General features: G+C 48.1%; 133 protein-coding genes, 2 tRNA genes, 1 other RNA gene and 2 pseudogenes (1 of these 138 only partly in view). 56 read left to right on the top strand and 82 right to left on the bottom strand.

What is annotated here, in order from left to right:
- From rfbC to ssrA, 25 genes and pseudogenes are all read right to left on the bottom strand, one after another.
- A protein-coding gene (gene rfbC, locus EZ315_RS00690; protein ID WP_135469724.1) for a dTDP-4-dehydrorhamnose 3,5-epimerase crosses the window boundary here: on the bottom strand, window positions 1-428 show its 5' portion. It extends 148 nt beyond the left edge of the window; only the first 428 of its 576 coding nucleotides appear in the window; it begins with the start codon at window positions 426-428; its stop codon lies beyond the left edge, outside the window.
- Between the two features lie 35 nt (window positions 429-463).
- Complete coding sequence (gene rfbA / locus EZ315_RS00685) at window positions 464-1,369, bottom strand: glucose-1-phosphate thymidylyltransferase RfbA (RefSeq protein WP_135469721.1); 906 nt, start codon at window positions 1,367-1,369, stop codon at window positions 464-466.
- A gap of 9 nt (window positions 1,370-1,378) precedes the next feature.
- Window positions 1,379-2,442 (bottom strand): annotated as a pseudogene (locus EZ315_RS00680) (DUF1972 domain-containing protein).
- On the bottom strand, window positions 2,439-3,284 hold the full coding sequence (locus EZ315_RS00675; protein ID WP_135469718.1) for a LicD family protein: 846 nt from the start codon (window positions 3,282-3,284) through the stop codon (window positions 2,439-2,441). The pseudogene EZ315_RS00680 and the gene EZ315_RS00675 overlap by 4 nt, the downstream one beginning before the upstream one ends.
- The gene (locus tag EZ315_RS00670; RefSeq protein WP_135469715.1) at window positions 3,271-4,245 is read right to left on the bottom strand and encodes a capsular polysaccharide synthesis protein; all 975 of its coding nucleotides are present in this window, start codon (window positions 4,243-4,245) and stop codon (window positions 3,271-3,273) included. The genes EZ315_RS00675 and EZ315_RS00670 overlap by 14 nt, the downstream gene beginning before the upstream one ends.
- Entirely contained in the window at window positions 4,245-5,267 is a 1,023-nt protein-coding gene (locus EZ315_RS00665; RefSeq protein ID WP_135469712.1) for a polysaccharide pyruvyl transferase family protein, read from the bottom strand. Before EZ315_RS00665 ends, EZ315_RS00670 begins: the two co-directional genes overlap by 1 nt.
- A 2-nt stretch (window positions 5,268-5,269) precedes the next feature.
- Window positions 5,270-6,559, bottom strand: a complete 1,290-nt coding sequence (locus EZ315_RS00660) for a Coenzyme F420 hydrogenase/dehydrogenase, beta subunit C-terminal domain (protein ID WP_135469709.1) — start codon at window positions 6,557-6,559, stop codon at window positions 5,270-5,272.
- Between the two features lies 1 nt (window position 6,560).
- The gene (locus EZ315_RS00655; RefSeq protein ID WP_135469706.1) at window positions 6,561-7,493 is read right to left on the bottom strand and encodes a DUF6625 family protein; all 933 of its coding nucleotides are present in this window, start codon (window positions 7,491-7,493) and stop codon (window positions 6,561-6,563) included.
- Window positions 7,475-8,794: a hypothetical protein gene (locus EZ315_RS00650; protein ID WP_135469703.1), complete on the bottom strand. Its 1,320-nt coding sequence runs from the start codon at window positions 8,792-8,794 to the stop codon at window positions 7,475-7,477. The genes EZ315_RS00655 and EZ315_RS00650 overlap by 19 nt, the downstream gene beginning before the upstream one ends.
- Complete coding sequence (locus EZ315_RS00645) at window positions 8,767-9,969, bottom strand: glycosyltransferase family 4 protein (RefSeq protein WP_135469700.1); 1,203 nt, start codon at window positions 9,967-9,969, stop codon at window positions 8,767-8,769. The genes EZ315_RS00650 and EZ315_RS00645 overlap by 28 nt, the downstream gene beginning before the upstream one ends.
- On the bottom strand, window positions 9,966-11,489 hold the full coding sequence (locus EZ315_RS00640) for an oligosaccharide flippase family protein (protein ID WP_135469696.1): 1,524 nt from the start codon (window positions 11,487-11,489) through the stop codon (window positions 9,966-9,968). Before EZ315_RS00640 ends, EZ315_RS00645 begins: the two co-directional genes overlap by 4 nt.
- 54 nt (window positions 11,490-11,543) lie before the next feature.
- Window positions 11,544-12,698 carry a toll/interleukin-1 receptor domain-containing protein gene (locus tag EZ315_RS00635; protein WP_135469693.1) on the bottom strand — a complete coding sequence of 385 codons (1,155 nt, stop codon included), beginning with the start codon at window positions 12,696-12,698 and terminating at the stop codon, window positions 11,544-11,546.
- Between the two features lie 12 nt (window positions 12,699-12,710).
- A complete protein-coding gene (locus EZ315_RS00630) occupies window positions 12,711-14,021 on the bottom strand; it encodes a Gfo/Idh/MocA family oxidoreductase (RefSeq protein WP_135469690.1) in 1,311 nt (436 codons plus the stop codon).
- The gene (locus EZ315_RS00625; protein ID WP_135469687.1) at window positions 14,021-15,094 is read right to left on the bottom strand and encodes a pyridoxal-phosphate-dependent aminotransferase family protein; all 1,074 of its coding nucleotides are present in this window, start codon (window positions 15,092-15,094) and stop codon (window positions 14,021-14,023) included. The genes EZ315_RS00630 and EZ315_RS00625 overlap by 1 nt, the downstream gene beginning before the upstream one ends.
- Before the next feature lie 12 nt (window positions 15,095-15,106).
- Entirely contained in the window at window positions 15,107-15,445 is a 339-nt protein-coding gene (locus EZ315_RS16830; protein ID WP_197731908.1) for a BCCT family transporter, read from the bottom strand.
- Window positions 15,442-16,620: a BCCT family transporter gene (locus EZ315_RS00620; protein WP_197731907.1), complete on the bottom strand. Its 1,179-nt coding sequence runs from the start codon at window positions 16,618-16,620 to the stop codon at window positions 15,442-15,444. Before EZ315_RS00620 ends, EZ315_RS16830 begins: the two co-directional genes overlap by 4 nt.
- Window positions 16,595-18,214, bottom strand: coding sequence for an NTP transferase domain-containing protein (locus tag EZ315_RS00615; RefSeq protein WP_135469684.1), 1,620 nt, complete (start codon window positions 18,212-18,214; stop codon window positions 16,595-16,597). Before EZ315_RS00615 ends, EZ315_RS00620 begins: the two co-directional genes overlap by 26 nt.
- Window positions 18,211-19,083, bottom strand: coding sequence for an NTP transferase domain-containing protein (locus EZ315_RS00610; RefSeq protein ID WP_135469681.1), 873 nt, complete (start codon window positions 19,081-19,083; stop codon window positions 18,211-18,213). Before EZ315_RS00610 ends, EZ315_RS00615 begins: the two co-directional genes overlap by 4 nt.
- A 2-nt stretch (window positions 19,084-19,085) precedes the next feature.
- On the bottom strand, window positions 19,086-19,862 hold the full coding sequence (locus EZ315_RS00605; protein WP_135469678.1) for a hypothetical protein: 777 nt from the start codon (window positions 19,860-19,862) through the stop codon (window positions 19,086-19,088).
- 339 nt (window positions 19,863-20,201) lie between these two features.
- Window positions 20,202-21,587, bottom strand: coding sequence for a transcription termination/antitermination protein NusG (locus EZ315_RS00600; RefSeq protein WP_135469676.1), 1,386 nt, complete (start codon window positions 21,585-21,587; stop codon window positions 20,202-20,204).
- Window positions 21,588-22,459: 872 nt separating this feature from the next.
- Window positions 22,460-24,217: a relaxase/mobilization nuclease domain-containing protein gene (locus EZ315_RS00595; protein ID WP_135469673.1), complete on the bottom strand. Its 1,758-nt coding sequence runs from the start codon at window positions 24,215-24,217 to the stop codon at window positions 22,460-22,462.
- 77 nt (window positions 24,218-24,294) lie between these two features.
- The gene (gene mobC, locus EZ315_RS00590; protein ID WP_135469670.1) at window positions 24,295-24,585 is read right to left on the bottom strand and encodes a plasmid mobilization relaxosome protein MobC; all 291 of its coding nucleotides are present in this window, start codon (window positions 24,583-24,585) and stop codon (window positions 24,295-24,297) included.
- Between the two features lie 305 nt (window positions 24,586-24,890).
- Window positions 24,891-26,291: a DUF3987 domain-containing protein gene (locus tag EZ315_RS00585; RefSeq protein ID WP_170957412.1), complete on the bottom strand. Its 1,401-nt coding sequence runs from the start codon at window positions 26,289-26,291 to the stop codon at window positions 24,891-24,893.
- A 91-nt stretch (window positions 26,292-26,382) separates the two neighbouring features.
- The gene (locus tag EZ315_RS00580; RefSeq protein ID WP_135469664.1) at window positions 26,383-26,694 is read right to left on the bottom strand and encodes a DUF3853 family protein; all 312 of its coding nucleotides are present in this window, start codon (window positions 26,692-26,694) and stop codon (window positions 26,383-26,385) included.
- A 546-nt stretch (window positions 26,695-27,240) separates the two neighbouring features.
- Window positions 27,241-27,639, bottom strand: a transfer-messenger RNA (tmRNA) gene (gene ssrA, locus EZ315_RS00575).
- A 275-nt stretch (window positions 27,640-27,914) separates the two neighbouring features.
- On the opposite strand from ssrA, the gene EZ315_RS00570 reads away from it, so the two are divergent.
- The 4 genes from EZ315_RS00570 to EZ315_RS00555 all read left to right on the top strand — a co-directional run bounded on the left by EZ315_RS00570 (window position 27,915) and on the right by EZ315_RS00555 (window position 31,848).
- On the top strand, window positions 27,915-28,190 hold the full coding sequence (locus EZ315_RS00570) for a co-chaperone GroES (RefSeq protein ID WP_135469661.1): 276 nt from the start codon (window positions 27,915-27,917) through the stop codon (window positions 28,188-28,190).
- 50 nt (window positions 28,191-28,240) lie between these two features.
- Window positions 28,241-29,878, top strand: coding sequence for a chaperonin GroEL (groL, locus tag EZ315_RS00565; protein ID WP_135469658.1), 1,638 nt, complete (start codon window positions 28,241-28,243; stop codon window positions 29,876-29,878).
- Between the two features lie 292 nt (window positions 29,879-30,170).
- Window positions 30,171-30,244 (top strand) — tRNA-Arg (locus tag EZ315_RS00560).
- Between the two features lie 479 nt (window positions 30,245-30,723).
- Window positions 30,724-31,848, top strand: a complete 1,125-nt coding sequence (locus EZ315_RS00555; RefSeq protein ID WP_135469655.1) for a site-specific integrase — start codon at window positions 30,724-30,726, stop codon at window positions 31,846-31,848.
- Window positions 31,849-31,874: 26 nt separating this feature from the next.
- Here EZ315_RS00555 and EZ315_RS00550 read toward each other — a convergent pair whose 3' ends face one another.
- A complete protein-coding gene (locus EZ315_RS00550) occupies window positions 31,875-32,339 on the bottom strand; it encodes a hypothetical protein (RefSeq protein WP_135469653.1) in 465 nt (154 codons plus the stop codon).
- Window positions 32,340-32,549: 210 nt separating this feature from the next.
- Here EZ315_RS00550 and EZ315_RS00545 point away from each other — a divergent pair, with 210 nt between their 5' ends.
- The 6 genes from EZ315_RS00545 to EZ315_RS00520 all read left to right on the top strand — a co-directional run bounded on the left by EZ315_RS00545 (window position 32,550) and on the right by EZ315_RS00520 (window position 35,058).
- On the top strand, window positions 32,550-32,879 hold the full coding sequence (locus EZ315_RS00545; protein WP_135469650.1) for an excisionase family DNA-binding protein: 330 nt from the start codon (window positions 32,550-32,552) through the stop codon (window positions 32,877-32,879).
- On the top strand, window positions 32,851-33,126 hold the full coding sequence (locus EZ315_RS00540; RefSeq protein WP_135469648.1) for a hypothetical protein: 276 nt from the start codon (window positions 32,851-32,853) through the stop codon (window positions 33,124-33,126). Before EZ315_RS00545 ends, EZ315_RS00540 begins: the two co-directional genes overlap by 29 nt.
- Window positions 33,127-33,203: 77 nt before the next feature.
- Window positions 33,204-33,989, top strand: a complete 786-nt coding sequence (locus tag EZ315_RS00535) for a DUF7833 domain-containing protein (RefSeq protein WP_135469645.1) — start codon at window positions 33,204-33,206, stop codon at window positions 33,987-33,989.
- A gap of 19 nt (window positions 33,990-34,008) precedes the next feature.
- Complete coding sequence (locus tag EZ315_RS00530; protein ID WP_135469642.1) at window positions 34,009-34,596, top strand: P-loop NTPase family protein; 588 nt, start codon at window positions 34,009-34,011, stop codon at window positions 34,594-34,596.
- Window positions 34,593-34,835, top strand: a complete 243-nt coding sequence (locus EZ315_RS00525) for a hypothetical protein (RefSeq protein WP_135469639.1) — start codon at window positions 34,593-34,595, stop codon at window positions 34,833-34,835. The genes EZ315_RS00530 and EZ315_RS00525 overlap by 4 nt, the downstream gene beginning before the upstream one ends.
- Window positions 34,825-35,058 (top strand): hypothetical protein, encoded by a 234-nt coding sequence (locus tag EZ315_RS00520; RefSeq protein WP_135469636.1) that lies wholly within the window; start codon window positions 34,825-34,827, stop codon window positions 35,056-35,058. Before EZ315_RS00525 ends, EZ315_RS00520 begins: the two co-directional genes overlap by 11 nt.
- A 10-nt stretch (window positions 35,059-35,068) precedes the next feature.
- On the opposite strand, the gene EZ315_RS00515 is transcribed toward EZ315_RS00520, so the two are convergent.
- From EZ315_RS00515 to EZ315_RS00490, 6 genes are all read right to left on the bottom strand, one after another.
- Complete coding sequence (locus tag EZ315_RS00515; RefSeq protein ID WP_135469634.1) at window positions 35,069-35,440, bottom strand: hypothetical protein; 372 nt, start codon at window positions 35,438-35,440, stop codon at window positions 35,069-35,071.
- 68 nt (window positions 35,441-35,508) lie between these two features.
- Window positions 35,509-35,889 carry a hypothetical protein gene (locus tag EZ315_RS00510; protein ID WP_135469631.1) on the bottom strand — a complete coding sequence of 127 codons (381 nt, stop codon included), beginning with the start codon at window positions 35,887-35,889 and terminating at the stop codon, window positions 35,509-35,511.
- Window positions 35,890-35,943: 54 nt separating this feature from the next.
- Window positions 35,944-36,306, bottom strand: coding sequence for a hypothetical protein (locus EZ315_RS00505; protein ID WP_135469628.1), 363 nt, complete (start codon window positions 36,304-36,306; stop codon window positions 35,944-35,946).
- Window positions 36,307-36,308: 2 nt separating this feature from the next.
- Complete coding sequence (locus EZ315_RS00500) at window positions 36,309-36,476, bottom strand: hypothetical protein (RefSeq protein WP_016278663.1); 168 nt, start codon at window positions 36,474-36,476, stop codon at window positions 36,309-36,311.
- Window positions 36,473-36,793 (bottom strand): sulfide:quinone reductase, encoded by a 321-nt coding sequence (locus EZ315_RS00495; RefSeq protein WP_135469625.1) that lies wholly within the window; start codon window positions 36,791-36,793, stop codon window positions 36,473-36,475. Before EZ315_RS00495 ends, EZ315_RS00500 begins: the two co-directional genes overlap by 4 nt.
- 12 nt (window positions 36,794-36,805) lie before the next feature.
- Window positions 36,806-37,000, bottom strand: coding sequence for a hypothetical protein (locus tag EZ315_RS00490; RefSeq protein ID WP_123398920.1), 195 nt, complete (start codon window positions 36,998-37,000; stop codon window positions 36,806-36,808).
- A gap of 426 nt (window positions 37,001-37,426) precedes the next feature.
- Here EZ315_RS00490 and EZ315_RS00485 point away from each other — a divergent pair, with 426 nt between their 5' ends.
- From EZ315_RS00485 to EZ315_RS00475, 3 genes are all read left to right on the top strand, one after another.
- Complete coding sequence (locus tag EZ315_RS00485) at window positions 37,427-38,155, top strand: DUF6577 family protein (RefSeq protein ID WP_135469622.1); 729 nt, start codon at window positions 37,427-37,429, stop codon at window positions 38,153-38,155.
- A complete protein-coding gene (locus tag EZ315_RS00480; RefSeq protein WP_135469619.1) occupies window positions 38,148-39,209 on the top strand; it encodes a nucleotidyl transferase AbiEii/AbiGii toxin family protein in 1,062 nt (353 codons plus the stop codon). Before EZ315_RS00485 ends, EZ315_RS00480 begins: the two co-directional genes overlap by 8 nt.
- Window positions 39,210-39,410: 201 nt before the next feature.
- Complete coding sequence (locus EZ315_RS00475; protein WP_135469616.1) at window positions 39,411-39,968, top strand: hypothetical protein; 558 nt, start codon at window positions 39,411-39,413, stop codon at window positions 39,966-39,968.
- A gap of 97 nt (window positions 39,969-40,065) precedes the next feature.
- Here EZ315_RS00475 and EZ315_RS00470 read toward each other — a convergent pair whose 3' ends face one another.
- Both EZ315_RS00470 and EZ315_RS00465 read right to left on the bottom strand, forming a co-directional pair.
- Window positions 40,066-41,340, bottom strand: coding sequence for a PcfJ domain-containing protein (locus EZ315_RS00470; RefSeq protein WP_135469614.1), 1,275 nt, complete (start codon window positions 41,338-41,340; stop codon window positions 40,066-40,068).
- 2 nt (window positions 41,341-41,342) lie between these two features.
- Window positions 41,343-41,768, bottom strand: a complete 426-nt coding sequence (locus EZ315_RS00465) for a PcfK-like family protein (protein WP_135469611.1) — start codon at window positions 41,766-41,768, stop codon at window positions 41,343-41,345.
- 157 nt (window positions 41,769-41,925) lie between these two features.
- Between EZ315_RS00465 and EZ315_RS00460 the strand changes: the two genes are divergently transcribed.
- The 3 genes from EZ315_RS00460 (at window position 41,926) to EZ315_RS00450 (ending at window position 44,608) form a co-directional block, all read left to right on the top strand.
- Window positions 41,926-42,309 (top strand): hypothetical protein, encoded by a 384-nt coding sequence (locus EZ315_RS00460; RefSeq protein ID WP_135469608.1) that lies wholly within the window; start codon window positions 41,926-41,928, stop codon window positions 42,307-42,309.
- Window positions 42,310-42,793: 484 nt separating this feature from the next.
- On the top strand, window positions 42,794-43,939 hold the full coding sequence (locus tag EZ315_RS00455) for an AAA family ATPase (RefSeq protein WP_135469605.1): 1,146 nt from the start codon (window positions 42,794-42,796) through the stop codon (window positions 43,937-43,939).
- 12 nt (window positions 43,940-43,951) lie between these two features.
- A complete protein-coding gene (locus tag EZ315_RS00450; RefSeq protein WP_135469602.1) occupies window positions 43,952-44,608 on the top strand; it encodes a hypothetical protein in 657 nt (218 codons plus the stop codon).
- A 262-nt stretch (window positions 44,609-44,870) separates the two neighbouring features.
- Here the strand turns inward: EZ315_RS00450 and EZ315_RS00445 are convergent, their stop codons facing one another.
- The 5 genes from EZ315_RS00445 to EZ315_RS00425 are packed head-to-tail and all read right to left on the bottom strand — an operon-like array spanning window position 44,871 to window position 46,860.
- Complete coding sequence (locus EZ315_RS00445) at window positions 44,871-45,143, bottom strand: hypothetical protein (RefSeq protein ID WP_135469600.1); 273 nt, start codon at window positions 45,141-45,143, stop codon at window positions 44,871-44,873.
- A 57-nt stretch (window positions 45,144-45,200) separates the two neighbouring features.
- Window positions 45,201-45,830, bottom strand: a complete 630-nt coding sequence (locus EZ315_RS00440) for a hypothetical protein (protein ID WP_135469597.1) — start codon at window positions 45,828-45,830, stop codon at window positions 45,201-45,203.
- A gap of 44 nt (window positions 45,831-45,874) precedes the next feature.
- Window positions 45,875-46,111 (bottom strand): DUF6926 domain-containing protein, encoded by a 237-nt coding sequence (locus EZ315_RS00435; protein WP_135469594.1) that lies wholly within the window; start codon window positions 46,109-46,111, stop codon window positions 45,875-45,877.
- A gap of 12 nt (window positions 46,112-46,123) precedes the next feature.
- Window positions 46,124-46,609: a hypothetical protein gene (locus tag EZ315_RS00430; RefSeq protein ID WP_135469591.1), complete on the bottom strand. Its 486-nt coding sequence runs from the start codon at window positions 46,607-46,609 to the stop codon at window positions 46,124-46,126.
- Window positions 46,610-46,644: 35 nt separating this feature from the next.
- Window positions 46,645-46,860: a hypothetical protein gene (locus EZ315_RS00425; protein ID WP_135469588.1), complete on the bottom strand. Its 216-nt coding sequence runs from the start codon at window positions 46,858-46,860 to the stop codon at window positions 46,645-46,647.
- Between the two features lie 155 nt (window positions 46,861-47,015).
- Between EZ315_RS00425 and EZ315_RS00420 the strand changes: the two genes are divergently transcribed.
- On the top strand, window positions 47,016-47,399 hold the full coding sequence (locus EZ315_RS00420) for a hypothetical protein (protein ID WP_135469585.1): 384 nt from the start codon (window positions 47,016-47,018) through the stop codon (window positions 47,397-47,399).
- A gap of 229 nt (window positions 47,400-47,628) precedes the next feature.
- Here the strand turns inward: EZ315_RS00420 and EZ315_RS00415 are convergent, their stop codons facing one another.
- The 11 genes from EZ315_RS00415 to EZ315_RS00365 all read right to left on the bottom strand — a co-directional run bounded on the left by EZ315_RS00415 (window position 47,629) and on the right by EZ315_RS00365 (window position 57,433).
- On the bottom strand, window positions 47,629-49,470 hold the full coding sequence (locus EZ315_RS00415; RefSeq protein ID WP_135469582.1) for a ParB/RepB/Spo0J family partition protein: 1,842 nt from the start codon (window positions 49,468-49,470) through the stop codon (window positions 47,629-47,631).
- Between the two features lie 432 nt (window positions 49,471-49,902).
- Entirely contained in the window at window positions 49,903-50,550 is a 648-nt protein-coding gene (locus EZ315_RS00410) for a hypothetical protein (protein WP_135469580.1), read from the bottom strand.
- Between the two features lie 7 nt (window positions 50,551-50,557).
- A complete protein-coding gene (locus EZ315_RS00405) occupies window positions 50,558-50,737 on the bottom strand; it encodes a histone H1 (protein ID WP_135469577.1) in 180 nt (59 codons plus the stop codon).
- 21 nt (window positions 50,738-50,758) lie between these two features.
- A complete protein-coding gene (locus EZ315_RS00400) occupies window positions 50,759-51,298 on the bottom strand; it encodes a hypothetical protein (protein WP_135469574.1) in 540 nt (179 codons plus the stop codon).
- Window positions 51,295-51,840, bottom strand: a complete 546-nt coding sequence (locus EZ315_RS00395) for a topoisomerase C-terminal repeat-containing protein (RefSeq protein WP_135469571.1) — start codon at window positions 51,838-51,840, stop codon at window positions 51,295-51,297. The genes EZ315_RS00400 and EZ315_RS00395 overlap by 4 nt, the downstream gene beginning before the upstream one ends.
- A 24-nt stretch (window positions 51,841-51,864) precedes the next feature.
- A complete protein-coding gene (locus EZ315_RS00390; protein ID WP_135469568.1) occupies window positions 51,865-52,599 on the bottom strand; it encodes a hypothetical protein in 735 nt (244 codons plus the stop codon).
- A 7-nt stretch (window positions 52,600-52,606) separates the two neighbouring features.
- Window positions 52,607-53,797, bottom strand: a complete 1,191-nt coding sequence (locus EZ315_RS00385) for a toprim domain-containing protein (RefSeq protein WP_135469565.1) — start codon at window positions 53,795-53,797, stop codon at window positions 52,607-52,609.
- Between the two features lie 4 nt (window positions 53,798-53,801).
- The gene (locus EZ315_RS00380) at window positions 53,802-55,124 is read right to left on the bottom strand and encodes an ArdC family protein (RefSeq protein WP_135469562.1); all 1,323 of its coding nucleotides are present in this window, start codon (window positions 55,122-55,124) and stop codon (window positions 53,802-53,804) included.
- Window positions 55,108-55,335, bottom strand: coding sequence for a hypothetical protein (locus EZ315_RS00375; RefSeq protein WP_135469559.1), 228 nt, complete (start codon window positions 55,333-55,335; stop codon window positions 55,108-55,110). Before EZ315_RS00375 ends, EZ315_RS00380 begins: the two co-directional genes overlap by 17 nt.
- A gap of 35 nt (window positions 55,336-55,370) precedes the next feature.
- Window positions 55,371-56,642, bottom strand: coding sequence for a MutS N-terminal domain-containing protein (locus EZ315_RS00370; RefSeq protein WP_123397116.1), 1,272 nt, complete (start codon window positions 56,640-56,642; stop codon window positions 55,371-55,373).
- A 5-nt stretch (window positions 56,643-56,647) separates the two neighbouring features.
- Complete coding sequence (locus EZ315_RS00365) at window positions 56,648-57,433, bottom strand: DUF4099 domain-containing protein (RefSeq protein WP_123397115.1); 786 nt, start codon at window positions 57,431-57,433, stop codon at window positions 56,648-56,650.
- Between the two features lie 64 nt (window positions 57,434-57,497).
- Here EZ315_RS00365 and EZ315_RS00360 point away from each other — a divergent pair, with 64 nt between their 5' ends.
- Complete coding sequence (locus EZ315_RS00360) at window positions 57,498-58,124, top strand: glucosaminidase domain-containing protein (RefSeq protein WP_123397114.1); 627 nt, start codon at window positions 57,498-57,500, stop codon at window positions 58,122-58,124.
- Window positions 58,125-58,833: 709 nt separating this feature from the next.
- Here EZ315_RS00360 and EZ315_RS00355 read toward each other — a convergent pair.
- The 3 genes from EZ315_RS00355 to EZ315_RS00345 form a co-directional block, all read right to left on the bottom strand.
- Window positions 58,834-60,354, bottom strand: a complete 1,521-nt coding sequence (locus EZ315_RS00355; protein WP_123397214.1) for a Fic family protein — start codon at window positions 60,352-60,354, stop codon at window positions 58,834-58,836.
- A 273-nt stretch (window positions 60,355-60,627) separates the two neighbouring features.
- A complete protein-coding gene (locus tag EZ315_RS00350) occupies window positions 60,628-61,347 on the bottom strand; it encodes a TraX family protein (protein ID WP_123397113.1) in 720 nt (239 codons plus the stop codon).
- Window positions 61,348-61,360: 13 nt separating this feature from the next.
- Window positions 61,361-63,670, bottom strand: coding sequence for a type IV secretory system conjugative DNA transfer family protein (locus tag EZ315_RS00345; protein ID WP_135469556.1), 2,310 nt, complete (start codon window positions 63,668-63,670; stop codon window positions 61,361-61,363).
- 78 nt (window positions 63,671-63,748) lie between these two features.
- Between EZ315_RS00345 and EZ315_RS00340 the strand changes: the two genes are divergently transcribed.
- A complete protein-coding gene (locus EZ315_RS00340; RefSeq protein WP_123550349.1) occupies window positions 63,749-64,003 on the top strand; it encodes a toxin-antitoxin system protein in 255 nt (84 codons plus the stop codon).
- Complete coding sequence (locus tag EZ315_RS00335) at window positions 64,000-64,272, top strand: type II toxin-antitoxin system YafQ family toxin (RefSeq protein WP_135469553.1); 273 nt, start codon at window positions 64,000-64,002, stop codon at window positions 64,270-64,272. Before EZ315_RS00340 ends, EZ315_RS00335 begins: the two co-directional genes overlap by 4 nt.
- A 2-nt stretch (window positions 64,273-64,274) precedes the next feature.
- Here EZ315_RS00335 and EZ315_RS00330 read toward each other — a convergent pair whose 3' ends face one another.
- From EZ315_RS00330 to EZ315_RS00270, 13 genes are all read right to left on the bottom strand, one after another.
- Window positions 64,275-64,745 carry a hypothetical protein gene (locus tag EZ315_RS00330; protein ID WP_135469550.1) on the bottom strand — a complete coding sequence of 157 codons (471 nt, stop codon included), beginning with the start codon at window positions 64,743-64,745 and terminating at the stop codon, window positions 64,275-64,277.
- Between the two features lie 9 nt (window positions 64,746-64,754).
- The gene (gene traN / locus EZ315_RS00325; protein ID WP_135469547.1) at window positions 64,755-65,627 is read right to left on the bottom strand and encodes a conjugative transposon protein TraN; all 873 of its coding nucleotides are present in this window, start codon (window positions 65,625-65,627) and stop codon (window positions 64,755-64,757) included.
- Between the two features lie 21 nt (window positions 65,628-65,648).
- A complete protein-coding gene (locus tag EZ315_RS00320; protein WP_135469545.1) occupies window positions 65,649-66,848 on the bottom strand; it encodes a conjugative transposon protein TraM in 1,200 nt (399 codons plus the stop codon).
- Window positions 66,835-67,332: a hypothetical protein gene (locus EZ315_RS00315; RefSeq protein WP_135469542.1), complete on the bottom strand. Its 498-nt coding sequence runs from the start codon at window positions 67,330-67,332 to the stop codon at window positions 66,835-66,837. Before EZ315_RS00315 ends, EZ315_RS00320 begins: the two co-directional genes overlap by 14 nt.
- A gap of 10 nt (window positions 67,333-67,342) precedes the next feature.
- Window positions 67,343-67,855: a conjugal transfer protein TraK gene (locus EZ315_RS00310; RefSeq protein WP_135469539.1), complete on the bottom strand. Its 513-nt coding sequence runs from the start codon at window positions 67,853-67,855 to the stop codon at window positions 67,343-67,345.
- A gap of 23 nt (window positions 67,856-67,878) precedes the next feature.
- A complete protein-coding gene (locus tag EZ315_RS00305; RefSeq protein WP_135469537.1) occupies window positions 67,879-68,373 on the bottom strand; it encodes a hypothetical protein in 495 nt (164 codons plus the stop codon).
- Window positions 68,374-68,382: 9 nt separating this feature from the next.
- The gene (locus EZ315_RS00300; RefSeq protein ID WP_135469534.1) at window positions 68,383-69,579 is read right to left on the bottom strand and encodes a relaxase family protein; all 1,197 of its coding nucleotides are present in this window, start codon (window positions 69,577-69,579) and stop codon (window positions 68,383-68,385) included.
- 4 nt (window positions 69,580-69,583) lie between these two features.
- On the bottom strand, window positions 69,584-70,039 hold the full coding sequence (locus EZ315_RS00295) for a plasmid mobilization protein (RefSeq protein ID WP_135469531.1): 456 nt from the start codon (window positions 70,037-70,039) through the stop codon (window positions 69,584-69,586).
- Between the two features lie 206 nt (window positions 70,040-70,245).
- Window positions 70,246-70,653, bottom strand: a complete 408-nt coding sequence (locus EZ315_RS00290; RefSeq protein WP_135469528.1) for a hypothetical protein — start codon at window positions 70,651-70,653, stop codon at window positions 70,246-70,248.
- A 252-nt stretch (window positions 70,654-70,905) separates the two neighbouring features.
- Window positions 70,906-71,397, bottom strand: a complete 492-nt coding sequence (locus tag EZ315_RS00285; RefSeq protein WP_123478008.1) for a hypothetical protein — start codon at window positions 71,395-71,397, stop codon at window positions 70,906-70,908.
- A gap of 39 nt (window positions 71,398-71,436) precedes the next feature.
- Entirely contained in the window at window positions 71,437-71,676 is a 240-nt protein-coding gene (locus tag EZ315_RS00280) for a helix-turn-helix domain-containing protein (protein WP_128703008.1), read from the bottom strand.
- 225 nt (window positions 71,677-71,901) lie between these two features.
- A complete protein-coding gene (locus EZ315_RS00275; RefSeq protein WP_123478004.1) occupies window positions 71,902-72,312 on the bottom strand; it encodes a hypothetical protein in 411 nt (136 codons plus the stop codon).
- Window positions 72,309-72,917 carry a hypothetical protein gene (locus tag EZ315_RS00270; RefSeq protein ID WP_135469525.1) on the bottom strand — a complete coding sequence of 203 codons (609 nt, stop codon included), beginning with the start codon at window positions 72,915-72,917 and terminating at the stop codon, window positions 72,309-72,311. The genes EZ315_RS00275 and EZ315_RS00270 overlap by 4 nt, the downstream gene beginning before the upstream one ends.
- Window positions 72,918-73,237: 320 nt before the next feature.
- On the opposite strand from EZ315_RS00270, the gene EZ315_RS00265 reads away from it, so the two are divergent.
- A complete protein-coding gene (locus EZ315_RS00265) occupies window positions 73,238-73,480 on the top strand; it encodes a hypothetical protein (RefSeq protein WP_135469522.1) in 243 nt (80 codons plus the stop codon).
- 468 nt (window positions 73,481-73,948) lie between these two features.
- On the opposite strand, the gene EZ315_RS00260 is transcribed toward EZ315_RS00265, so the two are convergent.
- Window positions 73,949-74,551, bottom strand: a complete 603-nt coding sequence (locus tag EZ315_RS00260; protein WP_135469519.1) for a hypothetical protein — start codon at window positions 74,549-74,551, stop codon at window positions 73,949-73,951.
- 1 nt (window position 74,552) lies between these two features.
- On the opposite strand from EZ315_RS00260, the gene EZ315_RS00255 reads away from it, so the two are divergent.
- Window positions 74,553-74,765, top strand: coding sequence for a hypothetical protein (locus EZ315_RS00255; RefSeq protein WP_135469517.1), 213 nt, complete (start codon window positions 74,553-74,555; stop codon window positions 74,763-74,765).
- Window positions 74,766-74,772: 7 nt separating this feature from the next.
- A complete protein-coding gene (locus EZ315_RS00250; RefSeq protein WP_135469514.1) occupies window positions 74,773-75,096 on the top strand; it encodes a hypothetical protein in 324 nt (107 codons plus the stop codon).
- Window positions 75,097-75,840: 744 nt separating this feature from the next.
- Here the strand turns inward: EZ315_RS00250 and EZ315_RS00245 are convergent.
- Entirely contained in the window at window positions 75,841-76,317 is a 477-nt protein-coding gene (locus tag EZ315_RS00245; RefSeq protein ID WP_135469512.1) for a helix-turn-helix domain-containing protein, read from the bottom strand.
- A 139-nt stretch (window positions 76,318-76,456) separates the two neighbouring features.
- Between EZ315_RS00245 and EZ315_RS00240 the strand changes: the two genes are divergently transcribed.
- From EZ315_RS00240 to EZ315_RS00195, 11 genes are all read left to right on the top strand, one after another.
- Window positions 76,457-76,831, top strand: coding sequence for a hypothetical protein (locus tag EZ315_RS00240; protein WP_135469510.1), 375 nt, complete (start codon window positions 76,457-76,459; stop codon window positions 76,829-76,831).
- 3 nt (window positions 76,832-76,834) lie between these two features.
- A complete protein-coding gene (locus EZ315_RS00235) occupies window positions 76,835-78,853 on the top strand; it encodes a hypothetical protein (RefSeq protein WP_135469507.1) in 2,019 nt (672 codons plus the stop codon).
- Between the two features lie 13 nt (window positions 78,854-78,866).
- The gene (locus EZ315_RS00230; RefSeq protein ID WP_135469504.1) at window positions 78,867-79,718 is read left to right on the top strand and encodes an ATP-binding protein; all 852 of its coding nucleotides are present in this window, start codon (window positions 78,867-78,869) and stop codon (window positions 79,716-79,718) included.
- Window positions 79,715-79,924 (top strand): hypothetical protein, encoded by a 210-nt coding sequence (locus tag EZ315_RS00225; protein WP_135469501.1) that lies wholly within the window; start codon window positions 79,715-79,717, stop codon window positions 79,922-79,924. Before EZ315_RS00230 ends, EZ315_RS00225 begins: the two co-directional genes overlap by 4 nt.
- Window positions 79,921-80,199, top strand: a complete 279-nt coding sequence (locus tag EZ315_RS00220) for a hypothetical protein (RefSeq protein ID WP_135469498.1) — start codon at window positions 79,921-79,923, stop codon at window positions 80,197-80,199. Before EZ315_RS00225 ends, EZ315_RS00220 begins: the two co-directional genes overlap by 4 nt.
- A gap of 7 nt (window positions 80,200-80,206) precedes the next feature.
- The gene (locus EZ315_RS00215; protein WP_135469496.1) at window positions 80,207-80,854 is read left to right on the top strand and encodes an ATP-binding protein; all 648 of its coding nucleotides are present in this window, start codon (window positions 80,207-80,209) and stop codon (window positions 80,852-80,854) included.
- Window positions 80,855-80,860: 6 nt separating this feature from the next.
- Window positions 80,861-81,349, top strand: coding sequence for a phage protein GemA/Gp16 family protein (locus EZ315_RS00210; RefSeq protein ID WP_242452456.1), 489 nt, complete (start codon window positions 80,861-80,863; stop codon window positions 81,347-81,349).
- Between the two features lie 4 nt (window positions 81,350-81,353).
- Window positions 81,354-81,548: a hypothetical protein gene (locus EZ315_RS00205; protein ID WP_135469493.1), complete on the top strand. Its 195-nt coding sequence runs from the start codon at window positions 81,354-81,356 to the stop codon at window positions 81,546-81,548.
- Complete coding sequence (locus tag EZ315_RS16260) at window positions 81,535-81,696, top strand: hypothetical protein (protein WP_170957411.1); 162 nt, start codon at window positions 81,535-81,537, stop codon at window positions 81,694-81,696. The genes EZ315_RS00205 and EZ315_RS16260 overlap by 14 nt, the downstream gene beginning before the upstream one ends.
- A gap of 206 nt (window positions 81,697-81,902) precedes the next feature.
- Window positions 81,903-82,511 (top strand): DUF3164 family protein, encoded by a 609-nt coding sequence (locus EZ315_RS00200; protein WP_242452455.1) that lies wholly within the window; start codon window positions 81,903-81,905, stop codon window positions 82,509-82,511.
- 95 nt (window positions 82,512-82,606) lie between these two features.
- A complete protein-coding gene (locus EZ315_RS00195) occupies window positions 82,607-82,843 on the top strand; it encodes a hypothetical protein (RefSeq protein ID WP_135469487.1) in 237 nt (78 codons plus the stop codon).
- Window positions 82,844-82,891: 48 nt separating this feature from the next.
- On the opposite strand, the gene EZ315_RS00190 is transcribed toward EZ315_RS00195, so the two are convergent.
- The 14 genes from EZ315_RS00190 to EZ315_RS00125 form a co-directional block, all read right to left on the bottom strand.
- A complete protein-coding gene (locus EZ315_RS00190; protein WP_135469484.1) occupies window positions 82,892-83,377 on the bottom strand; it encodes a hypothetical protein in 486 nt (161 codons plus the stop codon).
- Complete coding sequence (locus EZ315_RS00185; RefSeq protein WP_135469481.1) at window positions 83,374-83,856, bottom strand: phage virion morphogenesis protein; 483 nt, start codon at window positions 83,854-83,856, stop codon at window positions 83,374-83,376. The genes EZ315_RS00190 and EZ315_RS00185 overlap by 4 nt, the downstream gene beginning before the upstream one ends.
- A gap of 262 nt (window positions 83,857-84,118) precedes the next feature.
- Entirely contained in the window at window positions 84,119-85,678 is a 1,560-nt protein-coding gene (locus EZ315_RS00180; RefSeq protein WP_135469478.1) for a phage minor head protein, read from the bottom strand.
- A gap of 65 nt (window positions 85,679-85,743) precedes the next feature.
- Window positions 85,744-86,988 carry a phage portal protein family protein gene (locus tag EZ315_RS00175; RefSeq protein ID WP_135469475.1) on the bottom strand — a complete coding sequence of 415 codons (1,245 nt, stop codon included), beginning with the start codon at window positions 86,986-86,988 and terminating at the stop codon, window positions 85,744-85,746.
- A gap of 12 nt (window positions 86,989-87,000) precedes the next feature.
- On the bottom strand, window positions 87,001-88,122 hold the full coding sequence (locus EZ315_RS00170) for a hypothetical protein (RefSeq protein ID WP_135469472.1): 1,122 nt from the start codon (window positions 88,120-88,122) through the stop codon (window positions 87,001-87,003).
- Window positions 88,122-88,682: a hypothetical protein gene (locus EZ315_RS00165; protein ID WP_135469470.1), complete on the bottom strand. Its 561-nt coding sequence runs from the start codon at window positions 88,680-88,682 to the stop codon at window positions 88,122-88,124. Before EZ315_RS00165 ends, EZ315_RS00170 begins: the two co-directional genes overlap by 1 nt.
- Before the next feature lie 114 nt (window positions 88,683-88,796).
- A complete protein-coding gene (locus tag EZ315_RS00160; protein ID WP_135469467.1) occupies window positions 88,797-89,153 on the bottom strand; it encodes a hypothetical protein in 357 nt (118 codons plus the stop codon).
- Between the two features lie 75 nt (window positions 89,154-89,228).
- Window positions 89,229-89,507 (bottom strand): hypothetical protein, encoded by a 279-nt coding sequence (locus EZ315_RS00155; RefSeq protein ID WP_135469464.1) that lies wholly within the window; start codon window positions 89,505-89,507, stop codon window positions 89,229-89,231.
- Entirely contained in the window at window positions 89,504-90,106 is a 603-nt protein-coding gene (locus EZ315_RS00150; RefSeq protein ID WP_135469462.1) for a hypothetical protein, read from the bottom strand. Before EZ315_RS00150 ends, EZ315_RS00155 begins: the two co-directional genes overlap by 4 nt.
- A gap of 10 nt (window positions 90,107-90,116) precedes the next feature.
- A complete protein-coding gene (locus EZ315_RS00145; RefSeq protein ID WP_135469459.1) occupies window positions 90,117-91,073 on the bottom strand; it encodes a hypothetical protein in 957 nt (318 codons plus the stop codon).
- 25 nt (window positions 91,074-91,098) lie between these two features.
- Entirely contained in the window at window positions 91,099-91,515 is a 417-nt protein-coding gene (locus EZ315_RS00140) for a phage protein Gp36 family protein (RefSeq protein WP_135469456.1), read from the bottom strand.
- A complete protein-coding gene (locus EZ315_RS00135; RefSeq protein WP_135469453.1) occupies window positions 91,506-91,763 on the bottom strand; it encodes a hypothetical protein in 258 nt (85 codons plus the stop codon). Before EZ315_RS00135 ends, EZ315_RS00140 begins: the two co-directional genes overlap by 10 nt.
- Entirely contained in the window at window positions 91,757-93,304 is a 1,548-nt protein-coding gene (locus EZ315_RS00130; protein WP_135469450.1) for a hypothetical protein, read from the bottom strand. The genes EZ315_RS00135 and EZ315_RS00130 overlap by 7 nt, the downstream gene beginning before the upstream one ends.
- 3 nt (window positions 93,305-93,307) lie before the next feature.
- A complete protein-coding gene (locus EZ315_RS00125) occupies window positions 93,308-93,784 on the bottom strand; it encodes a terminase gpP N-terminus-related DNA-binding protein (protein ID WP_135469447.1) in 477 nt (158 codons plus the stop codon).
- 275 nt (window positions 93,785-94,059) lie between these two features.
- Between EZ315_RS00125 and EZ315_RS00120 the strand changes: the two genes are divergently transcribed.
- From EZ315_RS00120 to EZ315_RS00005, 22 genes and pseudogenes are all read left to right on the top strand, one after another.
- Window positions 94,060-94,135: transfer RNA gene (locus tag EZ315_RS00120), tRNA-Met, on the top strand.
- A gap of 155 nt (window positions 94,136-94,290) precedes the next feature.
- The gene (locus EZ315_RS00110; protein WP_135469445.1) at window positions 94,291-95,301 is read left to right on the top strand and encodes a hypothetical protein; all 1,011 of its coding nucleotides are present in this window, start codon (window positions 94,291-94,293) and stop codon (window positions 95,299-95,301) included.
- A gap of 31 nt (window positions 95,302-95,332) precedes the next feature.
- Window positions 95,333-96,415, top strand: a complete 1,083-nt coding sequence (locus EZ315_RS00105; RefSeq protein ID WP_135469442.1) for a hypothetical protein — start codon at window positions 95,333-95,335, stop codon at window positions 96,413-96,415.
- 7 nt (window positions 96,416-96,422) lie between these two features.
- On the top strand, window positions 96,423-97,052 hold the full coding sequence (locus tag EZ315_RS00100; protein ID WP_135471546.1) for a peptidoglycan recognition protein family protein: 630 nt from the start codon (window positions 96,423-96,425) through the stop codon (window positions 97,050-97,052).
- Between the two features lie 85 nt (window positions 97,053-97,137).
- Entirely contained in the window at window positions 97,138-97,623 is a 486-nt protein-coding gene (locus EZ315_RS00095) for a hypothetical protein (RefSeq protein WP_175577975.1), read from the top strand.
- Window positions 97,550-97,936, top strand: a complete 387-nt coding sequence (locus EZ315_RS00090; RefSeq protein WP_135469439.1) for a hypothetical protein — start codon at window positions 97,550-97,552, stop codon at window positions 97,934-97,936. The genes EZ315_RS00095 and EZ315_RS00090 overlap by 74 nt, the downstream gene beginning before the upstream one ends.
- Entirely contained in the window at window positions 97,933-98,310 is a 378-nt protein-coding gene (locus EZ315_RS00085) for a hypothetical protein (RefSeq protein ID WP_135469437.1), read from the top strand. Before EZ315_RS00090 ends, EZ315_RS00085 begins: the two co-directional genes overlap by 4 nt.
- A complete protein-coding gene (locus EZ315_RS00080; RefSeq protein ID WP_135469434.1) occupies window positions 98,310-99,488 on the top strand; it encodes a DUF2586 family protein in 1,179 nt (392 codons plus the stop codon). Before EZ315_RS00085 ends, EZ315_RS00080 begins: the two co-directional genes overlap by 1 nt.
- Window positions 99,489-99,511: 23 nt before the next feature.
- Window positions 99,512-99,958, top strand: coding sequence for a hypothetical protein (locus EZ315_RS00075; RefSeq protein WP_135469431.1), 447 nt, complete (start codon window positions 99,512-99,514; stop codon window positions 99,956-99,958).
- Window positions 99,959-100,099: 141 nt separating this feature from the next.
- Complete coding sequence (locus tag EZ315_RS00070; protein ID WP_135469428.1) at window positions 100,100-100,438, top strand: hypothetical protein; 339 nt, start codon at window positions 100,100-100,102, stop codon at window positions 100,436-100,438.
- Between the two features lie 398 nt (window positions 100,439-100,836).
- The gene (locus EZ315_RS00065; protein WP_135469425.1) at window positions 100,837-103,005 is read left to right on the top strand and encodes a phage tail tape measure protein; all 2,169 of its coding nucleotides are present in this window, start codon (window positions 100,837-100,839) and stop codon (window positions 103,003-103,005) included.
- Complete coding sequence (locus EZ315_RS00060) at window positions 103,002-103,637, top strand: DUF6046 domain-containing protein (RefSeq protein ID WP_135469422.1); 636 nt, start codon at window positions 103,002-103,004, stop codon at window positions 103,635-103,637. The genes EZ315_RS00065 and EZ315_RS00060 overlap by 4 nt, the downstream gene beginning before the upstream one ends.
- An 8-nt stretch (window positions 103,638-103,645) precedes the next feature.
- Window positions 103,646-103,927 (top strand): hypothetical protein, encoded by a 282-nt coding sequence (locus EZ315_RS00055; protein WP_135469420.1) that lies wholly within the window; start codon window positions 103,646-103,648, stop codon window positions 103,925-103,927.
- A complete protein-coding gene (locus tag EZ315_RS00050; RefSeq protein WP_135469417.1) occupies window positions 103,924-104,223 on the top strand; it encodes a LysM peptidoglycan-binding domain-containing protein in 300 nt (99 codons plus the stop codon). Before EZ315_RS00055 ends, EZ315_RS00050 begins: the two co-directional genes overlap by 4 nt.
- A 66-nt stretch (window positions 104,224-104,289) precedes the next feature.
- Window positions 104,290-104,991, top strand: coding sequence for a hypothetical protein (locus EZ315_RS00045; protein ID WP_242452454.1), 702 nt, complete (start codon window positions 104,290-104,292; stop codon window positions 104,989-104,991).
- Between the two features lie 128 nt (window positions 104,992-105,119).
- Window positions 105,120-105,629 carry a hypothetical protein gene (locus EZ315_RS00040; RefSeq protein ID WP_135469414.1) on the top strand — a complete coding sequence of 170 codons (510 nt, stop codon included), beginning with the start codon at window positions 105,120-105,122 and terminating at the stop codon, window positions 105,627-105,629.
- 2 nt (window positions 105,630-105,631) lie between these two features.
- On the top strand, window positions 105,632-106,582 hold the full coding sequence (locus EZ315_RS00035; RefSeq protein WP_135469412.1) for a tail fiber protein: 951 nt from the start codon (window positions 105,632-105,634) through the stop codon (window positions 106,580-106,582).
- 54 nt (window positions 106,583-106,636) lie between these two features.
- Window positions 106,637-107,581, top strand: a complete 945-nt coding sequence (locus EZ315_RS00030; RefSeq protein WP_135469409.1) for a hypothetical protein — start codon at window positions 106,637-106,639, stop codon at window positions 107,579-107,581.
- A gap of 145 nt (window positions 107,582-107,726) precedes the next feature.
- Window positions 107,727-108,185, top strand: coding sequence for a gp53-like domain-containing protein (locus tag EZ315_RS00025; RefSeq protein ID WP_135469406.1), 459 nt, complete (start codon window positions 107,727-107,729; stop codon window positions 108,183-108,185).
- A gap of 20 nt (window positions 108,186-108,205) precedes the next feature.
- A complete protein-coding gene (locus EZ315_RS00020; protein ID WP_175577974.1) occupies window positions 108,206-108,871 on the top strand; it encodes a DUF4376 domain-containing protein in 666 nt (221 codons plus the stop codon).
- Window positions 108,872-109,558, top strand: a complete 687-nt coding sequence (locus EZ315_RS00015; RefSeq protein WP_135469403.1) for a DNA adenine methylase — start codon at window positions 108,872-108,874, stop codon at window positions 109,556-109,558.
- Window positions 109,559-110,066: 508 nt separating this feature from the next.
- Window positions 110,067-110,713: pseudogene (locus EZ315_RS00005) on the top strand (thymidylate synthase).
- Window positions 110,714-111,105 lie beyond the last annotated feature (392 nt).

Raw genomic sequence — 111,105 nt, 5'->3', positions numbered from 1 at the left:
CCGTCGGCTTCCGGATGATAAAACTCATCACATTTGTATTGGAACACAGCCACATCGCTCAGCACGGCAAAACCATGTGCAAAACCTTTCGGAATAAAGAACTGACGATGATTATCCTCGGTTAGTTCTACAGCCACATGCTTTCCGTAGGTTGGTGAACCCTTGCGGATGTCAACAGCTACGTCGAGTACTGCACCCTTTACGCAACGAACAAGCTTCGACTGCGAGAACGGTGGACGCTGGAAATGCAGTCCGCGCATCACACCCTTTGTGGAGCACGACTCATTGTCTTGCACGAAATCCACAGGGCGCACTTTCTCATCAAATTCGCGCTTTGAATAGCTCTCGAAAAAATACCCGCGAGCATCCTTGAACACGTGGGGTTCAATGATGACAACCCCCTCAATATCAGTCTTAATACAATTCATAATTTATAATGCATAATTCATAATTGGAGAGGGAATCAGTCGAGATTTTTTTCGCCGGTGCGTTCCACTTCCTCCACCACTTTGAGCAGGTATTGACCATATTGGTTTTTGAGCATCGGCTGAGCCAACCCAATCATTTTCTCCTTTGAAATCCAGCCTTGGCGGTAGGCAATGCCCTCAAGGCAAGCGATTTTCAAACCTTGGCGCTTTTCGAGCACCTCGACATAGATTGAAGCCTCGGCAAGGGAGTCGTGAGTGCCCGTGTCGAGCCACGCAAAGCCGCGCGGGAGCGTCTGCACCTTCAACTCGCCGCCTTTGAGAAATTCTTGATTAACAGTGGTTATTTCTAGTTCACCACGAGCCGATGGCTTGATATGTGCGGCCACATCTACCACCTTGTTGGGATAGAAATAGAGACCGACAACGGCATAATTTGACTTCGGATGCTCGGGCTTCTCCTCGATAGAGAGGCAATTTCCCTCCTTGTCAAACTCAGCCACTCCGTAGCGCTCGGGGTCATTCACCCAATAGCCGAAGACAGTGGCTTTCGACTCATTTTCAGCCGCATCGACAGCCTTCTTGAGCACCTCCGAAAAGCCTGCGCCATGGAAAATATTGTCGCCGAGCACCAGACAAGCCGAATCGTCGCCGATAAACTCCCGACCGATTATAAACGCCTGAGCCAGTCCGTCGGGCGAGGGCTGCTCGGCGTAAGTGAACCTGACGCCATAGTCCGACCCATCGCCAAGCAGACGCTTGAAACCAGGCAAATCTGTAGGGGTAGAGATAATCAGAATATCACGAATTCCCGCCAGCATCAGCGTCGAAATCGGGTAATAAACCATCGGCTTGTCATAGATAGGGAGCATCTGCTTCGAGACCCCCTTGGTAATCGGATACAAACGAGTTCCGGACCCACCGGCAAGGACGATACCTTTCATAATTATTATTTAGTAAAGATTACAATATTGTTCTGATATATGCTCCCAGGTATATCGTCGATTAGCTATCTCGACCATCGTCTCACCCACGAGATTTTCTGAGTTCAAATGACGGAGAATGTCATCTGTCGATTTGAAATAATATGCTTTATTCTCAGTTGTCTCGCGATTGTATACCACATCACACGCAATAATCGGTACGCCGAAGAACATTGCCTCGACAAGCGAGGGATTTGTCCCCCCGCGCTATGTCCATGCATATAAATTCCGGCATTGGAGCGGAGAGCATAAAGGATGTCGAGGTCATAAATAGCATCAAGAATTTTTATATTAGAGAATCTGCTATACCTATCCTTTAGCTGACGCGAATACTCGCTATGATTCCAGTTCCCGATAAAAATCAGAGACCTGTCTATCTTGGAGAACGCCTCAAGGATAACATGACTATTATTTTCAGGTTCGATACGGCAAACAGTGATGGCATATTCTCTTTTGCGCACCCCATATGTGTTCAATGTGCCATTGACAAATTCTTCGGAAAGCTCTCGTTTCACATGGTCCCCACCGTATGCAATCAGTTCCGATGGTTTACCGTATGTCTCGGTGACATAGTCCTGAATACCTTTGTTGTCGGCGACAATAATATCAGCATACCTTACAGCCATGGCTTCTGATGTACGGAGCACCCATTTGGCTAATTTTCCCCACTTGGCGCGACGATGTTCAAGCCCGTCAATATTCACAATAATCTTGCTCCGGCTTAAACGTCTGAGAATAGGCATAAACAGGCAACCGGAAACACCCAGTATTAGGATTACGTCATATCCGCTGATGGCTTTACACATTGAGGCAATGTCGTAAGGAATCGACTGTGCTCCATTGGCATGTAGTCCGACATATTTCAATACCGCACCTTTATATTCTCCACGAGTGTCCGGCATATCCTTACTGGAACAAAACACTGTGTATTCCACATTTTTCGGGCAATGGACTCCAAGCAGATTCTCGACCAAGCTCTCGAATCCGCCATAATTTGCCGGAACGCCCTGCGTCCCGACTATAGCTACTTTCATATGCAATCAGATTTTCTATATGACTTGTATAGATGATGATAGACTCTATCTTTTTCAGGAGGTGGAGTCATATAGTCTCCATATGCATGAGTAAGATAAAAATCGATATTGGCAGCAGCTTTGAATTTTTCTCCGTTAAATTCTACTTCCACCGGATTTTCGATATCGACTTTAGCCGTGGCACTTGCTGTAGTATTATCCCATTCAAGGCAAGCAAGATGAGAACACTTATCATAGTCATATTGAGATATTATCCTATATAACTTTTTTACGAAGTACTCCCGTCCCATCATTTTTACATAAGCGAAATATAACGGTTTTATTAGATTCTTTATGAATCCTTTAGTCCCTCCATTTTTTAATTTTTTTCGAGTAGACAAAAATATTCCGGAAGGATACTTCTTTGTTTTGTTTAATAGATTTCTTGCTTCCTCAATTGAGTTGCCGGCTCCGTCAAGGACATAAATGTCAACAAAAATCCCCATGCCACATGGTTCCTCATTATCAACATCAAGAATATATCGATTATCTATGATGCGTGTCATGGTATATGGATAAGACGGATGTTTGCTACGGTTCCATGGTTCGTATGGTAATAATTCCTCGCGATGATTTTCGAAATACTTCATTAGTTTTTCAAAATCAGGACGAGGCATTATGATATCCACGTCATCATCCCATGGTATGTAGCCTTTGTGTCGGACGGCACCGAGAAGAGTGCCAAAAGCCAATCCATAGTTCAGACCCTCCTGATTACAAATTTTTTTGATAACACATAGTATGTTGAATGAAATCTGTTGGATTTCATTCATTGAGAGAGATTTCTCTTTAGGGAATTTCATTGTTTTTGTCACTCATTATAAAATTATAATATGTATCTTGGCTGTTCTTCACCAACTCACTGTCAAGTTTGTAACTTAACTTGTGAAAGCATGTCGTTCTGCAAAGGTCAGACCAATAATTCTTATCGAATTTCTTAAACAGATTAAGCAAAAGGATATGAGGCGTTGCATTATCAAATTGTGGAATCTTGGCATACTCATCTGGATAGAACTTGCAAGCCATTGTTAGGAAATAATGAAAGATAAAATAATCGTCAATCTTATTTTTTGTCCTCCAGTAATTGTACAACAGCTCTCGTGTCAGAAGTAATATTTGACTGCCTGGTTTCCCATATATTAACCAGGTAGAACACAGTACAGTATGTCCATCTGCACCTGGTTTTAGGCTCTGATAAAAAAATAGATTGCTATTTATGATGCTGATTGGGATATTGTTCGATGTGCATAAAATCGTAGAATCGACCCACATGCCGCCATGTCTAATGATAAGTTCAGTACGTAATAAGTCAGACATATGCGTATTGCTTATTATTCCGGACTCCCATTTTTGAGTTATGTAATCGGGGAATGCCACATATAGAGAATAATTCTCCTTGGTTATAACAATTATCTCCCAATTAGGCAAATGGGATTTGAATGAATCATAGCACTTCCTTACAAGAGAAGGTGCATTGTCAATTCCTTGCCACCAGCAAATCCATATCTTTTTTACAGGAGAAGAATCTGATTTCCTACATACTCCGTCAATAGTTTTCTTAAAATCAGTTGCTCTTTTATAGTATTTTTTGCGTAATCTGTAATATAGTTTGTGTTCAACACCGAGCCTTAATAATTCAAGAGCTTTGCGGTCTCGACCCAGAACAACAAACTGGTTTATGGCTGTAAATAGGGTTCCTGTTCTCAAATATTGTTTAATCAGGTTGATGCCTCCGGCATTTTTTAAGTATTTAGTCCAATTCATTATATCCCAGTTTTAGAAATTATAAGAGATGAAGAATAGTCCCTCCATTTCTTTATTTCATTATTTATTGCGTTATAATCGATTGGATGCAATAATTTATTTTTGAAATTATCATATCCCTCCTCTATATTGGTTGTTCGATTCATACCTAACTGGGTCAAATAATCTACCGCTTTTCTTGCCGGATGTACTTGAACAAATGGCTTATTATAGAGAGTGGAAAACACTGTGCCATGAAAGGTACTTGTTATTATGCATGAAGACCGACGCACTAATGAAAGGAATTGAGTGGGAGATACAATAGCCTGATTGTCGCACCACTTGTAATTAAATCCAACTGACACAACTCTGAGATTATACTCTTTGGCAAAACATTGGATATATTTTTTGAATGGCGTATCCTCTTGATAGCTGTAGTAAATCACGAATGGCTCATTTATTTGAACCTCTTGTTCATATTTTTGCCATTCGCCACTCAAAAGAAGTGTTGGGTCACACACCATGTTTATACTACTATGGCCAATTTCTTCGGCAAACTTGCGGGTGAACTCATCGCGTGCTCCTATCCATGAGATATTGCTTACAATCCCATTTCGCAAATGAGGATAGACGTCATAACTATTATCTGTCGAATAGCCAAGACTCGGAGCATAAGCGATTATATTCCTTGCCTTAATATCTATGCCATAATATTGAGAAGCGTGAGTAAATGATGGATTTTCAATATTCCAAACTTCATCACTGCCTATCACGGCAAGGTCAAGCTCAGGATAATCGTTTAATGATACTATATTGAGGAGTCTCCAATCATTATGATAAGCATACCAACGTTTTAGCTTCAAAATTGAGCGAGAGATACTTTTTGCAAAATATTTTTGGGCAAAAACAGATTTCAGACTATCCCTTACATCTATCATGTATACTTGATGACCTCTGTCAGTTAGAAAGGACTGCATAGCAAATGCTTGCAGGAAACTGCCATAATTGTAAGCGTCAAAAATCGTGAAGATTCCAATTTTCATTCTTATATTTTTTTAACAAGTTTGATAAACCGTTTCATTTCACCCTTATATTTATTGAATGAAATAGCCCCTTGCTTAAATTTAATCCATAGTTTCGAGGATTTATTTTGAATAAGTAATTCTTGGGTTGCACGAATAAAGAACTTTATTTTTTCTGCAATGCTTAATGCGATGTCCTTAGCCTCTGGTGTAACGTAACCTAATCGATGATAAAAGCTGCGCTTGAAGTAGGACTGTTTTTTCTTACGTTGAATCAGTCCAACGCAATTTTGTGCTTCTATGGCGATAGAGATATTTACTGGTTCACAGTGAGTGTTGTTGGCAAAATACGATGTCAAAATATCATCGAGGGTTTTATTGCGTATTATGCAGATTGATGTTCCTAATTTATCATCACGGTGTTCCGGTAACCATGCATCCATAAATACAGCATCAGCAAATTCAGCATATATGTCATCGCAAATATTGCAGGCTCGATAATGGAAAAGCTTGTTAAGATATGAAAATCCAAAGGCTTCGTCAGGGAATCGACTCCTTACGGAATAATACTCTGTAACACGCAGTGTTACAGAGCATTGCCGATTTAAATCGGCAATGCTCTTCTCCCTAAAGGATATACTTTGCACATCTTTGACATTTAATCCATTGTCCAATGCAATGTATTCAACCATATCTTTGCCAGGCATTCCTCCGCACACAAGTCCGAGCAAAAACATGATACGCTCACGCAGTATATAATCAGTTCTTTGTATCTCTCTAATGGCTTTTGCCTGACATGGCAATACCACGATGGCATACTTACCTTCATTATCTCGAATATAGCGCAGCACGCTGGATATTTCCATAGGATAATATGCGGATCGAGAATTCTTCAGCAAATCATCCTTTTCTGAGACTATATCATATTGATAGAATGAACTTTCTGTATGATTATTTATGACACAAACTACATTGTCTACGCTTTTAGTATCAAGAAGATTATATAAAACGGCTGTGAGAAAACCGCCTGATGCACTTGTAGGTCTGAATTTTTCATCATACCCTTTATAACATGAAATGTATTCTCCGGTTATTGGATTGTACTGAATGCCATCATGCTTTTGTGGTATACTAGCTGAATAAATAGGGCACCTTTTTTCGCATAATTTACACTCAATACACTTATCGTAGTCAACAGATGGAACATATTGTCCTAACGGATTATCAACGTATGTTATGCATTGTTTTGGACAAGAATAAGCACATGCCCCACAACCTACACACAGATAATTAGGCTTATCTATTTGTGGCATATTATTTTATAAATAGTTGTTTGATTCTTCTGTTAATTCTGAAAGATAAATCTCGATAGTGGTATTCAAACCATTCATAGGTGTGACCTCTAAATGGATTGTGTTTTTTTATCATCTCGGACGTTATATCACCTTTAAATGGAATAAAGTCGTTTTGTGCTACTATAAATCTATCGGTGAATACAGTTTCTCTATATGGCCGTTTCTGTAGATGAATGTAAGAAAATTCATCGCGAGCCACACCGTCTTCTACTATGTAATAGCGGTAGCAATGTCCCTTTTCATAGGTGAAAAGTTGAAAATCATAATTTTTGTTTTGATTGCCGGCTATTATCATACGTTGGTTTCTAAAACCAATGTCTGCTGCGGTCTCACGATTATATAGTGGCAGATTATTGGCTTCAAAAATCTTATTGATACCATATCTCTCATCAAAAATGCAGGATTTGTTCGTTGATATCACACGATTGTAATCTCCTCTTTGGCTTCCTGCAAGTTTGTATGCGTTATTGATTTCAAACGAGTTCCGATACAAAGACAAATGTCCAAGCGGAAATATCTTGTCATGTTTTTCAAGAATCTCACCACTGATAAATTTTTTCAAGTCACCCCAAATCAAATCAATATCGCAATGGCCCCAAAAATCATAATCATATATAATATCCTGAAAAACAGCACCGTATAGAGGTCTGTAATCACATAGTTTATATGGCTTGTCAAGTGCTACTGGCTTGCCAAGATGGTTTTCAAATTTTTCGCGCACCTTGTCAAGTGAACATTTAATCAATCTTACATTATCCGGTATATCGGTAATGGTCTGGTCCGAAATAAAAATGAAATCAAAACAAGGATTGCGTCTACACGAATCGAGCCATAAATTAAAATAATTAGGTAATGCTCCGAAATAAATGCTTATTATACCGATTTTATACATCGTTTTTCATTTATGATATGTGGAATATCTCCATTAACTTTCAAGATTAACGAGAATATTATAATAGATGCACATCCTATGTAGTGTACAAAGATAGGGCCACCGACTGATGAATATAGCAGCAAAAAGAAAATTGAAAATCCCGCAATCTTGAGTTGTTTATTATACAGTTGCTTATTTACTATTTTAAACATTAACACCAATATAGCTATATATAGCAACATCCCAATCCAGCCATATTGTCCCATTATCATTGGCCAAAAATTGTCGTTCAGAAACTGCTGCTCGTCTTCGTTCATACCCCAAATTTTACTAAATCCATATTGTCTGTAAAGTGGAGAGTAATGAACTTTCGCCATATTGGACCCATAGGTTGAAAAACCGGCTCCTGTTGGAAAGTATTGATTTGCAGTCTCTATGCCATTAGCAAGGAAAAGAGCACGAGGAGTTACATTATCAAGAAAATAATAACGTATTTGAAAGTATCCTCCACAAATTCCCAAAATCGCTATAATTATCAGTGCTTTTTTTGATATTTTATGAAAATGGTCTATCAAAAAAACGGCCATCAAATACGTCGCCATAAATCCTAAGGCTTTACCACGAAATGTAAATATAATAAGAATAATGGTCAGCCCTTTCAATATCCTCAGCGGTTTCCGCTTGTAATATGATACAATATGGAAAATTACCAAGGAAATGATTAGAATTGATGAATAGTCACCTACATTTGAATTAATGAATTTGAATGTGCGTATGCCAAACCTCACCTCTGGAGTCATTCCTATATCAACACCCTGACTGATAATAAAGAAAATGGAACCGAAAATTATGTATAATTTAGTGATTTTGAATATGGGATTTATAATATTGTTAATTTTTGATTTGTTAAGGAGATAGAGACTTAAATAAAATATGAAATAAAATTTAAGAATCGTGAAACAATCAGTGAGATTCACAATGAAATTTTTCTGTATTCCGTGTAAAAATGTCCCTATCCATCCTATAATAGCTACAGAAAATGCTAGATAAAACATTTTCATGACTTTAGGATACTTTTCCAAAATTCTTTTTCGAGTGTAATGATTGATAAACGTAACCAATCCTATTATCCCGAAAACCTCATCTCCATATTCAAATCCATCAATCACCTGACTTAATATGGATTGTGGAAATAAGAATAGAAATAATATGATATAAGAAATCTCGTAGATGTTATACTTTGTATTCATACGCTCATGAGCGATGCTATGGGATAGAGGAATAGAAGAATTCATAACTCGCGGAAAAGTGTTATCCATTTTCCCATTATATTATCAATGGAAAAGTCTTTTGCTCTAACATAAGCCTTATCGCTATATCTCTTACGTAATTCTGAATTGCTCATAAATCCACGAAGTGCGTTGGCAAAGGCTCTATTGTCACCAGGGGCTATCAAAACGCCACAATCATGCCCACGAAGGATTTCTCCAGGACCACAGGGACAATCAAATGAGACTACGGGCAATCCGTAACTCATACCCTCTATAATCGACAGGTTAAAGCCTTCGTAGTTGGATGTGACTGCTAATAAATCACTTTTCTCGTAGACCTTCTCTATGTTGTCTGTCGGATTAAATATAAATATTCGATTGAGTTTACTCTCTTGAATCATACTTTGAATGTATTCATAATAAGGCCTGTCCTCATGAGAACCATATATATGCAATTCCCAATTAGGAAACTCTTTCTCAATATCTGCCCATATTTTAACCAAATTGTCAAATCCTTTTTGATAACTAATTCGGCCAATTGCTAAAAGTATATTTGTATTTTTCCTGTCTCTTGGAAAATCAGCCTCTACGCAGTCATGCGCAGATTCTGTTGAAGCAGGCGAGTTGCGTAAAACGTATGTGGGGGGGGTGATAGTCAGTGGGTTAGGGATACACCGTACACTTTTTACATCATCATATAGTCGTAAATCGTCTTCTGTTAAAGTCACAAGACAGTCATATCTCGAAGCTATTTTAGAATTTTTTTTGAATAAATACTTGGCTATGTATTTTGAAATGCCGTGTTTCTCTTTGTTTCTTAACAAATCTACTGCACGACAAAAATGGCTCTCAATAATCTTTTTGCTTCCATCCTTTATTTTATGCAGGACTGAGGCTTCATATTGGAACATCGATATGCTTATATCTGGTTTGATTTCATTTAGCAATCTACTTAGTTTGCGTTGATGTCTTAATTTCTTAAGAAAATATGGAATACATTTCTTAAGAGGATTCATGCCCACAAGGTCGCGATAATTTATCCCAAGGTCAATTATTTGTATCTTGTCAGAGAATTTGAAAAAAGGCGACCTCCCTTTGCCATCCGTTATGACAATATACACTTCATATTCCAGTACTTCAGCAAAATAATTAGCTTTCACTGACAACACTCTTTCCATGCCACCGGAATAATGAATCCCATATGTCATGTAGACAATTTTCATTTGCGTATACGTTTTATTACTAAAATAGTTGACTTAAATAGTTGCTTTTCATATTGGTTTAAAGAGCATAGATAAACAATTATACCATAGGCGGTTGTGAAAAGCAATATGGCAACCAACAGAGAACCCCAATTACATAATAATTTTGATTCAGGAATTATCATTTTTGCCAATAATGTCAATACTATCGGAGCTATCATTATCTTTATAGTTTCTTTCCAAAACAGGGGAATGTCAATCTTTTGTTTTTTATAGTAATATATATTCATAACTAGCCCCTGACCAAGGATAAGCGCACCTCCAATAGCATAGGCACAGCCCATAATTCCAAAGATTTTTGTGAATACTACCTGTAATATAAGGCTACATATGGAAATGAATAAATAAACGATAGATCTGAATTTCATTTGGTTCCGAGCCTGAAGTATAGTGTACCCCGTCGTTTGGATTGTAGGAATAAACAACGCAGTAAAGAACAATAGAGTTATAGGATAGACTTCAGTATATCCATTCCCTGCCCATAATTTTATAAATGATGAGCCAAAAATATAAAAACCAAATAGTATGAGAGCCATGACAACTGCTTGAATTCTCCCAGTACGTATGAATAGATTGGAAATCGCGACTTCGTTCCCACTGTCATTAGCCATTGCCGTAATTTTTGGAAGCAATACGCTTGATATGGAGCTTGAAAAGGTCATATACATCTGCTGAAGTAATATCGCAACTGAGAATATCGCAACAGCGGTTGTCCCTATTAACGAGCCCAATACGAATTGACCGCTTCCCCAATATACTCTGTCAATTATCTGACTAAGGAAAACCCAAAAAGAATAGTGGGCAATTTCTTTTAGAATTGTAAATTTTAAATTTGAAAACCAAACTTTAATGTGTAGCTTTTTAAAGCAGTAGATGCAGTTGATAAAGAGAATGCCTAGATTGAAAATAGTCTGAACAACAACCATTGCAATTGCCTTATACCCCAAATAAAGAAGAATAACAATTGTCAAAGCTGTAAAAAGCAATCGACATAAAGTGAGTATTTTTTGAAATATAAAGTCTTGATAAGCAACGATTATTGAACCATAAACACTGAGTGGAAATGTAAGTGCTAAATTGATTATCAATAACACAATCATTATTTTTGCCTGAGCAATATCATCTTGTGTCATCTTTGCATCAAATAACCACTCCACATTATTATACAAAATTATACCAACCCCAACCGCCAACAATCCTATTAGGGAATATATCACAATGAACATACCGTTCAATTCCCATTGTTCTTTTTGTTTACCTTCCGATATTAGCTTAGCCGTATAACGAACAATTGCATTACCAAAACCGAAATCAAGAAGCGTAAGATACGCAATAATTGAAGCGACGAGAGAATATAGTCCATACTCATTTTGTCCAAGCATACGGAGCATGTAAGGGGTATATAACAACCCCAATACTATATTAAGTCCAATAATAACATAATTAAGGACTATTCCTCCCTTTATCTGATTTATCGCCATAAGTCAAACGTTAATTTCCAAGCACAGTTGGATAAGTTTCAGAAATTCATTCGGCTATTTCTTCAAGACAGCATTAATGAAGTCTGACTTGATATCATCCCATCGATTTATCGACTTTGGAGTCAGACCGAACTTGGACTCTATAAAATCCTTGAAATCGTTCAAAAGAGGGTAAGTATTGTCTTGACCGGCTCTAAATGCCATTTCAGTAGGTGTGATTACGGCATCGAGCATCTTGAATTCACAGTCATGAGTAAGAAAAGAAAAGTGTTCGTTCTTCATAATCCATGCTGCGCCCATTTCACAAAGCGAAACATGACTTTGATAATAGCGTGGAGAATGGATGAATAGCATAATCAAGTCATGGTTTTCATATTGTTCACGGATGGCTTTAATAAAACTTTTACCAAATTTTACTCCACATCCAGGAAGTGAACTACAAAAAACGTCAATTTCTTCATTCACTCCCAAATTAGTCAGCAATTGCACAAGGGCTTTTGCATAATCTCTGTCATCTGTATTATGGGATATAAAAATTTTCGGTTGTCGGTTATTATTATCCATCGGTTCATTAATAGGTGTTTCGAATGTAGTGTCTTCCATTTCAATCAGTTCTTCTGCTTCATCATTTGCTGGACTGATTTTAGCATTAATTACTTCAGACAGAGAATTAAGAAATGATGATATCTCATCGGGTGATATTTTGCAGAACAAAGTCTTTCCCCAATCACATCGAGACTTACTATCTCCATTTTCGTGAAGTTGGTTCATGTATTGTGAATATGTAGGCGGTAGGCCATTGACAAATCGTTTAATAGCATTATAATAATCCTTGCCGTCAACATAAAAAGGGTTTTCGCCTTTGTCATTGCCTATTACATCCCAAATCAGATAAAATGCGATATCAGGCTTTTGATTGTTAAGGGGTAATACGGCGATTAAATCAATTTTTAATGTAGTTTGCTTTTCATTGATGAAACTATATCCGGTCTGCGTGAATCTCAGAAACATCCCTTCACATGAAAGAATATTGTTGATTACCAATATATTGGCAAAGAGATTTGATTCCTTATTGCTCCACGTGGCATATTTTGACAACGACTCCACAAAAGCATTCGCTTTCATGAATATATTTCCAGGTATTACACCAAGTTTTTTTACCTGCTGCCTTACAAATTCAATGCCCTTATCAATGTCTTTGTTTGTCATAATTACTCAGGTCTATTTTCGATTCTCGATAATTGAGACGATGGTCTCGGATATGGCAGCTGGGATTTGGTTGTACGACTGTTGCCCTTGAATCAAGTGGAGGAAGGAGAGGATTTCGTAGCGGATTCCTTCTCCTTCGAGCTGGTAGAAGTAACGTCGGTTGTCGGCTGGATTTTCGTATCGTACTTCAAAGTAGTCGGTTTTCCACCACGGTGCTGGAACGTAGATGTAGCCTTTGGTGCCGGAGATTACCATCTCACCCTCTGATTTCACGCCTTGTCCAACTTTTATCGAGGCGACACCTCCGTTAAAAACGAATGATAACTTTGTGAAGAGGTCAAAGTCGGAATGTTCTGGCAATGTCTTTGAATAGCGTAGGATATTCTTGCAGTCGGTACCGAATATCTGGAACACAGGAAGCATCGCTGTCGGTCCCCACCAGCAGATACTGTTCCATTGGTATGGTGACAACTCCTTTGACATGTCAATAAGGCTTGTGCAGGTGGTGTCTACCGAAAGCACATCACCTATGATTCCTCCTTTTATCAGAAGCATCATACGGTTGTATGCAAGGGAATAGGCGGTCTTTATGCCGTCCATCAAGACAAGGGACTTTTCTTCCGCTATTCTTTCCAGTTCCTCATATTCCTCAACATTTAAGGCTATCGGGGATTCGCATATCACATGCACACCAGCTGAAAGAGCCTTTCTGACTTGTGAATAGTGTTCCGACGGTATCGAGGCGACATACACTGCATCGCTCTTGGCAAGCAAGTCATCAAGGGTGGGAGTCTCCAAAACCATTGCCTTTAATTCGGTGTCAAGAAATTCATCAGTGGCAGCATAGATGCCGGAGATAGCCACACCGTTCACGAAACGACATTCATTCTTGAATTTGTTCACGATGTTTGTCTCTCCGACGATTCCGATGCGTATTTCGCGGTTATGGCTTCTTATCTGAGTGGAGGAGACACCCTGTGTCCTTTCAAGATAAACGACTTTGCAGTAATCGTTGAGGTAATCGAATTTCCCTACCCAGTCTGAACCGACAGTAAAGATGTCGACTTCATACCGACGTATGTCATCAATCTTCTGACCCTCATACTCTTCTATAATTATCTTGTCGGCAAGCCCGGTGCGACGCACTGCCTCCACACGCTCCATCAGCGACTGCCCGACATTAATCTTGCCACGTGCCATGTCAAAGCCGTCAGCGGTAACACCTACTATGAGGTAATTACCGAGTGCTTTGGCTCGCTCCAGTAGCCGGATATGTCCCTCATGAAGGAAATCGTATGTACCGTATGTTATGACCTTTGTCATTATATGATTCCTTTAGCCTGAAGGTCTTTGAACGCAGTAATAAGTGTGTCGTTATCTTCTGTAGTCTGCGCTCCAAAATGCCCAACACGGAATATGGTTTCTTTCATATCTCCGCCATTTGGACAAATCCATATTCCATAGTTGTCTTTGAGTTCAAGGAATATGTCGTATGCAGAAGCGGTTGTCGGATGTAGAGGAGTCAACGCATTTGACATTGATTCCGAGACAATTTCAAATGGCAGGTCTTTTATCTTGCTCCTGAAGTCTTCGGCCTGGGCTTTGATTTTTGCTATTTCTGATGCAGCACCGCCGTCTCTCTTTATCTGGCGTAGACGGGCATTGATTTGTCTTAGGATACCGACAGCGGGCGTGAATGGAGTCTGACCGCGTTCCGCATTTTTCAATGCGTCTTTCAGGTCAAGGTACATGGTTATGGTCTCGTTTTCATGAACTCGCTTCAATGCCTTTTCTCCGAGAACGATGATTGAAATTCCGGGAGCGCATGCAAGTACTTTCTGCGAGCCGGTGATTATGACATCTGCATTCACCGCCTGCATATCAAGCATGTCGGCAAGGAATGAACTAATCGCATCAATTACGAACAGCATGTTGTTTCTCTTGCAGAAATCCCCAAGCATCTGAGAATCGTAATGAACCCCGGTTGAAGTCTCATGTATGTTCACAAGCAAGCCGGTATATCCTTTCCCTTCATACTCTTGAAGCATTTCTGCTGTAACGGTATGTCCTTGCTGCAGTTTGATAGCCGTGTAAAGAATCTTGTGTATATCACAAATTTGGGTGAATCGGTGTCCAAAAGAGCCACCATCAATCACAAGCAGCTTGTCATCAGATGTGAAAACATTCATGACAACAGCCTCCATGGAAGCCGTGCCTGAGCCGGTGATAAAAACTGCCTTTGCCTCTTGCGAAGCATTGAGAAATTCTTTCATCAACGCCTCATTCTCCAGCATTATATTAGAAAACTCCTGAGTTCTGAAATAAGGAACTTGCTCACCACCTATGGCGAGCACCTCCTCGTTTGACATTACAGGTCCGACTGTGAAATTTAACATATTTCTTTTGTTTTAATGATTAGTCTTGAGCCATTTGTTACAGTCTTTGAAGAAGCTCCACACAATCATTATCAACAGTAGTCCTACTGGGAAAGCGGCTATTATGGTCACGCCCTGCAATCCATATAAGGAATTTTCGGCGAATAGAAGACCGATAGGCAGAAGTATCAGCATTATGCTCCAGAATCCTCGGATGCCTTTTGCCGGTTCTTCGTCAGGGTCTATTTGCTTGTAGCTGTATGATGAGGTCACGTAGGTGATGCCGTCGAGTGTCGTACTGTAGAATGCAATCATTGTGATGACGAGCAGAATCAAAGCCAATGCCGGGAGCGGTAGGGTGTTGAATATCATGAATATGGCATCATACATCGACCCCCCCTATTTATAAACTCCAGTATATCAATGTTTTGATTCATCTGTTGGGAAAGTCCATAGTTACCGAGGATTATGAACGACATATATGTCCCGGCAAGCCCCCATCCGAATGAACCGAAAACGGTGTTGCGGATGGTGCGTCCTTTGGAGATGATTGCAATGAAGAACGGTGTGGCACATGCCCATACAAGCCAGTATGCCCAATAATACACTGTCCATGTCTGCGCGAATCCATTCTCTCGGAGCGGATCCATATACGTCGACAGTCCTACGAAGTTCTGAACCATATTGCCCAACGACTGGAATCCGGTCTCGATGATGTATCGTGTCTCGCCTCCGAGGAACAGGAAATAGAACAATATCGCGAAGAATAGATAGGAACATATAGCCGCGAGATTGCTGATACCTTTAAGACCAAATAGAACTGTGACTGTATATATGGTGCATATCAGCAGCAATACTATGATTGTGACTGCCGTGTTGGCGGTGAAGCCGAATACGTAACCCATAGCCTGGGTTAGGAGAGGTGTGGCAAGTGAGAATGTCGTACCTGTGGCACAGACAATCGCAAAGATAGCTGCGATATCAATAATCCTGCCTAACAACCCATCTACCTTATTGCCGAACAAAGGACGGCAAGCCTCTGAGAATCGCTGACGGCGGCGACGGCGCACATGTATCATGAACGCAAAGCATACAGCAAGAATAACGTAGAAACCCCATGCAAGTGGTCCCCAATGGAAAAGGGTGAATGTCGGTGCCCACATCTGGGTTCCACCGAGATTCTGTACATGTTGCTCACCACCATATAGTGCCCACTCAATGAGGGAATAGAACATTATGTCGGCGGCCATTGTGGAGGTGAATATCATCGTACCCCACTTGAAGTTGCTGTATGCTGGGCGGTTTGTGTCACCGAGTCTGATATTGCCATATTTCGGTTTCATGGCAACATACAGGGCGCACAGGACACTCCCAATCGCCAGTATCGGATAATATATTCCTATGGTGTCGCCGAAGAATCCGCGAAGCGTATCAACCACGTTCTTCGACCCTTCGGGTTCTATCATAAATACCGCCATCATCGCAACGACGATTGCAAACGGTATCAGCATCGTTGTCCAGTCAATTTTTCTTTCTGCTGTCGCCATCTTGGTTTCTGTAGTTCGAATGTAATGTATTTAAGTTTGATATTGCTCTGTTGAAACGATCCTGACCGTATGTGCCGAAGTCATCTCCCTTGGCTTCCTTTATGACAGTCCATTGTGCCCACAGGTAGTCCCATAGGATTTGATAGCACAGTATCTTCTCACGAGCATTGTCAGGTATGTTCCCTTCGAAATATTTATCGAGGATATAATCCTCATTCTCTTTTTCGAAGCCGGCCTCTATGAAAAGTGCTGCGAAATCGGCCATCGAATCATTCATTCCCGAATATTCCCAATCGATGAGATAGATTGTGCCGTCAGATGCCTTTATGAAGTTCTCATACAGTGCGTCATTGTGGCATGGCTTCAGGTCTACCCCAATTTTATTCAGATGGTTTTCCAATGCCATGACCTGAGGTCTGACATCTTCCCAACCTGCGTACATGGTTGCCCCGGCACATTCCATCAAACGGTCATATTTCTCTATCTCATGGAAGATGTTGAACTCGTTGCGGAGTCGGATATGGGAGTTGTGGATGCACTGATATATCTTAGCAATCTTGCGCATGTTGTCATGTCGCTGGATTGTCGCCGCATTCAGTGTCTCAGCGTTTTCGACAAAGTCGGCAAGTTTGATGCCGTTACTTGGATTGAAATACCGTATCGGCGGATTCACTCCCAATTCACATGCTGCCGTAGCATTGAATTCCTCATTGGTACGTTCTACCATGCCATCTGAACCATTGCCGGGAACTCGCAGGACGTAACTTTTCCCTTCAAATGTTATTTTGAAGTTCTTGTTGCTCATGCCGCCGATTTGCTCAATCTGCGCCACGTTGACATCCTTGCCGGGAAATATTGTCTGTAGATGATGCCTAAGGTTTTCCTCGTCAAAAGGATTCTCTTTGCGGCATAACGCGCGGTAGAGTCCATTGCTGAGTCTTTTGAAGTCTTCTTTACAATCAACATCTCCCCAGATGACATTTTTGAATTTGATGTATGGACGGTCGAGAGCTTCCGTGACATCCATCAGGAGATACTCGTAGTTGAGGTAAGGGTTTGTCGAATTTTCCCATGCGTGGATAAGCCAGGTGAAAGTATCGTAGGATATACGTGTGACTCCCATCATTTCTCCCTCAAAGTTACGTACACGGTGACGGTCTTTGGTAATCTTGGTCACAAAACCATTTTTGGTTTCGACGAAGCACTCGTCTCCGGAACCACTCTCTTCTGTCATTGCGATGCAGTTTCCTCCATTCAGTTCAGACAAACGTTTGACCACTGTAGATTCAAAGAATGTGTCACTCTCAACAAGAAGGAAATCATCCTTCACCAAATCTTTGCACAATGTAAGCGAACCCATTGATGCGGTAAACTCATAATCCCTGTTGACAATAATCCTCACATCATCAGATGCGTATTTATCAAAGAGATTATGTCTGAAACCAGCAACAATGATTATGTCATCGTAGCCATTTTCCCTGAGTATGCTCAAAGACCTGTCCATAAGACAAATTCCATCGGCAAATGGCATCAATGGATATGGTGTGTCACAGTCTTTCTCTTTGCGTGCTGCAAGTATTACGGCTGTCTTCATAGCTTGCGAATCGTTTGGTCAGAACTGTCAAATAGATATTTCTCACCATCTTTGATAAATGAGAAAGCAATATCTTCTCCGGTATAGTGAATTTTCTCAAATTGACTGAGAGATGCCTCTATGCAATTCAGTCGGAATGCTATATTCTTCAACACGTTTGACCGTGTATCACGAATATATGATTTGTCGAATGTACGTAGTTCATCAATTGAGTCGAACTCATGTATCGCGTCATCGGAATACCTATGAATCTTCATCGGAGGAAGCTGGTTCAGGAATTTTATATAGACATCTTCCCAATAACCTTGTCTGGTTTCTTTCTTCTCGTATTCCTTGGCAAGTATTTCTTTGAATTTCCGGCTGAAATCATTTGAAAAGTAGACATGACCAATCATGTACCACGAGTCTTTCCCTCCGACAGTCACATCGGTTATATTGTCTGCTTCATCAACCTTAAGGCAGTATTCCTTTGTTTCTCCCGCGGCATATAATGCGCTGTAATAACTGCACCGTGGCTCTTCACAGAAAACATTATTTGTGAAATAATTATCAGAGGAACAGATATATGTGTCTTTCATTCTGTCCAGAACACAGATGACAGACGATGTATTGTTATATCGTTGGTAATCCTCATTTAGGACAAGTTCGACACCAAACTTATTTTCAAGATACTTGAACATTTCGGCTTTGTAGCCCGTGACAATAGTAATATCGTTGATTCCCGCCTCCTTTAGCTGCCTTATCTGGCGCTCAATTAGGATTTCACCCTTGACCTCAAGCAATCCCTTAGGAATCTCAGCAGACAAAGGAACAAATCTTGAGGATGTTCCTGCCGCCATTATTATTGCATTTCGCTTATTATCTGACATTCTCAGAATGCAAAGTTCGCAGTGAAATTTACGAACGATTTGTTAAACACGGGATTGTAGATGTATGCCACATTGAGAGGAAGAGACCACCCATTCTTGAACGGCACAGTATATGTATATTTCAGTTCAAGATTGCAAACTGAGAAATCATGCTCATAATTGTTGTAGCAGGACTTGTTTAGTGTGGCACCGACATTCAGTGCAATTCTGTTCTGGTCAAGGAAGTCGTAGTATGTACCTAATTCAATATATGTGGAATAGGCTTGTTTCTCCTTGCCATTATCGTCCACATATTTATCAGCTCCAGCAAAGAAGTTGCTGATTGTAGTGATTAAAGGAATCTTTTCAGGAGCATATGTAATCATTCCTTCAAGCCAATGACCGGAATGTTTGCCACCTCCGAAATATTTGTCTTCCTTATCGTCAACTGTGGGATAGTAGTAATCATTAAAACCTATAGAGAGACCATTCCATGAATAACTGATTCCGAGGTCAACCTCAGCGTATTTACCATTGATGGCATAGCCCCCCATGGCATAAACGTAAAGACCTTTGTATGAATAGTTGATTGAGGGAAAGAGAACAGGAGCAGCATCTTCCGACATCATCTCCATGCCGCGCCATACGTATTTGGTCTGTATATCAAGTCCGAGACCAAACGGCGATTTGATAAGTTTGTCACTCCAGTTGTTGGTTTCTGAAGTCGACGTTTCTTCCTGAGCATTTGCGACATTGAGACACGCAATAGACAATAAACAAATTAATACGATTCTTTTCATTCGTAAGAGATATCTGTTTTATAATTATTTCGTTAGATGGAAGAGAGTCCGATTTAAGTCGATAGTCAGAGTTATAGAGTAAGTTACTTATACCTGAACTTTTTCAATCATTTCGTATTTGCCGGTGCTGACCATCTTTTGTAAGAGGGTAAACTGTCGTTTCTTCTTTTAAACCCAGAGCGTATGGATATACATATAAGGCTTTTAAAACTTCCATATAAGTATTATATACAGGCTGAAACAATGATAATTTCAAGTTGCTATGGTCGTATGATTTTTGGCGAAATCTATCTTAATGGCTTGGCTGTCACGCCGAATTATCTTTAATAAAGAAGATAATTATCCGATTGCCTTGACAAAACACGCTTCAACCTTAACCTCAGCCTTGATTGAGTACTTATCTGAAAGCCTGATATATATCTGTCTTATGTCAGAACCCTCTTTAATATCAAAGATTGTGCCTTCATATCCCGACATTATTCCTCCGGTAATAAGGACTTCACGACCGAGACCGACAGGAGATTCCTCTGTCAGTTCGACCTTTATGTCGGGAGTGAAAATGCCTATCATATTTTGAAAGCCTGTCATGCTGCGCGTGTCTATTACAGAATAACCACTGTCAGCTCCGGATGTGATTCGGAAGACATATCCCAATCTTTCAGGCTTGATAAGAGTGTCAACTTTCCTAATATAACGTGGATTGATATAAATGAATACGATATCGGGTATTATAGGTGTGACAGTAGTCACAATTCTCTTTTCAACACGACGCGCGACTTCTTGCTGAGGATAAAACAGCAATCGGTCATCGTAATATTCCGCAAAATTAGTTTTTAGATAATCCGCTAATATATCATAAGCGATTCCACGCCGCAGTTTTATGGCATACCATCTTTTCCCGGAAGGGGCAAACGATTCTGCAACCCGATGCTTTATAGACATTATTTCGTCTGCGGTAAGAATTGAACTTTTCAATAACCGGAAATATTCATATTCCGCCGGAATTACGTCAACTATCCGCTTCAAGTCTGCATACTTCACACCGCACATGCGTGCTTTAGCCATCCACAACGACAGAATTGTTTTATTAGTAAAACCTTCCGGGAATTTAATATTTCTTACCCTGAAATAGAAGTCTAACGTGTTGGTTACTTCCCTGACAATCTGGGGTATACGCTTACGGCTTTGATTGAGGTCAAATATATATTTACGTCTATGATGGAACTCCTCCCACCTGATAATTTCGTCGAGCTGACGAAACTCAGGTATATATTCTTCCATTGTCAAAGAAATCACCTTTTCGATATCTGGCGACGTATTAAATAGCAGATACAGAAACACCGCCAATTCTGGCTTTGATTTTGCATCTGTCATTATCGTGTCAAAGATACCTTCAATTTTTGTCAACTCAGACTGGAGTCGTCTGGCATTGACTGGAGCATCCAATGCACATAATTCCTTGATGCTATCAAATGGATTGACAGCAATGTCGTCGCCATTGCTATACTCCTTATATAAGGTCCTTAGTTTTTCCACGTATCTCTTACGGCTTGTTACGGCAACACCGCAATCAATCATGTCGCAAACCCACACTTTCAATGAGTCTTCTAAGCAAAGTTCGTCATTCTCTTTTACAGAAGAAAGGAAAGACGAAATTGACTTATAATCTAATGTCCGTTTAGACGTCTGATTGAGTCTTATAGCAACAAATTCAGAGAATGTCATTTTATAATTGGTTGACTATCTTTTTGTTGCAATACGAACCATACCGAACCATTTTCTAAGTTTATATAATTCTCATGTTCCCCCTTTCTCGGTGCCTTGCACGCTGAAAGAGGTACTGAAGTACGATATGTATTAGCTTTTGTCATGAAAGGACAATGTTGCTCAGGGTGAGCAAAGACAAGTACCTCTTGTTAAGAGATACTTATATTTTGCAGCATATTGATATATAAGCAAATGTGAGGGTAATATCACGATTTGCTAAACAAAACGGATTTAGACTTCGATTTTGTGGATATTTTTATTAGGACAAAACTTGCTGTAATCCAACTATTTTTATTAATTTTGCATTTGAATTAAGTATCTCTTAACAAGAGAGCATTACATTCGCTAACCAAATTTTGATACTCATAATATTAGCCTCGGCACCGAAATGTCGAGGCTAATATTTGGTCGAAATGGAAGATATGATGAGGTCGTTGGCTCGGTCTAATATGGAGGTGTCGAGGCTTGCGAGGTAGATTTTTTTTGGATTTCGCTATTATGCCCCATTCCCTTGCTGATTATACTGAGGGATGCACCTTTAGTCTTTTTAGCGCTCGCCCAACTGTGGCGTGCCATATAGTATGAGTACCGGATTGGAATGCCGATTAAATCTCATCAGAAGCATCCGAATGACTTGAAATATCTTAACTGCGGTGATGATGTTGAAGTATGACCTTTCTCGTGCAACTATTATACAAGCAATTGAATATTTTGCAAATTCATTTATATGCAAATATAATCTTGATTGAATACGCCGTAATGGTCATGTAACCTATTACCGTCTATATCCAAGTATGGGAGTCTTATCTATGATTTGGCATTATTATACATTACAATGAGACGCATGTGCCGGACTGTTGGTTGTCGATGTGGTCGTAGCGGGATTGTTTGCCGACTTCCCATTCGCGGTTGACAGAGTGGGTGGACGTGGAGTCGTGGGGCATGAGACGAGTGAGGACGGAGCATTGATGAGTGGAGAAGGCTTTGGATTGTTCCGGGTTGTAGTCTGATTGACGGAGAGGGAGAGTGATGCTTCCGGTCGATTTGGCGGTCAACTCCTTGATGCGGTTTGTCAGTTCGGTAGCGTCCTCATGGGTTATGCGCAGGATTGCGAGTTGACGAAGAAAACCGTTTGCAGCTTCGCCTTGCAGTCTCGCATGGCAGCGCAATTCCTCGGCTGTCATAGGGTACGTGGCTGAATACCCATCGGCTGAGACAACTCGTATTGCTCTAACGCCCTCGCGCATTTTGATTATGTTGACACTTGCTATCCTTGAACGGATGTCGCTTACCGGATATTTCAGCAGGACGGCTTCAAATATCTCGGTTGAGAATATGGTGGCTGCTATCCTGATTGCCACATCTTCCCTTTCACTTTCGGGCGAGTTGAAGTACCATGCCGATTGACGTGGCGACATCGTGCGTGTATGCTCTGAGCCGTCGAACAACCGTATTGTCATTTCGCCGTCCACGCCGGATTTCCTAACCTCCATTGCGAACAGGTCGCGGTAAATATCAAATGGACTTGCCTTGCGCTCCTGTCCCCGTGCGAAGTCAATCAATTCTGACAGCTTCATTACCTTGCTACCGTCAAGGGCCATCTTACGGTTATGGTCAACGATGCCGTAGCCACGGATTTCACCATTACGGTCTTTCTGAAAATGAATGTCTATGCCGAATTTGGTTTTGAGTGTGTCAACTAGCACCGACAGATGCCGATGTTCTTCCTGCGATAGTGTCTTGCCGTTTGACCCCTTGATTTTACGGATGTCGGGGTTGACTTTCCGGCGCACATATTTTTTCTTCTGACCTTTGTGACCCTTGACATTTTCGACATTTTGAACTTTTCCGTCAGCAATTACGTCCTTGTATTTCCTGATAATCGCCCGGAGTTGTTTAGCGCGTTCTTTCCGGGTGTCGTTTCCTTGCGAAATATGCCTCACTATCTCAGATAATGGAATTGTCGCGGCCTTGACGCCCCCACGAAATAATACATATCCATCCTCTACACGCTCAAATTTATATCCATGTGAGCGGATTATATTGGCGAACTGCCCCTCAGTGAGATAGCCGTAAGAGAATATCCGATGAATGTCACGGTTGATGTCCGATGAAAGAATACGGTTGGCGGCGGCATTGAGGCGTGCGTAGTCGTGATGGTCTGGTATAGGGAAGCCGTTTGGCTGTATGCGTGTGGAGAAGATATGCACATGGTTGTTGTCGGTATCGTGGTGGTTGTACACAAAATACGGCTGTCTGCCATATCCGGCTTCAGCCATTAGGTGACGGGCAAAGTCGGTCAGCTCGTCAGCCGACATCACTTGCCCCTTTACAGAGGCGGCGATGTGGAACTGAAAGCGCGTGGTCTTGGTGTTGCCGTATGTCCTCGACCGCTCCTTCAGGTATTTCTCAATCTCTCCGGCGCAGTCGAACCCGGCTTCATGCAACAGCTCTACCTTATGACGCATGGCTGCATCGACATTCTCCATAGCCATGAGCCGTGCCACGCCCTCGGCGACCTTGCGTTCATTATATCCGGCACCGGGGAAGCTACCCCCGGATACCATGCCAAGTTTCTTGACTATCATAGACGCTCCTTGATTTGGTTCAGATGCCCCCAAATGGCAGACAAGTCATTGCGGAAGAGCACAAACGGTTGAATATCCTAGGCGAACAATCCGTAGGGAGACACCTTCATACGCTCGTTAATCTGATGGGCGGTTTGATTGACATTAGTTCCGATTTTCTTCAACTGGCGCAGAATAGCGGTAAGCAACGCTGTTATCTCGGAATTGGCTGACGATGGCGCAGCCTCTCCGTCATATTGCAGAGTGGCGCAACGGATACAGGCACTGATGTTGCCGTTGAAATGGTTGTCAGCTTTGGCGCGGATTGCGTTGGCGGTCGCTGCGTCCACGCGAAGCCGTATTATGAAGTTCTTATTATTTGATGACATGATGTTATTATGCTCTGATGCTCTGATACTCTGATGATATTATGTTTTGAAGTCATAATGCCATAAAGACTATATGTCTTTATGATTGTATCTCTTGATTTCATGGTCACATGACATTTTCAGCTATATAAAAGACTGCGAGTTTAGAGCGGGATTGACCCAACTCTATGAGGTGGCGGGATTGCCGTTGTGGGAACAATCGGCATATCTTGCACAGCAAGATTTATACACCTAAGAAGTCTGACAAACTCGCTTTATCGCTCCACATAAAGGTTCTTGTGAAAAGTGTCAAAGTGTCGAAAATGTCAAGGGTCACATGACATTTTCGTGTAGCGTCCATGCTCCTCTTTTCTGAAAATGGCAGAGTTTTTCAGGAACCGTTTTACCGTGGACTCCGACATTCCGAGTGACCGTCCGATGTCGATGGCATCCGAGGTTCGGAAGCCGTATGGCAAAGCGTCGAGGAGTTCGGACTGCCGCTTGTCAAGATTGCCGGATAATGACACGCGGATTACACGGTTTTCCATCTCGCGGAAATACTCAACCAATTCGATAGCCGCCTCCGCACTCCCGGTATCTATCATTGCCGCCGATTCTTCATTGCAAATATTCTTCATTATCCGGATTATCAGGCAGAAGCGCATGAGATAGATTTCGAGTTTCCCGCACACGGCTTTCTCCGCTTCCGACTCGGTAGCTGTATAAATAGCATTGTTGACGCTCTTTTTCCACTGGCACAGTTTCCTATGGGCTTCAAGGGAGAAGGTCAGTTCCATTGGCTGTTCATTTCCCTTGAAGTCAAAAGTAACGACTTTGCGGATTATCCGCTCCCACTGTTCCATGATTCCATCCGGCATACGCTCAGTATCCCATGTAGGCATATCGGTAATGTCAGGATAGACTTTCAGAAAGCGGGATGAGAAGCCGTTGACAACGCGCTCACCACCGAATTGCTTTGCAAGCCGTCCCGGTTGGGTGCTTCCGATAATGGAGCAATACGGGTTCGGCAGGAAGATGTGTTCATCAGCGGATTTTCGGATATACTTGAAAGGAGTGCCACTGAACGCGCTGAGAAAATAGCTCTCATCCGAACTGTTGTAGCGGTTGAAGTTGGCAAACAGGCTTTCAAGTTCATCGCTGTAAAGGATTATGCCTTGCGGATTGTCACGCATGGCACCAATCAACGCTTCGATGGTCGCATCGACAACCACATGACACCTGCGCCTCGGCCGCTCCATATCTTCCGGCAAAGACAGCGCGGCACGCTCTTTCGGAGATTTTGACTCCCATTGCTTGTAGGCTTTGAGTTTGACGCAATACTCGCGGTCATACTCATGGTCGAGGTTGAGCAGAGGTGACAGGGCGAGCCTGAGTGGTGGTGTCTTGCCGCAACTCGGATAACCGATAAGTGCCACATACATAATAGGTCGCTCAACCCATGTAGCCGAAAACCGAACCGTCCAACGGTTGCCCATTGCAGCAGCGAAAGTGGTGAACATGCACGCGGCTATGAAATTGACATTGAAATGCTCAAACTCAACCAACGTTTCCACGATATTGCGGATAGCCGTAGGAAACACGCTAAGAGGGAAAGAGGGCACTTCCTTTTGCAGTTTGCTTTGAGGGATAACAGGCTCATCCTCATGCAACCCACACTCCGGACGCTGTGGTGTCCGTCTGTATCTTGCTGAATTATTGTAATTCATTTTGTATGGTATTGTTGATGTGTCAGCAGTCTGGAGCATCCCACTGAAAGAGGTGGGATAACTCCGACTTCGTGCTGATAGGTAGATTAGGTTATCTCTTTCTTGGCATTGGCTTTTGAGATGCAAGTTGCAGTGCGAGGTCAGCGTCAATGATAATTTTTCTGCCAACCTGTGTGATGGCTTTGTCTATACGTCCGCTTTTCTTTATGCGTATGGCCGTAGGTTTGCTGCATGAGAATATCTCGCATATTCCGGCGATACCATAGACATAGTGCTTGGTTGCGGTTGGTTCATTTGCCAAAGATTGGTTTGTGTTTGTGTCGGCAGTTTGTCGTGAGAGGAACAACAGCTCTTCTCCCGTCATCTGCCACACAGGTTTTGAGAGTAATGTCTGTAACTTCATGTGTGTAAAATGTTATTGGGGTGATAGGGCGGTAAAGGCAACGTGTTACACTAAAGACAATATAGGGCGATAAAGGCAATCTGGAGTATGGCCATACTATATGGTGTCATGGATTGACAGCGCAAAATTAAGTATGGGTTCACAAATTAAAAGAAATTCCGAACACTTTTCTTCGTTTTACCATGTGATTTTAGGATTGACCGCGATTGGAGCAAAATGCCCACGTCTGAATTTCAGTCACTTACACAAATGGACTACTCCCATAAGGACAAAGATGGCATGGTTATCTCATTCTCTCGAATGGAACATAAGGACAGATTGATAAAATATGGATAGGGTAGCCAATATACAGGACACATAACCACAGTGATTGTCCGGTTAATCTAATGAACATAAAAGAAACCGCGTTCCACATGCTTGATTCTTTGTGACGCCAACGGTTTTGTATGTGCCTCGGTTCGTTCCCGATGTTGTATGTGTTTTTGTATGGGATAAAAATTAAAATCGCTATAACTTTATGAGCTACAGCGATTTAATCTTGTGAATAAGTGGAGCTGGAGGGGTTTGAACCCTCGTCCAGTCGCCGAAACAATGAGCTTTCTACATGCTTATTCTCATCTTGGTTTTCATGTCAAGACAGGCAAGAGACGACCAATCTTAACCTTATCCTCTAAAGATCTCGGCGATTATCGAGGCTTTCCTCGCCATATTTCCGATTTACCTGCACCACCGGTTCGATACGTCTCGGAAAAAGGACAATCGGGTGATGTCTCGTCTCTGCAACTGTTGCGGAGATAAAGTTAATCTACTGTACTTCGATTAAGCAGCGAGAGCGTAGTTGTTTTCGCCATTTGAATTTTTGATGTCTCTGATTATAGAGTGTAGGCATCATCACTCTGCATGCTTACCCACCACCTCAAAACGCTGTCAAAGCCAGTCAGCCCCATGAGTTGATAGTTGTCACAAAGTTACGAATAATACAAATACGAACATATCACAAACCTACTATTTAACAAATATTTAACACCATCTCCAAATTCGATTACAAATACCGAACAAATCATAGCAACGCATTGTTGACATATGGATCGGTAAAGAAGATTGACATTTTGTCAGTTGCAACTGACAGCGTAGCATATTGGCACGACATTTGCCTCTTTCATTAACCGAGAAATACTCATTATTCTTAATACAACTAAACTAATAACCATATATTCACTATGAACATCAAGCCATTAGCCGACCGCGTGCTCATCCTCCCCACCCCTGCGGAGGAAGTAACAGCAGCAGGTATCATCATTCCTGATTCAGCAAAGGAAAAGCCCCTGAGAGGAACAGTCATTGCCACCGGTAACGGCACTAAGGACGAGGAAATGGTAATAAAGAAGGACGATGAAGTGCTCTACGGAAAATATGCAGGCACTGAAATCGAGCTTGAAGGCACAAAATATCTCATAATGCGCCAAAGCGACGTTCTCGCTGTAATCGAGAAATAATCCACATCCCTACCTCTTCCAAATAATAAAACTTTATAAACAAAGTCATCATGGCAAAAGAAATCAAATTCGACATAAAGGCTCGCGAAGAACTCAAAAAAGGTGTTGACGCTCTCGCTGATGCCGTAAAGGTAACCCTCGGACCCAAAGGCCGCAATGTAATTATCGAAAAGAAATTCGGTGCACCCCACATCACTAAGGACGGTGTGAGCGTGGCTCGTGAAGTAGAACTTGAAGATCCTTTCCAGAATATGGGCGCACAGCTCGTTAAGGAAGTTGCATCCAAGACTGGCGACGACGCAGGCGACGGCACCACTACAGCAACTGTACTTGCACAGGCCATCGTAAACGTAGGCCTAAAGAACGTTGCAGCCGGAGCCAACCCTATGGACATCAAGCGCGGTATCGACCGTGCGGTAGCCATCGTGGTTGAAGGCATCAAGGCACAGAGCGAAGAAGTAGGCGACGACTTCAAGAAGATTGAAGACGTGGCACGCATCTCTGCAAACAATGACGAAGCCATCGGCCACCTCATCGCCGAAGCAATGAAGAAAGTGAAGAAAGAGGGCGTAATCACCGTTGACGAAGCCAAAGGCACCGAGACAACTGTCGACATTGTAGAGGGTATGCAGTTCGACCGCGGTTACATCTCACCCTACTTCGTCACCGATACTGAAAAGATGGAATGCGTGATGGAGAATCCTTTCATCCTCCTTTTTGACAAGAAAATATCCAACATAAAAGACATTCTTCCTGTACTTGAAGCCACAGCACAGAGCGGACGTGGACTTGTGATCATCTCGGAAGATGTCGATCAGGAAGCCCTTGCTACCCTCGTAGTCAACCGCCTCCGCGGATCACTCAAGGTATGCGCAGTAAAGGCTCCTGGATTCGGCGACCGCCGCAAGGAGATGCTTGAGGACATTGCAATACTCACAGGAGGCACAGTGATCTCCGAAGAGAAAGGCATGCAACTTGCAAACGCCAATGTAGAAATGCTCGGCCGTGCCGAAAAGGTCACCATCAACAAGGAGAACACCACAATAGTAAATGGCGCAGGCAATAAGGAGAACATCGCAGCCCGCATAGCCCAGATCAAGACTCAGATCGAGCAGACAACAAGCGACTATGACCGCGAGAAACTTCAGGAACGTCTTGCCAAACTTGCAGGTGGCGTAGCTGTGCTCCACATAGGTGCACCCAGCGAGGTAGAGATGAAAGAAAAGAAGGACCGTGTTGACGATGCTCTCAGCGCAACTCGCGCTGCCATAGCTGAAGGCATTGTGCCTGGTGGCGGTGTAGCATACATCCGTTGCGTAAAACTTCTTGAAGGTGTCAAGGGTGCCAATGAGGACGAGACCACAGGTATACACATCATCCTCCGCGCTATCGAAGAGCCTCTCCGCCAGATCGTAGCCAATGCAGGTCAGGAAGGTGCTGTTGTGGTACAGAAAGTCAAAGAAGGCACAGCCGACTTCGGTTACAACGCCCGCACCGACAACTATGAGAACCTTATGGCTGCCGGAGTAATCGACCCAGCAAAGGTAACCAGAGTAGCACTTGAGAACGCTGCTTCCATCGCCGGAATGTTCCTCACCACATCATGCGTCATCGCTGAAAAGAAAGAGGACAATCCCGCTCCAGCAATGCCAGCACCAGGAATGGGAGGAATGGGAGGCATGATGTAATAAGCAACACTTCCAATAAATCATAACTTATACTTATAACAATTGCGCTGACAACATGTGGCTGTCAGCGCAATTTTTCATACTTCAGCAATAGCCTACTACAATAAACTGTGTCAGATGAGTGATAGCTAAATCCACTTTAAATGCATAAAAAGTCCACAAATTCTCAATAAAATGACAAAAACCATAGTCACACACTTGTACATGCCACATAAAAACACTACCTTTGCACATCCGTTATCGCAAACAGCTTAACACAAATTATAAGCCAACCGCGAAAACATGGAATGATGGTCCGGTAGCTCAGCTGGATAGAGCATCTGCCTTCTAAGCAGACGGTCATGCGTTCGAGTCGCATCCGGATCACAGAAGGGTCACTTTTCAGTGGCCCTTTTTTCGTGTCCGTAAGTGACTGATGTACAAGTGTTAGCAATTTTATAAAATCTTGATTTATAAATATTTAGCACAAACCGCATTTCCTGCCGATAGCCAAAGTTAGCATTTGTTAGTTCGGAATTAGCACATTATCTTTGGTACAGATTTCGTGAATGTACCACAAAAAAGTACCACAAATGTACCAGCATTTCCATCAAATATCAGCCGTTGTCTCCTGCCCCGGTCTTGCCATAGCGACCGGAGCCTGTTCAGAGTGCCAACTCTCTGATATTTGCTATTTTGTGCTAAATGTTTCCAAAAGATTCGGGGCGTGCAACAGCCTCGTTGCCGGATGCGTTGGAATGGTATGTGGTACACGTGTGGTACATTTCCCGGAATTTGTGGTACACGCTTTTTCGTGTACCACATCACGAGAAATTTTAATGTATCATTCTTAAAATCTTTTACTTATGGCAGGAATACCACAGATCAAGATTGTTTTCGACCGCCGCAAGAAGGCATCGGCCGTCAACCCCGGCACCGTGGAGATCGAGGTGTCGTACAACCGTGAGCGCGTCCGTCTCTCCACCGGAGTGGCTGTACTCAAGCAGCAGTGGAACGGCAAGGAGGTGGTCAACCACCCTCAGGCCGACCATCTGAACGAGCAGATACGCCGTGTCTATGACGGTCTGCATGAGAAGATGTCGTCCATAGCCTCGACAAAGGGCGAATACGACCTGTCGCTACTCAAAAAGGTCAAGAAAACGAAGTTGCAGGGTTCGTCGGCAAGTTTTCTCGACTGGCTGGAGGAACGTATCGACATGCGCCCGGTCACGGAGTCAACACGCAGGCAGCACAAGGTGATGCTCAAATGCCTGCGCGACTTCGGGCTTATACGCTTCTTCAGCGACCTCACCCCAAAGAACATCAGACTATGGGACGATTTCATACGCAAGCGCGTGACGGCCCAGGCCTCGGTTCATGGCTATCACAAACGACTCAAACCTTATATCGTGGAGGCGATGCAGTTTGAAAAACTGGAGTCCAACCCCTACGACGGCATGAGGATTTCCCGTGGAAAATCGGAGGGGATAAAATTCCTTACCGAAGAGGAACGTGACCGTGTGGAAGCCCTCGAACTCTACGGCATGACCGAGAAAGTGCGCGATATGTTTATCTTCTCATGCTACACGGGGCTGGCGTACTCCGACCTTGTGAAGATCAAGAAGTCGGACGTGTTCAGGCAGGGCGAGGACTACTGCATACGAGACAAGCGTATGAAAACCGGTATGCCCTATACGATTGTGCTGTTGCCTAAGGCGATAGCCATACTGAAAAAGTACAACTACAACCTCAATCTGATGAGCAACCAGAAATGCAACGATCAGCTGAAGATAATCGCCAACCTTGCCAAACTGCACATCAACCTGACAATGCACGTCGGCCGCCACACGTTTGCGACGTGGGCGTTGACAAAGGGCGTGGGTATCGAGACTGTGAGCAAGATGCTCGCCCACTCCAACGTGGCAATGACCGAGAAATACGCCCAGGTGCTTCAGACGAGTGTCATACAAGGCTTCGGTAAACTGAAATAATTTCTATTGTAACGCCGGCACAGCCGTCACTTCTTCCGGGAGGTGGCGGCTTTCTCTTTTGCCGACAGTTCAGAGCGTAGCCGCTCAATCTCCTTTGCCTGTTCATCAATCCGTTTTTCCAGACGTTCAAGCCGGTTATTCATCGGCCCCATGAAGGCTGTCATGTTCTTTATGATCTCCGCCATGTCAGCGAGGATATATGAGAAGCGGTCCATCTGCGGTGGCTCCGGATCCGCTTCCGGCTGTCGTGGAGCTACCTCCTGTATCATGTTCCCATTCCCGTTCCATATCCAATCGAAACTCAGGGGCTGGTATATGCTGCACAGGCTTTTGACAAAGCGTTCCGTCACTTTGGATTTGCCGGTTATCACCTGCGACACGACGCTGGGATTATAGCCCATCTTTTCCGCTATGGCGCGGTTGGAGTTGAACAGCCTGTTGTCCTTCAGCCATTCCATCGCCTGTCTCACCCTATTTCTTATGCTGTCCATAAACTTGCGTTTATATTTTATAATAAATTTGATTAGGTATTTCCAATAATAATACTTCAAACAATCATTTAGCACGATTAGTTTGTTAGTGTTATTGCAACTACCTAATTTAGATTAATTATTTCTAATTGCAAAGATAATCATTTTTCTAAATATAGCTAATGGTTGCTAACAGAAAAAATGTCAAACAGCTTATAAACGGATACGACTATGAGTGAAGACCGACGCATAACAATGAGGCTCACGAGGATTGAGAACACCCTTGAAGAGATAAAGCGGAACATCACCGCACCGGTGCCTCCCGACAGGAAGATAACCGTGCGTGAGGCGGCGGAGATAATGCACTGTTCAGACCAGCGTGTACGCGACGCGATACATGACGGCTCCCTGAAAGCGGAACGTAACGGACGGCGTTTTTTCCTCTCTCTTTACGATGTGAGGGCGCGTGCCGGTTACGCAACACTTGAAAAAAACGGCAGACCTGATTCATTTAATCTTAAAGGACGAAATTATGACTACACAACAGATCAAGGAGATTGACTCCAAGTGCCTTAACGACTATCTCGCCACGCTACCCCATACTGACCACCGTTTTTTCGTGACGGCGGTAGTAAGAGCCTGCGGAGAAGGTATCAAACGCAAGACATTCTACAACTGGAAAGCCGGATGCTGCTGTATACCATCCTTCTGCAAGAAAGAGATAGAGAGGATCGCCGGATGTGTGGTGTTCCCGAAGGAACTCTATGTGACAAACCGCGATGTTGACACTCCAAGCGGAAAAGCCTGAGGCATACGTGCCAACTTCCATATATATGTACCCCAAGAATATAAACAGCCGAAATGAACCGTTCATGGATACCCGTAATGCACTATCTCCGCGACGTGGAATGGCTCTACTCCGAGAGCCGGATGGTACATCTCTGGCTGGAGATACTTTTCCGCGTGCAGAGATCCAAAGGCACATACCCCATAAAAGGCACGACAATAGACATCCTGCCCGGTCAGTTCGTGGCCTCGACACGAAAACTGGCCGCCTCGATCGGAGCGGACAAAGATACAGTAGGAAGATACATGAGGATTTTTGAAGCGCAGAAGTGGATACGGCGACTTGAAATAGGCAACGCGACTTTATACACGGTGCTTGTCATGGATCAGATACCCGGCTTTTCAATCATGGCTCCACAGGATACAACGGCTATTGGGCCATCTTTAGAAGCTCAATCCCCCACAAATGGGGACACTTCTTCCGACACTGTTGGGGACACCTTTGGGGACATATATTATATAGATAATAATATAAATAAAAAAATAAATAAAAATTCTCTCTCTCCCGCGCGTGAAGGAGAAATTTTTGAATTTTTTTCAAAGGATACGGCTTCGCTAGACGAAATAGCCGGAGCCTTGCACAGCGAAAGGAAAATACTTGAAGATATGCTGCCTGACTTTTTTCAGGAGTGCAGGATCAAGAAAAAGAACCATCCGACCGTACAGGAGTGCAAGGATCATTTTTTCAACTGGGCCCGCGCCCGATTAGAACGAGAACGGAACAATGGCATACCCAAGGAAAATAAACCCGGCGGAAGCCGTCAGGGAAATCAGAGAAGCTGCAGAACGCCGGTCAAACCGAACTGTGGACTTATCGAGGATTAGCGGATACAAGACGCTTTTCATGCAGTGCGCAGTTGCTGTCTGCCCCGGCTTCATAGTGAGGGAAGAAATGAAACCTGCCTACAACGACATCGTGCATTGGGCGGTGATGGATTATGATGGGAACCTTGATCCGGACAAGGGGCTGCTTATATGGGGCGACATAGGTACGGGCAAATCCACCATGCTGGAAATCATCAGGGAGTTCTGCTACCTTGTGAGGCCGATCGTCGACGGAAACCGGTATAATTTCCGGATAAACAACGTGATTGATGTATGTGCGGATTATGCCGACGAGTCCATACACGGAGGCTACCGGGGCATCAGGCAGTATATCGACAGCCCGAGAGTTGCGTTTGACGAACTTGGCAGCGAGACAGTGCCGACAGGAAGATACGGGAACTTCGAAAATGTGATGCAGTACATCTTCCAGTCACGCTACGACAACCGCTACCACCAGTTCACCCATGCCACCACCAATTTCACGATCGACCAGATACAGGATGTCTATGGCGAGAGGATATATGACCGCTTCAAGGAGATGTTCAATTTCGTCGCCCTGCGGGGAAAGACATTCAGGATAAACACTCAAAAGAACATGAAAAAATGAAAGACAACGTACAACCTACACCCATAGATTGGGAACAGCGGAAATATGACCTTGCAGTCGCGCTGTATTATCACGACATACGGCTGTCGGATGTAGTGACTCCGGAGAACCGTCTTGCACGGTGGCCAGCGCATATCAGCCTCTCCGCAGAGATGGCAGTGGAAGCCGCCGAAGTTTTCATAAACGAATACCGCCGGCAGGCGGTGATGGAAAGTGGGGAGAAAAGCCATGCGCCCTGATTTCCACAGGATAGTCCCTGATTTGCTGTATTCGGTGATGGCGGCGAGAAAACTGCTCGGCATAAGCCATACGACCATTTACGAATACATGAGGCAATCGCCCCCGGTACTCCCATACCGCCGCTCGGAAAACGGCTGGCACAGGCTGATACTCGGAAGCGACATAATCTTCCTGCTCGACCACCCGCAGGTCAAGCGGGGAAGAAAACGGAAGAACCGATAAATCGGCACTGTCAGTTCCAGAGATACCACTGTGAGGGGCGCGGAGCGGCGAAGGCTTCGGATAGGTCGATGGCGAGTAGCCATGCCTGGCTGCGTATGCCGTCCATGTCGGAGAGTGTCTGCGCATAACGGCTCTCTCCGGCACCCGAAATCAGACACCACTGACGCGCGAAGATGTCTGGTTGGAAAGCGTCGATGAACGACAGTATGTCGTCCACCAGCGAAGCCGGTTTGCTACCGGTCATGTCGGCTGAGAAGCAGAACGGCACTCCGCTCTCGGTATTCCGCCGGAAATCGAAAGAGGTGATGTTTCCGTCTCTCACGTTGGCGGTCACGCTCCAGTCGCATTGTGCGGCAACTTGGATTATGGTTTGTAAAATCATGTCATTACACGTTTATGTCTGCCACGTCCGGCATGGAGGTGGCAGGCCGAATTTTGAAAAGTAAGGCTCTATTCACCGCATGGGGCAAAGTCAAGTCCCTCAAAGGCTTCAAGCAGAGTGCCGACAATGGACTCCGCGTCCTCCATGTCGGCTACAATATCCGAGATACGGTATGGCGCACCGTTCTTGCCGTGTCCGTCATCGCCAATCCAGAGATATGCCTCCTCATCGGGGTCATAGTTCTCGTAATATTCTCTCACTGACTTTATCAAAGTATCGGGGTCGGCATATCTCATTTCTGCCGAGAAATTAAAATCCTGCCCTGCCTTTGTGTATTGCGAGAACTCAAACAGCCATAAATCAGCGTCGAGGTATTTTTCAGTATGGACGTGCCAGCCGTTAGCTTCGGCACATTCGGTTATCATGTCGATTATATCTTGTATATCCATATTCTTACGGTGTAATGTCAGCCGTGGCGGTTGTGCCACGGCTGATGTGTTCGGTCAATCGTAGAGGCGGTTCAAGAAGTCTTGAAGCCTCTTGTCGCTTATCTGCCCTATGGGGCATGGGGTGAAATACGGCATTTGTATCACTCGGATAATGCCGAAGCCTTGTTTGCGGTAGTCGAGTTCGACATCGGCAAGTTCGTTGAGCGACACATAGCCGTATTCATCTTCGCCGAGCCCGACCACTATGCAGTAAAGGATTGTATCGTCTCCCTCTTTGCCTCCTTCAAGCACAAACCAACGGACATTTCCGATAGTGAATATCGCCACACACACGGCATTTCTCTCCTTGCCGTCCTGCGAATACAGAGGATAGTCCTTTATGGCTTCCTCAAATTTCGGTGTCAAAAGTCTGTTCATAGTCAGTCAAATTCAATTTCATCTTCGTAAAGTTCAATCCTCGCGCCACTGCTTACCTCGATGATGAAGCGGTAGCCGTTCAGTCCTACGATTGTGCCACGGTGGTAGCCTCGCCACGGTGTCAGCAACTCGCACTGGCGTCCGTATTCGGGAAAATCGGTATCGTTCATACGCTTTTATCCTTTAGTTCCTTATATTCGGGGTCATAGATTTCATCGCCGTTCATCAGCGTGTCGTACATCATTACCGCTCTCCGGGCTGCCGTCTCGTTCCGCTCGTCATAATAGCCGGTGCGGTAGTTAACAGCGAGCTGACGGATATAAGCCACGCACACCTTGAAAGCCTGCGACTGCAAATAGCGGTGTATTGTGGCGAGTGCCTTTCCTGTGTTGGTTGCGGATTGCATTTTGCCGTTGACAAAGTTGTCAAACGCCACGACAAATCCCTTGTCGTTCTTGGATATTGCTATTCCGTTATAATCTTCCATAGTGTATTTGTTTTAGATTGTTGCCTGATTGTAGATTGAGGGTTCGGAGGTCACGTTGTAGATGTAGTTGCCACAGCGTACCAAAAGGCAGTCCTCGCCATAGTACAGTTTTTTCATGCCCCTAATGGAGCCGGAGCGGTGGAAATTGGGGAACTGCCCGATATTTAGCCGTCTGCCCTCCGCTACTTTCATTCGTTTTACTCGCATAGTCCTTTGATGTTTGAGCGTTTGAGTTAATATTTTCCCTTTTGTTTGAAGCTCTTTGAGCTTCTCCGGCAGGGCTGGCCGTTTTTCGTGCAGTTCCACAACTGCGGCCATAAGGGAGGATAAGGCAAGTGTGGAGTCAGCGGCAAACGAGGGATACCCAAATTGTTTGAGGCACGAGAAGAACTTGTGGAGGCTCACGAGTGCGGACGCCGACCACAAGCGCAGCGTCACTTGACGTTCCTCCCGGACGCAGTAACTTCGCACGTCAAAACGCCTGTCCCTGCCGAGGCTCAATGCACACAAGAGAATAGAGACAATCTTGAACTGATGTATTGACTCATAAGACTTGACAGCGCTATATAACGGCAAATATTTGAATATTTGCCGTTATATAGTTATCTTTGCATCAGAAAATGAATACAATCAATGATTGAGACGAGAGCAGCCATATTGACGTATGCGGAAAATCGGGAATCTTTCCGGTTTGCCGATCTATTTTCATATCTAAACGGTATTATCAACATATCAAAAGTCACGCTTTCCTGGTATCTCAGGGAGATGGTGAAAGATGATATCCTGTTCAAGCTTGGACGCGGTATTTATACAAGTCGGCAACATCAGTCAACGTGCTATACTCCCCAGTTGCGAGAGAAAGCGCTAAAATTAGGAAAACGCATTGGCGGAACATTTCCGTTTATAAAAGTTAGTGTCTTTGACGGGCAGGTGCTTGCCGATTTCCAGCATCATCTTTCATCGAATAATCTCATTTACATTGAGGTTGAACGCGAAGCGATGGAGTCAGTCTTCCATTGGCTGAAAAGTGAAAGATATATAGCCTATCTTAATCCAAATAAGGAGTTTGTATATGACAACATTGATATTTCCAAAGAAGCTGTTATCGTCAAGCCCCTCATATCAGAATCTCCACTTACTGAGATACGGGGAATATCAACCCCAAGGATAGAGAAAATTCTTGTAGACATTTTGTGTGATGATGATATGGATTATCTCCATGGCTCGGAATGGCATTACATCCTCGATCATGTCATGAATACATATTCCGTAAACCGTTCAACCCTCATGCGCTATGCTTCCAGGCGCAATGCAAAGGATAAAGTCGGGAAAGCCCTCGAAAATCTGAACACCCATGATTAAGGAACAATGCTTCACAAAAGACTGGTTTCAGTCCATGTCTCGTAAATATAGATACAACGATCTCGGTATAATCGAGAAGGTGGTAAGGGCATACGCCCTGCTTGATATGCTTGCACGTTCAGGCTGTCCTTTCATCTTCAAGGGAGGTACTTGTGTGGGGCTGATTCTCGGGGATGGCACAAAGCGACTGTCAATAGACATTGATATAATTTGTCCTCCGGGTACAAATGTTGAGGAATATCTCGATAAGATTAATGACTTCGGTTTCACAAGAACTGAGCTTAAAGAGCGCAGACAGGCAGGCAAAGACATATCCAAGACACACTCCAAGTTCTTTTACCAGATAGCCTACAATGACAGGTCTAATCAAGAGTCCTATATACTGCTTGATGTTCTCTATGAGGATACGCATTACAACCAGGTGAATGTGGTTGATGTGATAAATCAATTTATAGAACTTGATGACGCACCATCTACCGTAAAAGTACCGTCCATAGGAGATATACTTGGCGATAAACTTACCGCATTTGCTCCGAATACAACCGGTATTCCTTATTACAAAAACGGCAATCCTCATTCAACCGAAATCATGAAACAGGCATACGACATAGGCCGTCTGTTTGATGCGGTTGATAATCTGGAGATAACAACGAAATCTTTTCATCGTATAGCACTTGTGGAACTTGGTTATCGTAACCTTGGTAGCGATGTATCAATAATTTTCGATGATATACGCCAGACAGCCTTGCTGATTGCCACAAGAGGATTATTTGGCACCGGAGATTTTTCACTCCTGCAAGATGGAATAAAACGACTCGGATCATTCATTTTTGAGAACAGATACTTCATAGAGGATGCGATAGTAGATTCTGCAAAAGCTGCCTATATAGCAACCTGTATAGAGAAAGGCATCACCAATATTCAAAAATATAGTCTCGAATCTGTCACTCAAGAAATGAGTATATGTACGGTTCTCCCGGCAAAGTTGAACAAACTCAAAAAGAGCCGCCCGGAAGCCTTCTATTATTGGTATCTCATAGATAATCTGATGTAAGTATAATATTCCATCGACTAAACAATGGCAAATTTTCGCAGGTTCTGCCGTCATTTAGTCTTGCCGATTCTCCTTGCTAACATAGCTTCAAAACATAAGAAATATCACCACCGATTGTTTAATGTATACAAAATATGTAAATTGAATGAACTATTATGCAGATAGATTGTTGAAATAATAAATTTATGGTTCTTATAGTATATGGTTATTACAATTTTACCGCAAGATGAAATAAGATTCGTGAAGACGATTTCTGTCGTACAAGAAATTGGAGGTGTGCCGCATAGAGCCGAAATGATATATTTAAGAAGGCCTATGCCTAATTATAAAATGAAACCGGCTTCTAATCCTGATGAAGGTCTGTATTTTGGGAATAAAGAAGAACGATATCCCTCGGATATAATTGATGATCTGATCTTAGAGGGTGTTAAAAAGGTCTACTCTGAGGTACATGTCAGGACGTCATTACTTTTGTTTAATACAGAATTGGATCATTATAAAAGAATTTTGCCAAACTTTCGGCAAGAGAGTTTCTCTATTCGAGTTTTTCCTCACATTGAAGACATTGATGAGGTGATAGCTTCAGGAAAGACATCATTCCCTGGGTTCTTAAAGAATTTGATTCTTTATTGTTTCCCGCACGAAACACAATTTTTTCAAGATAATTGTTCTATATTAGAATACGCTATTGACAAAGAAAACGAAATAACAGACTTATGGAAAAGGTTAGAGGAAGAGGTCTCGTTCTTTAATTTATAGAATATAAATAATTTCCAAGCAGGCGGTTTTGCTGAGGGTACGAAGCAAAACCGCCCGACCCTCACGGGCAGAGTGCGGTTAATCTAACATTTCTGAATTATGCGGTTGCCCTTGCTTTGATAAAGCGATGAGCATTGGCATTTACAAGATTTACAATGCGGTCGTGATATTCGGTGTTTTTGTTACATACACCTCGGCTCTGTACCACTTTATATTCTGTCAGTGAAAACTCAATAGTCTCAATGCGGTTGCCGTTCTTATCGTGTGCCGACAGAATTACTGAGTTCTCCTTGTCATAATACTCACACTTGAATACGCAATGGTGCATAGCCTCTCCCTCGGCTTTATATGCCTCAATGGAGTCAAGCACTGAGATTTCAATATCATTATCCTTGATGACGATACCGAAGAAACAAGACTTATTCTTGAAAAAATCCTCCTCCTTTTTCTTTGCTTTGAGCAACTGCTCGGCTTTTCTGCGTCTTTCTTCATCGGCGGTTGACTTGTCAAGCCAAAAATCGTGTTCGGCTCTAAGATTGGTAGGGCATATATATTTGGGGCTTCGCGTGTCACGTCCGCACTTTTCAAGCAGGGTTATGAGGTCGCACCATAGACTATAATCTTCAATCTTGTAGCCGTGACGTGTTGCAATTTTGTGGGTGTTCCAGCACTTGTCAAGCATACGTGGATTGTCAATAAAATACTTAACCGCCTTTTGGTTTCGGGCTTTCATCAGCGTCTCAATCCTTGCGTCGTTCAGTAGTCCTTTCATAAGGTCAAATGGGTGACAATCGGGTAATGTACCTTTCATCCCGTTTCTCTTCAGTTTCGGAATGGCCTTATATTTGGGATAGTGCCAAGTATTGGCGATTATGTGATGAACTTCGGTCATATTTCTCAGTTCAATGGTAGAACCCCAATTAAAGCAATCCCGATAACATCCGAGTGTCCGTACCTTAGATGTCAGTGCGGTCTGTCCTTTGGCATTGAGCCAAAGACGGCACACCTCATTATGGCCTACACTTATACTATTTCCCTTTTTGAAGTATGCCGACAATAGAAATACTCTCTCTACTTGCAGTCCGTCAATGGTGTCAAGAATGGCAAAGTAAGTACCCTCCTTATGGGAGCGTTTGAAAGTGTCCTTGATTTCAAGTTCGTGTCCACATTTAGGGCAAACTACATATTTGCCTTTTCCCTTATGTATGAACTTATGACCGCAATCTCCGCAAGTGGTTCTACCGCTCGGAACCCGGAAAGCCGGGTGCGTTATTAGATTTCTCACTCCCCACTCAAAAACTTTGGGGGCTACGGCGGTCAGCCTCACATTAGAGGTTGCTACCTGCTTTTCAAACTTGGTTCTCGCTTTCATTATTAAAAATCATCAAAGAGTGAGAGTTCGGGTTGTTTGGTTTCTTGTGGCTTTACCGTCTTGGGCTTGGAGTTACGTGTCTGCAACTTACGGAGTTCCTCCTCTTGGAAGCGTTTGAGGGTGAGTTCCCTCTGTTGTGTCTTTTCTTCCTCTGTGAGTTCGATATGGTGATTAACCACTACGTTGCACTTGATAGGCTTGCCGATTTCAAGTGTCGGCTCGTCTATGACGTGGACAGCCATAGAGTAGATTTCAGCATCGGCAAAGCCATTACACCCCGAAGCCTTGACCTCATTGAGAATGTAGGTCACAACATCATCAATAGTGCGACTGGTGGTTTCGTACTTTGCACGAAATAGTGTATCCTCTTGTGCTCTCTTGTCAAGATAGGTCTTGATAGCGACCTTGAATTTTTCTGTTCCTTGCATAATTCAGAAATGGTTGAGTTCTAATTCTTTTCCCTTTTGTTTGAAGCTCTTTGAGCTTCTCCGGCAGGGCTGGCCGTTTTTCGTGCAGTTCCACAACTGCGGCCAAAAGGTAGGATAAGGCAAGTGTGTAGTCAGCGGCAAGCGAGGGATACCCAAATTGTTCGAGGCACGAGAAGAATTTGTGGAGGCTCACGAGTGCGGACGCCGACCACAAGCGCAGCGTCACTTGACGTTCCTCCCGGACGCAGTAACTTCGCACGCCCAAACGCCTGTCCCTGCCGAGGCTCAAAATCTTCAAGGGAAAGAACCGGCCACCGTTGACCTTTGCCGTTTCAAAGTGCCAGCCTTGAAGCGGCCGAAGTCATCGTTTGCAGACTGGTATTCCAAAGAAAGGCGACAACGCGAGAGTCGGGCGAAGGCTTGCCCTCGCTTTGCTCTGGCGTTGTCGCCGCCTCCGGCTTCTGCCGGACATCATATCCAAAATCAGAACTGCCCGAAGCTGAATCGGTGTGAGACACGGAATCAGTCGGGCAAACGGTAAACACCACAAGGCGATGTGCCGTGCCTGTGGATCCGCGGGCCACTGACACGGCTTATCGCCTAAATACTCACATCATTTGGAAGCAAGCGGTGGTGATAAGGTTGTGTGAGGTAATACGCCCGGCGCACTGCCTCACGCTCCTGTCGCCACGGCTTGCAAGCCCTTAGTTTTCCATAAACCGCAGTGGCAGCATCAATTATCTTCCTTCAATGTGACATTTGTCCTATGATATTCGGATAAATCTTTGTTTTGAATGACAGTAAAAATCCCGATACAGATTGCATTGACATCTTGTAATTTATTAATTCAGAACTGCAAATAAATCCGCCCATCATTTTTATAGGCATTTTTGCAAGCAACAAAAAAACAAAAAAACATATTCAGTGACACAAATACTTGGATATTCAAACGACATTGTTTAACTTTGTGTTTTTAATGGAAATAAACAAACTGTTACAAGGAAGATTAACGGATTCTCAAAGATATGAAAGAATACCTCAAAATAGTTGATTTTGGACCGATTTCTGAAATTGAACTCAACAATATATCCCCGCTAACCGTTTTCATAGGCAAATCCGGCAGTGGTAAAAGTACCATTATGAAAGTACTATCCTTGTTCAGATGGATGTATAAACGTGTGAATTTGCGCTCATTTATAAAACATTCAAAAATCAAAAATACAAAGATAGGATTCAAAACCAAGCCTTTGCTTCGAACATCAGGACTTCTTGAATATCTCAGACCTACATCTCAGATAATTTATAGAAATGGCCCATACGAAATAATTATGAAAAATGGTGCCACAAGTGCAAAATTTGTAGTGGTGCGTGAAGATTTAAGTCTTGATAAAATAGTATTTATAAGCGACAAACGATCTATAATTCCCGATCTCCTGGACAGTTCAGTGGATCGACATAAAGATAATTTCTATCTGCAAGACACGTTAGAGAATTTCCGTACAGCTTATAGGTATATCTCAGAACTGAGCCTTGACTTTTTAGGAGTTAAATTCAGTGTGCAGAAACAGAAAAATGGCATTAATGATTTCAGGATTTCAGGAAACGGTGCAAATGGAAACTATTCCATTAAATTATCGGATGCTTCATCCGGAATTCAGACTGCGACATCAGTAGGACTTATAACTGACTATTACTCAACCAGATACAATCTTGAAGACTCTCTAAACAGAGCCTTGTTCAGTTATTTTGCCGACAATGACGATTTGAAGAATTTCCGTGCAGGCATGAACGTTGGAGAGTTTCCAAACCGTCGAGTTAATATATTTATTGAAGAACCTGAACTGAGCCTCTACCCGAACAATCAAATTGAAATGGTTGACTTTCTAGTGAACCGTTGCTTTTCAACCAAGCATCAGTATGATATGACGCTGATGTTGGCAACCCATAGCCCATATATAGTCAACTATTTGAACCTTCTGATAGCCCGCTATAGAGGTAATGACAAAGAGACATCAATTAATCCAGATATGGTAGGTGTTTATTTAATTGAGGAAGGAACGCTGATAGATCTCAAGGTGCAAGATTATAAAGGTATGCCTCTTATTGAGGCCACACTATTGTCTGATCCCATATCTGACATCTATGATGAATACGATAAATTTTCACGATAAAACAATGTCGATATGAGGCTCGTTGAAATACTGAAAGATAATGTTGCTCAAGCTGTGGTGAGACGCAGAAAAGAAAGTTTAGGCAGTTTCCCGGATGAAGTTACAGTTGATTATGAATTAATATCACTACATGAATTTGATATTCATGACTGTAAACCTGATAGATCCATCCTATGTGATAGAAACTCACCAGATCGTGCTGCCACATATATAAACGGTACATCATCAGCTCCACATGACCTGTTGTTCATAAAGTATGAGGAATTCATTAACCAATTCAGAAAGAGCTCAAGTGTGGATTGGTCAAAAGATTTAAAACGTGCAGACTATATAGTAAGTTTATCTGTGAATAATGAATGTTTCATTATACATGAACTATCAATTGGAAATATAAAAAGCAAGAGATCTGACGCAAAAAGTCAATTTATCGGTACAATTAATTTCCTTATGAAGATTCCGGAGGCAAAGGAATATATTGACGGATGCACTATAAAAAAATGCATTGTCTCAGCTAGAGGATGTGATGATATAAAACCATCTCCTCGTGGAATTGCAGCAGGATTTAGCCGACCATATAAATTTATACCGAACCCTTGTGAAATTAAAATCCCCTCTCTAAACAAATTAGACTTCACTATTTGGAAAGGGAACATTGTCCATATTGCCTAACAAAAATTGATTTTCTCAAACGTACCGGAGTTTGAATAAGATTCGCAAATTAAAAAATTTAAATGAACTCAAAAAAGGAGTGGGTTCGACAGATAACCATAGAGATTTATTATTTAATCTATATTCCGATCGTGATAACTATAAAGTTTATATTAATCTCAAAATAACGATAGAAACTTTCATCAAAACAAATTTATAGGTTCGTTTTCCATACACGGCTTGGCGGTCGTTATGACATTCCGGATTGGGAGTTGATTGGGTTTCAGTCAAACCAATCGGGGTTGCTATCGCTAAGTATTGCGACAAGTTCGTTGTCGGGCAGCTTCAAATCACTTTCGGAGGTATAGTAGAAGATTTCTTCATCGACACGCTCCGCTTCCTTGTCGGCGAAGCCGTTGCATTTGTCGGTGATTGGATAAGGCATAAGTGCGTCAAGCAATTCCAGCCCACCGATGATAAGGCTCTCGCCCTCGTTGCTTGTAACGATACGGCAGGTATAGTCCGTGCCTTTGTAGTTGATTTCGGTTGTAGTCATATCTTTCGGTTTTATGCACCCTGCTCTCCATGAGGATTGCAGGGTGCTGTTTATAATTCAGTCTATATCAATTCCGATAAAATGTTCATCATCAATAAGGGCATAGTAATATCCGTTGGCACAGCCACGATACTCTTTACTGACGCCTGCGGCAATATCTCCGGCTTTATAGTAGTTATAGTTATCGTCCTTTTGCTTGACCTCAATCCATAGGGAACCGTCATAACCACGGAAAGTGAATGTTCCGGAATTAAAGTTGCGTCGTTCTTTGAGAGCCTTTCTGAACTGTTCCACCGCCCAATAGCTATATCTGGAGATAGCGTCAAGGGATATAATCTCTCCGTCGATGCGAGTACCGGTGGTAAGGCGGTTCTCGTAACAGTCCTTTGTCGGGTCAGCTTCAAGACACTTGCGTACAAATGCAGACGGAAAAGTTGCACGCGAGGCATAGCGTTGGAATTTGGCTACTATATTCGTTGTCGGTTTTGTCACTTTGGAGATAGACAGCCAACATTTGATTTCGTTTGGCTGTATCGGATAGCCTCTCCTGCGAGAGCGTTTAGCAAACTCACATACCTTACTTTCAGTGGAGAGGAACAAACGTCGGCGTTGAGTGCCAATGGGTGTTGTGATGTCGAAAACACCATGATTGCGATATAATATCGCTGACACATCTTCGTATTTCATATCCGTGTGATTTGGATTATCGTTTGACTTTCGTGAGATAATGGTTACAAGGTCATCACATGGCAGTCAGTGACCTCGGCAGGTAGTCCGAAAGCAGGGAAATGGGAGAAATATGAGTGGCACTCTACCTCGGCTTCGGAAGCAGTGGTGACGGTCTGCACTTTGTTGTCGGCATACCACCTGTCAATCATCGCAATTTCATCGTCTGTCAACCCTGTCGGGTCTCCGTTGATTAGATAGCATAACGCCCATGTAGGGATAGGCTCGATAAAGAACTCCATGACTAAATGTTTTTAGTTGTGATACCCTAATATTGCTCCGATGTATAGTCTATCGCCCTTTTTCAGTCGCGCGATAATATCCATTAGGTCAGCGGAGCGTTCAGCCGTGCCTGCACCACCATAGAACTCGGTCACGAAAAGAGCGTCAACGCCAAGCGGATTGATAATGGCTTTTTTCAGTTGCCCTATTGGTCCGTTCCATTTCATCACGTTTGCAGGGGTAAGTTCGGCAGAGATAGCCTTGATGTTGTCGAAATGGGATTTTCGCCATATTGCGAAGCCACCATTGTAGGTAAGGGTGCTTTCTTCGATGGGCGTAAACATACCTTTCGGCAGTATATGTTCAAGAAGAAAACGGATGTCGAACTTGCGTCCGTCCTCGGAGTTTTCGTACAAATAGGATATAGAGGCGTTTTCTCCTGCCACTATACGGTCGCTGTTCAGATAGTCGTTCTCGGCTATCGGCTCGGTGCTGATTTGATAAATAGTGCTGTGCATAGTCTTTTGGGGTTTGAGCGGTTGTGTATTTTATACTACGGTTTAATTCTTGTGGTCTTGCCAATTTTTGTGTCAGGGTGAACTGGGAACTCCCAGTTCACTTCATCATCAGGTAGAGAGGAATGTATGTCACTGCCTATAACCAATCCGCAGTGTTTTTCAACATACTCCTTTGCCTGTGCCTCGTTTTCAGCCTCTATGTCGAAGAAGCCACTGAATATGTACTTTGTTCTGACTCTGAATTTTGCCATTGTTTTTTGATGTTTAAGTTAATTTTCTCCCTTTTTGTTTGAAGCTCTTTGAGCTTCTCCGGCAGGGCTGGCCGTTTTTCGTGCAGTTCCACAACTGCGGCCAAAAGGTAGGATAAGGCAAGTGTGTAGTCAGCGGCAAGCGAGGGATACCCAAATTGTTCGAGGCACGAGAAGAATTTGTGGAGGCTCACGAGTGCGGACGCCGACCACAAGCGCAGCGTCACTTGACGTTCCTCCCGGACGCAGTAACTTCGCACGCCCAAACGCCTGTCCCTGCCGAGGCTCAAAATCTTCAAGGGAAAGAACCGGCTACCTTTGACTCTTGCCGTTTCAATGTGCCAGCCTTGAAGCGGCCGAAGTCATCGTTTGCAGATTGGTATTCCAAAGAAAGGCGACAACGCGAGAGTCGGGCGAAGGCCTGCCCTCGCTTTGCTCTGGCGTTGTCGCCGCCTCCGGCTTCAGCCGGACATCACATCCAAAATCAGAACTGCCCGAAGCTGACTCGGTGTGAGACATGGAATCAGTCGGGCAAACGGTAAACACCACAAGGCGATGTGCCGTGCCTGTGGATCCGCGAGCCACTGACACGGCTTATCGCCTAATTTTTCATATGATTTGGAAGCAAGCGGTGGCGACAAGCCCTTAATTTTCCAAGTATCGCGTTCGATATATAGGGTTTCCTGAAGAAGATACTTTGGGAACCTATGAGTATAAGCCACCCCACGCTTCGGTATGGGGTGGCTTGCTCAAACATAGGGGCTTGTCGCTTTATGCAACAGCTTCTTCGCAGTACCTTTCTTCTTCGGTCAGTATCGCTTCGGCTTCTTCTTCCGTTGGCTCGTATTGGATAGCCTCGGTCTCTGCCTCGGAAGTGTCGGGAGTGGTATCTTCCGTGGTTGGTTCAGCTTCCGGCATAGGTTCTTCTTGGGGTGCGTCCATGGCTTCCGGCTTGGTTGCTTTGGGTTCGGCATCTTTGGCTAGTAGAGCCTTGCGTTCCTCTATGCGTTGGTGTCGCTTCTCATAAACATCCTTGTACTTGGTTTCGATGTTAGCGAGTTCTTCCGGCATGTGCTTCTTGGCAAATGAGAGCAGTAGGTCGGCGATCGCATTGTCACGATAAGCGCCCTTGAAATTGTCAATCAGAAAATCCCTGCAGATTATCGCCTTTGTTTTGGCGTTAAGATTGGCGATGATTGTCATTTTCTCGCTGTCGCTGAGTGCGAATTGAGATTTGCGGTCTGTAAGTCCGACGGCCTCGTAATGCTCTTTGCGGAGCGATGAGAGCAGGAAGAAATATATCATCTTGTCCTCGTCCTGCGAGAACTTTGTCTCGGTGATGTCGGCTTCGAGAATTATCTTCTTTGTGTCCTCGATAGTACGCTCCACGGCTATCTCTTTATTGCGTTTGTCCTTTGCCTCCAAATTGGCGATCTCGCTATCAACATCCCCCAAATTACCCTCAGCAGTGGGAATGTAGCATAATGTAATATCGTATCGGCCAATACATACATAAAGCGATGCTTTCCCCTCTCTTGCCATATTCTCGATTGTCGCTCGATCATTTTTGCATTTTTCTTTATTCTGTTCGTATTCTTCAACGGCTATGGAATATTCAACATCGGAACTGAAGCAGTCTTGTTCCGGTTGCATTGGCCACATTGGAAATGGGATTGAATTATTCCCTATTTTTTCAACGTCATAGCCGAAGTTTACAAGACGTTCAACAACCATATCGTTGGAATCGTACTCTGTCTGGCCAAATTTTGCCATCGGAAATAACTCAGAGCCGTAAAAAGCTTTGTCAAGAAGATAAGTGGTCTGCTTTTCTCTGAGGCAAGCGGTATTGGCGCAGTTGCCATCGCAACTGCCCTCGCAGAACAGCAGGAGGTTTCGGGTGTTGTGGGGGCATGAGGCACATGCCGATTTGTCGAATTTGTAACGGCTTAAGTCAGTTGTGTAGTTCCGCTCAATGAGCCGTGCCACATTTGAGGCGTTCATAGTTCGCCAATTATTGTGTACCACACCGTCTTTGAGGTGAGAGTTGTAAACATCAGTCTGTACGTCCTTTCCGTAACGGCTTATTTCGGTTGCCACTGCTACCGTGATTTCTTCGGTGTCAATCAGCCGTGCGATTTCGGGTATGAGGGTTGTGAGCTTTATTCGGGTGCGGATATAGTTCTCGCTCTTGCCTATCTGCGTGGCGAGTGTGGCATAGTCGTAGCGTCCGCTGGCGATTGCAGCCTTTAACGTCTCGGCTTCTTCCATAGGCGTGATGTCCTGGCGGTGCAGGTTCTCCGCAATAGCCTTTTGTTCGGCTTCATCATCAGAAAGGTCAGTATAGACAGTTGCCTTGATGTCCTCTTTCCCTGCAATGAGGGAGGCGCGGTATCTTCGCTCGCCATACACGATTTCGTAGCGGTCGGTGCCGGCGATTGGTCGCACACCTATCGCGTGGAGAATACCTTGACGGCTGATAGAGTCAGCGAGTTCGGTGAGGCTCTGCTCGTCGAAATTCTTACGGGGGGTGTAGTTGCTCGGCTGAATGAGAGCGAGGGAGATTGTGGCTTCCTGTACGTTTGCGGTGTTGGTCTGAATTGCTGTTGCTTCCATAATTTGAGGGTTTTAGATGTTTGAGTTTTTTGTTTTTTCCCTTTTGTTTGAAGCCTTGTGGCTTCTCGCGTCCGGGGGATTTTTTCGATACAATCAAGACGGAGGGCACAGGTGGCGCAAGGCAAGTGTGGCAAGTGAAAAAATACGGAATACCCGATTTGGCACAAATCGTGGAAGGCTGCCGGATTTTTTCATACAGCCAAGCCGGAGGCGGTCGCTTGCCGGCGTCACCGGCCGCCGTTACTTCGTAGCGAAAAACCAACGGCCGCAGAAGCCATGGTGAACATTATAAACGGAAATTTTTATGTCTTGGAACCAAGCATGTAAAGTACATCTCCACACAATGTCAAGATAATATAATCAACCTCGGCTCTCACGAGTCGAGGTTGATGACCATGAATCGTCCTAAATGATACTTTAAGGACGCAGAATCTATATATGTGAATTGTTAGGTTTAAGTATCTTCTTTATTGTAGCAAGTATATTACCCTGTATCAGTTTTTCGTACATATCAAGTTTGCCATCAAGTTCCGATAATAATGTCATATTCGGAAGCACAATGGCATGGTTTGCGATATAATCCTCATTATCGGTTGAAGAATTACGTAATACCATAGACCTGAACGGTGTTAAATAAGCTCCACAAAAGCGACGCAAAGACGTTACTTCACAGTATCCTTCAGAAGTCATCCAATGCCGACAAAGTTCATGGACTGAAACATCGTTCAGTTGATTGATAACTGAGTAACGAAAAATGGTCTCATAGGTTCGCATCAACTGGATATTATCGATCACTTCAAGGGAGGCAAAGTATAGCGGAACACATCTTTTATAAGCCAACCAATCATCTTCTTCGATAATCTCAACGTTTTTTTCACATTCATGACACTTGGCATAACGATTTGTTTCTCGATAAACCATTGTGTTCCCACAAAAGAGACATGTTGTAATGCCATTTCTTTGACGGACAGCAAGTAATGGCCGAGTTCTGCTCATAGCCATATGTGCAATCTCGTTATCTTTTTGTGGAAGTGATTTGTTAATCCGTATTACAATTTCCTGAAAAGGGGTATGTTTCATATTTGCATCATTTTGTATTGGCGGCATCCAGCGAGAGTTTGCGGAAGCGTTTTAGCAACGGCTCCAGTTCAAGGGATGCGCGACGTGCGCGGAGTCCCGCGGCCTTGTTGCCCTTGTCGAGCTGAGAGCAGGCATCTCTCTGGAAAGATGCAGTGAGTTTTTCGATCTGATCAAGTAGTTCTTTCATCGATGTATTCAGTTTAGGGATTTATAAAAGAGGTATTTCAAAAGAGTTGACGACACACTGTGCGTCGTGGTCGAGGATAAACCAGTATTCCGAGCGATAGGGAGAGCCGCTTTCCGAAATAGCCTCATACTCTATCTTCACTTTCCAGCCGGAGAACGGCTTGCGTGGAGCGTCTGGTGTCTCGAAGCCTACCATCGAGCGGAGAGCGGACATCGCCGACATCTGGCGGCTGACAAGCTCGGAAACGGCGTTGTCCTCAAAATCGAGGTTCTGAAGGCCGTCTGTCCGGGACATGACCTGTTCGTTGACTTTCATCATCGACATGGCTATCGCCATTTTCTCGTCGTTGTTGATGTAGTTGCGGCCGAACACACTGTCAGGCTTGCTGACCGCTATGACCTTTACCGATTCCGGATTATCCACCGAAGCCATCAGTGCCTTCTCCGCCACCGACTGCGCCCGTTTCGACGGCTGGCCGAAGTAATGGAACGCATATCCTATGCCGCCCCACATAGCCACACAGCTTATGAGCAGTATGGCAAGTTTCGTTCCCGGCTTCATACCTTTATGACTTTTAGTTTGTCGGGAGATAAGCCGAGTTTGCGGCGATAGACAGAGCCATTCTCGCCGAACATCTCGACCTCGTGGGATGTGACACCATCGGCACATATCTCGCGTACTTCATCGAGCGTCATGAGGTGGCCGGCGATATTTCGCCATATCACGAAGTCGCAGGGGCTTCCCTCCTGCCGGTAGTTGGAGCAGTTGAACGCCTTTGCGCCCACGCGGATCTCGCCGCCGCAACGGGGGCAGCGTGCCACCACCGACTCCATTGTGATAGATCCGTCAGCCGACATGACAAGCACGGTCGGAAAAGTCTTCCACTCCTTCGTGGCGAAGCCATCGAGCAGTATGCTACGCTTCTCCAGCAGTTCCGCGACCTCGGCATCTGCCATCTTGCGGTTGCCGATAACCCCGTTGATGAAGAGTCCGCACTTGCCGTCCTCCCCGGTGTTGTTCTCACAGCGGTAACCCTTGCAGGTCTTCACCACATTGCCGCCGCACACAGGGCAACGGCCGATAATCTTTGTTTCTGTATCCATGTAGAAAATGTTGTTGATAGTTCTTTATCTGTAATTTATCGTGTTCCACTCCCACACAAGAGTCTCCGCGATAGCCTTTCCCGACATTACCGAGGCCCAGCCGTCGGGGTCGAGCGAGAACCACAGGTCGTTCCATGAGAGAGTGCGTATCTGCCACGCCAGCAGCCACAGGTCGGTGTTGATTGTCTCCAGACGTGTCACCACCTCGTTTGCCACATAGTACCGCTCGGCGGAGTTGAGCAGATTGACCTTGTGCTTCTCCTTTTTGCCATCTGAGCCTGTGACAGTGTAGCTACCCGACGTGACAAGCTGTTGCATGAAGGGATATAGAGCCGCCATCTGTGCGGCCGCGTCAGTAAGCTCGTCGGACACCAGCACCGCTATGGCCGTACCTTTAAGGTGTCCCGGCACTGATTTACGCAACAGGTCGCAGTTCTTGGGTATCTCCGTAAGCACCAGTTCACCGGCACGCTTTATCTGGTAGAGATTCTGCATGGCACCCTGGGCGTTGGAAAGATACTCAAGCATCTTGTTCTCGACGGAGTGAACGCGGTCGAGGGCTACTGTCACGGCGGCTTCAGCCGCGATGATCTTCTCCTGGGTTGACTTGCGCTTCTTGTGGATATTGTTAAGCTCCACAGTCTGCGCTATCACCGCCGCCGTGAGCGTCGGGTCGGTCTGTTGCGCCATCATGTCCGCTCCCGGAATGACAAGGAGGGATAGTGCGAGCAGGGCTGTTTTCAGTTTGATAGTCTTCATCGGTCAGTCATATTTTTAAGCCGGAGGCGCGTTGCTCGGCGAGGTTATCGTCACGGTCATGTTTGGTAGGGAGTATCTTGATTGAGGAGCGTTTACCCAGCAGGCAGTCGTTCCAGTCCTTGAAGTCCTTAGGCGGCTGCCACTGCCCCATGCGGTAACGTACGGAGATATGCGGTTCAAACTGGGTGTAGGCGGAGCGGTCGGGCGACACCGGAAAACTCTTGCCTTTGGCCTCCACCATTAAGCCCTCCGGCGTCTTGGTGATTTTCAGCGGAATATCCTCGACAAGAGCCATGAGGCGGAGTCCGTTGATGCGTCCGGCAAGGTCGTTGTCGAAGCAGTCGTATGCACGGGCGTTTGGAAAACGCTCCATCACGCCCAGTACCTGACGGTCGGAGAACGTGCCGCCGAGGGAGACAAGGGCGAAGTCCTCGCCTAACCGTGGACGGTTCATCTGGAAGAAAGCCATAGCGTCAAAGGCGGATTCACAGAAGAACACATGACGCACGAGGCCGTTGTTGCCGTGCGACAGGTCGGCAACCCATGCCGCCGTGGAAGAATTGGTGCCGGCGGCCTTTGATTTGTAGCCGCCCATGCCGCGGATCTCATATCCCACAGTCTTGTCGCTCCCGGCTTCCGTGTAGGGGAAGCCGATGTTGTAGCCGTTGAAATTCTCGTTGCGCCTGTCGGACACAAGGGAAATAAACGGGGCGAGAGCCTTGACCGTATCTGCCGACAATCCACGCTGTGCGAACAGCCGGGGGATATTGGCCGCGTCCAGATCCTTGACACGGTAACGCGAAGGGTCGAACACCTGAGGCGCGGATGCCGAGCGTACATAATCCCGGTCGCGGTCATAATCCGGCTCCGGCATATTGGCGAACTGCGCCATCACTTTCGCTATCTTCTGCCATTCGGTAAGCCCGATGACATTGAACGACGAAAGATTCTCGCGTATGAACGACACCACGTCACCCTTTGAGCCGTCCCGCCGGAAGAAAGTCTGCGAAGCCTTGTCGCGGCGGTTGCTGACGATGATGGTGTCGCGCTTGTCGCGTCCCTCGCCCAGCACAAGCTCGATGTACCGGCCCACACCTGCCTTGCGGTCGAGGCGGTAGCCGAGCGAATAGGCGACATCATCAATACCCACACGCGATTTAAGTTCCTTGAACTTGATCTTATAGTCAGCCGGTGCCATAGCTTCAGACGATTGAGAGTGACTTGGAGGCGCGGCGGTCGATGCCGGCTATCTCCGATTCATAATTCTTGCGTATCGCGCTTCCGAGGAATATATCTTTCTCGCGTTGGTCGGTAAGCTGGAAATACATTCTCGCGGTTGAACGCTCGATGGGCTTCATGCCGAGATCGACGCCGTTGTATGAGGCACGCAGGGCGAAGTCGCCTGAGCGGGTCTTGATTATGGCGGCGTTCCTGAACGGGCATATCTCGTCCTCCAAAGGAGCCATCAGAGGGTCGTTCTTAGCCAGATAAGGCTGTTCGCCGAGCGATATGCGCTGAGCGTCCACCCGGTCGAGTATCATTTCCGAAGCCTTGTTGACATCGGCCATCACGGACACGATGAACTTCGGCTCCTGCCGGAGTGCCCCAATCCATGAATCGAGGTAGGCCGCCGAGTTGTCGGTGACTTTGGAGTCGAAGCCCATGGAGTGGCTTATCATGGCCGCTGTAAGCTCGGCCACCAGTTCCTCTTTCGCATATTTCGGGTCACCGAACTTTGCGCCCGCCTCGCGGTTGAGTCTTTCGGGTGTCATGGTGGAGTGCGTCATTTCGTGTAGCATTGTCGAGTAGAACTCCATGCCGTCGCGGTATATGTCCTCTGGAGTCGCGCCCTTGTTGAACTGCTGCTTCATGGGAAGCACGACAATATCACGCGAGGGGGAATAGTACGCGCCTTTCTCCTTGCGGTCGGCCTGTATGGGACAGAGCCATGTCTGTTCGGCAACCATGCGGTCGAGTGCGCCGTGGGCGTACATACCCTGTGTGTCGCGCATTTCAGGCACCTTGAAGCGGTCGAGAAGTTTCTGCACCCTCTCAGGCTGTGCCTCACGGAAATTGGTCTGGTCGATGTTGTAAACAGGGAACGCCTTGACAAAGGGTATCACGTCAAGATTTTTCCGCTCGTCACGGCTCATGGCGCGGTACTCGTCGGAGGATATTCTCTTGCCGTCCTTGTCCCGCACCATCATGTCCCAGTAAATCACCGGAAAGGCTTTCTCTCCTTTGAGGACATGGGCCTTGAAGTTGTGTGCCTGCTTGAATGTGAGGAACACGGGAAGCTCGTAGCCTTGCGCCGCCGTGTGCAGCTGGAGGAAAAAGGAGTTTGAGCCGGAGTAGTTGCGGCCCATGATGTTCTGGGGCAGTCCGGCGGAGGAGGCTCCGCCAATCCAGCCCTTCTCCCAGTCTGAGCCCTTCATCCGCTCCATACGCTCGATCATCATCTGGGCGAAGCGGTCGAGAGCCTGCTGGCCTGAACTGTTGGACGCGCCGTTAGTTCCAGATGCCATAATCCTCGTCGTCTATCAGCTGACGTTCCAGCATGTCGATCTCGGTCTCATCGTAATAGAACTCGGCGGATTCCTCCGAGGGTTCGATGCCGTGAAGCCCGCACCATTCGAGGTAGGACTCCGCGTTGTCGCTTTCAAGCATGAAGCGGAGGAAGCCGATGTTGCCGTCCTGAAGGAGCTGCACAAGCTCGTCATATTCTAATTTTGCCATAGTGGTATTCTTTTAAGTGTTGTTGGGAAACGGTTTTACATTTTCATGGAGGCTGATTTCTCCATAGAGAGCGGAGCGGCGAGTTTTGTGCCTATCTCATCGTTAAGGTATTTCGCGGCTATCTGCTCGCGTGTGGCGGTCTTGGTCTTGAAGAGCGAGTAGCCATCATCGAAGGAGATTTCCTGACGGGAAGAGCGTCCGCGCCCTTCGCCGAGGTCAACCGACACTTTCCACTTGTTGTCCTCCTTATCCTTTGCGACACGGATACCCTTGGGGTCGATGCCCTCCGGGAGCCTGAACTGCTCGTAGTGGGATTGCAGGTGAAGACGGTCGCCGAAGTTGCGCTCCACAAGCTGTCCGGGAGTTGCCACACGGTCAAAGTATGCGTTCAGGTCCTCGCGTGAGGCGGTTGTTGACATCTTCTTGTCTCCAACCTGTGCGTAGAACTTATATTTGCCGTAGTCAGCGCGGGTCTCGTCGGTCTCCTTATAGACATTGAACTTGTCGATAGTCAGGTTGCCCTCGGGGCCGGGCAGCACATTCGCCACCTGATAGGAGACATCGGGCACCCTCGGCATGAGTTTGGTGGGATAGTAGCGTTCCATGAGCTGCGGCACCGTGAGTTCTTTCTGCTGATAGGCGGCGAGGTCGGCCGGATCCATCTTCTGAGGCTTCAGTTGTTCGCCGTTGATTTTGGCTGTGAAATACCAGTCCTCCGGGTTGGTCTTGCTCTGGTAGGCATGGCCGTGTGTCACCTTGTCGCCGTTGACCGTCACCATCTGAGGCTCACGGGGCTTGCGCTCGGCGGCTTCGCCCTGGGTGGCGGATTGGGATTCTGATTTCTTCTCTTTCGGGGTCGTTTCATCGACCGCGCTCTTTGTGGTCTTTACAGGCTCCTCCTGGGGAGTCTTCTCTTTCTTTTTTCTTGGCATATCGGATTCTTTGTTAATGGGTTGTTGTGATGTAGTCTCCCCGTGCTTCGCCTCCTGCTCCTTTTTCTTCTGCTTGGGTTCTTCAAGCTGCTCGCATATAGCCACTCTCATTCCGGCTCTTACAAGCCGTGGCAGATAAGTGTCGAGTGCTTCATGTGGGAAAGATGCCACATCGACATTCTTTTCTTTGCCGACTGTACGCGTGGAGACTGGTGTACCGAGAATTTCCGACACCTTTTTCGCGTCCTGACGGTAGATTTCGTATGTGCTGCCGGTGCGGAAAAGTAGCAAGGCGTCGGGGTGTTTCTCTTTCATGCGGTCGAACTGATCCATTACGGAGAGTTGGCCCGGCTCTTTTTTTCTTGAAGCTGCCATGTGCGTCAGCGTTTGAGACCGGATTTGCGTTCCTCTTTCTGCGTGGGGTCGAGGCTGATGGCACGTTCCTTAGAGTCATGCTCGACAACTTTCCGGTACTCCCAGCGGTTCTTGTCGGTCATTACCAGACCGAGATATTCGGGGTGCTGCTCGTCATAACGGAATTTCTGCTGACGCTCCCACTCCTTGAGGTCGCCTTTTACGATCTTGAAGCCCTGAGGTTCCTTGAGGTCGATGCCAACCGATACCTTTTCGCCGCCTACCGACAGTTCCACCGGTTTGCCTTCGCGTGCCTGCTGTTTCTGTTGGGAGCCAAGCTCGATGTCGTTGACCTTTTCCATGTCCTTCAACTTTTGCTCAATCTGCACCTCGGTTATGCGGCGGTGGATGATTGACTTCGTTTCCGGGTCGAGCTGGAGATACTGCTGAGTCTTCTCGCCGTTGATGTCGATGGCTTTCTGCAACACGTCGCCACGGCGCAGTGCGTCAAGTTCCTGTTGCGACAGGCGAAGCTCGTTGTTTCTGTCAACAGACAGTTCACGCTGCACGGGATATGCGATCAGCGTGGGGTTGCCGTCCTTGTCGGCGGCGAGCTGGAGTTTGAGGGGTAATGAGATAACCATGCCATTCCCGGTGTCGATAGACACCTGCAAAAGAGGCGTGACCTCCCCCTGCATCAGTTTTTGCTTCACGTCCTGCGGAAGCATATCAGCTTTCTCCCTGTCGATACCCAAAAGGGCGAGTTTTTCATAAGGGAGCGTGTCCTGCTGATTTTTGTTCGGAATTTCCATGTCAATGAATTAGAGGTTATAAATTTGCGGCGTAACCGCTTGTCGGCCTCAAAATTATCCCCACATGATTGCTAAATTTGAAATTCCGAACATTTTTGTTGCGATGGCTTGTGCAGTTTTCTGTTCACAGTATGCCGCAGCCCAGTTTTACACCGTCACAAAAGATTCTCCTGTGACGGTTGAAATGCACAAGAGAGAAGTATATAGCACTGACAATAAGAGTGATAGCGCAACGCCTCAAATATCATCAATCCCGGAGACGGTTATTGGCGTAAAAAATATGCCACAAACGCTATCTGCAAGCATTGTCACCACATCAAAGTCACATTTCCAGCAAGCACCCGTCAGTTCCGGACTACCGGATCTGACCATTCCAAACCTGATTGCCGAGATTGAAAAGAACGGCATAAAATATCCAAAGATAGTATTGGCACAGGCAATACTTGAAACAGGTTGGTTCAAATCCCCGGTCTGCCGAAACAAGCACAACCTTTTCGGGCTTACCAATCCACGCACAGGCAAATACTATGAGTTTAACCACTGGACTGAATCTGTCAAAGCATACTACACAAAAGTACAGTACCAATATAAGGGAGGAAATTATCTGCTGTGGCTGAAAAAGATTGGCTACGCTGAAGATCCGGGCTATATCCGTGCCGTGATTAGGGTGCTTCGACAACTAATCGAGTAGGAGGTGAACACTAATTGAGGTGTTCACCTCTTTCGTGTTCACTTGTCCTCTCACACCACCGTACAAGCGGTTCCGCATACGGCGGTTCCGTGCTTTACCGACTTTGTTTATTCTCGACTCGGTGTCTCGCGTTGTCTTTGGCGCAATTAAGGTATCGTCACTTCTGCCTATTGTCGGTTTCCGACCTATCGTCCGGCAGTTAGCTCCTCTTCGGACATCTGACTACTAAAGACCTTTAACCAAACCATCAGTTACTGCTTGACTGCACGGTTCAGTCCTTCCCAAACCAACCCGTGGTTCGGTACTATGACCTCTGCTGACTTCTCACGGCAAGCTTTACTCCGCAGTTTTGAGTAATTGGGTCGCAACTGCGTCCGTGAGACCTCCCCGATTAAGAGCATAATCTTTGACACTTATACCTGCTTGATTTACGCCACTCGTTCCGAATAGCTATCGGGCTTTGACTTCTTTAGCAGTCTTACCCACGAGCAAACGCCTTGATATCAAGTTTCTGTACGTCAGGCCAGTGCTTTGCCGCTGACTTCCTTCACACCCAATGTCGCCATTGGCAGCTTGTCTTTGGCTGTACGCTTGCCGCTATTAGGCCGCGTTAGGGACTTGCACCCGTTAGATTATGCCCATGTCGGGCGAACTAAAATGACAAAGGCAACCACTTTTGGTTGCCTTTGTGAGTTATTCTGATAACCTGTTATTTAAGTTGTGCTTTTACAAGGTTTGCGATAACTTGTGAGAATTGTGAAATGTCTCCGTTAACGCTGGCATTTTCAAGAGCCTTCATATAATCGGCTCTTAATTCCACAGGGACGATAGTCCAGGGATAGCCACCGGATGCGAGCATGGCATTAAGTATAAAACGGCCCATTCTCCCGTTTCCATCCATATAAGGGTGTATGAAAACAAATATGAAATGACCAAGTATTGCACGAACACGTGCGTCCGGTTCTTCAGACATTAGATTAAAAAGTACCGGCATTGTATCAGCGACAGCCTCAGGGTTTAGCGGAATATGTTTAGACCCTCTGATATATACTTGACTCCTGCGATAGCCTATAAGGTCCGAGGCTTTCAAAATACCGGTGGTTACAAACGGCATCCACATCTGTCTATACCAATGGCTATGATCATTGCTGACAACATCACCGGCGTGGTTGCCTTCAAGAATTTTCTTTATTGATTCCTTTACAGCATTGAACGCTTGATAATATCCACGCGCTACAAGTGCACGCTTATGCTCCTTATCTTCTTTATCCGGTTGCCAGTTCCCGGAACGTACTTTCTCTATAAGTTCCTTTGATACCTGATACCCTTCTATTGAAAGAGAATGGTATGCATCTTCCAGATACTTTTCGTCAACATTGCGAATATAGTTCTGCATATCAACTGAATTTTCAGGCTTAAAAGGGAAATTTTCAATAACCTGCTCACGCATATTTGCCCACATCTGCCGTATTCTCGCTGCATAAGGCGATATTTCAGGTCTATATGGAGTTGTGCGAACTGAGATAAATGGGTCTGTCTCCATGACCTTATACCCAAATTCTTTCATTGTCCTGAGTATTTCATCTGCAAAATCAGCCTGACCATTATTTCGGAAAGCTCCGGCCAGCCGACCGGCGCGGGTAGTCGCTCCAATCTCTACAAGATAACGTAAAACATCTGACGTATCTTTAACCATCGAGAGACAAGTTCTGGCAGAAATCTCGTCTCGCTCGAAATATGCCGGTGAAGCATAGATTAAGGCTTCCTCTAATGAATAAAGCCTTAATTCGTATTGAGGTTCAACATAAGAAACGGCAGGAATTTCACTTTTGATAGACAGGATGGAATGACCATAAGGTAAATTTACTGTATTGTTAGATGCTTGGGGGGCCTTTATAACCAATTGTATTGGAACAGTAGTCTTTCCTGAAAGAATATCAAGGGATTGATCCGGCATCAGAATCCAATCATCATCAAATCTTGAATTGAGATAGGCTTTTATAAAATGCCAATATGATGTGTACCATACAGTCGTATCTCCCTCGCTGCCCGGACGAGAAGGTATGTACCAACCTTTCATAACCTCCTGCAACCATCCATTATCCAATAATCGCTTAAGATGAACGCGAGATAACTGTTCTGTACCTTTTAGTACAAGGTTAGGATTCTGTTGTTGCAGAATATGTAGCTGTTCAAGTGAGTCAGCCATAAGCTGTTCAATAGTCGCCATAACGATATTATTTATATGATTGGGAGATATTCTCGTTTTTATGGAGTAACTGTTACTCGTGATTATTGAGTTAGTGTTGCTCGTTTTTTGCTGAGTTAGAGTTACTCGTTTTTGTTGCAAATGTAATGATTTTATTTGACGTGTACAAAATAATAATCCTCGTTATTCATTGATTGCATGGTATAATATAAATAAAGACAATAGCGTTATGATGGTAATTTTGCATAATTACCGTCAGAACACTTAATAATATTAACAATTACTATAAGTTAATCAATACAATAACCAAATTAACATCAGATGTGCCGGGTATATGGCGTAGAAACTGTATTTGGCCGGTTTGCTTCTTATGAAGCCGCGGGTGCCGTCATATAGGAAAATTATTCCGGAGGCGAGCAACGCACCGGCTATGCCGTAGTGAGCCATCAAAGGAAACGTGAATATAATCTGAAGAATAGCCTGAGAGGGAAAATGTGTCGATGAACGCTCCAACCACGGGCGTATGGTCTGGTGCCGGAGGATGTAGAACACTGCTATCATCAGAACACCGCGCCAGTCATAATCCGTTCCGAGCCACCATGCCAGAACAGCGATACCTGCAATACCGATGAAAGACAGCGGCCCATGTTCACACATACGGTCGAATATGGCGAGTGCCACAACTCCGAGGGAGAGAGTGAACATGACATTATGCGTATCGTCCGCTCCGTTGAGCAGATACCACGGCAATTCACTGACTGCACCGGCAAGCAATAGTATCAGAAAATATCTCATGCGGTCGCGGCTATGCGCGAACCCCTCGGCGACAAGGAAAGCGAACACAGGGAACGCTATCCTGCCGAAGCATCGCAGACAGTCGTACATCGGAGTGCCCGGCTCCATAAGGAAGTAGGCGCAATGGTCGGCCACCATCGAGAGAATGGCGATAATCTTCAACGCACTTCCGGATAAGCGGAGCGAGAGGGGAACGGATATTTTGGCGGTGGTTTCCATGATAAAAAATGTGTTATTCAGTGCCAAGAAGTTCCTTAACCATATCGGCCACCTCCTGGTTAACACGCTTGAAATTGCGGTTGAGCATAATCTCCTTCTCTCGCTCACTGTCGAAAGAATAGATTTTAGGCAACTCCACATAGTTGGATTCCTCCTCCTTGATACGTGCCATATCGAAGTGCGTCTTGCAGAAATACTTGGTTGTCTTGAACTCCTCGGAGTCCTCGATGTCGAAATGCGACAGCATTTTTTCATCGGTGGCCGTGAAGTCACGTGCCGCCTGACCTGCAAGCCAGCCCGTAGCCATGTCAGCGATTTTCGCCGCCGGAACGAGATAGTCCATCTTCTCGGAAATGGAGGTTGAGATTTTCTGGTCGTTTATGGTGATTGATGTCGATGTCTGCTTTGCTTTACCGAAAACATCATTCTGCGCCCATTCAAGAGTCTCCTTGTTTCGTGCCGCACCCATGAATATGTTACCGCAGGTCGTGATAATCTTCTGCATACCCACCTTGCCATAGTCAGCCTCCAACTGCGGAAGCTCCTGAAAACCGAGGGTCACGGCAACCTTGTTGCTTCGCGCCGTGCCGATCAGTCGGTCAATCTTGTGGAAGTACAGCGTGGGAAGCTCGTCAACGATGATACTGACAGGGATGTTGCCTTTGGAATTGACACGGGTTATCAGACGGTTAAGCACAAGAGCGTTCAGAGAGCCGATGACCTGTTCCTTTTCGGGGTCGTTGGCAATCACAAGATAGCTCGGACTCACCGGGTCGGAAATCTTCAAGTCAAAATCATCGCCGGTGAACACCCAATAGGCTTCAGGAGATACAAGGCGTGCGGCATTTACGCGGAGAGTACCCACCATACCTTCAAGCTGGTCGTTGGCTTTGTTTTCGTATGCGGACTTGAAGGGAGCCATCAGCGAGGCTATCTTATCGTCCATCATCAGAATGTCGAACACCTCGGAATACTTGCGTCCAAGGAACGACAGCACATGGGGCATATCCGAAAACTCACCTGTGATAGTGTCCGGCTCAACCTCGTTTCCGTTCTCGTCCTCATACCAACAGCGGTCAATCAGTATCAGCTTACCCATGCGGTCGATATAGGAGAAGCCGTTAAGGTCAACGAACATCTTGTCCTCGTCGGTGGATACGTCGCGTCCGTTCTCGTTCACGAAGTCAAGCATGACCTCGCCGTTCTCGTCCAGAGCGTTGAAATCGTCCCAGTTGCGTATCACAAGCTCCAATTTCTTGCCCTCATGCGATATATAGCGTTTCAGTTTTTTCCCTTTCAGAAAACCTGTCGGGTGGAAATTCACAAAGAAATAGATGATCGCCGCGAGAAAATTCTCGGCCGAGTTGGTGAAGAAAGCCTCCGAGCCGCCCTTTTTCTCACCACCGCCCTTGTTGAGCGAGGCAAGAAGCGTGGCTGCCGTCTCCGAAGCCGCCGCGAGGTCGGGAATGTATTTACGCTGGATTGGATTGATACGGTTGGAATACTCCACATCGGTAAAATTGACTATGCGGAAACCGCAGCCATTCGGCAGATTACCGTAGTGTAAGTTCTTGCAATACTGATAGAAAAGCGTCTTGGCAAGCGTCGGGAACTTATAGTCATATACCATCATGGCGAAGCCCTTTCTTGCGTGCTGCCTAATGAACGGATCTATGATGCCGAAAGACTTGCCGGAGCCGGGAGTACCCAACACAATCGTTCCTCGGAACGGATTGATAATGTTGATGTAGCCGTTGTGCATACGCTTTTTCCAGTAGAATATCATCGGGATATTCACTGAATAAGGGGTATTGGCCTCCTGACGGGACTGTTCAAAAGATTCATTCTCAAAATTAAACCTGTCCTCACCGACCTTGTGGTTGTAATACTTGGCGATACCGTCGAGTCCCTGGTGAACGAGCATGGTGCCGACCACCGAGCAGAAGGCATACAGGACACGGCTTGCCGGGAAGCCGAAGAGCGACATACCCCATGTGCCGTGATGGAAGATGAAGCACAGTCCTACGAGAGTGAGACCTGCAAGCACCGGATATACCACCATAGTCTTCAGATTGAACTTCAATGCCTTTTTCGCTTTGGTGCCGATACATACCACACATATGCAAACAAGTTCGACAACCTTGCACCCGGCCACGGAGTTGAACACCTTGAAGCGTCCGAGCAGGTCGAGTATGAACTGCGTCACGCGGTTGTCAGCCGTGATAGGCAGGTTCATCACGATCTCGATAATCAGGAATATGTAGATACAGCTACGGAAGTAGTTATACATCTGTTGCTGTTCCTTTGTTTCTTCAAAAGCCATAGTCTGGGAACTTATATGGTAGAATTATTGTTTTTGTAATACATTTACACTAACTTTGCAGTATAAAATAATATGGATATGGAAATAGCACTGAAAAAGAACCAGAGCTTCCGCCTTTCCGTGGAACTCATTGACAGATTGAAGCAGCTTGCAAAACGGCAGAACCGCAGCCTTAACAATTATGTTGAGACTGTTCTCCTTGATGCCGCATACCACGAACCTAATGCTGTCACACTTGAGGCAATGGAAGAGGCGGCAAGCGGTCGTCTCCGCAACGAGCCTGCCCTGAATCTTTCCTCGGTTGAGGCGATGGAAAAATCCATGGGATTATGAAAAAACTAAAACCCGGCAGTCAATACAAGAAAGACTACAAGCGTTTCCGCAATAATCCGAAAAAGGTTGAAAAACTGTTCAGGATTCTGGAGTTGCTACAAAATGAGGAGCCGATACCGGAAGAAAACCGTCCTCACCCTCTGACGGGGAATTATGCCGGCCACATGGAGTGCCATATAGAAGGTGATTTCCTTTTGATATGGTTTGACCCGGACACAGATGAGATCAATCTTGTGCGTCTCGGCTCCCATTCGGAATTGTTCGGCTGATTTCAGAAAGGTATCTTGAATCCGAGCATGAGGCCGTTGCGGAACGTGTCGCCATGCAGGAAATTCACATTATTCTTCTGTATGATCGAGAACTCGCATCCGTTCTGAAACACATAGTTGTATTCAAAGCCTCCCTCGATACCGATGAAAAACTTTCTCTCCACCGCTCCGAACTGAGGGCCGAAGCGGACACGGAAGCTGCCGTTCTTGTAACGGTGCAAACGGTGTTTGTAGATTATGCCCCCGTCCCAGTAATAACCTTTCCAGAACTGACCCTCGCCCGATTTCCAATGATTGCCAATCTCGCCATAGACCTCCACGGCGTTGCCGTAGGTGAACGACCTCTCGTAGCCAACGGTGGCGTTGAGAGTTGACGGGAACAGGAAGCCTGCGTTGACGGCTATCTTGTTTTCCTGCGCGGTGGCCGTGAGAGAAGCCACCGCACAGATGATTGCGAATAGTGTCTTTTTCATAGTGCCGGATTATTTGTAAATATGGGGTGAATAGTTGAACGGCAGATTTTTGAGTATGTCGGAGTCGAAGCCGTCGGCGTTGAGAATGTCGTCATACTCCACGGTAAGGGTTATGACACGTCCGCTTATCTGGTTCTCGGATATTTCGATGCGGAGCACCTTCTCGTCTGGGAAAGTCAGCTTGTCGAGCACAAGCACGTTGCGGTAGTTCTTTTTGAACTTCCTGGCAAGGTTCAGCGAATATACCGGCGACAATTCCACCGTCTGCGAGTTTGTGGCCTTGACCTCCTTCTTGTCAGTGAGCTTCACTCGCACCTCGGCGATGTCGTATGCTATCTTCGTGCTGTTCTGAAGGGAGTAGTCGATGAAGAAATAGTTGCCTATCGAATAGATGTTGTTGACAATCGCCTTCATGCCGTTGGCTTTGGAGACCACCTGATTGTATTTTCGACCGCTGCCATATACGGCCCAGGCATAACGTGCCATTTCCGACTGAGGCATGGATACCTCCGGATTGATGTATGAGTCCAATCCGGCGTATGGCACACGGTGGATAGAGGCGGCACGCGAAGGGGCGGCGGTATATACCACATCGTACTGTGCCAGATGCCGCTCGCCGATGAGTGTGAGAGTACCCATCAGCTCACCCTCGCGGTAGTGGGCGGGTACAGAGTCAGCCTCGATGAACGGCTTGATACGCACTATGTTGTCGGCACACTGGTTGCCGATAATCTTAGTGGTGGATAAGTCCACCATCTTGATATTCTCAGGCATGACGATATGTGTTGTCACTTCCGAGTTGACAAGGATCTTCTCTTTGGCTGTCGCCGGGATTGCGACGGCGCATAGCGCGAGGGTCGCTGCAATAATTTTATCTTTCATAATGGGTTGGTTGATTACCGGTTAATATGCTTCCTCTGAATTGATAAGGTAAACGATAGTGTTGTATTTGATTTTCGCCTTGTTCTTGCGGATATTGGCCGACACAGCGGAAGTCGCGGAGTTATACATATTCTGGAGAGCCTGCAAAGCGATGGCCTCGCCTGATATTCCGGAGCCGTAGCCGCTCTCCGACTCAAAGCTGATATTCTGCTGCACTGTGCTGGTACCCGCCTCTTTCATAAAGTCGCGGAAAGCGGACTCCGGGACATAGAAGCCCTCCATGCCGTCGTTGTCGAACACCGACAGGTTCACTTTCAGGAACTTTCCGCCTACAAGAATGGAAGTGATGGCGGCGCGGACACGCTGTTGGCCGAAGCCGGTGACGGTGCCGTACAGGTATGTGCCCTTTGCAAGCCTCACATCATGTATGGTCACATCATCGAGCAACTTGAAACGTAGCCTCGTGCCCTCGTGCGCCTTTGTTGTCTTGTCGATCATGGCACGGATAAGCGGAGCATCGACATTATCGGCCGAACTCCCCACGGTATTGAACTTGTCGGCATTGGTCTCCCGTGATTTAAGCACCAGCAGGGGGCGGTTCTTCTCACGCTCGATCTCACGCACTCTTGCTATGGAGTCGGCCCGGTGCTTGCGCATGGCTTCCTCCGGGTCGGGCTGTCCTATGCCAAGTCCGGCCTCAATAGCTTTCTGACGCTCGTAGCTGCGCTGCTGTATCGCCTCAAGGTCGCGTGCATATTCGCTACGGGGGTCAACGGCAGGTTCATAGTCGGCAGGATTATAGCCGTCGCCGTAAGCGTATGAGTTGATATGCCGGCGCGATTCAGCAAGGGAACGCTCCAGTTCCTCCAGCTCCTGCTGCTGACGGATACGCTCGGCCTCGGCCGCGTCGAGACGGTTCAGCTCGTCTTCGGTGTAGCCGTGTTCAAGAGCCTCGCGTTCCTCCTGTTCCTCGCCGAGCGCACCCACGGCGGTAAAGGCGTCCTCGTCACCGAAGCGGCGTGACATCTCGAACATCTTGTCACCGGGAGCCTCGGCGTTGGCCTCCGGCAGAGTGGAGTTGATACGGTCTGTCGCCACGGCCTGAGGGTCATCGCCACCACCGCCGAAAGTCTCCATTGCGAAATATATCAGCGCACACAGCGGCACGAAAATCACCGCAGGGAAGATATACTTCGGTTGTCTGAAATTAATCTTTTTCATTGTTATCGTTATGTTTGAGGGATTTTACAATCTGTTCAAGCTGCCTGTACCGGCGTATTATGCCTATTGAGTCGTCATGGCTCTTGTGTGGAATGGCGATAAGGGAGTCAAGTTCATGCTTGACCGCCTGACCGTCACCTGTTATCTCAATGAGCCGTCGGCGTTGCGCCTCCTTGTTGGCCTGAATGGTGCGGAAGCCGCTGAAGATAGGCTCGACCTTGGCGATGGATTGCAGTTCCGGCTCCTGAGATTCCATCCGCGCCCCGGTCACTATGATATCGCACAATAGTATCATCAGCAGGGAGCCGACGACATAGCCGAAAGTCCGGCGAGGGTGTCGCATGGCCCATGAATTGGCCTTCCTTATCCGGGCGGCCAGACGGTAGCGTGTGCCTATGGCACCCATCTTTGGCCGGAGCCATGAGCGTATCGCGCCATGTGCTTTCCTCCGGTTGTCTCTGAAAGTTTGTCTTAGGGATTTCATAAGTCAGGTTTTAATAGTCAAGGTCTTTGTTTTCAAGAGTACGCCAGTTGGTTATCATCAGTCCGTGGGGATTGTTCTGGGTACGTGGCACATTCTCCACATAGCCGGTGGTGAGCATGGTGCGTTTGAGATCGCGCGTGCGCCTCTTGATAATCTGCGTCCCGTAGTAGCTGAACTTGCGTGTATGCTCGTCGAACTGGATAGAGTCACAGATTATGGTGCAGACAGCCGAAGATGATATGATGTCGGAATAAAAGCCGTTCTCATCAAGGGCCTGCTTCTGCTTCAGGGCGGTGCCGTCAGCCATATACATCGCCTTGCCGACAGTCCACTTGATATAGTCGTTGTCGGGAGGGAGATTGAAAAAATACTGGTGGAAATTTTCGATATATCCATGCTTAGCATTGATTATCAACGGGTAACAAATTGTTATTTTTGAGTGGGTAACAAAACAGCCCCGACGGAGGTGTTTTATCGGCATTGTTGGGAATGTATCGGAACAGAGCATATTTAGGCTGATCATTGTTTTTGTTACTTGTACAATCATTACCATTTGAATTTGCGTGAGAGGTAAACGATGGCTGCAGTGGAGACAAGCCAGAAGAAGAAAGTCGTCCCGATTATGCCTGGCAGTGTTTCCGATACATTGGGCTGACAGGAGGCATAGACTACCAATGCAAAGAATATGAGCAGCCATATCAGCGTGTCAAATGCCACATAGAACACAATACTTGGAAGGGAAACTCGTTGCCTGTTGTCAATCCGGTCAACCGTGGGCTTGACCCCGGCGATGAAAGATCTCGTCATTTCGCTGACGGTCTTCTTCATGCCGTCGTTTACCGAAGATGAGAATTTTTGAGCGTCCAGTTTCAACAGTGCATTATCCAATGCTTCTATAATGTTTGGAGCCTCCTTTACGAAGATTCGGATCTGTCCGGCAAGATTGTTTTGCGCGGCGATTTCGTTCTGTCGCAGTTCATCGTTCCTTTCGTCAGCCCCGGCTTTGTTGACCTCCGATATGTCGAATTTTTTGAGTGCCATAATTCGTGCTTATCTTCTGAATCCTCGTTTTCTTACAATTCCTATCTTGGAGCGGGCTGCCTCGGCACAACGACGGGCACGGGCGATCTCTTCCTCCAGGTCGTCGCGCTTCCTCGGAAGGTCGTTGCCCGATGACCCACCGCCACCTGAAACGTGGGCCGGTGCGTTGAGAAACGCCATATAGCCCATAGCCACGGCGAAATGGTAGCACGCTTCGTTGATAAGGTCGACCCAGTTGTCCACCTCGTTGCTGTCGAACTCGTTATCAAACATCTGCATGACCTGTTCGGGGATAAAACGGGTGTAGGAATTGCCTTCATGCTCGAAATTGACTCGCCGGGTATCAGGTCTGTAAGCGGTATAGTCGGGTCGATTATAGTATTCCTCGCTGTCGGCTTTTGTCTGCTGTCCATGCGTCGGGTGCAGTTTATTCCATGTTGCTTCAAGTTTGGATGCCATGAGGTTGCGACCCTTGCCTAACTCGGATGCCTTGAACTTCGCATTTCCTTTTTTCAGTATATATCCTCGGATTACGCCTTTCTCATCAGTCCTTACCTTGAAACTATATCCTTTCGCCTCAAGCCGGGCGAAATAATCGTCAATCGACCATTCACTCATTCTGTACAGGACATCGAGACAGTCGCGGCTGACAGACTGACGGTTTATGTCGTGGATATTGGCCGCTGTCTGCCAGCCCCGTTTTCTCGCGACACGTTCCGCCGCCCGTTGTGCCCGCAAATGGATGTTGCTGTCGTTGTTGATGTTTCCGTCTTCGTCAAGACGGCTCACTATCGCGTGGAGGTGCGGAGTCCCGCTGTCGGATTCAAGGTGCAGCCACACGGTTGACTTGCTTCCTGCGAGATTGGTTCTTGGAGAGAGCAAGCGGCCTTTCCTGTCTTTCATCTCCTGACGGTCAAACTCCGTGACGAAATCCTGCCAGAGCTGTTTCCAGTCCTCCGGCGTGAAATCACGTGTATGTTCCACCGCCGGGCTTATCTCTATCCTTATGAGGTTGTTCTTCATTCGTGGACGGCACAAGGAGTCCAGCTTTACCGAGTTCCATATCCCCAAAGGGTCTATGCCGGGAGGGAGAAGGCTGTCGCAGATGTGAAATATATTCTCCAGGTGCTTCTTGTTCGCCGACACGCCTGTTATGTAGTTCAGCGCGTTTATGCCGTGCGATATTGATTTGGCTTTCGCTATCATGTTTTCAGTTGTCTTTATTCTTTCTGGTTGTCCTTATCCTGATTCTGCCGCTGCTCGTAACGACGTTAATAAACTCGGTGACGGCATTGGTAATAGGCACTACCTGCTTGTACCAGTCGAGCATGAACGACACCTTTTGGAAAAGCCGTATTCTCTCGTCATGCCCCATTCCGGCGAGTGCATTGGCGAAGTTGAGAATGTCCAAGCGGCATCCGTCAAGGTTGCGCAGCAATGCCTTTTCCTCGGTCGTCAGTGCCGACGGCGGCTCATAGCCGAGTGCCCTATGCCTCATGTAGTCGCTTGGAGTCAGTCCGCATCCTCCGGCCATTTCGTGTATCTTCCGACGCTCGGCGGCTGTCATCTTTGTGGTGACTGTGCAGGAGCGCACGGCCTCTGGCGGCAGCTTCTTTCGCTTTGTCTTTCCGGCGTTCTTGTCGGGGCTGTTATCTGTATGATTCATATAAGCGGATATTCGGTGATATGTAAAACTGATTATCGGGTGCGAGCCTGCGAGCGGCCATGACCCTGACCGCAGGGAGGGCGAGGCGTTTTGGTGCAACCGGGCGGAGCCGGGTGTAACACCAAAACATATCTCGCAACACTTCTCAAAAAACGCGGTCTTCAAACCTGGACTTCTGGATATTCATGGCACATCTGATTCGGCTCTCAATCTGCAAAGAATCCGTTAGATACCAGCTCTCCGACGGAGTTCTTCCAGCCCATTATGCAGGAGAACGAGACTGCCGAGCCGACACGGGAGTTGTATATGCCGACCAGTCCTGCGGCCTCCATTTTTGCAAGGATATTGTGCATCTTCTTCCGTCCAAAATTCCATTTGTCGGCGATACCGATTTCCGAGAATTGAGCCTGACCGGGCTTCAGGTTGAGCGGCCTGCGGAATGTATCGTCATATCCGGGCGTTGTTCTCATGTCTTTCAGCAGTCTGCTGAAGATGGCAATGTTGCGAACTTCGTTGCCGTCGTTGTCGGTGGTTGTTCCCGACAGCCATTCGACGGCTTCCGATGTCAGCCGGATGTTTACAGATGAAAATGGATATTGATTTTGTGGTTCCATGTTCCTTGTTTTCTGATAGATGGTTTATTGGCGAAATGCCAAAGATTGGAAATTTCAAAACAGAAAATTTGTGTATGAAAATTTCTCGGCGGTTCTCCTTGTCCCCTCTGCTCGTCAGTCAGTATATCTATGATATTCAATTCATATAAGATTGCGTTTTCAAATATCCTTCAAACATCAGTTCCGACTTTTTATAATTAAGGATAGAGAAACAACGAAAACGGAGGGGAAAAGAGGACTGACGATGATTCTCTATTTCGGCATCGACGCATTAGACGGCACGTTTCCGATATTATGACTGGTGCCCGATGTCTGCAATTTCGGAAGATTGTTCAACACCGTCTGTATGTCCTGCCTGTCGGAAGATACGGTGAGCAGCGCGGTGGTGATGTCAATAATCTCCTCCTTCCCCACATATTGTGACACGGATTTCATCAGCTCCAGTGCCCGGGTCTGTCGATGCGCCCGTACACTGTCGGTTCCGGTGGCTTCCTTGTCGCATCCGAAGTTGAGATAGCGGTTGAGCGCGGAGCGGTCATACTGCGGCATGGTCTCCACCGTGCTTTTCCCTGCGGCAATCGAGAGCATGGCGCGGAGTGCGTCGGCCTCGTATGGCGTACATTCGTGAAGGAACTCCATGATAATTTGGGTTTTCTTTGGATTTGCGGTTCTTGAGTCCTTGGATTTGGTGTCCGTTGATTTGCCGGACTTGGTACCCGGTACGATTGTAATGTCTGTAGGCATAGTCTTGAACGATTGGATTTGTAGGTGATTTGTAGGTGGTTAAAGAGGTTTCTTGTTCGCGAGATAGCGGGCTGCTTCGGCTTCAATCTCGTCATGCGACGATATGCGGACGCTCTTGAGATATGCGTCAAGGTCGTCGGGATCGAAAAAGCAGAGTTTGCCGCTCGGCTTATACATGGGGATTACGCGCCGCATCATCATCTTGCGGAAGTAGGACAGGGAGAAGCCGAGATAGTCGGCGGCTTCCTGCGAGTTGAGTAATTTTCGTTTTGTCTGCATCGACAATGAGATGTTTTAGTTGATATTTTTGATTTTGGAATGTGCTGATTGATAGACTTGTCAGCCTTTGTGTTCCGATGCAAAATTACAGCCGTTCCCATGTGGCTCAATGTGGCGGCCGCGGGGAAAGGTTAAAAATGGCAAACGCACTATACGCTGAATTTCAGTCGCATAGTGCGTTTGCAAAGTTTCTTAATATGTTACAAATGGGGAGAAGCCGGATTTTTACGGGGTTTTCCGCCTTGAACGCCATCCCTCGATGGCTCCGTCTATGGATTTGCGGTAGTTTTGGTTGTCCTCTGTGGCATAATCGGCGCAGATGTCGGAGCGGTGCTTGTCGTAGTAAGACCTGGCGATGCCGCAGCGTTGAAGGAACAACCGCGTCCATGTCTCCGCCTCGTTCCTCGGACTGATATTCCGCGCCACGGCAAAGACCATGTAGCATACCCGTAGTTTCTCTTTCGGCAACACGGCTATGGATTTTGTCACTTCCCTTACGTTAAGGAAATTGGCAAAGTCGAGAGGTGTGCAGTTTTCAAACTGGCTGTCGTTGCATACGTCGTGGATCGCCATGCACAGCCCTAATTCAACCACATCCCGCCACTTGGCGGTTTCAAGCAGCTGGCTTCCGCTCATTGGCCTTCTCCTTTCTCCATACGGTCAAGGTCGTTGAGTATGCTTCCGGCAATGCCATTAAGTTTAGCCGCGAGAGCGTACAGATATGGGGCTTTTAGGGAAAAGACATCCCCGGCGCGCCGGTTCTCACGCTCATATTCCGCATATATCCTCCTGACATCGGTCTGCCGTCTGTCATGCTCCGCCTTTGCCGCATCGCACTCCTTTTCGGCCTCGGCATACTCCTTTGAGTCGATAGGTAGATAGTCAAGACGGTTGTTCAGCTCGCAATACCGCTTCCAGTATGGGTTAAGCTCGTCCGAATCCTCTTGGAATATGGCATGATAATATCGGGAGTGCGTGTTTGCAATCCCCCGGAAATCAACACCGTCCAGCCGTCCTATATTATTAAGGAGTGTCGCGGTCTCTGCTTTGAGGGAAAGTGCTGTCTCTTTCAGCTGTTCTGGATTCTCACCGGCCATAACCTCCGCATCGGCTATAAGCGCGTTGGTATCCTGAAAGTCATAGTAGAACCGTGCAAGCGCAAACGCCTGTTCAAAAGGCATCATACCACCGTCATAACCGCTGATGATTCCATTGACCTCTTTAAGCCGTGTGGGGGGCATAAAACGAAGCGTTTGATACTGAGGTCAAGCGAATTTTATGAAATGCGTTGAATTTGCGAGAGTTACGAGATTACTAGATTTGGTGGTCAAAAAAACGAAGCGTATAAAAAGTTTACATAGGTTTACGTGGCGTTTACATAAGAGGGGGTAAAGGTTTACATGGCGTTTACATAAGATTGTGTCTTAGGATGGATGTCCTTACATTTTCATTTTAAAAGTCGGCTTTGCACCGATTTTTTTGTGCCGGTTCTGATAATTTGATTATTCAAAAGGTTGCAAATAGCGGTTATTTGTGTATATTTGCGGAAAATTCTACGAGTATGAGACAGACCAAATGTATCATCGTCCACTTGACAGGCAAGCGCAAAACCCTCGCTTTTGGCTCTATTGCAGCCATTTTCCATCATTTGACCCCCGAACAGGTGGGTTGTGGGTATGATTATCTGCGCCGCGCCGGGTTGAGCGGAAGAGGCTCAGTTGTCACTAAACGTGCGATAATACAGCAAACTACGCTGCTCACAGCCCCTCGTGGAGCCGGTGATGGCGCAGATGATTCTTGCTAAGACAAGCGTCCACAGGACGATGAGAATGACATAATAACAACGTTATAACAGCCTCGGAGTGCTGTTAGATCGATGACCTTCCGGGTGGAGCCTCACAGCTCCACCTTTTTGATGTTAGAACGGTCAATTTTGAGAGGTGGATATTCAGGTGGATATTCAAAGTGGATATTCACTTTGTGAAAAGTGGATATTCACATTTGGGGTAATCGGGGGGTGCAATAGAGGGGAGGGAAAATACCGTTTTTTCAAAATAGACCCCCGATTTTTGCATTTCACTATGAAGAAAAAACCATGGCTTTGCCAATATACACATTATTAAATAAGGGGGAGTCAGCTATTTACGCTGTTTTATACCCTAATTTGAGGGGGTAACACACAGAAAAGAGATGATTCGGGGGCGTTCCGGGGTTCCCTTTGGTATCCTTTTCGTTCAGTTTGGGCATATCCCAAATTCATTCCATATACTGATTAGTCCACTTGGGATGTTGAAAGCTCCCTTGGTGCAGTTTGACAGGATACCGTGGGTTCGTTTTTTTCGCGTTCAAGCTGTGTTATACGTTCCTTGAGTCGGCCTATCTCTTCTGCTTGTTCCCTTATGGTAGTCATGAAACGCTCGATGAGTATGGCGTTTGGATCTTGCTGTGAAAATTTTTGAGTACAACCTGCGATATTTTTCTCAGATGCTTCTTCGGGGTGCGACTCCTGGTGCATTGTTGTACCACATGCGGATTCTCTCAGCATATCCCCTTCGCCTGTTAATAGCCATAAGGGAGAATACTTAGGATATCTTTCGCAAATGAGTTCCAACCATTTAGACTGTATATCGGTGCCTTTGGATATTGCCTTGGATATAACCCCTCTACTTGCACCTATTACACGCTCAATGGTGCCAATGGAAACCCCCTCGGCATCCGCTAAAATTTTTATGCGAGATAAAATTTTACACATAATGCGAAAAATATCGTTGATAAATTTGGATTCGCGAAAATTATCGCTTAACTTTGCAGCGTATTCAGTAATGAACGAGCGGTCAAATATACGAAAAAACCGCGAGTTGATAAAATTTAGCATTATGAGCGAGACAGACGAAACCAAGAAATGGCAGACGCAGAGCGTCAAGCACAAGGTAGCCACGGTGCTGATTTTAGACGGCGTACCCTTCAGTTACAATGAGGAGAGCGGCATCATGTTCACAGCCCCGGAATTCTATGTAGAGAAGTTGAAAGACCGGCTGATGTATGCCTACGGCTGTTCTCAGAAACCGATTATTAACGAAATAAAATAAAGACATCATGACACAGAAAGAATTTGAGGAGCGCACAGGCCTGAAGACTGACGCAGAAGAGTATGCTGCCATTGAAAGAATGTATATGTCGGCCGGGAGCATGGGCAAGGATGAATTCTGCAAGCGTTGGCGGCAGACCGGCAAGAATCCTTTGACAATGGCTCTTGCCGACACTGCAACATCATTGAATGAAATGCTGGGTGAATGCCGTCATGAGCTGATAGATATGAGAGAAAAGAATATAGAGTACGGGCATAAAAACGAAGCGAGCAACGGTGTGAATGTCGGTCGGTGGCTTAATTGGTTGACTGCAAGCGTGATGAGGGGTTGAGTGGTCGGGCGCGCCGGAAAAACGAAACGTGCAAAAAGTTGAAATTGCTTTAATCCGGGTTGAATTTTGGGGCGCGAGCGTTTAATATATCTTTAATCGAGGTTTAACCGGGCTTTAACCGGCTTTAATTTTGAGCGGCTGCATGGCTGGATTTAACCGGCTGTGTGGCCGTCGCTGCGTCGTGCCCTGACGAGTGGCCGCCGGAGGCTCAAAAGCGGCTAAATTCAAGCGTTTGGCGCGTTTGTGGCTCATTCTGCCGCCACGGCAGCGGGGTAGGGGAGAGAGCAACGCAGCGCGCCCATGTGGGCGAATGACCGACGGAGTGGCACAGGTGTTTAATGGCGTTTAACGACCCCTTAAATGGTTGCTGCTGTGCCCTGCTCCGGGAGGGGTAAAACCGGGGTGGGGGAGTGGTCGAGATTGTGCTCGTTTCGTTCCCTTAAATTGGGTTGGATACACAGTTGGACATACACTTGGGTACACCTACGCACCCCCCTACCGACCCCCATAGTGTCAAAATTGGGAACGAAAAGGGCGATTTTTGAGGGTTTAACACCCCTTTAATACCAAAATTTCACCGTTAAAATATGCCGTTTTGGAGTGGTTAACTTGCTGATTTAAGGTGTCTAATGTATCAAGCGGCTCAAAAAAGGCGTGAAAAACACGAAAAACGGCCTTTTTGGGGGCTTGGGTGGGGTCAGTTGAGTATGCACGAGGTGATCCCATAACGTGCACACCATGACGCTAAGGAACAACAGGCGCAGGCTTCGGGGCGTGGTGGGTAGTAGAGACGTTTTTTCCGGCTTCAAGGCGTTCAATGGTGTGGCGTGCTTGTTCCAGTTGTTCGCGGAGTCGCCCGATTTCCTCAGCTTGTCGGAGTAGCTTGTCGTCCCGTTGTTGAAGCAAGGGGTCAAATTGCTTAAAAAATTCAACGAGTGAGGTATCCCCGGAAATTCTGACATTATCGGCCATGGACTGGTTAGGGGCGCACATCTCCCCTACTCCGGTCAGAAGCCACATAGCGTTAACGTCGTAAGTTCTTACGATTTTTTCTAAGACGTCGGCTTTTGGGGTCGTTCCATTGCGGTAAGACCGTATAGTCCCCTCGCTAACACCAAGATTTTTAGCCGCTAATGAGTTGTTGTCGGCGGCGAAATGCTTAACTATTTGGGCAATTCTCTGGTGAATTGTATTGCTATGATTGTCTAAATTTTCATTCATGCTCGTAAAAAGTTACGAAAATATTTTTATATGTCGTAGGAAATTACGAACTTTGCAGCGTGTTACTTGTAACGCCGCGGTAAAGTTACGAAAAAATCGTGATTTTCCACGAATGTAGAACCCTATAAAGTAAAAGGACATGGAGCATTTTATAACAGCTACCAAGGAAACCCGCGAATTTATAACAAAGGCTTTTCGCGGTATTTCCCGACAGACCCTTTGGCGTGCGCTTCGGTTTGATGACATAAACAAAGGCACAGCCACAGAACGCAGAATCCGTAAAATGGCGCTGAATAGAGGCGGCATTATCATGGTGACGGCTCCGCAAATGGAGACCATGCACGACGCTGACGGTTATATGCGTCAGTATTTCCCTAATGGTGCAATGCTGGAGGCTGACAAGGCAACTGGTGTCGTAACAATTTACGACCGCAACGGGGAGGTCGTCGCTGAACAACATAACGTAGCAATCAACCAAATCGGAGAACTCCAAAACAAGGCAAAAAACGCGTGACCTATGGAGACAGTTAACGGAAAAATTTGTATAAGCCACGCGGAGCTGACAGGGCGCATTATCACGACCTCCAATCTTAACGCATTAGTGCGTAAGGGTCAGGTCAACCAAGTGCGCAAGGGCGGCAATGGGCGCACGGCGTTGTATGCCGTTGACAGTTTGCCCCTGAAATGGCGCACGGAGGTTTACCGCCGTTATCCTGACTTGCAGGAGCGGGCCGAAAGCAAAGAGTTTGTCGACACTATCGAGCCGGACGCAAAGGCGCTTGACTATTTCCAGACCTACAAACTGGCCGACGGGCGAAATTTGCCCGAGGACAAAGTGCTGGAGTATGCGAGCAACGCGGCAGTTATGAACGCTTTCCGGCGTTGCTGGGAGGCTCATGTAAGCAAGCGGCAGCGCACAGGTAAAAAGGCCGTGGCCGCTAAAGAATTTTGGGCGCGAGCCGCGGCAGCGCTCCCGAGATTGGCCGACAGTTTCCCCCATTCATTGCCCAGGAGCGCGCGCCGTCTGCAAATGAAATTTCAGGAGTATTTGCAGCAGGGTTATGTGTGCTTTATCTCCGGCAAGTATCTGAACGGCAACGCCGCCAAGGTAGCCGACGAGGAACAGGAGCAAGTGCTGACCGCTCTACTGGCTCACCACAACAACCTCCCCGACACATTGGTCTGCGAGGGTTACAACCGCTTTGCAGCAGCCAAGGGGTGGAAATCCATAACCGCTGGAGCGGTAGCCGTGTGGCGTGAGAAGCTGGGCACCGTGATAAGGGCCGGCCGTTTGGGAGTGTCGAACTTCCGCAACAATGTGACAATGCAGGTGAAGCGCAGCCGCCCGACAACCCCGTTCCTGATGTGGTCGCTTGACGGCTGGACTGTGGAGCTGCTCTACCAGACTACCAAGACCGACAAAAAGGGGCACAATGTGACAACCTACACCAACCGCCTGACTATGGTTGTAGTGCTTGACGTATTCAATAACTACCCGATAGGCTACGCGATAGGCACGCACGAGAGCCCGGCGCTGATTAAAGAGGCTTTGAGAGACGCAGCCCGCCACAGCCGAGAACTGACCGGCGAAATGCTCCGGGCCACGCAAGTGCAGAGCGACCGCTACGCGATTAAGACCATGCACGATCTTTACGCCGTAATGGGCGGCAAGGTGACACCGGCACAGGCGCACAACGCCAAGGCCAAGCCCGTAGAGCCTTACTTCAACTATCTAAATACGCGCTATTGCATTAGGTGTAACAACTGGTCGGGCTTCGGTATTACCAGCAACCCGAAGCGACAGCCGAACAGCGACGCGCTGAACCGTATGCGCCACCACTTCCCCGACGAAGCAGGCCTCCGCACCCAGATTAACGAAATGATGAGACTGGAGCGCATGGCGAAATATGAGGAGTTTATGGCCGGATATGGCAAGTTGAAGACTGAAAACCGCTTACCGCTGAGCCGTGAAACCTACCTGCTTAACTTCGGAGTAGAAACCGGCTTTAAGAACGTGCTCGAGGGTTGCGGACTCCGCCCCACAATATTGGGCGTTAAGCGTGATTATGACTGCTTTGACCTGAGTTTCCGCGACCATGCCGCCGAGCGGTGGACCGTGAAGTATGACCCCGACGACCTGCGGGAGGTGCTTGCAGTGAGCGAGAACGGGCAACGCCGCTACATGCTTGAGGAAAAGTATGTGCAGCCGATGGCCTTAGCCGACCGGCAGCCCGGGGATGCCGAGCAGTTGCAGAGAGTGCGCGACTATAACAAGCAACTGGAGACCCGGACAGCCGAGCGCATGGCACTGGCCTACACCGCCACCGAGCAAATCATAGCCGGCACCCCGGCGCTTCGCGGCAGCATAGAGGACCGGCTGCTGATAACCGACAGCCGGGGACAGCACAAAGATAACCGGAGCCGCAAACGGCTGACCGCCGCCGACATTGACGCGCTGGAGGTCGAGGCAATAGAAGTGCCGATAACGGCGCACGGCGACAGTGATACAGAAGAATTTAATTACAGTAATTTTTAAGACGTAAAAGGATATGACAACACAAGAGAAACAACAGATCAGCGACCAGCTCCGCGCCTACTGCGAGCAAAAAGGGAGCCAGAACAAAGCGGCCACCGCGTTAAAGGTGAGCAGCGCGACCGTGAGCAAGATATTGGCCGGCAACTGGGAGACCATAGCCGACGAGATGTGGCGCAGCATAGCCGGGCAGATAAACGGGCGCGGCGCCGAGGGGTGGCAGTTGGTGCCGACCCGTGCCTACAACGCCATGACCTTTGCCCTGGAGAACGCGCAGCGCGACGCCCTGGTGATGGCTGTAATCGGTGAAGCCGGGAGCGGCAAGACCGAGGCCGTAAAGAACTACACGGCAGCCGGGCGCAACGTGTACCACCTTGTTTGCTCCGAGTACTGGAACCGGCGCACGTTCATGGCAAAGGTGCTCCAGACAATGGGCGTGGCATACAGCGGCAACACCGTGGCCGACATGATGGACGCTATTGTAGACACGTTGAAGCGCAAAGAAACGCCGCTCATAGTTCTGGACGAGGCCGACAAGCTGAGCGACCAAGTGCTTTACTTTTTCATAAGCCTTTACAACCAGCTTGAGGACCACTGCGGCATTATCCTGACCGCGACCAGCTACTTGCGCGCCCGGATTGAAAAGGGGCTGCGCCTGAACCGCAAAGGCTATGCGGAGATCTTCAGCCGCTTGGGTCGCAAGTTTGTGGAACTGCCCCTCCACAACAGTGAGGACGTGGCCGCCGTATGCGTCGCCAACGGTGTGACAGACACCAAGACAATTAACAGCATTATAGACGAGGCCGACGGCGACCTGCGGCGCGTTAAACGCTCCGTATGGGCCAAGGTGAAAGGAGGTGCAAAATGAGCAAGCAGAACAAAAGCACGGAGATAAGCTACAAGGTCTATAACACTATTTGCGAGTGTGACGACATGGGGCAGGCTCTGGAGGTGCTAACCGACACAATCGTGGCAACCATTGCCGGAAACATCAAAGGCAAGACCGACCAAGCGCTCATAATGGGCGCTTGCATACGGCGACTAAGAGAATATAAAAAACAAATTCAAAAATGAAACCTTACCCCGTAACACTGAAATATAGCAGCACTTTCGAGCTAATGCCCGGGTGGGTGCCCGAGGTGTTGCAGACATGGCTCGAGGAGGGCTGGACGTGCGACATAACAGTTAAACGGACAACGCAGCCGCTTACAGGTCGCCGGGTGCTTGTAGTGAAAATTACCGCCAGCACTTCCGAGGATTTGGCGGCAAAACGAAAAGCATTAAACAAGATGATTGAGGCCAAGGGGTACGGTCCCAATGTGCTGAGACTTCGGCCAAAGATGAAATAACGAGAGAATGAGCAGAGCGATAAGCAATCAAAATGTGCTTGCAGCGCGGTTTGAGACGGTGGAGTTTGCCGGTGAATGGCTGGCGAGCTTCGGCCGTCCCGAGCTTCGCGGAACGTGGATAATATGGGGCGGCTCCGGCTCCGGCAAAACCACGTTTACGCTCATGCTCTGCAAGTATCTGGCGAACTTTGGGCGCGTGGCCTACAACAGCCTCGAGCAGGGGTTGAGCCTATCACTGCAAAAGGCATGGGAGCGCGTCGGAATGGGCGAAGCCGGCAACAGTGTGATCCTGCTGAACAAAGAGGAACTCCCCGAGCTCCGGGCGCGTCTGAACAAGCGCAAAAGCCCTGAAATAATCATAATTGACAGCGTGCAATATCTGGACGGCTTCAACTGGGCCAGCTTTAAGAAGCTCAAAAGAGAGTACCCCGATAAACTGTTTATTTTCATAAGTCAGGCCGACCGGGCAGGCAAGGATCCGGACGGCAAGTTGGCCGGAAAAATCCGCTATGACGCCGAGATAAAAATCAAGGTTGAGGGCTTCAAGGCATTTGTTACGACACGCTACGAGGACGCAGAGCGGGGCGAGGGCGGCGCGGACTTCATAATCTGGGAGCAGGGCGCGGCAGAGTATTGGGCAGAACAATTAAAGTAAATGACAATGGCGAAAAAGGAAAATAAAACAATGGACCAAATCCACAAAGGGCTATTAAAGCGTTATCACACCCTTTGCACGGTGCTGGGGCTTGATGATGAAGCCAAGCGCGCGATCCTGACAAGCTGGGGCGTTGAGAGCAGCCGCGACCTGAGCCAACACCAGCTCATAGACATTTGCGCCAAGCTGAGCGAGCAGGTGGACGAGAAGCAGGGCACGGCCAGACTTGACAAACTGCGCAAGCAGGTAATTGCCGCGATTGGCGGCTGGCTTCGGCAGACCGGGCAGCCCGAGAACGTGGCGAAGATCAAAGGTATTGCAGAGCGTGCGAGTGGTTACAGCGACTTCAACAAAATACCCCGCGAGAGGCTGCGCAACCTCATAGCGACATTTAACAACAAGGTAAAAGACGCCCGGGCGGTTGACGCTTTGACCGACGCGCTGCTCATGCAGCACTACACGACCCCCGGCAGTTTTGACCCCTCAAACAATTAAGAGAATGAAAGAGAAAACTAAAAAGAACCTGCGCAAAGTATGCCTCCCATTCTGGTGGGCATGGATAGCAATAGCCGTTGCGGTGCTCATGGGCGGTCTGTTGCTGGAGATGGTGGCGTGGCTGCTGGTAGGCAAGCCCGGAGAAGCCGGCAAACTAATAAAAGCGCAATTCAAAAAGCGAAACAATGAAAGAACTTGAAAAGATTAAAGAGATGATTAAAGAGCAGACGGCGCACATGAGCGAGAACGCCCGGGCCGAGCTGCTGGATGATCTGGCGTGGTGGGCTTCGCAAGAGGCCGGGTCGCTCAACTTCGAGAGTCCCGACGCCGAGGACTACGACAACTAAGGAGCTGGGCCGGTGTAAAAGGACAAACACCGAAACAGTTAAACACAATTTAATAACCACTTAAACACCATTTACCGATGAGTGAAAAGACCCAAGTTACCATGACGGCGGAACAGCTCGCCAAGTGGGAGGCTTTTCAGGAAGCCGAAAAGAAAAAGGAAGCGGCAGAGCGCCGCAAACAGCAGCGCGAGACTTACGCGCAATTAGTGGACCAAGAGCTGGAGACCGCGCTCCCCGAGCTCCGCAGCCTGAGCGAACAGATTAAGACGGTAAAAGATACCGTATTCGGCAATTTTGACACTGTGCTCAAAATGAAAGCCGAGGTCGTGGGCTTCAAGGAGGATGGGCAATGGTCGCACACATTCACCAACCAAGACAGCACCATGCGCCTGACATTAGGCGTTAACACCGTTGACGGCTGGGGCGACATGGTAACGGCCGGCATTGCAATGGTACGCAAGTACATTGAAAGCCTTGCGACCGACGCGAAAACCAAAACGCTTGTGCAGACCGTTCTCCGGCTGCTGAGCACTGACAAGCAGGGCAACCTCAACGCCAGCCGTGTGCTCCAGTTGCAGAAACTTGCCGACGAGAGCGACGACGACCAGTTCAAAGAGGGTGTGAAAATTATTCGCGAGAGTTACCAGCCGACGGCCACACGGCGCTATATCCGCGCCCAGTACCGCGACAAAGGGACCGGCGCTTGGCGTAACATACCGCTTGGCATTACAGACGTGGATCTTCTGACCGAGGAAGAAAAAGCCCCGGAAGCGACCGCAGAGGCGGACGAGACCGAGGCAAAGGCAGAGCCTTAAAAAGACGCCGCGCCAGCGTGCGAACCGAAGCCGCTAACCGCCAGCGCTGAGCCTGATGTAAAAGGACAGTGCAAAGTTAGTAAAAATCGGTGAGAATGACAAGCAAAAAGCGACATAAAAGCACGCTGGCGCGAGCTGCAAAAATCAAGGCTGTCACGGCCTTGCATTACGAAGCAGGCAACCAAGCCAAATGTTACGCGGCAGTGTGGCGGCGCTATATCGAGCCCGAGTTTGGCATTTGTTACCGCACTTATCTAAATTTGCTGGGCGTTGACCCGGACAAAGAGGAACGAAACCGCGACACCGCCCCCTCCCTGTTTGATGATTGGTGAAAATAAACACCCCTGACGGACGCAAGAGCCGCCGGGGGTGTTGTTGTATTAGTCGGTCTGTTTAATGGCCGCAGAGAGGCCGAGAACGCGCGAGGGCGGCCGCATAGCGGTGATGTCCTGCACCCCGCAGATGTAACGCTCCACATTTTCCCATATTTCGGTGTGTGCGTGGTTTGTCGCCGAGGTGGTGAGCATGAAGCCGGAGAAATGGGGGCCGCGCAGTCCTTGCATTGCGGCGTTGATATGGTCGAGGAGGTCGAACACCTCAAAGGCTTCAGGAATGTGGGGGTCGTTGTGGCCGTGTGTCAGCACGGCACGGGTGAGGACATGAAGCCGGAGGGCGAGCGAGCCACGGCGGGCGCCCATTCCCTGCTGCTTCCACTCCACAGCTTCAAACTCCACGAACACCGCCGGGAGCGGATAGACGGCACCGCCGGAAAAGTGCGAGCCGTCGTCGTTCCAGAGGTCCACGAACTCCACGCCCGGAACAGCGGCCACGGCTTCGGCCACAGCGTAAAAAATTGCTTTTCTCATTGTCTTAAAAATTCAGTTAGTTGTAAATTGAATTTGTCGAGGTTGCTCTGGATAACGTCGCGGATCAATTTTTGCGTTTCCGGGCCGTCGCCGATAAACTGGCGTTGCGGGATTTTGATAACCTGCCCCACTTTCATAAGGGCCATATATTTCCAGCCGACCTCGCCTGTTTCCTTGAACTTCGCCCAAAAGAAGCGTTTCATTTTGCCGGTAACGGTGATTGTCCCGCCCTCATTGTGCAGGGCCGTGTAAGGCTCCGAGGAGGTAAAGCGCACGCCGTCGCCGGACACTTCGCCCTGTGTGGAGCGGCGCATTGCCTTGGACTGCATGAGGAGCGAGCCACGCGCGTAATCGTGTGCGCGAGGCTTCCACTTGTCGGAGAAAAAGCCCTTACGTTCAAAGTTGCGGTCGAACTCGTCGGAGAGCTCCACGCGCATATCTTCGAGAATATCGGCCTTTAATTGCTTGGGGTCGAGCATTTAATTGGTGTTTAAGTGTTGTTATACCAGAATAAATTATTAAATTTGCGGCTACAATGGGACATATTATCGATAAGGAAATAACGCAACCTTACATGTGTGAGGACTGCAAGCATTTTCGGCGTGGGCTTACCTGTGCCGCTTTTGACTTTATCCCGTCTGAAATCATAGAGGACGGGGCAGAGAGTCACGACCATATATTGCCCGGACAAAAGGGCAATTTTGTATTTGAACCCAAGGGGGAGCGCGAGAAAATGCGCGTTTATTTGCTTGATGAAGATTGATGTTTTTCTTCATATAGTTTTTTAATGATATTACCCACCGCGACCGCTATTGGCCGCGGTTTTTCGTTGTTAAGATATTCGGACCACGCCTCAGCGATGAACTCAGCGGCATTTTTATTGCCATAGGTTGAGAGTACCTCGGTAATGTGCGCTTTGCCCTTGCTGTGTTCCTGATTGAACAGCTTGAGAAAGTCTGCATTTGAGCGGAGGCCCAGCAGGCGGTCAATCTCATGGCCCAGCTCATGGTCAAAAACCGCTTTAAGAGTACCGCAGCCGGGCGGGTGCCACTTGCTTTTAACATCGCTGGCGAGTGACTTATCTATTTTTTCGCCAGCCCATGAGGTGTTAAAACAAATACCGCTTAAACCGTACTGCTTGCCATATCCGTGAGAATAGGCATAACAACCGGGACTTGCACAGGCTTTGCGGGCGTATTTTTTAGCCATATCCAGCAGGAGGCTTTCACGTTGTCCCGGGTATAGTCGTTTGTATTCCTCAAACAGCGCGGAGGTCATTAACTCAGTACGACCGCGAATGGTACCGACAAACAACGTTTCTTTTTTTAGTTCCGGCCAACATTGAAAATGGCGCTCCACGCTTCGGAAAATAGACTCAATTTGTGCCATATTGGTTTTAGTAAAGCCTTTTAGGGAGCAGTTAACGCCGAGTTTGTCGCGGAAAAATTGCTCAGCTTCGGCCACTGTTTTAGGGGTCCACTCCGCAGGTGTGTAGCCCTCAATGGCCTGCTTTACCTGCTGCGGCTTCGGCCCTTTGAAATATGGGTGCTTGGCTGGAAACAGTTCTAATGTTTTGCCGGGATTGAAGCGGAAAATCTGCTGTTTGGCCGCTTCGGTGCAGTTGTTGCCCCGGAGCATGGAGAGGGCCGGGTCGCTCTGGGGATATTTGCCCTTGCGGACCTGTACCGCCGTACAGCGACAATTCCAGCCATTGGGCGGCAGATACATTTCCCAGAACGGGTCAGAGGGTGGCAGCGTCGTGTTATGTAGAATGGCGTGATCCTCACGCACACGGTCGTCCATGGCCGTGCGGTATTGCAGGTCGTATTTGTCGCCGTCGGCTTCAATCTTTTGCCAGCGTTCAGCCATAAGAGAAGCCCCGACCGCGTGGTTATATTCCGCATAAAGGTAATTGTGGTTATATTGGTTGTTGACTTTTTCCACGTCGCGGCGGAACTGCTCAAAGGGCTTTATTTCGCCGGTGTCGGTAGTGAGCGACAAGCCCACCTCGCGGAGCGTGTGGTAAGCCTTGAAGCCGGAGAAAATAAAAGCATTGTTTTCGAGGGCATGGCGCACCGTTTCCGGCACCTCATAGGAGACGCCGGAGGAAATGGCGCGGTTAATCTGCTTGAGAGTCTCTGCGATGAGGCGGCGCGCTTCGGGGGTGGAAAGTTGCGACGCGTCGAAGCCACCGGCATTATAGACCATGCCGGCAGCGTCAAAAAATGCCGTGTCGTCAAAATCGGGCTTGTCTGGCGCGTCTGCGAGTCGCAGGAGGTCGTCGCTATACAAATCGCCCAAAGCGGCGTTAAACGCGAGATATGAGCGCCGCAGCCCGGCCACTCCCAGAAGCGACCGGGTGCGGCTCAGTCGAAAAAACGGTCGGGCTGTGTTTTGGCTTCGCGCGGAGACTCCACCGGGATGCCGAGTGTTTCGGTGATGTGTTCGCCCGGCACGTTGAAATATTCAAGTACGAGGCGCAGGTTTTCGCGGTTTTCAGCCGGAGAGAACGCGGCGGCATTGTTCCACTGGAAGCGCAGGCCCTTGACCGGGAAGCCGTGCAGGACCATGAGCGGGAGGAGCCGGCCGTTGATGATGTGGGCGCACATTGTGGCGTCGCTTTCGGTGGTGCGCTCAAAAATTTCAAGGTGCACTTCTGACTGCGAGAGCGAGGAGCCGGAGTCAATAGTCATTGTTTGATTTAACACCACCTTAGACAGTTCGGAGTTACAGCGGTCCACGCGGCGGTCATAGACGTTGTAAGCGTCGCCGCGGCTGCTTTCCTTAATTTCAATTTCGGTGCCGTCGCTCGCCACGATGTACTGAGCCGCGCCCATGTCGCGCAGAGACGCCTCCACCTTTGCGCGCTCCGCTTCGTCGAGAGAGTTAACGCGGGCTATGCGCATAGGCATACCGAAGATCTCGCCGAATACGTCCCAGTAGGCCAGCATATTTTTTTTGCTGATACATGAGGGGGCGCACTTCAGTAGCAGGCCGAGGTCTCGCGGCTTGCCCACTTCCACGCACCAGTTAGCCACGTCGCCCTCACGGTAGGAAATGCCGCCGCGCCAGTCGTCGCCGGGGGAGCGCACGACAACCCCATATTCAGGGATGACATGCTTACGCGGCACAAGCTCCACATTATTGAAACGGAGCGGGCCGCCGTCGCGTATGATGTCGCCCAACTGTATGAGGGTCGGCCCCCAGTAGATAGAATCCAGACACAGGCTGAGGAAATCGGCGAACCACTCACTTTGCAGCAGTTCGGTGGCGGCGGTGTTTTCCTTGCCGTTCTGGTCCACGAGGCGGAAATCTTTCTGCAACACTTTGCCCTTGCGCTGGGCGATACAGCCGGAGAGGTGGGCGTCGAGGACGCAATCGGCGTAAATATCATAAAGGCGGCAACGGTTTGGGTTTTCGTAGTCGATAGCCATTTGGTTAGCGGCTCGCCAGTCGGCAATGTCCTTTTTTGTCAGGGAGTCGGACTGCTGCTGGAGCATTGCCGAAATCTGCACCCCCTTTTTGGAGGCGACGGCGCGCGCCAGCGTCTGAAGCTGGGAGCGTGTGGGGCGGCTGAAATAGTCGCGGATGTTATCTAAAAAATTAGCCATTGCGGTGAAATGTCAAGTTAAACGAATATTGCCGGCAGAGTCGAGGCGGAGCGCGCCCGGGGCGGCCAGACGCAGGGAGGGAGCGACAACGCGCAGCTCAACAGTCTGGTAAAAGCGAGTGCCGAGCGTGGGGATAACATGCACCTGGGCGACACCCGGGCGGAATGGCAGCACACGCCCGTCGGGCTCCACTCCGGCAGCTCCGCCGAAAGCCTGAAAAATTACATTTTGAAGCGCACCGGCGGGAAGCACCCGGGCGCGGATATATTGGGGCACGTCGTTGCCAAGAGTGACAACGCCCGGGCTGATGACGCGCAGCCCGTCGGGAATTGGCGCGGCTACCTGTTCGGCACGGTCGGGCACGGCTTCGAGGCGTTGGCGGCTCTGTTCTGTAAGCTCACGCTCGGCATTGGTTGCCGTGGCAGCGTTGCGGGCGTTCTCTGTGGCTGTTTCTGCGGCCCCTGTGGCGGCTTTTGAGGCTTGGGTGGCAGCATTGCAAGTCTTGACCGCTTCGGACGATGTGTCGGCAAGTTTTTGCGCCTGTTCGCGCACCTCATTTGCGGCGGTGTCTGCTTTTTTGGCTGCTGTGTTGGCGAGGTCGGCGGCTTCGGTCGCCGGCTTTTTCAGGATCTCAATCTGTGTGGGGGTAAAGTCGGCCCATGTGAACGGGTCGCCCTTGTCGCCTTTGAGGGCGGCCAACTGCTCCGGCGTGAAATCCTCATAAGTGAACGGCAGGCCGCGGGTGTATGCCGCCAACAGGTCGCACTCCACGACGCCCGGGGAGTCGGTGGCGAACTGCCAGAGCTCTACGCCGGGGTCGGCGGGGTAATATACATTTTGCAGGCCGTCGGGCATAAGGTCGTTAATTAGCTGCAAATGCAGTTCACGGCGCAGCGTGCCCTCACATAAGCCGTGATCCTTGAAAATGACAAGCAGGGCGTCACCGTCGGGCAGGCAATTTTTATAAGCGTCACCGGAGCGCGAGGCCGTGAAAGTATGGCCGTGCTTAACTGTATATGTCAGCACAAAGTCCACCCCGTCGGGGAGTGGCACGATTTTGCCGGCAGCGTCGCGGAAGCGCTCACGGAGGACAAAGTCGCTTTTGTAGTTTATATGTCGTGTTTCGGTTGCCATTATGTGAGTCTTAAATTACCTTTGCCGTCGAGACGTAGCGCGCCGGAGGCCGTGAGACGGCAACGCGGTGGCACAACATCGATGCAAAGTGTTTTGTAAACCGATGTGTCGGAGGTAGCCACGGCATTGACATAAGAGCGGCCGAGACGCAGCGGGGTGATGAAGCCGTCGGGCGAAACGTCGAGGGCTTGGTGGTCGCCCATGCAGAGGACAGAGCCGAGGCCGAAGCTGGGGAACAGGCGGGCGCGTATCTGCTGGCGCACGGGATTGGCGAGCGTTACAGTACGGGGCGCGCTGATGATGTCAACACGGAGCGGAGCCGCGAGGCTCTGGCCGGATAGCTGGGAGATGAGCGAGTCGATACGGGCGCGGGCGGCTTCGGACTTTTGGAGCTCCGCGCGTGTGTCGGCTGCGGCAGTGTCAGCCCCGGCGAGCCGTTTGTCGATGTCGGCCAAAATCTCCGGGAGGTTGACCGATAAAAAGAGGCTGACGGCAGCGTTGATGTCGTCGCAGGCTTCAATGAGGCCGCAGAACAGCTCGCCAACCTGACGGGCCGACACGGTTTTAGCGGCCACCGCGTCGCGTATGGCCTGAGCTTGAAGCAGCAGCGCGGCCGTGTCAAGCTGCTTGAGGTCGTTTTGGGTGAGTGGTTCCATTTTGAGGGATTAAAAGAGTTAAGAGAACACCTCGTCGAAAGGGTCCTGAAAAATTCGTGTAAGTTCGTTTTTGCTCTGAATGTTGAGCGGTCGGCCGGCGTTAAGGTCGGCGATCACTTCGTCGATTTTGTCAACCACAATGCCGACGTTATCGGGGTCGAACTTCTGGGCGACAGGCGGGCGGCGTGTTCCGGTCTGGTAGAGCAACTCCAGATAATCGGCGCGGGGTATGTCGGTGGCAGGGCTGATGTGTTGCACGGCATAGGCCGAGCGGACAGCCGGGGCCACAACGTCCTCGAGCTCAAAGATGAGCGGGAGGCCGTCGGCGAGTGTGGCCGTTATACTGATGTCGTTGCGCTGAGCGAGGGCGAACACACCGGCGACCGAGCCAAGCGCGATAACTGCGGCGTCGAGGAGTGTTTGACGGTCTGAAACAATAAACTGCATAGGCTAAGAGATTATAACCACCCCGTCGGGGGATAGTGTGAGGTTAGAGACAGGGAGGCCGCAGGCTTGCAGCATTTTTTTAGTGTTGCCCGGCCAGAACGGGTCGGGAGTGCCGGCGAGCATTAGGGGCGCTTCTGCACCGAGGAGGGGGTGTTCCTTGATGTCGCCGCGGAGGGAGCGGATGACAAATTCAGCAATGAAAGAGTCAGCCGGGGCGATGAGCGCGCCGGAGGGTGCGACAAGGAGGTCGCCGGTTGTTGTGTCTATTTGCAGTCCGTTCATTGCTTAATTTTTTCGTTTTCGTAATCACTGCGCTTTGTCAGCAAAAGGGTGTCGGCGCTCCAGTCGGCAGCGGCAGTTTTAAGAGCTGCGCCGCCGTCCTGAGCAACAGGGACCCAACCGGCCATAATACCCTTTAACTTGTTAATCTCGTTTTCGATTGTGTTAAGCCGCTTTGTGAGGTCGTCGATTTTAACAAGGCCGTTGAGTTTGCCACCGTTAAAAATTATATTGTCGGCGTTGATGTTGGCGGACATATTGGCGGTTTTAATACGGCAGCCGTCAGCGTCCATGACGGCGGAGGTGTCACCGATGACGACTTCGGCCTGTTTTATTTTCTCAGTGCTCAGAACCACCCCGGCGGCACCGTCTGCGACGAAGCCGACAATAACAAAACTGCCAACTTCCGGATAAAGCCAAAAGCCGTAATTCGCGCCCTGATTTGCTTGTAGATTGACACCGAGCAACGGGGCGCCCTCATTAAGCGGGGTGCAGTCGATTGTGCGGGCTTTTTCGTCCACGGCGTCCACGGTGCAGACCAGCGCGACAGTCTCGCCGTCGGTCTTTGCCAGTTCTCTGATGATATTTCGTAAATCTGCCATAACTGTTTATTTAGTCGCCGACACGCAGCCCGAGCGTTATTTCCTGACGGTAGCCGGACGTGCCGTATTTAATTACATTCTTTTTGACCTGATAGACTCCGGCTTTTTTGCCGTCGATAATTAGCCCGATAGCGTCGAGGCAGTCAACAAGCGAAGCCCCGAAAGTCGTAAAAGAGCCGGTGAGGCCGTCGCGTTTAAGGCGTTTAATTTCCTGTTCGGCCCACGCCTTTAACTCGCTTTCGGTTTTGTTGTAGGTGTGGAGCGTGCGGTGTTCGCCGTCGGCGTCGCCGACCTCAACTTTGATTTTTTTATTATCCGGCATAAGGCTGACCGCCTTAACGCGCAGGCGCATATTTTCAGCCTTTTGCTGCTGGAGGCTCTGGTCTGAAATGATGTTAAGCCCGGAGCGGAACACTTGCGAGGGAGTACTGTCGCGGTCAAAGAGCACGCCACAGTAAAGAACCGGCTCGCCGTTCTCATATCGGAAAAATGAGCGGATGCCCTGTTCTGATAATCTTCCGAGCAAAGCGGCCACAGTGTCAGCGGTGACACGATAAGCACCGAGCGACTGTTCGCCCATAACATTGAGCCGGTAAGTTATGCCCTGATCCTTAAGAAGCGTTTCAATAGTAACAGAGCGGTAGGCTTTTTTCTGTGCCGGCATTTGTTTGAGTTTGAACATATCATCCTCGCAGGTAATGACAACCGGAGTTTTGAAGCCTACGTCACGGACATAACCCACAAAAGCAAGCTGTAAATTACCGTTATATCCCAGATAAATACGCACGGAGTCGCCACGATGCACAGGAATTTCAGCCGAGCCGTTCCACTTCATTTTTTTAGGGAGTGTTATTTTGGCTTCGGCTGTGAGCTTCTCAGTGTCGCGTACAATCTCCACCGCCGAGACAAAGCCGATGTCCCAGCAGCGCTCGCCGGTTATCTCAATTTTAGCACACAGCTTAAACATGGGTTAAACGGTATTTAACGGGTGTTTAATAGTCGTATCTGTTTGGTTTCATAGAGCCGTAGCGCACCGGGTTGCGTGCGTCGTCCCCGTCCTCACTCTCATAGAGAGGTAAGTCGGGGGAGGCTTTGCCGGCTTGAATATCGCGAAGCCATTTGATAGCGTCGTTATAGAGACATTCCCGGCGTTCGTGTCCCATATTCTGAGGGAGACGGTGAACCATTAGCCAAAGGGAAATATTTACGGCGCACTGTACGAGCATAGCGTTACGCTCTGAGCCCTCAGAAGCAAATACCCGGGTCATATCGTAGCGATAACGCAGATAAGAACCGATTTGCTCCAGGGCGGCGGCTTCGGCGGTCAGGCGTGTTTCTTCGTTCTGTGTTATCTGCTTGAGCTCGTATTCGTCGCACACGCCCCGGTAGTCGTCAAGAGTCAGGAACATAGGCCGGAAGTTTTGGGCATAGCTTCATAAATTGCAATTTCGCGGGCTTTTTCGGCAGTCAGGCCGGGGAGGCGCTTTTGCCGGATCATTTTTTTAACGCCCTGCATAGATACGCAGACCGGGCGCCCATGAAGCACAAGCACCAGGAATTTTTTACGGTGGAGGTCAGCGGAGCGCTGAGCTTCACGGATCGCGCGTTTTTTGCGCCAGTCGAACAGGAGGGCGCGGAAGTATTCAAATATTACCATGATACATTTTTTGCGTTAGGTCGCAACCCTATTGAAGTGGATGAAACAATTTTCTTTTGTCGGGTATCTCTCTGTAAAATCCATATAGCGCCCTCGTCGGCGTCCGGTGCGTCGTCGTGTCCGCGCATACCCTTTTCAAATGCGAGGGTCTGGTCGATGCCGGCGAGCATATCGGGGTCGTCTCGCTGGCTCTCGTCGTAATAGACGAACCCACGCTCCCACAGTGGCGAAACAGCTTCAACGCGCTGGAACTTGTCAGGCTTTTTGCGCTTGTCGCCGGTCATTGGGAGCTGGTAGCCGCGAAGTTCACCCTCTCGCATAAATTCATCGAGGATGGTGTCCTGCATAAAATTCGCCTCCATGTACCAGCGCACGGCGATACCCTGAGCGCGCGCCCATTCGTAAAGGTCGTAACACCAGCGTACCATTTCGGCAACGGAGCACTGACGGACAAAAGCACGGAGGTGCCAGAGCTGAGTCCCGGCTTTCCCCCAGAGTTTCGCCGCCTTAAAGTCATTTTTGTTTGAGCCTTTGAAACTGGGGTCGATATAAAGCACAATTTCCGAGAACTTAGACCAGGCAGGGCGCTTACCCCAGCGGATCCACTCGTTGCGGAACACTGCACCCTCAATTATCGGGTTATTCATGTATTCTTTTTGAAATGCACGATAACCGGCGACGTCGGCAATTGCCTGCACTTCCTCCGGGGTCCATTTGGCAGCCCAGGAAATATCGCCGTTTTTGTCGTAGATGTTTACACGGGTAACGTGTACGCTCTTAATATCGCACCACTTCGCCAGCACTGAATTTTTGGCAATCATATTACCGACCATAAAGAAGCGGCCGCGCCCACCGTCGAGAGTACCGAACAGAGCCGAGCGCACCCAGTCGAACAGCTTAGAGACACGCGCCGGACTTTCCACCAGTTCGTCGTCGTCGAGGTCGTCAATAACGATGTAATCCGGACGGTGTGAGCGGTAGCGCAGACCACGCGGAGACTGACCGCGACCACGGGCAAAAAATGCGACTTCCGTCTGCGTTACAAATTCTCCCTCCTCCCAGGATCCGGCGTTGTACTGTTCCCCGAAATCGGCAATATAACGCTGGTTGTACTGTAACTCCGCCTGAATGTCACCCAACAGAGTTTTAGCGTTATCCTCAGACTTGCCGACGATGACCATAACGTTAATTTCGCGGCGTTCCTGACACATTAGCCACATAGGGACAAATACGTCCATATTGGTAGACTTAGCCGCACCACGATGCCAGACAAAACCGGCTTTGAGGTTTCGGTTGGCTTTTATCTTATTGGCCGCGTCAATGTGGAATTTAGCGCAAGGGGTAGCTTTCCCGGTTTCGGGGTTAATAGTCCAGTGTGGGAAATAGTAATCAACGAAAGCGGTATAATCAGAGCGCAGCCGGGCAATGCGCGCGAGACGCTGTGCCGGCGATTCTATGATGTTAATGGAAGTGGCAGCCTGCACCGTTTCGCAGTGCTGTTTCCATTCCTCAATCGCTTTTTTTAATTCCGCTTTTGTCATACTTTAGAAAGACTCTTTTAATTTTTCAGAGATGAAAAGGTCGTGATAATGGTTAATGGTTTTGAGCAGTTCCGGGGTGACATTCGGGTCGAAGCTCATACGATATTGCAGCCATTTGCTGAAAGCCATAAATACCTCTATAATGTCAACCACGGAAGTTTTTTTGTCGAGGCGTTCAACAGTGGCGGCAAACTTCACAAGTTTGTCAGCGCTGGCGGCTGTTTTCTCCGGGCTGGGGTCATTTGCCAAATCCTCCAGTAACACATTTATGGAGTTAAAAATTTTATTAACCAGTTCCTGTCTCGTAATGTTGGCGGCGGCTCGTGCCTGTTCCCAGCCACCCTCCGCAACCCATTTTGTGACAGTCTGAGCAGATACGCCGACTTTTTCAGCAATAGACTTCTGAGGCTCCCCCTGCATATATAGGAGGCGCGCGTGTTCGCGTTGCTGTTCGCGTTCCTTTTTGGTTTTAGTTGCCATTCATAATAAACCGAGAATTTAAGTTAACACCCACACTGCGGGGGCGTTTTCGATATTTCGCATTATCGGCGGCACCTCAGCATAGCAGGAGTAAACTCCGCTCTGCGTTCGGTTTGCACGATAATTCACACTGCAAAGTTGGGGTAAAAAAGTGCTATGGTAAAAAAGAGTGTAAAACTTTTACACTCTTTTTGTTAGGGTTGTGAACAATGCTCAACTTTGCACCGCTGAACGACTTAAATACATTCTTTGCATAGCAAAGCGGCAAGCCGATTAGCGGAGTAGAGCAGCCGGTAGCTCATTGGGCTCATTCCCCAAAGGTCGCAGGTTCGAGTCCTGCCTCCGCCACCAAGGTAAAAAAGATTAGGACAACCGCCCCGGGCACAGGGGACACACCCACCACCTCCGGACCAAGCCCCTAAGTGCCCCGGGCATTTTCTTTGCGAGAGTTAATATTTTAAAATACAAAGCGTGGCAAGCACGATAAGTGAAACGAGACAACTACAATGAAAGAAGTAATAATCTCAACTGAGGCAGTAAACAGCTACGGCACGCGTGTGCTGACTTCGGGCATAGACCTGGAGCAGTTCAAGCGCAACCCGGTTTTGCTATGGATGCACCGCCGTGCTTTCGACGGTCAGTCAATGCCTATCGGCAAAATTGACAACCTCAGAGTTGAGGAGGGGAAGCTGATAGGCACCCCGATATTTGACCAAAACGATGAATTTGCCCGGAAGATAGAGAGCAAATGGGAAAGCGGATTTTTGCGCATGGCTTCGGCAGCCCTGGAGCCTACCGAAGTGAACCCAGACCCGGCTTTAGCATTGGAAGGGCAGACACGTGCAACGGTGACACGGTGCAAACTTATCGAGGTTAGCATTGTGGATATTGGCGGCAATGATGAAGCCCTGCAACTCTGTGGAGCAGACGGCAAGCAGTTGAAGCTCGCCGCCGGTGAGGATGCCCCGACACTTCCGCTCTTGAAACTGAACGAACCCAAGCCCGCGCCGGAGAATGAACCCGGCGAGGGGGAGGAAATCAATAACAATAATAAAATAATAAAAACAGCGATGAACAAAGACCAGTTAATCCTCTTAGGACTTCCCGAGGATGCGTCCGACGAGCAGGTAACAGCCGCGCTCCAGCTGATGAAAACCAAGGCGGACAGCGCCGAAACTTTGCAGCTTGCGTCCGTAACTCAGTACGTGGATCAGGCTATTGCCGACAGAAAGATTTTAGCGGCGCAGCGTGAACATTACATTAAGCTCGGTAAAGCCGCCGGCGCAGAAATGCTCGCAGACACATTCAAGGCTATGCCCGGACAGCAGAAGCCCACCGACACACTGAACCTGAACAAACAGAGTGCCCCCGGTGCAGGTGAACAGCCTAAGAAATACACCAAGTTAAGCGAAGTGCCGCAGAGCGAACTCATTGCACTCCGCAAAGACCAGCCCGCGGAATATATGCGCCTGTATAAAGAAGAGTACGGCGTAGACTGCCCGCCCCTAAGCGAATAAATAAACCCTATAAACACAATCAACAACAGCAATGAAATCGAAAAGCAATTTTTTTAAGAAGCTGCTCGGCATAGTCAGCTGCATGATTATGGCCGTTGCGTTCAATGCCGCCGCCGGCGCTACCTGTGCTGTGGCAATCGGCTGCGCCCCTGAAACCGGAGCAATCGCCGGCAATGTTCTGGCACTTGCATTAGGTCAGGCAGCCCCCGCGGGTTCATTCCGTGCCGGTGTCCTCAAAGAGATATGGACCGGTGAGCAGATCAAACAGTTCCGCACCGCCCTGGAGTCGTGGGGCTGGCTTGCAAGAATCCGCAGTTATAACCAGTATGTAAATAACGACGTTATCCACTTCGTTGAAATCGGCGGTGACCCCACGGTGCTTGTAAATAATACCACCTACCCAATTCCTGTTACTGCTCTGGAGGATGCGGACAAGCCTGTGAGTCTTGACAAGTTCACAACCGAGGCAACCCCTGTGACCAATGATGAGCTGCACGCTATCAGTTACGACAAAATGGCAAGCGTTCAGGAACGCCACCGCGATGTATTGGTCGAGGCGTTCGGTCAGCGTGCAATACACGCCATTGCCCCGGATGAGAATAAAACCGGCGTGCCTGTGCTTTTCACTACCGGCGAAGCTGTAGAGGGTCGCAAGCTCATGACTTCGGCTGACCTTTTGGCAGTCAAAAGGAGCTTTGACAAAATGGGTATACCCAAGCAGGATCGCGTGCTGGTGCTCTGTTCCGACCATGTGAACGACCTGCTCCAGACAGAGCAGCGTTTCAAAGACCATTACAACATTAACCAGACCGAGGGCAAAATCGGCCGCCTGTATGGTTTTGACATTTACGAATATGACGGCACACCCTATTACAACTCGGCAGGTAAAAAACTTGCATGGGGTGCTGTTCCCGGTGCGACCGACTCGCAGAGCTCCGTTGCGTTCTATGCCGGCAGAATGATGAAAGCCGCAGGCTCAACAACATTCTACTGGAGTAAAGCCGAGAACGACCCTCAGAACCACCGCAACCTCGTTAACTTTGACCAGTACGGCATTTGTCTGCCTTTGTCTGAGACCAATTGTCGTATGGCAATAGTCAGCGCAAAAGCGTAAAAAACCTATGGCTACACTGAAACAAGGAAGCAGAGGCGCGGAGGTAAAAGCCCTGCAACAGCGGTTAAACCTCATACCTGACGGTATTTTCGGACCGTTGACCGAGGAAGCCGTCAAAGAGTTTCAGAAGCGTAAGGGGTTAACGGCTGACGGAATAGCCGGAGCGCAGACACTTGCAGCTATGGGCGCGACACCCGGAAAGCGCAAGGTCGATGAAATCATTCTGCACTATACGGCAACGCCGGAGGGTGAGGAGTTTTCAAATACCCGGATAAAAGCAAGCCATTTGGCGCGTGGCTTTTCTGATATAGGCTACCACTATGTTATCGGACTAAACGGGGAAATCCGCCCCGGGCGGTCCGAGGCAGTGGCCGGAGCGCATTGCACCGGACATAATACGCGGTCAATCGGTGTGTGTTACGTTGGCGGATGTCCGCCACGTAAGACCCCGAATTGGCAAAATATCGGGAAGGACACACGAACCCCGGCACAAGAGGCTACGCTTGTAAAGTTGGTTAAAGAACTTCTCAAGAAATACCCCGGCGCTACTGTTCACGGTCATAACGAATTTGCTAATAAACCGTGCCCCGGCTTCGATGTAAAAAAATGGCTCACAAAAGTGGGTATTAAACAGTAACAATATGAATTGTCGTGCCAGTGAGAGCAGAGCGGAGCTTGCTCCGGCTATGCCGAGCGCAGCCGACAAAGCATTGGAACAATGAATGAGCGGCGAAATAATAACAATCATAGTATCGGCGCTTGTTGCGGCGGTATCTGGTCCCGTAGGGGCATGGGTTGGCCGCAAACTGGAGCGCACTAAATACCGCATTGAACTTAAGACGCTGAGGGCTGAAATGAATAATAAGCTCGCAGAGGTCAAAAGCAATGAGCTTGAAAACGTGCGAAAGGCTGCGGACATACTGATGGAAAGTATTGTGCCGCCGCTCAAAGCCGAAATAACTAACTTACGCAAAGATGTGCAAAGACTCAACAACGCACTGGAGCGCATTTGGGGCTGTCGTCATATTGATAGCTGCCCTGTCAAATTCGAGCTGCTGCTCACACCGAAAGGTCGCGGAGCACACCAGGACGGAAACAACGGAGCATGTGACGACGAGCGCCAAAGGTTGCGAGGTGCACACCCAACACCAAGAGGCGACCCTGACGAGGGAGACCCAAACCCGGGGGCTGACGGTTACGGAGATTGAGGTCTACGACACTGAAAAGCAACCCGACCCGGACACCGGACAAAGACCGTTAAAAGCCAAGATCCGGCAGACCCACGGCGAGGAGCAGCAGAGTAATGAGGCGGCAGATATTACCGCCGAGGAGAAAGCCGAGACCGAAACCGAAGCGGTGCAGACCATTGACGGCGGCACGCTTGACGAAGTGACGGTAACAGCTACCAAAGCCCCGAGCCTGTGGGAACGGTTGAAAGTCGCCACCCTGATATTGGCTGCAGTTCTGATCCTGTCAGTAGCAGGGTGGAAAATATATAATCTAAAACGTAAAAAGATATGAGCAACGAAACAAAAGAAAAGACCACAGCCGAAATCGCAGCGGAAAATCTGGCAACGATTAATGAAGCCGGCGCCGTCACTGCGGAGGAGATGGCACACGTCGCGGCAACCTTAGAGACAGCTTCGGCGAAAAAGTCAGGCAAAGGCAAGAACCAGCCCGAGCCGGAACTGGTCGCAAAACTGAAAGCAGCCCGCGCCAAAGCAAAGGCGGAAACTGACGCCCTTACTGCTGTGGGTAAAGCAGCGTGCCGGCGTCACAGTCTCCCGGCAGTATGGGTGACAGCCGACGGCCAGTGTTTCAAACAGGAAACTGACGCCCGAAACCACGGCAAAAGTCTGGGATTTTCGGCAGTACCCTTAAAAGTGGAAGCGTAATGGCAACAAGTCTGAATATACAGAGACAGAACGGCAATGTCCCCAAGTCTCTGCCCGGTGAGGACCATATAACCGGTTTTGTGGTCTATCTTCCGGCGGCAGATATTCCGGCCGCGTTCAAAACCGACCACGTGCAGCCACTCAGCACCATTGACGCGGCGGAGGCTGCGGGTATTAAGGAGGATGCAGCAAGCTGGGGCGTGCGTGTGCTTCACTATCAGCTCAGCGAACTTTACCGAATTAACCCGGCTGTAAGCCTGTATGTGGCGATCTTCGAGAAGCCGCAGGGTGAGTCCCAGACATTCGCCGAGCTTAAGACAGTGCAGAACTTTGCGGCCGGCCGTATCCGTCAGATCGGCGTATGGTGTGGCGACCGCACCCTTAGCGGTGACGACCTCACGGCCCTGCAGGGTGTCGCGGACGCACTTGCCGGGGAGGAGGCGGAACTGTCTGTCGTGTACGCCCCGAAAGTGGGCACGCTCAACACAATGCCGGTTAACCTTGCGGGTGAGAATAAAAGCCGCGTCAGCGTGGTGATAGGTCAGGCAGGAAGCGGCAAAGGAGCAGACCTGTTTAACGACAAGACCAACACCGGGAAAGCAAGCGTCAGCGGTCTGGGTGTCGTTATGGGCTTGCTTAGCAGCGCAAAGGTTCACCAGTGTATTGCATGGATCAAAGAGTTCCCCACCGGTGTAAGTCTCCCGGCTTTCGGTGACGGTACACTGTTGCGCGATGTGGATAAAGCATTGCTCGAGACACTTGACACGGCGCGTTATCTGTTCTTTATCACTCATACCGGGCAAGCCGGAAGCTATATGAATGACAGCCACACAATGGACTCCGCAATCAGCGACTACGCAGCCATTGAGAGCGTGCGAACTATGGATAAGGCTGTGCGCGGCATACGCACATACGTAAAGCCGGAACTCGGCGGCAACGTATATGTTGACGCTTCCACCGGACAGTTGGCAAGCTATACCGTGGCGCATTTGGAAACTGTGGCAAACCAAGCCCTCGAGGCTATGGAACGAGCCGGGGAACTTAGCGGCTACAAAGTTGAGATAGACCCGGAGCAGGATGTCGCAAGCACCAGCCTGGTAGAGTTCGTAATCAAGAATGTTGCAGTCCCGGTTATGCGACATGTGAGAATTAAAATCGGGTTCGCTAAATCCGTATAACCTAAACACAAAAGGCAAAAGCAATGAACGTAAGCATTAAAAACGGCGTGCCTATGGTTAACGGCATGTTAGTTGCGTGGGCTGATATTGTCGTACTTGTCGGCGGTGTGCCTGTTACCGGCATTACAGGTGTGGAGTATGGCGATGAGCAGGAAATCGTTAACAAGTGGGGCGCAGGGCGTCACCCGGTGGGACGTGCAAAAGGACGTATAACCCCCTCCGCTAAAATTACCCTCTACCACGAGGAAGTTGTGGCGCTTCAATCCCAGAGCGTGAACGGACGACTGCAAGACCTCCCACCCATTGAAATACAGGTGAGTTATTTGCCTGAAAATGGGGTCGTGGTAACTGACAAGATCCGCAACTGCCATATTTCAAGCAATACTCGCAAGTGGAAAGAGGGAGACACCGGGCAGGAGGTAGAACTTCCGCTCGTTCCCTCACATATCGAATGGGGCAAAGCTGCATAATCCCCATTTCGCACCCTTTTAAGGCCGTTAAGGGCTGACCCCCTTAACGGTCACTAATAATCAAACTTAAACAGTTATTCTCTGCTTAGGCAGAGCGATTTAAAATCGATTAAAAAACCATTTAACCCCCGATTAAAAAGCATGGAAAAGGTTAACAACACCCCTAAAGTATTTAACGGCGATTTGACCGAAGCACAGGTTGACGCTTTCAAGGCTCAGCACCGCAAAAGTTTCGCAGTTGAAATTCAGGACGGCGACGAGGTGCATATCGGCTATTTCAAGCGTCCCACTCTGGAGACTCTCAAGGCTGTAACCAAGGTTGCAAAAAGCGACGAAGTGGAAGCCGGTAAAGTGATGTTCGACAACTGCTGGCTGGGCGGTAGTAAGGAACTGCGCACCGATGCGCTGCTCTTCATGGCTGTTCAAAAGAAGTTGGGTGAAGTGCTCAACGGCTTCCAGGGTCTAATAAAAAACTTGTAGAGGCGCACACACTGGCGGAGTCTGACGAGGAGGACGGCTTCGCCAAGGGGTGCGCCCTGATCCGGGCTAACCTGCACATTGATATTGAAAAGATTGAGACGGAGGAGGAATGGGCGCGGCTCTACTGCGAGGCACTATGGCTGGAGCGATGGAGGAACCGGAACCGGGCAGAACTTATCGCGTCATTGTTCGGAGAGAAGCCCTAAAGCCAGGGCAGCGAGCCAGGGCCGTCGCCCTTAACCATGCTCCGAAACCCGCGCCACAGCCAGATGAACAAGCCGATAAAGCCAAGGACTACGAAGAGTTTCCACAGCAGGGCCAAAACTGATATGATTATTTTGGTAAACATGGTCTTGTTACTTTGGTAAGGTGCTACAAATATAGCGAATAAAAACGACATGGCAAGCGTATTTGACTACATTTTTAGGATAGGCGGCAATTTTGTGGCGCAGATAAGCGGCATGAGCGCAGCGGCCGGCGAATTTTCCGCAAGGGCGGAGGTCGCCGAAAGTCGCGGGCGCAGTTTTGCTGCGTCGCTTGCCACGTTCTCATACGCTACGGACATGGCGCGGAACCTAAGCGAGGCAATAGGCGGTCTGAGCAGTGCGGGCATAAAGCTGGACAGCCAGATGCACGATTTAAGCGCTGTTGCTGGCGTTACGGGCGAGGGTCTGAAACAGATCGAGACATTCGCGCGGCAGAGCGCAAAGGCGTTCGGCACTGACGCCGCCGTGGCGGTTGAGGGTTACAAACTGCTGCTCTCGCAGCTGACGCCGGAGCTGGGCAAATACCCGGACGCGCTCAGGGAGATGGGCGACTGCATACAGACGACCAGCAAGCTGATGGGCGGGGACGGCGTGGCGGCGGCTCAGGTGCTTACCACGGCGATGAACCAGTACGGGGTGAGCATGGAGGACCCGACGGCGGCAGCCGGGGAAATGGCGCGCATGATGAACGTAATGGCGGCAGCCGGACAGGCAGGATCGGCGGAACTTCCGGCGATAAGCGCGGCGCTCCAGCAGTGCGGTATGGCTGCCAAGGCTGCAAATGTGAGCTTCGAGGAAACAAACGCCGCAATCCAGGTACTTGACAAGGCGGGCAAAAAAGCCAGCGAGGGAGGTGTCGCATTGCGAAACGTTCTGGGCCAGCTCAGCAAAGGCCGCTTCGTCGAGAAGCAGGCACGGGAGGAGCTTGAAAAGGCCGGCATTGATGTTGTGGCTCTGGGCGACAACTCCAAGAGCCTTAAAGAGCGCCTCGAGATGCTGAAACCGATGCTTAACGACTCCGCGCTGTTGTCAAAATTCTTTGGTGTGGAAAATGCCAACGCCGCCCGTGCCCTTATACAAGGCACCGAAAGCCTGCAAGACTTCACGACCGCCGTAACTGGAACCAACAGCGCGACCGAGCAGGCCGCTATTGTCATGGACAGCTATGCCGAGCGACAGGCACGAGTAAACCAACAATTTGAGGACTTCAAAATTACCATATTCCAAGCCACCGGCGATTTTTCGTTATGGTGCGGTGTCCTGACTTCTGCACTTGTGCCGATTGCTCAACTTGCCCCATTACTTACAGCAGGCTGGAGACTAATGCTGTTAATTAAAAATCTCAAATGGGCAAGTATGTGGAGCAGTGTTGTGGGTTGGGTTCGTGCAGCCGGCGTTAACTTCGCGCTGATGAACGGCACACTCTCAACTACCAACATGGTATCACTGGGCTTTATCGGTAATATGGGACGCGCAACAATAGGGTTAATTCGATTTGCCACCGTAGGAGTTTTTAACGCTCTGAAAGGTCTGGGCGCACTCATATTGTCACTTGTGACGAGTGGCACAGCGTCCGCCACATTCTCCGGCATTGCTTCAACAGCTTTCGGAACTTTTGCCACTACTGCCTCGGCAGCTTGTCGCGCCGTTTCGGTCGCAATTATGAGCATTCCGATTGTTGGCTGGATAGCTGCGGCCATTGCTGCATTGATAGCGATAGGTGCTTACTTCTGGAACACGTCGGCTAAATTCCGGGCAGTGCTCAAAGGGACATGGGCGGCGTTCAAGGCTTGTTTTACCGGTATCGGCGAACTTGCTAAAAACACTTTTGGAGCAATCGGCGACCTGATAAAAGCAGCGTTCAATTTATCCCCCTCCGGAATAGATGCAGCCCTGAAAAAGTTAAAAGCCGGTTTCAGTGACTACGGCAAACAGGTGGGTCAGGCGTTTAATGAGGCTTACAATGCCGAAATGGCAGAGTCCGCCCAAAAAGAGGGCAAAAAGAGTCCCAAAGGAAACAAGCCAACAACCAACGGAAGCGGTGCGACGGTTCCGGGGGTGACTGTTCCGGAAGTCAACCCCACCGGCAACACTCTGAGCGGTGCGAGTGGAACAGGCGGCAAAGGATCCGGCAGTGACGGAGGCGGAAAAATAAGAAACATAACTGTAAATATTGACAAACTTGTCGAGCGCTTCGAGATACACACCGCGACCGTCGGCGAAAGTACCGAAAAGGTCAAGGCTGTTATTTTGGAGACCCTTATGGGAGCGCTAAACGACACACAATTAGCAATGTCATGAGCCTAATTCCACAACCGAGCTTAGGAGGTAAAAAATTACCTGTCAGCATAGATCTTGCAGCTATGAGCTGGGGGCAGCACATGGCTAAAAAACTTATACGCTTCAAGGAACTGGGCGGAAGTCCTGAGCGTGACGGCATAACCGTGCACGAGATTGGGCAGCCTATCACCGACCCGGAATATTGGGAGGGGCGCTGGGTACTCTGCCCCCTCAGACTGGAGCGAGAAAACGGCGTGGGGCTGACATTTGCCGATGCAGTGGCAGCAGCCAGCCGAGAACATAGGATTATAAGCACGGCTCTGACCGGTAGAGACGGCACGGTGAAAGAGTATATAAACGCCGGCGATTGGGCGGTTAATATCGTGCTGGGCTTGCAATGTGTCGAGGGTGGAGAGATAGCCGATAAATGGCCGACCAATGAGGTGCGGGAAGTTCGCAAGCTGTTGGAAGCAAATGAGGCTCTGAGAGTTCACAGCGAATTTTTAGACGCTTTGAATATCGGGCGGCTTGTGATTAGAAGTTATTCCCTCAGCCAAATGACAGAAGCCAATTATCAGGTAGTTGAAATCAGCGCGGTCAGCGATGAAGATTACGAGATATTCAGCACCGATTATGAGCAACCGAAAAAATAACAACAGCGATGAAAGGCATGTTAATTGACAGTATCACCGGCGACCTGCTGACCGAACACGGCCGCATAGCGATTGGAGACACCGAGGGGCAAACCGCCGAGGCGGTTGTCACCACCATGCGCGGAGACATTAAGGAGCACCCCCTTTTAGGCGGTGAAGCCGGCAGACTTCGCGCCGGTCAGCCCGATGTAATGTGGCCCGGTGAGGTTCGCCAGATGTTACGCGGTTGCGGGGTCGATTGTGAGCGTGTAGTAATGGAGACTGACGGAACTATCAGCATAGAACGATGAGAACGACAGCGAAAGAGAGGCAAACACTGCTTGATATTGCCCTGCAAACGGGCGGACACATTGAAACGGTGCTCGCACTGGCAGAGGCTAACGGTATGAGCATAACCGACCGGCTGGAGGATGGGAGTGTGCTGATAGTTCCGGTACCGGTGGAGGGTGGAGACACCCGAACCGTTGAACTTTACAAGGCGCACAAGGTGGAGCCGGCAACCGAAATAAGCCCGGAAGATATGGCGGCTTGCCCTTACGGCGGTATTGGCTTTATGGGCATTGAAATAGATTTTATCGTGAGTTAAACAGCATTTCTCTGCTTAGGCAGAGCGATTAAAAATCGATTAAACAGCTATTAAATGAGTAGTAAAATGGCACGCAATATTAACGAAATTAAAACAGAGATCGCACGCGAGTTTATGCGCAATGAGTCTGCGGCGGAACTGTACGGGTTTACCCCGGGCTCAGAGTTCGGCGACATATTCGGTGCGGCAAGTGTTGAAAATATTTTGCTTTATGTCTGGGCGGTCTGTGCCTGGAGCGTCGAGCAGCTTGTAAGCAGGCACAAAGCGGAGGTAACGGCGGAACTGGAGGAACTTATAGCCCACCGCCCGAAATGGTACCGCGATAAGGTGCTCCGCTTCATGGCAGGCCACGAGCTTGAACAGGACAGCGACACATACGACACTACCGGAATGACTGAGGGGGATATAGCGGCGGCGTGTGTCGTAAAACATGCGGTCGCTATGGAGAGCAAGGATGCCAGTCTGCTGACAATAAAAGTAGCCGGAGAGAGTGGCGGAGTGCGCAAACCGATAACAGCGGAACAGGAAAAGCAGCTGAAAGCCTATATAAACGAGATTAAGGATGCCGGCGTGCGCACCGCACTTGTGAATATGGAGGCGGATACATTCGACTGTACTGTGGATATCTACTACAATGCTATGCTGGATCCTGCCGTTGTTCAAACCGCATGCCGTGATGTGATCTGCGATTATATTGAGAATTTGCCTTTTAACGGCGAATATACGAATATGGCCCTCGTTGACCGCCTGCAAGAGGTAGAGGGGTGAAAATAGTGGAGTTGCGGGTAGCACCGCGCAGGCCGTAAACGAGAGTACAACGACACAGATTAACGCGCGTCTGACCCCCGCAGCGGGCTATTTCAGACCAGGGGCGATAACTGTAAACATGAAAGCGTATGACGAACAAGGCTGACAGAACCTATAATGTAAATATCAAGCGGCTGGCGCTGCTGACATTGCCGACGTGGCTACGGCGCCCGCTTTCCGGGGCTCTGATATATGCCGGGGTCAGCCCGCTGGGGCGTTTGCTCCAGGAGCTGCGCGCATACAGGAGCGCAACAAGTTACCGGCTGAGACATAACGGGCAGGTGTGCAAGCTGTGCGGGGCACTTAATGATGAGTTTGACCCGGGACTGCGCCGCATAGAGATAGAGGACAGCGACAGTGTCGGAAACCGGGAAGCTGCGGCGGTATGGCTTCGCGATATGGACCGGTGGGTGATGGTGCCGCGGCGAGGCGCGGGCGCGGTGAGCATACACCGGGAGGGATTCAACGGCACGAGCGGTTATGACTTCTGGGTGACGGTGCCGGAGGAACTGTGGACGGCCGAGACGGAAACGAGACTACGGGCAATATTGAACATGTATAAACTGGCGGGCAAACGCTACGCTATAAACCATAAATGACAATGGACAAAATATTAGGTAATTTTCTGACACAGGCAAACAAAGATTTTCCTCTGGACTGCGAGACGCTGGACTATCTGCAAAAACTGGTGGCACTTGCAGCCATTGCCGGCAACATAGGAGGCGACCGTGTGGTTCTCTGGGGTTGCGAGCCCAACAGCGAGGGGACCCGCAGGGGGGCTGGCTATGTATTCGTAAGGACCAAGAACGCGCCGGAGGGTGAGGTTCTGCCCTGGGATGGCGGACCGACCACAAGCGGCATGTATGTGAAACAAGAAGCAATCCCGGTAAGTGCCAATAATACGGACTACCCGAAAGCCTACACGCGCCGGAGTCTTGCGCCCGGCATAGGAGAGGAAAACTACACCTGGGAGAGCTTCACAGACATTAAGAGCATAAAGGGACTGATGGACGAGAACCGGTCGCTCCGCAATGAGCTGGCGACCGTTCAGCCGGCACCGTTGGGGATAGTCCAGATGTGGGCCGGTTCCCGGGTGCCACAAGGCTATGTGCTATGTGACGGACAGCCATTAAGGAAGTCCGATCATCCGGAGCTGTTCAATGCCATTGGCTCGACATTCAACACTGCGGTAAACGCGAACGGCGTAAGGTACACGACCCAGGATGGTTATTTCAGGGTACCTGACCTGAGGGGACGTTTCGTTGTCGGTCTCCATGACAGTGACCGGGACTATGAGAGCCCCGGGACCGGCGGCGGACTGAAGAAAGTGACGCTCACGGAGGAGACAATACCCCGTCACAGCCATGAGGAGATGCTGTGGAAAGGGGGAAGCGGAGACTGGAAAGGGCACGGCAGCAATTCCTGGCCTAATGCCACAACAATATTCGAGTGTTCACCTCATGGGATAAACACACTGGACTATGGCAAGGGTGAAGCTCACGAGAACCGCCCCCCATATTATGTGCTGGCATACATAATGCGCGTTAAGTAGACATAAATAAATACCCGAGATTATGGCAATAAGGACAATAGCACAGCTAAAAGCGTGGTTCCGTCGTGGAAGTACCCGACGGAGGAGCAGTTCGCCGACTGGCTCGATAGCTACGTGCACAAGGAGGAAAGCATTATCCCCGTAATACAGGTGGAGGGGCTAGCGGAGCAGCTCAACAGCAAGTATGTCGCTTCGGAAGGGCATGAGCTGGAACGGCAACACATTGAACTAAAGGGAGATTATGAGACGCACAAGAAGACATCGGATGAGCGTTTTGACAATATATCCGGGTGTATCGAGGATCTGGAGACCGAGAATGAGAGGCAACAAACGGAGATTGATTCACTGAATGCCGAAGTTGAGGTCATCCATACGAAGGACTCGTCACAGGACAAAGAGATCTCAGCACTGCATGATACGGACAGGGACCAGCAGATGAGCATTGACTCGCTCGATGGAAGGGCAGACACTTTGGAGCTGGGTATACGTATGCATGTCTCGGACACCGATAATCCACACCGTGTCAACAAATCGCAAGTCGGGCTCGGCAATGTCCCGAATGTTGCGACAAATGACCAGACCCCCACCTACACGATGGCACCGTCTCTGACAGACCTGTCAAGCGGAGAGAAGCTGTCATCTGCTTTCGGTAAACTCATGAAGGCGGTGTCATCGCTAATCTCACATATCAGCAGCAGGGACAATCCGCATCAGGTGACTGCCACACAGGTAGGAGCATCGCCATCTGGACATAACCATGACTCCACCTACCAGCCTAAAGGTAATTACGCGCCGGCAACGCACACGCATACGGCGGCACAGGTGAATGAGGACGCGTCACACAGGTTTGTGACGGATGCCGAGAAGTCTGCATGGAACAGCAAGGCAGGTGGCAGCCACAACCATGACTCCACCTATCAGCCTAAAGGTAATTACGCGCCGGCAACGCACACGCATACGGCGGCACAGGTGACCGGGACGCGTCACACAGGTTTGTGACGGATGCCGAGAAGTCTGCATGAACAGCAAAGGCAGGAGGCAGCCACAACCATGATTCTGTCTATCAGCCTAAGGGGGACTATCTGCTCTCATCCCAGCTCCAGGACCTCAAAGGAGACAAGGGGATAAAGGAGACAAGGGGGCTGTGTTCACACCTGTGGTGGACTCGTCCGGCAATCTGACATGGAGCAACAACGGCGGGCTCACAAACCCCGCGGCTGTTAATATAAGGGCGCCCAAAGGTAGTGACGCCACAGTGACAAAGGCGGCAATTGAGGCGGTCCTGACGGGAGTGATAAACAGCCATAAACACGAGGCTCTATCAAAACGGCTTGTTGAAAACGGCTATTACAGATTTCATGACGGATTTTTAATACAGTGGGGGCACCCGTCTGATAATCAGGATACCTATGGTGTACAGACCATATATTTCCCACACTCATTTGTCGACACCTCTTATTCAATACTGACCACTGCTGACAGTTCATATCAGACATATTATGTCGGCAGAACCATATGCAACAAATCAGCAGGCAGTTTTAAAGTGTCAGCCAACCAAAAAAACAAGGAAAGGTTCTTTTGGATAGCTGTCGGCAAAGGTTAATAACAGACATATTACAAAAAATGGAAGGCGACAATATGTATTGGAGGGATGGCTTCTATAGCAAACCGGTTGATGGAGGTGTAGAGATCTCCATGGAGTATTACAAAGAATTGTTGGAAGGGCAGGATGGAGGGCTGTTAATTTTGGAGGATGAGACAGGGATCCCTGTCCTCAGGATGTATGAGCCGTCTATCGAAGAACTCAGGATTATCAAACTCCAAGAGCTGGAGGAGTACGACCGCTCTTCGGCTGTAAACACGATCAGCATCGGAGGTGTCTCCGGATGGCTTGACAAGGCTACGCGTGTGGGGCTGATGAACTCCATATCGGTGGAGCAGGCAAGCGGCAGGACAGAGACGAGCATATGGCTCGGCGATCATCGTTTTATCATGCCGATTACAGAGGCTGTAGGAATCCTGAGACAGATTGAGATCTATACTGTAGACTGCAACAATGCCACACGTGAGCATGCAGCAGCGATAAGGGGGCTCCGGTCCAAGGAGGATATAGAGGCGTACGATTTCAAGACCGCTATCCTGATAGGCCATGTTTCACTGTATGAAAACTTAATATGGTCAAACAGATTTTGTAAATGGATAGGATCTACAAATGCGCGCCGCTTCCCTTCATGGGGCAGAAGCGCTATTTCCTCCGGACCTTTATCGAGGTGCTGGAGCAGGCAGTAGGTGAGATTGATACGGTGGTGGACCTTTTCGGCGGTTCCGGGCTGCTGTCGCACACGGCAAAAAGGGTGCTCCCGGTGCCGGGTGGTGTACAACGACTTCGACCGCTATGTCGACAGACTGGCGGCCGTGGAGCAGACCAATGGAATTTTAAGGGCAATTAAAGAGTGTTTAACTGGTGTTGAACCCAACAAGCGCCTCTCAGACCGGCAGTGCGCCGACGTCCTGGATATAGTGCACGACTATGAGAAACAAAATGGCTATGCCGATATTCTTACAATAGGTCGCTCCGTGCTTTTCTCCGGCAAGTGGGCCAAGAGCCTGGACGAACTGCGCAGACACACGATGTATAACCGCGTCCACAGCGGTGACTACCGCACCGACGGCTATCTGGACGGACTGGAAGTCGTGCATCTTGATTACCAGGATCTGTTTGACCTGCACCGTGACAATCCACGTGTGTTGTTCCTCATGGACCCGCCGTATCTTACGACAGAGTGCGGAATGTATGAGAATTATTGGAAGCTGACCGACTATCTGAACGTGTTGCGGCTGCTTAAAGGTACGAAATACGTTTATTTCACAAGCGACAAGTCGCAGATTGTCGAGCTCTGCCAGTGGCTCGCTGATGAGTACGGGAAGCGGCACCAATGTGGGGCGCGAAAATACGCCAGCGCACAAACACGCTGAACTATCAAGCTAAATTTAACGATATGATGATAACGCGACTCTGACTCGCCTACAAAGCGGAGGCATAGAAAAAGCCCCGGCTTAGTTTGCAGTATCCTACCACATACAAACACAATGCACCGAAGCACATAAGCCGGGGCTAAAAGCCTTTGACTCGTGCTTCGGTGCTTCTGCTGATATGTGGTAGGAGTTGCAAAATTACGAAAAAAATGCTGAATGACAGTGTACGAAGCATTAAAATTATGCGGTGGAGTAATTGAAAAGCTGGAGGACGCCGGAGCAAAGCCGAGCGATCACAAATATGTAAGACTGTTTGAGGACTACCAGAATGCGCGGAAACGAGGCGAAAAGGTCAGTTATATTGTCGCAATCTTGCCGAGCGTTACAACGTCAGCGAGCGCAATATTTATGACATAGTGAAGCGTCTGGGGCGACTGCAAAAGCGTTTCACTACGAACGGCCGAAGATATGCCACAGAACTCACAGAAATGGACTATATTCGCATTGAATGACACCAAACAAGTATTACGCCATGCTCGGCAAGATATTTGCAGCACGGCAAACGACAGAGCAATAAAAAAGGTGACATAATGTATTTGCTCAATGAGCAGCTGCATTTAACGCCTTGTGACCTGCTGGAGATTTTCGAGGGACACAACATCGCGCGCAAGAAGCTGCGCAATGAATTAACCCTGTTTATGGCTGGATAAAGAGACCTGACCAAGTACAGAGAAGCCGGGATAAACTGGTGGGATTATTGCGGGCAAATCCTCATTAACAGTTATCCGACCTATTTTGAGAAACTGCCGGCTTTGATTGAGCAAATCAACCGGGAAAAACGGAGCAGCAAAAAACTATGTGCTGTTCCTAGGAGCAACAGGAGCGGAAACCAACCAAGCTCCTTGCTTAAGCCTCATTCAATTCCAGCTCGATGATGGAGAACTCGTTTTGTCAGCCTATCAGAGAAGCAGTGACGCAAACTTAGGTTTGCCAGCTGACATTTACCATTTATATTTGATAGCGCGACAAATCGAAGCGCCGTTAAAGTCTATAACGCTGAATCTGGGAAATGTTCACATTTATGCCAACAACATAGAAAGAACGCGCGAACTCTTGGCCGGAAATGAAACTGCAAGGTTTGATCTGAACGTGTGAAAGCAAGTGCAAACGAGATCAATTTAACTACTTCAAAGTTACAAAAATCTGCTGACTTGACCAAATAAAAGGATGAAAATAACGCTGATTTTAAGCCAATTTCAAAGGCTTTTAATCAGCGTTTAATTGGTGTTTAAGCGGTCGAATGAGTCAGAGAAAAAAGGAAGCGAAAAAAGAAAGTTTTGCTCGTTTCGTTTTAGAAAGTTGCACGTTTCGTTTTGGCGATTATATATAGACGAAAACGAGTACATGTTGTATGGAATTCTTGCATAATTATTTTCTTTAAAACGAAGAAATGATCCACTGGCGTCTTTTAAAATCTGTTAATGCGAAATTGTTAAACTCTGTATCATTTTGGTACGCGATTCTTCAGGCCTGCAAACCTTGTCGCA

It is taken from the genome of Duncaniella freteri, assembly GCF_004766125.1.
GTDB lineage: Bacteria > Bacteroidota > Bacteroidia > Bacteroidales > Muribaculaceae > Duncaniella > Duncaniella freteri.
Note: the sequence above shows the minus strand (reverse complement) of the source record. Positions and strands in the feature narration are given on the sequence as shown.

Coding starts and splice junctions, on each gene's coding strand:
- EZ315_RS00525 (WP_135469639.1), top strand. CDS start 34,593: ATGAAAGACAACGTACAACCTACACCCATAGATTGGGAACAGCGGAAA.
- EZ315_RS16830 (WP_197731908.1), bottom strand. CDS start 15,445: ATGATATTCAACACCCTACCGCTCCCGGCATTGGCTTTGATTCTGCTC.
- EZ315_RS00630 (WP_135469690.1), bottom strand. CDS start 14,021: ATGACAAAGGTCATAACATACGGTACATACGATTTCCTTCATGAGGGA.
- EZ315_RS00480 (WP_135469619.1), top strand. CDS start 38,148: ATGATTAAGGAACAATGCTTCACAAAAGACTGGTTTCAGTCCATGTCT.
- EZ315_RS00515 (WP_135469634.1), bottom strand. CDS start 35,440: ATGATTTTACAAACCATAATCCAAGTTGCCGCACAATGCGACTGGAGC.
- EZ315_RS16260 (WP_170957411.1), top strand. CDS start 81,535: ATGAAAGAACTTGAAAAGATTAAAGAGATGATTAAAGAGCAGACGGCG.
- EZ315_RS00570 (WP_135469661.1), top strand. CDS start 27,915: ATGAACATCAAGCCATTAGCCGACCGCGTGCTCATCCTCCCCACCCCT.
- EZ315_RS00505 (WP_135469628.1), bottom strand. CDS start 36,306: ATGAACAGACTTTTGACACCGAAATTTGAGGAAGCCATAAAGGACTAT.
- EZ315_RS00195 (WP_135469487.1), top strand. CDS start 82,607: ATGACAAGCAAAAAGCGACATAAAAGCACGCTGGCGCGAGCTGCAAAA.
- EZ315_RS00610 (WP_135469681.1), bottom strand. CDS start 19,083: ATGTCAGATAATAAGCGAAATGCAATAATAATGGCGGCAGGAACATCC.
- EZ315_RS00435 (WP_135469594.1), bottom strand. CDS start 46,111: ATGGAGTTCTTTATCGAGCCTATCCCTACATGGGCGTTATGCTATCTA.
- EZ315_RS00665 (WP_135469712.1), bottom strand. CDS start 5,267: ATGAAAATTGGAATCTTCACGATTTTTGACGCTTACAATTATGGCAGT.
- EZ315_RS00145 (WP_135469459.1), bottom strand. CDS start 91,073: ATGTTTAAGCTGTGTGCTAAAATTGAGATAACCGGCGAGCGCTGCTGG.
- EZ315_RS00320 (WP_135469545.1), bottom strand. CDS start 66,848: ATGAAAAAGATTAATTTCAGACAACCGAAGTATATCTTCCCTGCGGTG.
- EZ315_RS00475 (WP_135469616.1), top strand. CDS start 39,411: ATGGTTATTACAATTTTACCGCAAGATGAAATAAGATTCGTGAAGACG.
- EZ315_RS00615 (WP_135469684.1), bottom strand. CDS start 18,214: ATGAAGACAGCCGTAATACTTGCAGCACGCAAAGAGAAAGACTGTGAC.
- EZ315_RS00300 (WP_135469534.1), bottom strand. CDS start 69,579: ATGATAGCGAAAGCCAAATCAATATCGCACGGCATAAACGCGCTGAAC.
- EZ315_RS00410 (WP_135469580.1), bottom strand. CDS start 50,550: ATGAAACATACCCCTTTTCAGGAAATTGTAATACGGATTAACAAATCA.
- EZ315_RS00020 (WP_175577974.1), top strand. CDS start 108,206: ATGGAAGGCGACAATATGTATTGGAGGGATGGCTTCTATAGCAAACCG.
- EZ315_RS00540 (WP_135469648.1), top strand. CDS start 32,851: ATGACTACACAACAGATCAAGGAGATTGACTCCAAGTGCCTTAACGAC.
- EZ315_RS00405 (WP_135469577.1), bottom strand. CDS start 50,737: ATGAAAGAACTACTTGATCAGATCGAAAAACTCACTGCATCTTTCCAG.
- EZ315_RS00215 (WP_135469496.1), top strand. CDS start 80,207: ATGAGCAGAGCGATAAGCAATCAAAATGTGCTTGCAGCGCGGTTTGAG.
- EZ315_RS00270 (WP_135469525.1), bottom strand. CDS start 72,917: ATGCCCCCCACACGGCTTAAAGAGGTCAATGGAATCATCAGCGGTTAT.
- EZ315_RS00635 (WP_135469693.1), bottom strand. CDS start 12,698: ATGACAAACAAAGACATTGATAAGGGCATTGAATTTGTAAGGCAGCAG.
- traN (WP_135469547.1), bottom strand. CDS start 65,627: ATGAAAGATAAAATTATTGCAGCGACCCTCGCGCTATGCGCCGTCGCA.
- EZ315_RS00655 (WP_135469706.1), bottom strand. CDS start 7,493: ATGTATAAAATCGGTATAATAAGCATTTATTTCGGAGCATTACCTAAT.
- EZ315_RS00495 (WP_135469625.1), bottom strand. CDS start 36,793: ATGGAAGATTATAACGGAATAGCAATATCCAAGAACGACAAGGGATTT.
- EZ315_RS00330 (WP_135469550.1), bottom strand. CDS start 64,745: ATGAAAAAGACACTATTCGCAATCATCTGTGCGGTGGCTTCTCTCACG.
- EZ315_RS00545 (WP_135469650.1), top strand. CDS start 32,550: ATGAGTGAAGACCGACGCATAACAATGAGGCTCACGAGGATTGAGAAC.
- EZ315_RS00390 (WP_135469568.1), bottom strand. CDS start 52,599: ATGAAGACTATCAAACTGAAAACAGCCCTGCTCGCACTATCCCTCCTT.
- groL (WP_135469658.1), top strand. CDS start 28,241: ATGGCAAAAGAAATCAAATTCGACATAAAGGCTCGCGAAGAACTCAAA.
- EZ315_RS00400 (WP_135469574.1), bottom strand. CDS start 51,298: ATGAAGCCGGGAACGAAACTTGCCATACTGCTCATAAGCTGTGTGGCT.
- EZ315_RS00170 (WP_135469472.1), bottom strand. CDS start 88,122: ATGGCAACCGAAACACGACATATAAACTACAAAAGCGACTTTGTCCTC.
- EZ315_RS00100 (WP_135471546.1), top strand. CDS start 96,423: ATGGCTACACTGAAACAAGGAAGCAGAGGCGCGGAGGTAAAAGCCCTG.
- EZ315_RS00595 (WP_135469673.1), bottom strand. CDS start 24,217: ATGATAGTCAAGAAACTTGGCATGGTATCCGGGGGTAGCTTCCCCGGT.
- EZ315_RS00650 (WP_135469703.1), bottom strand. CDS start 8,794: ATGGATAACACTTTTCCGCGAGTTATGAATTCTTCTATTCCTCTATCC.
- EZ315_RS00465 (WP_135469611.1), bottom strand. CDS start 41,768: ATGCAAGGAACAGAAAAATTCAAGGTCGCTATCAAGACCTATCTTGAC.
- EZ315_RS00620 (WP_197731907.1), bottom strand. CDS start 16,620: ATGGCGACAGCAGAAAGAAAAATTGACTGGACAACGATGCTGATACCG.
- EZ315_RS00045 (WP_242452454.1), top strand. CDS start 104,290: ATGGCACGCAATATTAACGAAATTAAAACAGAGATCGCACGCGAGTTT.
- EZ315_RS00355 (WP_123397214.1), bottom strand. CDS start 60,354: ATGGCGACTATTGAACAGCTTATGGCTGACTCACTTGAACAGCTACAT.
- EZ315_RS00190 (WP_135469484.1), bottom strand. CDS start 83,377: ATGAGAAAAGCAATTTTTTACGCTGTGGCCGAAGCCGTGGCCGCTGTT.
- EZ315_RS00430 (WP_135469591.1), bottom strand. CDS start 46,609: ATGCACAGCACTATTTATCAAATCAGCACCGAGCCGATAGCCGAGAAC.
- EZ315_RS00370 (WP_123397116.1), bottom strand. CDS start 56,642: ATGGCAGCTTCAAGAAAAAAAGAGCCGGGCCAACTCTCCGTAATGGAT.
- EZ315_RS00310 (WP_135469539.1), bottom strand. CDS start 67,855: ATGATCAGCCTAAATATGCTCTGTTCCGATACATTCCCAACAATGCCG.
- EZ315_RS00415 (WP_135469582.1), bottom strand. CDS start 49,470: ATGGAAGCAACAGCAATTCAGACCAACACCGCAAACGTACAGGAAGCC.
- EZ315_RS00080 (WP_135469434.1), top strand. CDS start 98,310: ATGGCAACAAGTCTGAATATACAGAGACAGAACGGCAATGTCCCCAAG.
- EZ315_RS00225 (WP_135469501.1), top strand. CDS start 79,715: ATGAGCAAGCAGAACAAAAGCACGGAGATAAGCTACAAGGTCTATAAC.
- mobC (WP_135469670.1), bottom strand. CDS start 24,585: ATGTCATCAAATAATAAGAACTTCATAATACGGCTTCGCGTGGACGCA.
- EZ315_RS00085 (WP_135469437.1), top strand. CDS start 97,933: ATGAGCAACGAAACAAAAGAAAAGACCACAGCCGAAATCGCAGCGGAA.
- EZ315_RS00095 (WP_175577975.1), top strand. CDS start 97,138: ATGAGCGGCGAAATAATAACAATCATAGTATCGGCGCTTGTTGCGGCG.
- EZ315_RS00130 (WP_135469450.1), bottom strand. CDS start 93,304: ATGACAAAAGCGGAATTAAAAAAAGCGATTGAGGAATGGAAACAGCAC.
- EZ315_RS00585 (WP_170957412.1), bottom strand. CDS start 26,291: ATGAATTACAATAATTCAGCAAGATACAGACGGACACCACAGCGTCCG.
- EZ315_RS00425 (WP_135469588.1), bottom strand. CDS start 46,860: ATGGCAAAATTCAGAGTCAGAACAAAGTACATATTCAGTGGCTTCTTC.
- EZ315_RS00140 (WP_135469456.1), bottom strand. CDS start 91,515: ATGTTCCTGACTCTTGACGACTACCGGGGCGTGTGCGACGAATACGAG.
- EZ315_RS00625 (WP_135469687.1), bottom strand. CDS start 15,094: ATGTTAAATTTCACAGTCGGACCTGTAATGTCAAACGAGGAGGTGCTC.
- EZ315_RS00220 (WP_135469498.1), top strand. CDS start 79,921: ATGAAACCTTACCCCGTAACACTGAAATATAGCAGCACTTTCGAGCTA.
- EZ315_RS00255 (WP_135469517.1), top strand. CDS start 74,553: ATGAGCGAGACAGACGAAACCAAGAAATGGCAGACGCAGAGCGTCAAG.
- EZ315_RS00265 (WP_135469522.1), top strand. CDS start 73,238: ATGAGACAGACCAAATGTATCATCGTCCACTTGACAGGCAAGCGCAAA.
- EZ315_RS00660 (WP_135469709.1), bottom strand. CDS start 6,559: ATGCCACAAATAGATAAGCCTAATTATCTGTGTGTAGGTTGTGGGGCA.
- EZ315_RS00110 (WP_135469445.1), top strand. CDS start 94,291: ATGAAAGAAGTAATAATCTCAACTGAGGCAGTAAACAGCTACGGCACG.
- EZ315_RS00580 (WP_135469664.1), bottom strand. CDS start 26,694: ATGAAGTTACAGACATTACTCTCAAAACCTGTGTGGCAGATGACGGGA.
- EZ315_RS00075 (WP_135469431.1), top strand. CDS start 99,512: ATGAACGTAAGCATTAAAAACGGCGTGCCTATGGTTAACGGCATGTTA.
- EZ315_RS00065 (WP_135469425.1), top strand. CDS start 100,837: ATGGCAAGCGTATTTGACTACATTTTTAGGATAGGCGGCAATTTTGTG.
- EZ315_RS00510 (WP_135469631.1), bottom strand. CDS start 35,889: ATGGATATACAAGATATAATCGACATGATAACCGAATGTGCCGAAGCT.
- EZ315_RS00335 (WP_135469553.1), top strand. CDS start 64,000: ATGAAAAAACTAAAACCCGGCAGTCAATACAAGAAAGACTACAAGCGT.
- EZ315_RS00450 (WP_135469602.1), top strand. CDS start 43,952: ATGAGGCTCGTTGAAATACTGAAAGATAATGTTGCTCAAGCTGTGGTG.
- EZ315_RS00150 (WP_135469462.1), bottom strand. CDS start 90,106: ATGGCAGATTTACGAAATATCATCAGAGAACTGGCAAAGACCGACGGC.
- EZ315_RS00675 (WP_135469718.1), bottom strand. CDS start 3,284: ATGAAATTCCCTAAAGAGAAATCTCTCTCAATGAATGAAATCCAACAG.
- EZ315_RS00530 (WP_135469642.1), top strand. CDS start 34,009: ATGCAGTGCGCAGTTGCTGTCTGCCCCGGCTTCATAGTGAGGGAAGAA.
- EZ315_RS00440 (WP_135469597.1), bottom strand. CDS start 45,830: ATGAAATACGAAGATGTGTCAGCGATATTATATCGCAATCATGGTGTT.
- EZ315_RS00535 (WP_135469645.1), top strand. CDS start 33,204: ATGCACTATCTCCGCGACGTGGAATGGCTCTACTCCGAGAGCCGGATG.
- EZ315_RS00380 (WP_135469562.1), bottom strand. CDS start 55,124: ATGGCATCTGGAACTAACGGCGCGTCCAACAGTTCAGGCCAGCAGGCT.
- EZ315_RS00490 (WP_123398920.1), bottom strand. CDS start 37,000: ATGCGAGTAAAACGAATGAAAGTAGCGGAGGGCAGACGGCTAAATATC.
- EZ315_RS00605 (WP_135469678.1), bottom strand. CDS start 19,862: ATGAAAAGAATCGTATTAATTTGTTTATTGTCTATTGCGTGTCTCAAT.
- EZ315_RS00250 (WP_135469514.1), top strand. CDS start 74,773: ATGACACAGAAAGAATTTGAGGAGCGCACAGGCCTGAAGACTGACGCA.
- EZ315_RS00240 (WP_135469510.1), top strand. CDS start 76,457: ATGGAGCATTTTATAACAGCTACCAAGGAAACCCGCGAATTTATAACA.
- EZ315_RS00500 (WP_016278663.1), bottom strand. CDS start 36,476: ATGAACGATACCGATTTTCCCGAATACGGACGCCAGTGCGAGTTGCTG.
- EZ315_RS00245 (WP_135469512.1), bottom strand. CDS start 76,317: ATGAATGAAAATTTAGACAATCATAGCAATACAATTCACCAGAGAATT.
- EZ315_RS00375 (WP_135469559.1), bottom strand. CDS start 55,335: ATGGCAAAATTAGAATATGACGAGCTTGTGCAGCTCCTTCAGGACGGC.
- rfbA (WP_135469721.1), bottom strand. CDS start 1,369: ATGAAAGGTATCGTCCTTGCCGGTGGGTCCGGAACTCGTTTGTATCCG.
- EZ315_RS00445 (WP_135469600.1), bottom strand. CDS start 45,143: ATGACTACAACCGAAATCAACTACAAAGGCACGGACTATACCTGCCGT.
- EZ315_RS00205 (WP_135469493.1), top strand. CDS start 81,354: ATGAAAGAGAAAACTAAAAAGAACCTGCGCAAAGTATGCCTCCCATTC.
- EZ315_RS00360 (WP_123397114.1), top strand. CDS start 57,498: ATGATTGCTAAATTTGAAATTCCGAACATTTTTGTTGCGATGGCTTGT.
- EZ315_RS00035 (WP_135469412.1), top strand. CDS start 105,632: ATGGACAAAATATTAGGTAATTTTCTGACACAGGCAAACAAAGATTTT.
- EZ315_RS00350 (WP_123397113.1), bottom strand. CDS start 61,347: ATGGAAACCACCGCCAAAATATCCGTTCCCCTCTCGCTCCGCTTATCC.
- EZ315_RS00040 (WP_135469414.1), top strand. CDS start 105,120: ATGACGAACAAGGCTGACAGAACCTATAATGTAAATATCAAGCGGCTG.
- EZ315_RS00070 (WP_135469428.1), top strand. CDS start 100,100: ATGGAAAAGGTTAACAACACCCCTAAAGTATTTAACGGCGATTTGACC.
- EZ315_RS00295 (WP_135469531.1), bottom strand. CDS start 70,039: ATGAATCATACAGATAACAGCCCCGACAAGAACGCCGGAAAGACAAAG.
- EZ315_RS00455 (WP_135469605.1), top strand. CDS start 42,794: ATGAAAGAATACCTCAAAATAGTTGATTTTGGACCGATTTCTGAAATT.
- EZ315_RS00640 (WP_135469696.1), bottom strand. CDS start 11,489: ATGGCGATAAATCAGATAAAGGGAGGAATAGTCCTTAATTATGTTATT.
- EZ315_RS00315 (WP_135469542.1), bottom strand. CDS start 67,332: ATGAAATCCCTAAGACAAACTTTCAGAGACAACCGGAGGAAAGCACAT.
- EZ315_RS00275 (WP_123478004.1), bottom strand. CDS start 72,312: ATGAGCGGAAGCCAGCTGCTTGAAACCGCCAAGTGGCGGGATGTGGTT.
- EZ315_RS00185 (WP_135469481.1), bottom strand. CDS start 83,856: ATGCTCGACCCCAAGCAATTAAAGGCCGATATTCTCGAAGATATGCGC.
- EZ315_RS00055 (WP_135469420.1), top strand. CDS start 103,646: ATGAAAGGCATGTTAATTGACAGTATCACCGGCGACCTGCTGACCGAA.
- EZ315_RS00520 (WP_135469636.1), top strand. CDS start 34,825: ATGCGCCCTGATTTCCACAGGATAGTCCCTGATTTGCTGTATTCGGTG.
- EZ315_RS00470 (WP_135469614.1), bottom strand. CDS start 41,340: ATGAAAGCGAGAACCAAGTTTGAAAAGCAGGTAGCAACCTCTAATGTG.
- EZ315_RS00230 (WP_135469504.1), top strand. CDS start 78,867: ATGACAACACAAGAGAAACAACAGATCAGCGACCAGCTCCGCGCCTAC.
- EZ315_RS00385 (WP_135469565.1), bottom strand. CDS start 53,797: ATGGCACCGGCTGACTATAAGATCAAGTTCAAGGAACTTAAATCGCGT.
- EZ315_RS00345 (WP_135469556.1), bottom strand. CDS start 63,670: ATGGCTTTTGAAGAAACAAAGGAACAGCAACAGATGTATAACTACTTC.
- EZ315_RS00135 (WP_135469453.1), bottom strand. CDS start 91,763: ATGGTAATATTTGAATACTTCCGCGCCCTCCTGTTCGACTGGCGCAAA.
- EZ315_RS00125 (WP_135469447.1), bottom strand. CDS start 93,784: ATGGCAACTAAAACCAAAAAGGAACGCGAACAGCAACGCGAACACGCG.
- EZ315_RS00290 (WP_135469528.1), bottom strand. CDS start 70,653: ATGGAACCACAAAATCAATATCCATTTTCATCTGTAAACATCCGGCTG.
- EZ315_RS00340 (WP_123550349.1), top strand. CDS start 63,749: ATGGAAATAGCACTGAAAAAGAACCAGAGCTTCCGCCTTTCCGTGGAA.
- EZ315_RS00105 (WP_135469442.1), top strand. CDS start 95,333: ATGAAATCGAAAAGCAATTTTTTTAAGAAGCTGCTCGGCATAGTCAGC.
- EZ315_RS00600 (WP_135469676.1), bottom strand. CDS start 21,587: ATGACATTCTCTGAATTTGTTGCTATAAGACTCAATCAGACGTCTAAA.
- EZ315_RS00305 (WP_135469537.1), bottom strand. CDS start 68,373: ATGGCACTCAAAAAATTCGACATATCGGAGGTCAACAAAGCCGGGGCT.
- EZ315_RS00210 (WP_242452456.1), top strand. CDS start 80,861: ATGGCGAAAAAGGAAAATAAAACAATGGACCAAATCCACAAAGGGCTA.
- EZ315_RS00260 (WP_135469519.1), bottom strand. CDS start 74,551: ATGCTAAATTTTATCAACTCGCGGTTTTTTCGTATATTTGACCGCTCG.
- EZ315_RS00280 (WP_128703008.1), bottom strand. CDS start 71,676: ATGCAGACAAAACGAAAATTACTCAACTCGCAGGAAGCCGCCGACTAT.
- EZ315_RS00550 (WP_135469653.1), bottom strand. CDS start 32,339: ATGGACAGCATAAGAAATAGGGTGAGACAGGCGATGGAATGGCTGAAG.
- EZ315_RS00485 (WP_135469622.1), top strand. CDS start 37,427: ATGATTGAGACGAGAGCAGCCATATTGACGTATGCGGAAAATCGGGAA.
- EZ315_RS00155 (WP_135469464.1), bottom strand. CDS start 89,507: ATGAACGGACTGCAAATAGACACAACAACCGGCGACCTCCTTGTCGCA.
- EZ315_RS00285 (WP_123478008.1), bottom strand. CDS start 71,397: ATGCCTACAGACATTACAATCGTACCGGGTACCAAGTCCGGCAAATCA.
- EZ315_RS00050 (WP_135469417.1), top strand. CDS start 103,924: ATGAGAACGACAGCGAAAGAGAGGCAAACACTGCTTGATATTGCCCTG.
- EZ315_RS00645 (WP_135469700.1), bottom strand. CDS start 9,969: ATGAAAATTGTCTACATGACATATGGGATTCATTATTCCGGTGGCATG.
- EZ315_RS00670 (WP_135469715.1), bottom strand. CDS start 4,245: ATGAATTGGACTAAATACTTAAAAAATGCCGGAGGCATCAACCTGATT.
- EZ315_RS00235 (WP_135469507.1), top strand. CDS start 76,835: ATGGAGACAGTTAACGGAAAAATTTGTATAAGCCACGCGGAGCTGACA.
- EZ315_RS00365 (WP_123397115.1), bottom strand. CDS start 57,433: ATGGAAATTCCGAACAAAAATCAGCAGGACACGCTCCCTTATGAAAAA.
- EZ315_RS00060 (WP_135469422.1), top strand. CDS start 103,002: ATGAGCCTAATTCCACAACCGAGCTTAGGAGGTAAAAAATTACCTGTC.
- EZ315_RS00555 (WP_135469655.1), top strand. CDS start 30,724: ATGGCAGGAATACCACAGATCAAGATTGTTTTCGACCGCCGCAAGAAG.
- EZ315_RS00175 (WP_135469475.1), bottom strand. CDS start 86,988: ATGGCTAATTTTTTAGATAACATCCGCGACTATTTCAGCCGCCCCACA.
- EZ315_RS00395 (WP_135469571.1), bottom strand. CDS start 51,840: ATGGATACAGAAACAAAGATTATCGGCCGTTGCCCTGTGTGCGGCGGC.